The sequence below is a fragment of the Lacrimispora sp. genome (assembly GCF_031982545.1).
Taxonomy (GTDB): Bacteria; Bacillota; Clostridia; order Lachnospirales; family Lachnospiraceae; genus Lacrimispora.
The window spans coordinates 1-115,343 of sequence record NZ_DALYXB010000009.1 but is presented as its reverse complement, the minus strand read 5'-3'; the positions used below and the strand labels follow the sequence as shown (position 1 = coordinate 115,343).

Genomic DNA, 115,343 nt, shown 5'->3' with positions numbered 1-115,343 from the left:
TATAAAGACATGTTAAAAAAAACCAGGAGGAAACGGGTATGTTAAAAAAGAAGATTACTTTTACTGTCTTTCCGATAGCTGCATCTGCTGCGACTCAGGCAACCTATTATGTTTCGCCGACAGGAAGTGACAGCAACCCAGGAACGCTTGCAGCACCCTTCCAGACAATCGCAAAGGCGCGGGACGCTGTACGCATGATCAACAGCAATATGACCGGAGATATCTATATTTATTTGCGGGGCGGAAACTACAGCATCACCAGTACCGTTACTTTCGGACCACAGGATTCGGGAACAAACGGATACAGGATCTATTACCAGGCATACCCAGGTGAAACGCCTGTCTTGAACGGTGCAACAAAAGTTACAGGCTGGACTCAGCATAGCGGCAATATTTATAAGGCTGCGCTCAATCGTTCGACCAAATTGAGAAATCTTTATGTGAATGACCAGAGGGCTTCGATGACCAGCAAAACCTTAACAGCCCGCGGAGGGTACGGGACTTATTCCGTAACTGCAGGACAGGCCAGCTGGGCATGGACAAGCGGCAGTAAGAGTGACGGGGTTCAGTATAATACATCGGATGTACCGGCAATTGCCAGCAACAAAGATGACCTTGAGATCGTAAACGGTACTACCTGGAATGAGAATATAGTTTGTACCAGGGATGTCATTACATCCGGCAGTTACAGAGTGCTTCTTTTGCAGCAGCCTTATGGGGCGATAGCACAGACTCCGGGGTGGGGGGCAGCCTTTAGCGCTTCCGGTACCCATACGATTTATAATGCCTTCGAATTCTTAAATTCTCCTGGACAATTTTATTTTGACAAGACTGCCAAAACGCTTTATTACTATATCCGTCCTGGTGAAAATATGGCCACAGCCGATGTAGAGGCTCCTGTTGTAGAGAAGCTGATCGACATTGCAGGAACGTCAACGACTAACAGGGTCAGGAATATTACTTTCCAGGGCATTACTTTTGAAAATACGGATTACAGCCTTGTGAATGTTGCAGGCTCACACGGTAAATCCACCTGTCAGGCTGCACAGGCATTTATTGCTTTTTATAACGACAATTGGCACAACACCAAGTATGATCTTGTTGATACATTGCCGGGAATGATCAACGTAAGCAGCAGCGATTCCATCAACTTTATAAGAAATACAGTGAAGCACAGCGGCAATGATGGAATTACCATGGTAAACGATGTTATAAATTCCAGTCTTATCGGCAACTACATCACGGACATCACATCAAGCGGCATCACGGTAGGGCATCCGCAGCATGTTTATATCGGAGACGGTGGAAACCATGCAAAATATGCTCCCGGAGTAGAAGGGGTTTGTAAAAATAACACCATCAACAATAATTTATTGTACAACATAAGCACGTCTCACGGATTTGGGGGATGTGCCGCCATTACGGCTTACTTTGTGGATACCATCAAAATAACGAATAACCATGTTCAATCAACAGCATACAATGGGATCCATTTGGGATGGGGCTGGCGTAATTTTACTGACTCCACTACCTGTAAAAACAACACAGTAAGTAATAATCGGATTATTAATACCTTAACCAGGCTTCATGACAGCGGAGCCATCTATACCATCGGACAGATGCCGGGCACGAACATTAACCAGAACTATGTCAGGGGAATTCCTCCTGCAACCTCCGGTCCGACCTATGGTTTGCATAACGATGAAGGAACTGCCTATATCAATGAAAACGACAACGTACTGGATATTGATCCGGGGGTAAAGTATACCATCAACTGTGAGGATTTTGGAGAAAAACATGATTTAACCATACTTCGGACCTATGCTACCGTAAGTAAAATGGGCGTTAATCCTCCAAACAGTATAATTGATCCCCCGGTTGTCGTACCGGATAATGTATGGCCTTTGGCACAGTACACCACCTGTCTGAATTCGGGAATCCAGGAAGCCTATAGGGATATTATCCCGGCAAACCTGCTTCCAACACCGGATTATGTGTTCCCCGCAAGTTGTGCTGCTGCAGCCGGAACCGGCATGAGTATAAGGAGCAGCGGGAATTCTTCAAATACGGTATGGTTTGCCCCGGCCGGAAGAACCAGTTTTGCGGAGGGATCTACGATGACGAAAGCGGAAGGAACTGCCACATCGATCACTGCCCCAGCCGTCGCCGGTACGTACCGGTTGTGTGTAGTAAATTCACAAGGCATGAAGATGGGGGAATCGGCGGCACTGCTCCGGGTAAGCGGATCGCCTTCACAGATTGAAGCGGAGAGTTTCAGCAGCCAATCGGGTATACAAGCGGAAACCTGCAGCGAAGGAGGACAGAACATTGGGTATATTGAAAATGGGGATTATGCCGTGTACAACAATATCAATTTCGGTGCCGGAGCGGCAAGCTTCCAGGCCAGAGTAGCCAGCGGTGCCAGTGGAGGGAATATTGAGATCAGGCTGGACAGTCTTACTGGTCCTTTAGCAGGAACTTGTTCTATCACCGGGACTGGCGGTTGGCAGACGGCGGAAGCGCTCCCAACCATGCCGCCGACAGGATATGACCAAGCCAGGAACAACATTCCACACGGGCAGGTTAACAGTATTACTTATCAATCATCAGCAACAAACAGCCAGAGGAAGGCGAGAATTTACCTGCCACCAGGATATTCAAAAAGCAACAAATACAGCGTTCTGTATTTATTGCACGGTTACGGCGGGAGTGAAGGGGATTGGTTTACAGGCGGAGGCGCAGCCGATGTCATTCTGGACAACCTTATTGCCGATGGAAAAATTCAGCCATTTATCATTGTAACACCAAATGCTAATACATCGTCAATATCTGATGGTAAGCTTCCGGATGATATACTCAACAGCCTCATCCCATACATCGATTCACACTATTCCGTTTATACTGACCGCCTTCACAGAGCAATTGCCGGTCTCTCGTATGGCGGTCCGCAATCATTTAATATTGGGTGTACAAATATGAACAAATTCGCCTATGTCGGAGGTTTTTCAGGCGGCGGACCTGTTGCCTATCCGACCAGCAAGTTGTTCCCAGATCCTGCAGCTACCCGTCAGCAGATGAAGCTATTGTTTCTTTGCATTGGAACCAATGATAATTTATCTTACAGTGACGGCATAGCAAATTTTTGTAAGAGCAATAATATCCCATGCACCTATTATAAAATTCCAGGAAGAGGTCACGATTGGACTGTTTGGAAACCAAGTCTGTGGAATTTTGCACAAATGGCGAGTATGAAAGGATTTACGGATTATGGCACCAAAACCCCTACTGCAACGCCTGGCCCGAAATCGGTTTTCACACAGATCGAAGCAGAGAGTTACGATAACCAGTCTGGAAACCAAACCGAAACTTGTAACGAGGGCGGAAATTAACATTTGTTTTAAGGTAAATCTATGAAAAAAGTATGTAGAGTTGTAGTTACCCTGTTGGCTATTTCCCTATTTCATTCAACAGAGTGTTATGCAGACAATCCTATCGTACAAACGAATTATACTGCGGATCCTGCCCCGATGGTCTATAACGGGACTTGCTATTTGTATACCACTCATGACGAGGACACCATCGTCAATAATTTTTATACCATGAATGACTGGAGATGTTATTCATCCACCGAGATGCAAAACTGGACGGATCATGGATCACCGTTGTCTTACAACACATTCAGTTGGGCACAAGGCGATGCATGGGCTGGCCAGGTTATTAATAGGAACGGGAAGTTTTATTTCTACGGTCCGATGACCCGGAAAAACGCCGGGGGCGCAAGGGTAATCGGTGTAGCAGTATCAGACAGCCCAACCGGGCCGTTCACCGATCCTATCGGGAAACCTTAATCACCAATAACGGGGCGCAGGATATCGACCCTACCGTATTCATTGATGACAACGGACAGGCGTATCTCTACTGGGGGAACGGTAACCTCTATTATGTGAAGGGAAACTGCTGGGAACTTGTGCTGTTTCAAATACCGGAGGCTGGCAGAACTGGATAACGAAGTCCTGTAATGTAAGCGGTGCAACAGGAGTACATGATCCATATTTAAAATTTACCGGCGGAAGCGGTGCTCTATTCAACTTCAACTGGTGGAAGTTCACCGGCACAGGTGCAACTCCTGGTCAGACATCGGCTTTTTCACAGATAGAAGCGGAAAACTACAGCACCCAGTCTGGAATCCAAACCGAAAGCTGCAGCGAAGGAGGGGAGAATGTCGGGTATATTGAAAACGGTGATTATGCAGTTTACAACAATATCGATTTCGGCAATGGTGCAGTAAGCTTTCAGGCCAGAGTCTCCAGTTCCAACAGCGGAGGTAATATTGAGATCAGGCTTGATAGTCTTAACGGGACTTTAATAGGGACTTGTCCGGTTACCGGAACCGGGGGGTGGCAGACCTGGGCGGCTGCGACGTGCAATGTTAGTGGGGTGAGCGGAAAGCATGACTTATACCTGAAATTTACGGGAGGAAGCGGATATTTATTCAACCTGAACTGGTTCAGATTTGGTAAAGGAAGTAATTCAGGAAGCGTGGATGATTTAAATTCCGATGGGCAAATAGACTCCGTTGATTTAATGTCGATGAAAAAACACTTTTAGGATTGGGCTTTTAATAGAGGAAAAAACAAAGGTATCGGAATGCAAAATTTCGGTGCCTTTGTTTTTTTATGCAGAGCAGAGCTGAATGTTATCACTCAGCCGGAAGACCATAAATAGGGGTAACAGCCTGATTAAAAGCGGGTTGTGTGATTTCACAGAATACGGCAGGCCATTTTTAGCCGGCGAAGCCTTTTCTATCAATTCTCAGAGTAACGGCGACGGTAGCCCTTGTTATGGATGCAGAATCGGTCAATGGTTTACCGGCTGAACTCGTTCCAGTAATGACCACAATTGTTCAGCCATAACTGATGGCGGATATGGCATTGAGTGAGTAATCCACCATTCCAATAAACCTACAGCAGCGGAGGCTAAAAAATGTACTGTTATCTCCTTATTCAGATTTAAATCGAGAGGATTTGAGTCAAATTGTTTGCTTAGACTATGTTGTATTGTTTTCAGCAAACTATTCCTAAAAGAAGGAGTTCCTCTATTAATCAACATTGTAGAATAAAAAAAAGCGTTCTGCTCTAGATATTCAAATGTTCGTAGAATTGCCGCTTTGGAAGTAAAATTAGAAGCGTCTTCTTTTGAAGCGCATTCTGCTAACAACTGCGTGATATGTGCTTCCACACATTGATCAAGAAGATCATACTTATCTGCAAAATGTAAATAAACAGTTCCACGATTCACATTTGCCTTATCAGCAATCTTGTTAATCGTAATACTGTCAAAATTCATTTCAGACATAAGGGTTAAAAAAGCATTCATGATGGCTTGCCTAGATTTTTGAATACGTCTGTCCATTTGTTCTCCTTAACTTATTTAACAACCTTATTAATTTTGTTGGATAATCAACAAATGAGGCTGTTTTAACAATTGAATTCATAGTAAAAGTTTTTATAATATATATTATAACCAACATATGTTGGATTTTCAACAAATAATAAAAAATAGGAGGAATCACTATGAAAGCAATTGCTCTAACAGATTTCGGAATACCTGAATCATTTGAGGAACAGGAAATGACTATTCCTGAAATAAAAGAAACACAGGTAATTGTGGAGATGTATGCCTCATCCATAAATCCCGGAGACGTTCATTTACGCTCGGGAGCGATTCAGCAGGGGCCAATGGGGAAAATGTTTCAAGTACAGTTTCCTTATATTCTTGGTTTTGATGTAGCAGGTATTGTAAAAGATGTTGGAAATAAGGTGCATCATTTTAAACCAGGTGACCGTGTCATGGGAATGGTTCCCGCAGGTTCCTACATGGATTACGTTGTCGTGGAAGAAGACAGCCTTGCTGCCATTCCGGAAAGTCTTTCCTTCGAAGAGGCTGGTGCTATACCTACAGTTACATTAACGGCGTGGCAGGCTCTGTTTGAACATGGAAAACTTCAACAGGGTCAACGTATTTTAATTCATGGCGGATCAGGGGGTGTAGGCCATGCAGCAATTCAATTAGCAAAGCAGCATGGAGCGTATGTAATTACAACGGCGAGGGAATACAATCGTCAATTCGTCATGGAATTAGGTGCAGATGAGGTAATTGATTACACAAAAGATGATTTAGTAAATAAAATTACCGAACCTGTAGATATTGTTTTGGACACAATCGGGGAAAAATCCACATTTGAAACAGGACTGCCAGGAGAAGTGGGAAATAAAAGCTATGCTGTGCTGAAAAATGCTGGTAAATATGTTTCAATCGTTGCATTTGCTATTGGACAATGTCAAAAGGTTCGAGAGATAGATTCAATCTTTTTTCAAGGAAGGCCTAAGCGTGCTGATCTGGAATCTATTGTCCGTAAAATACAGGACAAAAAATTCAAAATTCATGTAGATGGAGTTTATCCATTTACTGCTCAAGGTCTATACCAGGCATACCGTAAAAGTGAACAGTCCCCAAAACGTGGGAAAATAGTAATTTCGAAGAAAATTTAATATGGTTATAGAACAAATAAATAATTGGAGTGAGGTTCCTTATGATAAATAAACAGGATACAGAAGTTGAAAAACATATTTGCCGTCCGATTGTGCAATATATACGATTGTTATAGAAATAGATATGATTTTGAAGGAAAATTAATTTATTATATACTATAATAAAATCATGACTATTAAAAGTAAGAAGACATTAATCTGATTAAAAAAATCGTTGAAATGACAGTTTATAGGCAGTAGAACAATACAAAAGAGTGGGGAGAGGGAGAGATCAATTATGACAATGAGAGAAAGAATTGTATCCGGAAAACTGTTTACGGATTATTGTGAAGGCTTACCAGAGGATCGACTGAATTGTAAAATGTATATGACCGCATTTAATGAAAGTAAACCCGATAATCTAAAGCTTCGTCAGGAGTTAATGAACAAGCTGTTTGGAAAAGAAATAAAAGTATGGATCGAGCCGCCATTTTATTGTTGCTATGGGACGAACATTACTATTGGAGACGGCTCATATATCAATTTTAATTGTAATTTTGTGGATGACGGAAAAATTATAATTGGGAAGAAGGTAATGTTTGGACCAACTGTAACCATCGCAACGGTGGGGCATCCGATTCGTCCTGATATGCGTGAATATATGTATGCCCAACCTGTTGTTATCGAAGATAATTGCTGGATTGGAGCGGGGACCATAATCTGCCCTGGTGTTACAATAGGTGAAAACAGTGTGATAGGTGCCGGTAGTGTTATTACAAAAGATGTTCCAAAGAGTTCCGTTGCAGTTGGTAATCCATGCAGGGTTATCCGGGAAATCGACGAGCATGACATGAAATATTATTATAAAGACAACGAAATAACAGATGAAGATTTATTGGAAGAAGCACGGCTTAGGGGGTGATGTATCTTATTGCATGTATTAGATATAATCGTCAGTAAGATTTAAAGTAATAGAAAGGGACGGAATTGATATAGCTGATTGATTCCATGGAAGAGTGATAGAAATGAGTATTAGAGTAATTGTTATGGATGTAGACGGCACAATGACCAATCACAAAAAGGAGATCACCCTCAAAACAAAGGCCGCATTAAAAAAAGCACAGGAAAAAGGCGTAAAGTTGATTTTGGCTTCAGGAAGACCTGACAGGGGGTTGATTGATTTTGCAAAGGAACTGGAGATGAGCAGGCATCACGGATTACTTGTTTCTTTTAACGGGTCCAGGGTGACAGATTGTCAGACAGGGAAAGTGCTGTTTAATGAAACAATGACTGTGGAGCAGGGAAAAGCCGTGTTAGAACATATGAAAGGTTTTAATGTCCGGCCGATGATAGACAAAGGAAACTATATGTATGTCAACGATGTTTATGACTGTATGATTAAAAATGGAGAGCAGGAGATTAACATCATTCAATATGAGTCGCGTGGTGGAAAGTATAAACTTTGCGAAATGGATGATCTGGCTTCGTTTGCGGATTATCCTCTCAACAAGATTCTGACAGCCGGAGATACCCTTTATCTGAAAGAGCATTATCTGGAGATGATGGAACCGTTTAAAGACACATTAAGTTGTATGTTTACGGCCCCCTTTTATTTTGAATTTACAGCCCGGGGAATTGATAAGGCAAAAGCACTGGAAGCAGTACTGAATCCTATGGGGTATCGGCAGGATGAGATAATTGCATTTGGTGACGGCCAGAACGATAGAACTATGATTCAATATGCGGGGATTGGTGTGGCTATGGATAATGCGGCAGAAGAACTGAAAGAGGCTGCGGATGAGATTACTTTGTCTAATGAAGAAGATGGGATCGCCGTTTCGCTTTATAAACACATACCGGGGTTAGTTTAAAGCGTAATTACCTTAAAAAAAGAAATTGCAGATCTCTTCAAGTATAGTCGAAGAGGATCTGCTTTTTTTATGGGCTAAAGCCAGTAAACAAATGCCATTTCACTCCCACAGAATCATAGTCAGTCTGTTGGTATGGTCTGCTTACGAAAATTTTGTGGCATTACGCATGTTTCTTTACGAAAAACATATGAAAAATAACTTGCAGTTTGAAAACCGCATGCAATTGCTATCTCACAGATAGGTATGTTGGTTTCCCGCAGCATCTCACAGCTTTTTGAGAGGCGATATTGGATCAGATAATTATTTGGTGTCTGACCAATATATTTCTTAAACAGTTCACAACATCTGCTTCTGCATACCGTACCTGCAGCCGCTATATCATCAATAGTTATCTTAAAATCATAATGCTGATGAATATATCCGGTCATCTCACTGAGCAACAGCCAGGATTGTTCATCGGCATTATGACTGGAATTTTGTTTTATATGATCTCCAATACAATCACAGAGTGAGACTGCCTGAGACAATAGATGAAGTAAATTTTCTTTTCCACTGTGCATTTCATCATATATTTGAGTGAGTAGAAGCAACGCATCCCTCTGCCACGGGCTTTGGGGTGTCAACGATAGATAATTGTCGGTATCCAAACCAAATATATCATCCAGATACGCTTTACCTGCAAGTGTACCTGCACCAAGCAGTACAGGATGGACAGTTACCACAATATAAGAGCAATCGGTTCTATCGGTTGAGAACCCATAATGCATACGTTTGCTGTTAATAAAAATGCCATTACCTGCACCAATGGTTACGATTTGTCCGTTTATAAAATAGTCCATTTCGCCATCCTGTATTAAAATAAACTCTAAATCGGGATGCCAATGACATGCGGCTGTATATCGATCAAATTGATGCAGCGTACCTTTACGCACATAAAGCGGAAAATTTGGTATATTATACCTTAATCGTTCTGATAAATCTGAAAATATCTCAAGCGCAGAAATCATAATAACACCTCATAATATATGATTTTGATATTAATATAAACGATTTTGTGGGCAAATGCAAGCCAAATAATGTATAATTTTGATAGTTAAAAAGGAGGTTTTATATCATATGTCTGTGATCGCTCAGGTAATTTTAGGACTGTTATTTTTGTTTGTTATTTATTTTGTTGTACGGAAAGTGGTTGATATGCCCCAAACTCACAGATATGCAAATCGGCAGTATGAAAGATTTATCCACAATTTATATCAGTATGAAAGTGAAGAAAATAAAAAATAATTTTAAGTGTTTATATTCCGGAGACCCCATAGTTCAATCGGTTTTCTTTTTATCATATTATCGGAGGTAAATTGATGAATATAGAGGTAAATATGAATGATTTCTATTTTGTAGACTTACATATTCATTCCTGTTACAGCGAAAACGGTGAATACACTCCTGCTGAGTTAATTCAAATGTGTAAGGATGCAGGTGTCCGCATGATGGCAATATCCGATCATAACTGTGTAAAAGGTTCTCAGGAAGCTATGGATAAAGCTAAGTGTGAACGCATAAGATGCTATTCAGCTATCGAAATAGACTGTACTTTTAAGAACATTAATTTTCAGGTCCTGGGCTATGATATTAAACTTGATAGTCCTGATTTCGAATGCATTGAACAGAACATGAGAAAACAATATGTTAATGTTTCAAAAAAAAGACTTCGATTGATAAATCAGATGGGCTTTGACCTAACAGAAACAGATCTCAGAGCAGTAACTGACGGACGCTATTGGAGTGAACAGTGGATGGGAGAGGATTTCGCTGAAGCCTTGCTGACAAATGAAAAATATCTTGAATGTGACCTTCTGCGGCCCTATAGAGAGAACGGTAACCGGAGTGATAATCCCTATGTTAATTTCCAGAGGGATTACTTTTTACCAGAAAAACCCTGTTATGTTGTAATGACATTTCCTGATATGAGGGATGTTATAGATATAATACATCGTAATGGTGGAAAATCTGTATTGGCTCATCCGGGAATTAATTTAAAAGGGAATTTTGAGATGATAGATCAATTGATTCCTCTGGGGCTTAATGGAATAGAAGCATACAGCAGTTATCATACGCCTGAGACTGCCAAATGGTTTTGTGATAAGGTAAAACAGTTTGATTTATTTTTTACGAGGGGTAGCAATTTCCACGGTAAAGCAAAACCAATGATTAAGTTAGGTTATTGTAGTGCGGTCGATCAGACATATAGCTTTGAGCAGAATTTCTGAAAGGATTATAATTCAGGGATCGTGTGGTTTTGTGAGAGGAAAAACCTCAGAAAATTGTTTCTGAGGTTTACCCACTCGATCCAGCTCCTTTGTTTAACTACCTATAATTGGCATTGAATATTCATAGCTTTTGTTGCTTAATTGTTCTACCATAAAAGCACCGATATCTTCTCTTGAAATATTAAAATTCATTTTTGTTTCACCGAATCCTACTTTAACGTTACCGGTAAATGATGTGTCTTTTGGAGCCATAAAGCGAACAATTGTCCAGTTCAGATTAGATGCGGTAATCATATCTGCGATAGATATTAGTTCTTTTTTAGCCGTTGGAAATAAGATACCGGCCAGGAATCCTGGAACGATGGTACTTAAGGACTTTTTATCTTTTTTAAAACGAACACTTGGAGTAGACCAATCAATGAGACGTCTAATACCATATTCATTCATAGCTTTAAGAAGGTTCTTATGACCTTCAAGAGAATCCATATGTTTATATCTTTTCATAGGGATACCAACGCACCAGATGACAGCACCACAATCGGATATAGCATCTTTTATATCGTTATAATTATTAATTTCACCTTGTATAGTGGTTAGATTTTCATGTTTGATTGTCAATTTCGATGGATTGCGAAGGAATGCTTTTACTTCATAACCTTTTTCAAGGGCATGTTGTGCGGCAAATTTGCCGATGCCACCTGATGCACCAAATATTATAACTTTCATATAATTGCCTCCTATTCAATTTGTCGCTATACCGATAATATTACTAGGTATAATAATTATTTACAAGTACAATAATATTTGATAGATACTATTAAAAATGATAGTAATAATGTGCAGTATGGAATGAAAGTAAGAAGATGATAAAGAAAGCAAGAGCTTAGAATGTCAGAAGAATACAGGCGTATTCCCTGATAAGCAAAAAGAAGTTCCCCAAAAAGGGGAATGTTCAATAATGAAGTTACATGTGAATTTTAGATTGGTAGTCGTCCCTATCTCGTAGAAAACAGGAATTACCTTCTGGTCTGTATTCGACTACTTTAACATTTTTTCGTATTCGGTTGCCCATTTTTCCAGGGATTTCAGCACTGGTAAAAACTTTACACCCAACTCTGTTAATGAATATTCTACTTTAGGAGGAACCTCTTTATAAATTTCTCTGTGAATAAGCTTGTATTCTTCCAGCATTCGAAGCTCTTTCGTTAGATTAGCCTGTGTCACCTGTGGCATTTTCCTGCTAAGTTCCCCAAATCTCAAAGTACCCTGGCTTAAAAAAAACACGATAACCATGGTCCACTTTCCACGGACTATCTTTTGCACACCAGATATTGGACAATTTTCTACATAATCATCTTCAGACATTTTTTCCATATGCCACCTCATTACTATCATATTTAATAGTACCAATCAAATAACATGGTACTTCTTAATAATTATTATACATTGTATGATTCAAAAGTAAAGATAGAAGAATACAAAATTATATACTATCATTTTCAATAGTATATATTAAAAATTATAGTACTTGATATAATTATTGTGCAAATATAGAATGTGTATATCGATAACATTTATATAGCGCCGCACCATCTGTGTTAGTGATCAGGCAATTATGTGGCAGGAAGGTGATAATCATGATTACATCAACAAATTTTTGTAAGGTAAAAAAACTGGACGATGATTTATATGTCATTACTCAAGCTGAACTTGTGCATTTTTATCTTGTTCTAGGGCAAAAAAAAGCGATCTTAATTGATGCTGGTTATGGATTTGAGGACATCAGGCCTATGATACGAAGTATAACGAGTCTGCCAGTAATGCTGGTATTGACTCATGGTGATCCTGACCACAGCTATGGAAGCGAATATTTTGGAGATATATGGCTGTACCAGCCTGATTATGGTCAGATTATAGGCTTTGACACAAAACAGGAAAGACAGTTCATTGCTGAGATGGGAGTGAATTTTCTGAAGGAAAACAAGCCTGAAGCCATTGAATATTTCGATAGCAAGGCATTCGCTGAAAGGAGTCTGCTTCGAATCCTGACTCCGCATTTTGTAAAGGATGGGGGATTGTTTGACTTAGGCGGAAAAACTTTGGAAGTGATAGTTACACCAGGGCATTCTTATGGGCATATCATGCTGCTGGATAGGGAAAAAAAGAGACTTTTTTCAGGAGATATGATTTGTGATTATGTGATCATTTACTTTTTTGAATCCGATAGAAACGCACCATTTTCCATGGCACTCGACAGCTGGAAAAAGATAAAACAATTAGAAAATGATATCAAAGATATTTATAGTGCCCATGGGACGTTCCCAATCACAATAGATTATGTCGACGCATACATTGAATGTTTTTCGGGAGAATTTCAGCAGAATTATTTAGCGGATAAACCGTTTAACCGAGGGCCTTTAGGCAGCGGATACCAGCATATCTATAAAACAGTTAATATCCAATACTCCGATAAGAGACTTGAGGAATTTTTAGGACACAAAGTGGTACGAATGGATTTATAATCAAACAATAAGTGAAGACTAGCTTTATTAATAAAATAAGCCGCAGGCATGATTGCTTGTGGCTTGAATTTTAATTTATAGGGTCAGTACACTTCATAAATCCAGGGCATAGCAACCATCTATTTGGACTCATATCCGTTAAAACACCTGAGCATGTAAACAAATGTTTCAAGGTCTGAATCTTCCCATTTTGAAATGCGTTTATAAAACTCTTCTTCTTTATCCTTAATAGCTTTCAGCGCTTTTCCACTACCCAGTTCCGTTAATGATAACAAAACTCCGCGGCGGTCTTCCGGGTGAGTCTCACTTTTTACATAACCTAAGTGTTTCAGCTGAACAACAAGCCGGCTTACGGAACTTCGGTCCATAGCGGTGGATTCGGCTAAAAGAGTAGCAGATGCCGGTCCGTTGGACAGAAGCCAGCGGACAATTAGGAAAGCAGCCGGTTGTAATGTCGGATCAAAAATGGCTGCCGTTCTTACATTTAACGCATGGGATGCACTAAGCAGTACATTGAGCTGATTGCCAAGGTTTAGTTCGAGTTGCATTCGTGACGAATTCGGTTGTGAAACAATGTTATTTTCATCCATAAATTTACCTCAATTAAATGTACTTGACATATATCAAGTAATATAATATAGTTAACATATATCAAGTATATTTGAAATTCTGGTTTCTGTCAAGTAACTGAACTGTACCATACACAGCAATAAAACTTTGTGTTTAGCGCTAGGAATAAGGAGGATTATATGTCGACATTCCCAATTGCAGTAATAACAGGTGCTACCAGCGGTCTTGGACAACTGGCAGCAATTGAGTTGGCCAGGCAAGGAAAACAACTGGTATTGACGGCCAGAAATGAAAAACGCGCGGAATCCGCCGGAGATACAATAAGGAATGCGGTACCTGACGCAAAAATAGATTTCTATTTCGGTGATCTGTCACTTATGGAGGACGTAAGAAGAATTGGGAATCAGATTAAAACTGCATATCCCCAAATTAATATTTTGGTGAATAATGCAGGACTGCACGGCTTTGAACAGCGAGTAACCAAAGAGGGATTTCCTGAAATGATTGCAGTAAACTATCTGGCGCCATGGTTGCTAACACATACGCTATTAGATTCATTGAAAGCTTCAAAAAACGCACGAATAGTGAATATCGCTTCCGAAGCATCACGCAATCATGGTGAACTTAGATTACCGGTGGATTTAACAGATACATCAGAATTTACCGCCAGAGGTTCATCTGTGCTTTATGGAAAGACCAAATTGCTTGATATCATGTTCACAGGGGAACTTGGCCGTCAGCTTGATGGAACGGGAGTTACCGCAAATGCTTTGAACCCCGGTTTTAACGTGACAGGTCTTGGTCGGGAATTAGGGTTTTCTTCGGTTCTTTCTAAAATACTGAAAACTATGCATATAGGAGACCCCAGAAAGGGTGCTGATATTATCGTCCGTTTGGCTTCGGACCCTCAGTATCAAGGTGTGACTGCCGGATATTTTAACGTCGGAACAGGAAAATCCATTGTACCTATATATCCTGGCGGTGACAACGCCATGCAGGATAAGCTATGGAAGGCTACGAAAAGCTTATTGGAACAAAGAGGATATCTTGAATCAGTTTCAGTCCGCTATCTCCACTTAAACAATAAGTCGCAGGCATGAAAGCTTGGACTATTATTGACAGATAACAATTTAAGATATATGATAATTTTAATATTACAACGGTAATCCCAAGGAGTATATTATGAAAAAGCTACCCAATATATCAGATGCTGAATGGCAAGTTATGAAAGTACTATGGGCTTATAGAAATATGATATAAAGTTATCATTATAGCAGCTAATGGAATCGAAAGTTGGATTGACTTTGGATAGAATGAAAGTACATATTTCATCGTTGCCTTGACAAAAAATTAAAAATGCATGATAATGAATATATTCATTCACTCGTAGAATGATTTTAATGGAGGCAAATTATGGCATTATCAAAAAATAAATTCACAGAGGATGAGAATGATCATTCCCGTAAAATACGAATCTCGAAAGAACCGGATCAACGCCGTCAGGAGATTGTTGAAACAGCATTAGAGATGTTTTCTGAAAAAGGTTATGAAAATACGACCATTCAAGATATTGCTGAAAAGATGAATGTATCACCTGGATTATGCTACCGCTATTTTAAATCTAAAACGGAAATCTTTGCGGCAACTTCAGAATATTATGCAATACAAGCGGTAGAACAAATGAAAATTCCAGTATCACAGGATATGCCGGCAATTGAAAAATTGAATCTTGTCATAAAGCGTATGTTTGATTTTTCTGTGAATCACTCAGAGTATGAATCGAGATATAATGAGGGGTCAGGTATTAGGGCAATTCTGTTGGATGATGTAGCCTATCAATGGATGACTGTGATGATACCGATTATAGAACAAGGAATGAAAGAAAAAACTTTTAGCTGCAGCAATGCTCCAAGAACTGCTCAATTTTTGATTTCGGGTTTGGTACACACGTTCCACGCAGAAATGCCAGAGGAAAAGACGAAGGAATATATGCAATCCTTTTTCGATTTTACACAAGATATGCTTGTTCGTGTTTTAGGAATCAAGGCAGATTAGAATATAAAATAGAATATAAGTGAAAAAAAGTACATAAAAAGTCTAATTGGCTATTATGTACTTTTTTATTGTCAATGCATTGAATAAATTCATTTATTGACTTTTTCGACAGAAAGGATTATTATATGAATGAATAAAATTATTCACTCAGAGGGAGGTGGATGTATTTTTTGAAATTACACCAGTCAGGAGAAGATTACATCAAAACAATTTTTCTGCTTCATAAGCAGTCTCATGAGGTTAGAAATGTAGACATAGCCAAAGCTATGGGATATGCAAAACCGAGTGTAAGCCATATGATAAAGAATTTAAAACGACTTCATTATGTAACGGCTATCGGAAATAATATATGCCTCACTGCAGACGGGCAAAAGTATGCAAATAAAATTTATGAACGGTACTGTACAATTAGGGATTCGTTAATCTATTTGGGTGTTTCATCGCAAACAGCAGAGAACGATGCCTGCTGTATAGAACATATTATAAGTGATGTATCGTTTAAAGCATTGAAAAATCAATTGGCAAAGAGAGGAGAGATGATAAATGGTGACTTTGCTGACTCGACTATTAATAAAAAATTATAAGAATATTACGTCACCATCAGTACAGAATTTATATGCGAAACTTTGCAGCGTTATTGGAATTTTACTAAATTTTCTTTTATTTACAGTTAAATTATTTTCCGGGCTTATAAGCGGATCAACGGCTATTTTAACGGATGGTTTTAACAATTTAGCGGATGCAGCTACTTCCGCAGCTTCATTTCTGGGCTTTTGCTTAGCAGGAATCGGATCTGGTGAAAATCATTTATTCGGGCATGGACGGTATGAGTGGTTGATGGGATTTCTATCTGCGCTTGCAGTACTTGTAATGGGCGGTACATTAGCGAAAAGTTCAGTTACAACAATACATACCCCTAAAAACATTGAATTCAACTTGGTCATACTATTAATACTCATCTGTTCCATTCTTGTTAAGCTTTATATGTTTTTTTACAACAAGAATATTGCATGCAAAATTAATTCTTCTGCCATGAAAGCAACCGCTTCTGACTGCATCAGTGATATGGCAGCAACGACAGCTATTTTGATTTCACTTATTGTGCAGTATTTTACCGGATGGAAGATTGATGGTTGGTGCGGATTGCTGGTTTCTGTTTTTATTATGTTTTCAGGCTTAAAATCTATGACAGAAATTATAGAGAGACTGCTGGGAAAATCACCGGCTGTAGACTTGGTTGATAGAATTACAAATCTAATTATGAAGTATCCCCAAGTAAAAGGTATCAATAGCTTGATCATTCATGATTATGGTCTTGGACATTATGTAGCTTCCATGCATATCGAGGGAGAGGAAGAAAACAGTGTTATTTTAAGCGACATCGCCAATGAAATTTCTTATAAACTTTATTTGCAAATAGACTGTGATACCACAATACAAATTGATTACTTAGATCCCGATCCCGTTCTGTATGACTTGATATATAAAAAAGCGGAACAGGAAATTCACGCAGTTATGTTCGGCGGTGGTGCAGCGGTGTATATATCCAGACTATTGGGGGAGAGAAAAAATGAAGAAGCCGGTCATGTGGCTTAAACTGCTCGATTATTTTCATCTTCGCCAAAACGGGGAATATTATCACCTTCCTGTAAGCTTTTATTATCGCTTAAACCGAATATGTAGAATTTGCCTTCTGTACGCCCAATATCACAAAAGCCTATAAATTCGGCTTATCCCAAAACTTATGCAGCAACAAAAAATATTCTTCTCGGCAGTTTATAATTGTAACGTGCCCACCTGTTTTAAAATGATACTCATTGGCGTTAGGGCAGAGCTCCAGCATCTCTTTGCGCTGCATTGGGTTGGCTAAATTATCAGTTTCGCTATCCACTATCAGAATATCCTTCGGTCTATTTATGTACGGTTCAGAAGTAAATAAGTGGTTAAATAGAAAATCTTCCATACAGTCTGCCATGGTATAAAAATCCTGTTTGGTTATTCTTTTAAAATCCTCTTTGCAAAGTTCAATTAATCTATTTGTATCTGTTTTTCCAGATTGAAGCCGCAGTTTTGGGCAAAACGTTCTGCCCAGCCCAAATGTCAATACGGAAACCGGCAGCACTTTAAGTATTTTACGCATTTTGCTGTAGATCTTAACTTCTGATGCATTCGTGGTGTTGACATCACTTGGATTCATGGATGTCAAGCTGTGGGAAAACACAATTTTATCAGCAATATCCGGGTACTGCTCTATAAGGTTCTGAAGGTATACGCCACCATTTGAATTGCCGATAACACTGCACTTTGTTACCTGTTCAGCATCCAAAACGGCTTTGAGGCCTTTAGCCGTGTCGGCAAACGTATGCATAGGCGGAACTGAAAGCGCTATTGTTATAAATTCTTCCCGAAACTCCTCAGCCAGCGGAAGGCCCAGCAAGTGCCCCGTAATATTTGAAAGTATGGCAAGCAAAAAGCGCTTTCCGTTCCCGCTAACCGTGTATCTCCAACGGTTTCCATCTAATGTCAGAACCTTTTCTACTGCCGTGAAATTTTCAAAATCGTGTTTTTTTACTATGGAAATGCTCATTGCCTTCCCTCACTTTCATGGTACAGTTGCCACATGAGTTTTTCCACTTCCGAAAACTCATTTTCGATTATTAATTCATCAATCTGTCCGGTGGTGGCAAGTATGTTTAACCCATGCAACATTATATAAATGCGGTGACTTAAAAACTTAACATGCATTTTATTTTTGTAAACCTTTTTAAGTATTGTGTTTATTGCATTTATTGTGTTCAAATAGGCTTCTTTCATTTTCTCTTTTCTTACATCAGGGGGAAAACTAAAAAAGTACGGGTAAAATATACAGTTTAGCGTGTTTTCAAAATTCATCATGTCGCCTTTTTCAAGCTTGTGATATAAGCGGAAAGCTTTTATCAAACTTTCAATGTCCTCTACTTCGGAAAATATCCCCCATACGTCACCGGTTTCGTTCTCAACAATGTCTAAAAAGATTTCTTCCACAGAATGATAGTGGTAATAAAGTCCCCCGACCGACAGTGAGAGCACTTCGCTTATGTCCGTCATTGTAACGGATGAGTAACCTTTTTCAATTATAAGTAACTTTGTTGCCCGTTGAATATCCAGTTTTCTTTTGCTTCCTTTTTTCATTGCTTGTTCTCCTGTATAAAACCGAGTATACCCTCTGTTTCTTACATTAGCACATGATTCTCAACTAGTCAATTAAAATTTACCTTTGAAAAAGTTATTGCTATAGTCTATTTCAATAGAAAGTGGTAAAATATTCTACGTAAATTACATACATAAGGAAGCGGAGAAAGATTCATTGAATTACGTAACTGATTGACAGAACAAGAGATAAGGAGTTGCTTATTTCTTTACAAAAAGGAAGATGGAGATAATGAGAAACGTTGAGTTATTTCATTCATTAAAAGCTGAAAAGATCTGTTTTAAGGCGTTAAGTATGAGTCATGATCAGGCTATACATAGCTATGCATTGGATAAGGAAGTATCACGATTTATTGGTTGGAATTTAAGGAGTTCAATAGATGAAACGAGACAGCATGTAAAAACAATGTTAGAACGTGAGTCTATTGGTTCTGCTCGGATATTAATTAAGAATGGATTTGAGCTGGAAGGCCGACTAAAAGATAACTATTATGTAGATGGTAAGTATTACGATGCCTTGCAGTTTTGTTATTTAATAATCTAAGGAGGGCCCCATGACTAAAATTAGATATGCTATAATAGGAAACGGATTCCGGGCAATGGCTTTTTTAAGAATAGGCCTTGTTCTATCTGCAAAATTTGAAGTAACTTCTGTTTTTTTTCGAAATAAAGAGAAAGCAGCTGAATTTTCCCAAACCCATTCCGTTCCAATAGCTTTGACCATAAAGGAATGCTTATCTACGAATCCTGATTTTGTGGTAATAGCCATTGGGAGGGATGGTAATCCTGAGATGATAAAACAGTTAATTCCTTATGGCATACCAATGTTAGTGGAGACACCGCCTGCCATGAACTTAAATGACCTTCATTCCCTGTGGGATATTTCTATCAAACAAGATGCCAGGATTCAGATCGCGGAACAGTATTTTTTACAGCCGCTTTATGAGGCGAAATTGATGGCTCTAAAAAAAGGAATATTAGGCGAGGTTCATAACTTATCCATATCCTGGGCTCATGACTATCACGGTGTCAGCTTAATTCGAAAGCTGTTAGGAGTTGGATTTGAAGGAGCTCAGATAACTGGTAAAAACTATCAATTTCCCGTGACAGTCACCGACTCCAGAGATGGAATTAAGACGGAAGGAGAGATGGTCTTTGCTGATCGGTCAAGATACACCATAGAATTTGAAAGTGGAAAAGTAGCTTTTTATGATTTCGCGTCAAATGTACAATACCGTTCCAAAATCAGAACCCGTCATCTAAATATACAAGGGGTTCGTGGTGAAATGGATGATGATATTGTACGCAGCTTGACCAAAGATAACCAGCCGTTAGTTCAAACCTTTCAGATTACCCAGGACATTAATACATTGTCTACGTATTCCATTAATCTTGGGGAGGAATGTCTCTATCATAATCCTTTTGCAAGGGAACGGCTTACGGATGATGAAGTTGCCATGTCAGGCTGTCTCCTTGGAATGGAAGAATATCTATTGACTGGTAACAGTTTCTATTCCTTTGCGGAGGGCTGCCAGGATAACTATTTTTTCTTATTGATGCAGGAAGCTCTAAAGCAGCCGCATGCAGCCATAAAAACAGAAGTTCAACCATGGAATTAAGTCCAGCCGGAAAGCGCAATCAATATGATTGGGTCCGTAATAAAAGTTATTACCGCTTTTCCGCCTTTGAAAATGAATAATACGCCGAGAACACAAACATCATTAGCTGCAGCGAGTAAATAACCGCTCTTTCTGTGAGTCCCATGATATTTAAATTATTTACCATACCAATGGGGTTGAGTACACCTGTTGCCGTAATAACCACAGACATAATTATAGTAAAGGTTCCCAGCCGTTTCATTTTCTCTTGCTTTAAGTAACCGACAGCCAGAACAAAACCTGCGGTAATCGTAGTAAACACTACAATTACCGTGACGATAATGTGCATGATGTTGCCGAATGTCATCTGAGTTTTATCACCAGTGAGTGGGAATAATGCATATCCGAATATGGAAACAAGGTTCATTGACAGAAAAATGCCCCATCCCGTGCGAACAGCAGAGTGGTATTTACGAAAGGATTTGACTAGCATTCCTATGACAAATAATATTGTAGCAACGCCATAGATGGTGGTAAAAATCAAAAGCAAGGTTCTGTTCGGTGCGCCCACGGCAGTCAGAGAACTAATATCGGTAGTGATAGGATTGTAATCCGGCCATAGGAGCTGCCCCAAAAGCGTATGGAATAAATAAAAGATTACGCCAATCATGCCCAACGGCATTGTTAAGGATTCGAATTTTTTCATTTTCATATTTTATCCTTTCTCTTTAAGATTATAATCCTATTCAAAAAAAATTCTTCAAATTTTTTACTAATTCAAGAATCCCCTTGCGTACAGCGACTGACAGTAGCGCAAATGCAATTAATGCTAAAACGGATCTCTCCCACAGTGCGGCGGTGACCAGTGCCGCTGGCGGATAAAAACGCCCGATTGCCTGCCCAAGTTGGGTACTTAAATCAGCCAGAAAATCCCCGTTTACTGACTGCATGCAGAAGGAAAGTGCCATCACACCGATGATCGCTCCAATAGTCATGGCTGCAATCATAGGAAGCAACGGAGCCAGAAGCCAAATGACCAATGCAGACAGCCAGAGTACGGCCGGGGAACCGCTTTCTCTCATAAAAACCACCATAGCTGGAAGAAAAAACAGACCGCCAAAGAGCAGGTTTTGCTTATTTAAATACTACTCCAATATGGTAAAAAATAGCAAAAAATACAATAATTTAAAGAGCCTCAGGGCAAATTGTACATAGAAAAATACAATCTAAATTGTTATAATTGTAAAAATGCACGATTCGAAGGGGGATTATTGAGTATGCTAAAACGTAAGAATGGATTAAAATGTTTAATTTTTTTAGTATTAACTACTCTTATAACTGGAAGTAATATTTCCAGTTTTGCAAGTACTGGAAGCAATAATACAGGTAATTTCAGTGTTCTATCCTATAATATCGGGGGGCTGCCAGAAATGTTTTCAAGTAGTGGAGATCCTAAGAAATATATTCCTCAAATTGGATCAAAGCTTTATGCCTACGATTTAATAAATGTACAGGAAGATTTCAATTATCACGCTTCGCTCTATGCAAATGATACTCATGCATATAGAACCCCTACTTCTGGAGGAGCAGGAATTGGTGATGGTATGAATTTCCTGTCAAATTATCCTTTTGGAGATACAGACCGGGAGACATGGACAGACCGTTATGGTAAGTTTGATAGCGGTAGTGATGAATTGACTCCAAAGGGATTCATGTACAATCAAGTTAAAATAGCAGATGGAGTTTATGTAGATGTTTATAATCTTCACGCAGATGCGGATACGGATGCGAAATCGGAGGCTGCAAGGCGTAGTAATTTAAATCAGCTTGCTGCATATATTGAGGAATATTCCCAGGGGCATGCAGTGATTGTGTTTGGAGATACCAATTGCAGATATACCCGAACTGATGACAATTTAAAATCTTTATTTGTCGACAGGCTGGATATGAGAGATGTCTGGATAGAAAAAATCAGAAATGGGATTTATCCGGAAAAGGGAGGAGAAGCATTGCTGGGGGTGTCTGGAGAGACGAGTGCCAACAATGAAGTTGTAGATAAAATCTTTTATCGAAGCGGTGCCGGTATTACGCTGAATCCTACTTCTTATAAGGTTGAAAATAGTTATTTCACTGATACGGAAGGAAATCAGCTCTCTGATCACTATGCCATAAGTGCAAACTTTAGCTATACCAGGGATAATAGTATTGTTTACAGTGAGTTATGGGGAGGATCTGGTGGCATAGCGTTCAATTTTTTGAGAAATTCATCACCAACGTTCAGCAGACCTGTGTCCGTTACTATAAGGGGAGAAAATCGCGTGGATGCCATATCTATGACCTATGCTGATGGTACAGTGCTTAGCAATGGTGGAGCTGGCGGAACTCAGAAGACCTTGGCGTTGGAAAAAGATGAATATATCATAAAGGCGGTTATTTATAAAAATACTTATAAGGGGTCAGACCGGATATTCTATTTGGAGTTGACAACAAACAAGAGCCGTGTTTTGGAAAGTGGAGTAAAAAGTGGAACTGCACTTACTTTAACTGCACCTGCAGGAACATATATTGCCGGATTTTTTGGACGAGCGGAAGCAAATATTGATAAGATTGGAGCTATCTACAAAACATTAGAATAACGATTATCCCGCGGAATAATCCGCGGGATTTTTTCTGACTGAGCCAATATAATGAAGACATGAATTTAACTCTCCTTATCCGTACCCGGATATTTACTCCTGTTTTCATGCTCTCTTGGTGAAATCCCCGTAACTTTCTTAAATACCTTGCTGAAATAATAAGGGTTATCAAAGCCCAGTTTATCAGAGATATCATACATCAGGTACTGGTGAGTGTCTATAAGCTCCATGGCATGCTGGATCTTTACCTGAGCAATATAATCAGAAAGAGTGGTACCGGTCAGTTTTTTAAAGGTATTGCTTAAATGGCCGGAACTAATATTTAAAGCTTCCGCAACATCCACCAGAGTCAGCTTTTCCATATAGTGTTCTTTGATGTAGCCTCTGGCCAGGTCTACCAGTTTATCAGAGCGGGTGGTCTTTCTGTCGTTTAAAAGCCTGCAAAGCTTTTGGCAAAAGCTTCTCAGCCATTCCAGTATGTCCTCCATGCTGTTAAATTGACTGAGCTGCTCCGCAATATTGATGGTATAAGGGAAAATATCCTGATAGCTGCCATTTCCTGTTTCAAAAAAGGAATATAAATAAGTATAGATATTGATGCAGGCACTGGTTGCCTGTTCTTTCCGGGGCTTATTTTCACGAAACAGTGTGATGATGTCTTCAAAGATTGAAGCAAGCTTTTCGCTGTCATTTTGACTGATATAAGCCGCCAGATCTTTTTTAAATACATTGATGTTGAAATTTTTCGCCTGGCTGAAATGGGAGGGCTGACCCTGGTATAGTACTACCTGGGAGGAAGAATCAAAGTAATAATAATCCAGTGCGGTCTGGGCCTCAGAGAACGCTTCCAGAAGATCTGACATCGTTTCCTTTAAACGGCTTACCCCAAAAACAGCAGATAACTCAAAATAGGTTTTTAAAGCCACACTGAATTTATGGCAGAACTCACTGATAGAGCTTTGGGAAAAAGTATCTCCTTTTAAAGAGGCAATAATGAGAAAGGTATCCTGCCGGTATTCCAAAATTGTATGATGAAAGAAAGATCTTGCCGCGATTCCGCCTAAGATATCAATCATCTGCCTGCTTACGGAATGCAAGTCGTAGCTTCCTCCCCCTGCTTCAAAATTTATGTGGATGGGTTTTAAGGTAAAAAGGATGACAAAAGGAGCCGGATACTGCTCCTTAAGTTCATCAGGGATATCAGGGACTTCCTCCGGGGAAAATAAAAGACGTCTAAACGTTATCTTATCTAAGTCTTCCTGACTGTTTTCCTGACGTCCTTCCATCAGACGGTATTTTTTATTAAGAAATAAGTCACAGGATTCCTTGGCACGTTCTAAAGCAGCGATCAGAGCCTCTTCATTTAAATCGATTTTTACCAGATAGTCAGAGGCACCCAGAGAAAGAGCTTTTTTAACCAGATGAAACTCTTCTAAGTTGGTTAATACAATAAAAGCAAAAGAACAGTTGTTTTCTTTGCATTTTTCCACCAGTTCCAAACCGTTTAATACGGGCATACGAATATCCGTTATAACAATATCCGGCTGAAGCTCCATAATCATGTCAAAGGCAGAAGGACCATTGGTGGCCTTTCCAATTATGCTGCACTCAAAGTTTTCCCATATGATCAGAGAGGCGATGCCGGCCAGGATAAGTGGTTCATCGTCTATAATAATAATTCGATACATAATGTTTCGCACCCCTTTGTCAGTTCATTCTAAAATTCCAGTGGTAGGGCAATGGTAATCAATGTATATTGGTCTAATTCGCTTTCCAGCTTTAAGCCGTAGTCTTCTCCGTAAACCAGCTTTAATCTTCGGTCCACGTTTGGAAGGCCGATTCCGCTCATATTGCTTCTTGTGATACGGGAGGTATCAGTCAGCAGTTTTTCTATATTTTCAGGTGATATGCCAATGCCATTGTCCTTTACTGAAATATAGAGTATCCCGTTTTTCGTATAAATGTGTATTTCTATAAGACCGTTTCTTCCGCTTGGTTCAATTCCGTTAAAGATAGCATTTTCCACAATGGGCTGAAGGGTGAGCTTCACGATTTTGGCATCGTAAAGAACCTCCTGGTCCACCTGGATTGAAACGTCAAAAAGTTCAATATACCGGATTTTTTCTATGATAACATAGTTTTGCAAAAAATCCAATTCCTGACGAAGCGTTACTTTTTCATTGAATCCCTTTGCCATGTTTTTAAGAAGAGAAGACAGAGCAGTGACTACCCGGACAATTCCGCTGTTTTTCTGCATGGTTGCGATCCATTTAATAGAATCCAGGGTATTATAAAGAAAATGAGGATTGATCTGTGCCTGAAGCATTTTAATTTCCAAATCCCTTTTTTCTTTCTCACTTTGAACTCTTGTTTCCAGAAGGTTGGAGATCCGGCTGGACATCTGATTAATCTGCTTTCCAATGCTTCCGATCTCATCAGCCGTTTCAATGGAACGGTCCGGATCAAAATTACCTCCGGCAATAAATTCCAGACGTTTTTTCAATCGGCTGATGGGAGCGCTTAACTGGCGGGATATGAACCAGGACAGGGTCAGGCCGATGGCAACACAGAAAAAGAATATAAGGCTGATGGTACCGCCGATCACTCCATGGTCCAGATTAAGAGAGGAAACCGGAAGAACCTGAAAGAAGATCAGTCCGCTGACTGCCTGTTTTTCATAGGCAATGATGCATTCCTCCCCAGCAAGCATGGTGCGAAAATTTCCCTGGGGTTCTTTCCGCTCTTTTAAGTTTGCCAGCAAAGGGTCTACATCAAAAGAATCTCCGTTCACAGAGGAGATAATACTTCCGTCTGAAGTGGCCGCATAAAGTATCTGACCGTCTCCCATGCTTTTCAGAGTATCAGAAAACAGCCTGGGGGAGACAGCAAGAAATATCCATGCGTCTTCCGGCTGCCCGCTGGAAGCATATTTTAATGGCCTTAAAAGTGGAAGAATCTTTGGGGTATAATTGGTAGGAGAAAAAGGGTTGTCCTCCAGAGAAAGAAGGTATTGTGTATTTTCTCTGTAAAGCAGATCATGAAACCAGGGGGCATTTTGAATGTCACCCACATCCCGGGTGGAACCGTAAGCGTTACCGGCTTGTAAAACTTCTCCATTATTATAAAGAGTGATTTTATAAATATATTTGCTGTATCCTGAGATGGCACAAAAATCTCTCAGCACATTGGAGGCGTAGAGCTTAATATAGGCAGATTCCCCGTGGTCTCCCATTTTAAAAGAAGGAGAGGAAAATAACGATTTTCGTTCGGAGCAGGTAACAACAATGTTGACCATTTCCTTATAAGCCACTTCCATCCGATCTGACAAAATCTGAACCCGGTTTACTGTATTTTTGGTTTCGTTTTCTAAAGCATCCTTATAATAAGAGTGATAGTTATAAAAACTCACGGCGCATGCAATGATGATAACCATCAGCAGATTGTATAAAAGAAATTTATACCGGAATGTTCGGGGCATGATATCATCCTTTCTCCCCTCCCCGTGAACAGCTGCTGAATGTCAGATTTTCCATCTCAGCCTGCACGAGAATAAATTTAGTAATATCATATCCTTTATTCCTGAGAAATTCAACGAAATCGATATGAATCTTAAAAAAATATAAAAATCTGCATAAATTATATGTTTTAATTTAGAAAGACACGAAAGACGTAAAAAAAATAATATAATTATGCAAATCGTTTATTCCGATATAGCCTCAGATCTGGTATCTTTATAGCATAAAGAACACGCGCGTAGTTCTAAAAAAAGGGAGGTTTCAAACCAATGAAATTAAAAAAGGTTTTAGCTATGGTATTAGCAGCCGGAATGGTGTGTGCATCTTTAACTGCATGTGGCAGCAAAACAGCTGAAAGCAGCGCTGCAGATACAACCGGAGCAACAACTGCTGCAGATTCTGCAAAGGCAGGCGATAAAACACAGAACTCTGGTGAAAAGAAAGTTCTTACCGTGACAACATGGGACTATGATTCATCTCCTCAGTTTCAGTCAGTGGTTGATGCCTATATGAAAGAAAATCCCAATGTGGAGATCAAAGTTATTGATACATCTGCTGATGAATACAACAATTCCTTAGGAATCAGTTTATCCGCAGCTCAGCCGGATCCGGATATTATCTGGGTAAAGGATATGGGTTCCATGCTTCAGATGGCTGATAAAAAACAGCTTCTTCCTCTTGATGATTTCATGAAAAAAGACAACTTTGATACATCCGTTTACAATGGTGCGGCAGAGCAGCTTCAGTACAACGGAGTGACTTACGGACTTCCGTACCGTTCCGACTGGTATGTCTTATACTACAATAAGGATCTTTTTGACGCGGCAGGTGTTGCATATCCTTCCAATGATATGACCTGGGATGAGTATAATGAACTGGCAGCAAAGATGACTTCCGGCGAAGGCAGCTCAAAGGTATACGGCGGACATAATCATACATGGCAGGCGCTTGTAACAAACTGGGCCGTTCAGGATGGCAAGCATACGGTTGTTGAAAAAGATTATTCCTTTTTAAAGCCATGGTATGAGTCAGCTCTTTCCTTACAGGATAAGGGATATATTCAGGATTACTCTACGTTAAAGACAGCAAATATTCATTATTCCTCTATATTTAAGAATCAGCAGTGCGCTATGATGCCAATGGGAACCTGGTTTATCGCCACCATGATCCAGTCCCGTGCAGCAGATGAGACTTCCTTTAACTGGGGTATTGCAAGACTTCCTCATCCTGCTGATACAGAATCCGGATATACGGTAGGAGCTCTCACTCCTGTGGGAATCAGCGCCTATACGGACGAACCTGACTTATCATGGGATTTTGTAAAATTTGCCACAAGCAAAGAAGCCGCAAATATTCTGGCTGAACAGGGTGTATTTACCGGTATCCAGACAGAGGAATCTTTAAAAACCATCGCTTCCGCACAGTTCTTCCCCGAGGGAGAATCTAATATTGAAGCATTGTCCTATACTCATTACACATTTGACCGTCCCTTAGACCCAAAGATCGAAGAAATTCGTAAGGCTCTTGATGAAGTTCATGAAATGATCATGATCAAGCAGTATACGGTTGATCAGGGAATCGAAGAACTGAACAAACGTGTTGCAGAGATCAAAGGCTGGTAAAATATAATTGATTGCCAAAGAGCGCCTTTTCTAAAATTTAAGCAAGGCGCTCTTTTTGTGGCAAAAAGCAGGTGAAAAGGAGGTTAACCCAGTATGAAAGAAGTAAAAACCACATTGTCGTCACATCAGAAGAAAGCAATCCGAAGTAACCTGGTCGGTTATTCCTTTATTTTGCCTAATTTAATCGGATATGCTATTTTCGTATTCATCCCTGTTATTTTTTCCTTTATTTTAAGTGTTATGAAATGGGATGGCTCCAAGGCTCCCATGGAGTTTGTTGGATTAAAAAATTTCGCTCAGATTTTTGGTGACAGGATATTTGTTCAATCCTTTCTTCACACCATTCAATATGCATTGCTTACGGTATTCCCAACTCTGGTGCTGTCACTTTTACTGGCAGTTTTACTGAATCATAAATTAAAAGGGATCGCGATCTTCCGTACAGCGCTGTATTTCCCTTACATTGCTTCCATCGTGGCGGTAGGCGCGGTTTGGAACATGTTATTTCAGCCAGATTTTGGACCCATCAATGAATTTTTAAAATTCATTGGCATTTCCAAGCCTCCCAGATGGGTTGTTGATGTGAAATGGGCCATGGTGGCCATTTCCGTGGTAAGTGTATGGAAGTATATGGGTTACTATATGATCGTGTATCTGGCAGCTCTCCAGGGAATTTCAGGTTCCCTTTATGAAGCGGCAGGGATTGACGGGGCCAATGGTTTTCAGAAGCTTCGGTATATTACGATTCCCATGCTGACTCCGACCACATTCTTCGTGCTGATTATGCTTACAATTCAGTGCTTTAAGGTATTTGATCTTGTATATGTAATGACAGGGGGAGGTCCCGGCAACGCCACCAAGACCCTGGTCAATTATATTTATGAAAAGGCATTTACCTCATGGGAGTTTGGACCGGCAAGTGCGGGAGCCATAGTTTTGTTCGCAGTCGTGCTTGTGATCACCCTGATTCAGTTTGCGGGTGAAAAGAAGTGGTCTAAGGATTTGATGTAAGGAGGGAAAGCGATGAATACAAAAACAAAGAATTTAAGGATACCTCTGTATCTGGGACTGATTGCTTTATCCCTTTTTATGCTGGTGCCTTTTTACTGGATGGTGATCTCTTCTTTAAAGCTTAATAAAGATGTATTTTCCGTACCAATGAAATGGTGGCCCGATGCGATGCATTGGGAGAACTACAAAATCATCTGGAAGAAGCTGCCCCTTGTGACCTTCTTTTTCAATACAGCCAAGCTGACGGTTATTACGACAATCATCCAGCTGTGTACCAGCTGTTTTGCTGCTTATGGTTTTACAAAGACGCGTTTTAAAGGCAGGGATCTGATCTTTCTCATGTATGTTACTACCATAGCTGTTCCATGGCAGGTCTACATGGTTCCACAGTTTATTCTGGTTTCCAGGCTGGGTCTTAACGACACTCATTTAGGATTGATCTTAATGCAGGCGTTCTCTGCGTTTGGTGTATTTTTAATCCGCCAGTTTTATATCAGCATTCCGGATGAATTATGCGAAGCTGCCAGGATCGACGGGTTAAATGAATATGGTATCTTTGGAAAAATCGTGTTTCCTCTTGGGAAACCTGCTATGGCAACCCTGACCATTTTTACATTTACCAATGTGTGGAATGATTTTATGGGACCCCTTATCTATTTAAAAACAAAGGAATTGAAAACCATCCAGCTGGGTATCCGGATGTTTATATCCCAGTTCGGAGCGGATTATGCATGGATCATGGCTGCTTCCGTTTGCTCATTGATCCCGGTTATCATTGTATTTTTGAGCTGTCAGAAGTTCTTTGTAGAGGGCGTTGCAGCCAGCGGAATCAAAGGATAGAAAGCGGAAATACCCTGTGGGTATCCCTTTATGTCCAAAAAGATGGACAGTGAATAGGAAAGGAGTGGCATATGGCACAGACATTGGAACAAATAAAAACCTATCCTGGAATGGAAGAGGGGATGGTTCAACAGGCTATGAATGATGCAGTAAAGATCGTGAGAGAGAACCTGACGGAATTTACGGATAAATTCCAGTCTTCCAACAGCTTCGACGGATTTTATGAGGCAACAGAAAACGTGGAATGGACAACCGGGTTCTGGACAGGCGTGATCTGGCTGGCTTACGAGCACACCGGTGATGAAGCTTTCCAAAAAGCCGCGCAAGTACAGGTTGAAAGCTTTTTGAGCAGAATTGAAAATAAAATTGATGTAAACCATCATGATATGGGATTTCTATATAGTCTATCCTGCGTCGCAGCCTATAAGCTGACCGGCAATGAACATGCAAAAAAGGCTGCTTTATTGGCAGCGGATCATTTGGCAGAACGATACAAGGAAAGAGGGAAGTTCCTTCAGGCCTGGGGAAATCCGGGTGAACCAAAGGAATACCGGCTGATTATTGACTGCCTGTTAAATCTCCCCTTACTTTACTGGGCAACGGAAGTTACGGGAGATCCTTCCTACGAAGATAAGGCGGAAAACCATATAAAGACTGCCATGAAATGCATTTTGCGTCCGGACCATTCTACCTACCATACCCATTTTTTTGATGTGGAAACAGGGGAACCCACGTATGGAGTAACCCATCAGGGGAATCGCGACGGTTCTGCATGGGCCAGAGGCCAGGCCTGGGGGATTTATGGGATTGCCTTAAGCTACCGGTATTTGAAGAATCCGGAGTACATGGACTTATTCTGCAGAGTGACGGATTATTTCATTGAACATCTGCCGGAAGATCTGGTACCTTACTGGGATTTTGACTTTGACACAGGCAGTGAGGAACCGAGAGATTCCTCTGCCTCTGCCATTGCTGTGTGCGGGATCCTGGAAATGGCGAAATACTTAGAAAAAGAGAAGGCACAGGTATATCTGACAGCAGCTGACCGGATGCTTAAGGCGCTGACAGACCTTTGTGCCAACAGGGATTACAAAAAATCCAATGGATTGTTGCTTCATGGCACCTATGCAAGGAATTCCAAAGAGAATACCTGTACAGACCGTGGTGTAGATGAATGCAATACATGGGGAGATTATTTTTATATGGAGGCGCTGACAAGGCTCTCCAGGGACTGGAAGCTGTACTGGTAAGTGCTGGAGGAGGAGGAGAATGAAGACAAATCTGCTGTATGTGTTTGCTGACCAGTGGCGGGCGCACGCAATGGGATTTATGAACATGGATCAGGTGATAACACCGAACATTGACTCTTTTGCCCGGGAGAGCATGAGGTTTACCAATGCTTACAGTACTTATCCCTTATGCTCTCCCCACAGAGCGTCTCTTATGACAGGAAAATACCCCTTCCGCCTGGGAATGTGGACCAATTGCAAGATTGGGCTGGAAGAAAAGGTCATGTTGAGACCCCAGGAGCGTTGCATTGGAGATGTGCTGAAGGATGAAGGTTACCGGACGGGCTACATTGGCAAATGGCATTTGGATGCATCGGAGCTTAACTTTGTTGCTAATCCAATATCAGGTGCAAGGGACTGGGATGCCTATACGCCGCCAGGAGAAAGAAGACATGGATTTGATTACTGGCTGTCTTACGGAGCCTGGGATGATCACATGAATCCCCATTATTGGCAAAACGGTGAAAGCCAGATAAAGCCAGGTAAATGGTCAGCAGAATTTGAAACAGACAAGGCTCTTGAATACATGGAAGCAAGGAAAGAAGGTGAACAGCCATTTGCGCTGTATCTATCCTACAATCCGCCTCATCTTCCCTATGAGCTGGTTCCGGATAAGTATTACGAACGGTTTCAGGATCTGGAGGTCTGCTATCGTGAAAATGTTCCGGAAGAGATGAGAGAAAAGGGAGGGCTCCTGGAGACTCAGACAAGGCAGTATTATGCTGCAATTTATGGAATTGATCAGCAGTTTGGAAGAATCCTTCAATATTTAAAAGATCATGGCATGGAGGAAAATACCCTTGTCATCTTGTCTTCGGATCATGGAGAGATGCTTGGTTCCCATGGATTGATGAGTAAAAACATCTGGTATGAGGAGTCCATTCATATACCGCTTATGATTCGTCAGAAAGGACGAATCCAGGCGGCTGACAACGATGGAATGTTTGCCAGCCCTGATCACATGCCCACGATTCTGGAACTTTTGGAAATTCCCGTTCCAGAGACATGCGAAGGATATAGTCATGTGAAAGGAATGTTTGGTACGGATGAGAATGAGCCTGAGGATATGTTGATATGCTCTTATCCGGGAGGAGAGGAGATGGTAAAGAATTTCTCCTCTAAAGGTCTTAGTCATAAATCCTATGGCTGGCGCGGTATAAAGGATAAGCGTTACACTTATGCCATATCTAACGGCTATGCGCCAGGCGAGGAACAGAAAGAATATCTTTATGATAATGAAACGGATCCTTATCAAATTAATCCTGAATTATTAAAGCCGGATTGTCAGAGAAGTGAAATTCTTAAATTCAGGGAAAGGCTTAGAGCTTATTTAAGCAGGACAGAAGATCCGTTTTTGTGGAATCGCTAGAAGAGAATCAGGAATAAGGGGTGTTGCAAAATTAACGTAAGTTAGTTTTATAGCACCCCGCTTTTTCCTTTGTCGCGCAATATGAATTTCCAGAAAGGAGAATTATTATGAGATATAAATGCAGGAAAATAAGCAATAAACTTATTATCAATGGTAATTTAAGAAAAGCCCAATGGGAGGCTGCAGAAGGTATTCGCCTAGTGGATACAGTAACAGGATTAGAAAGTAATAACCAGACAATAGCTAAGTTCTTGTGGAATGATACCTTTTTGTACGTTGGTTTTTATTGCAGGTATGAACAGATCAGTGCAACTATGAGTGGTTTCAATGAAAAACTGTATGAAGAGGATGTGGTAGAAGTATTTATTGATGATAATAGTGATCGAAGAACCTATATGGAAATTGAAGTAAATCCGTTAAATGCGGTACTTCATTATTATATACAGAATGATCTGGCTGGTACGATTTTACAATATGCCAGAGTCAATAATAATATTATATCAGCTGTTATTCAAGATCAGGAAGAAAAGGAATTTATGGTGGAGCTCGCGATCCCATTTACTGAATTTATTACAGCATCAAGCATTCCGCCTGAAACAGGAGATATCTGGCTGTTTAACGCATATAGGATCAATAACAGCTTCGGAGATGATGTTGAGTATCTGGCATGCTCACCCACTGGGATGATCAATTTTCACATACCAAATTGTTTTGGAGAATTAGAATATACAAATATACCAATCCTTTAATCTGCATGTTAAGAGACAGTTATGAAAAGAAAAAAACCAAAAATCAGATATTCTAAAGAAAAAATGAGAAAGGATCTGATTCAGCAGAAAAAAACTTTGAAGAATAATTTCCTTTTATATGTTATGAGAGGCGATGTAAAGGATTTAAAATATATAGAAGAAAATTTTGAACAGCTGGGTATCTTTATTAACCAGAACGGCTTCCAAATTATCACAATTGAGTTTGATGGGGCAGCAGAGGATCGTAATTCTGAGATAATTTCTTCTCAATTTATTATAAAAAACAGAGTGGAAGAAATATTATCCACTTATTATTCTTTGCAGAGTGCAGAATTGCAACATCGTATTTCCATTATTATTAATACTGATGAAAATAGTATTATAATTAAAGAATTACAAAGCCATCTGCAGGAAGCCATTGAGTTCATTTATCATGATCATGGAATAAGGTGTTTCATTGGCATTAGCCATATTCATAATAATATTGGGAAAATTCCAGATGCATATACAGAAAGCCTGGAAGCAGTTACAAATGCCACAATGCAAAAAGATAAAAATATATCTTATGTAGAAGATGTAGAAAAACTGAGCAATCAGTATGATTTCACCATAGAAAGTGAATCTCGTTTGATAAATTACATTAAGACAGGTAATAAGGAACAGGCATTCCATATAATAGAAGAAGTGGTTTGTGAAAACACAAAGAATCACAATCTGAGAATAGGATATGTTCAGTGCTTAATGTTTGATATAATGGGTGCAATTATAAGATCAGTAAAAGAGAAAGACTTTTCTTCTATGCCGGTTGAAAAAGACCCCATTCGTATTATGAAAGAATATACCAATATAGTAGAAATGAAACAGATACTTCTGAATTTTTGCTCTTATGCATGTGAATTGAATTTGTCACAAAAAGAAATGCAGAAATACAGTATAGAAGAGGATATCAATCAATATATCAAAGAAAATTATTTCAACCCGGATCTAAATGTTGCAATGCTTGGAGAAATCTTTCATCTGACTCCTGCATATTTATCAAAGATCTACAAAAGTGAAACAGGAAACTCTTTATTATATGCAATTAATAGTATTCGGATAGAAGCCTCTAAAAAACTGTTAGTTGAAACTGATTTAAGTGTTAATCAGATTTCTCTATTGGTGGGATCTCTCTATTGTAATGCCTTTATTCGCTTTTTTAAGAAGCAGACAGGATTGACTCCCGGACAATACAAGAATTTGAATAAAAAGCAGAAAAAAACCTTTGATGAGTGATTTTTCATGGTTGGACGCTCCTGGTCTTTTAAGATTGAGACCAGGGGCGTTTTCTAATTATTTATTTTCCAAAAGTGCCAGCAACATCTCTGTAGTCATTGGAATATGGGTAGGCAGCGCTTCTTTTGTTCCAGCATAAACAGCAGAAATAAGTCGGTGTTTACCAGGTTTCAGCTGTGACTGAATCATGGGTATGTAGGTTCTTGGATGGATCAGATTGCTGTTGCTATCTGCCAGGATAAAATGTGCTTTTCCTTCCCCATTTAAATCGTATATTCCACTGATATAATGGTAGCGGGTCTTTTCATTCTCGTCCTGATAAGGACACTCATAGATCAGGTAACCATTTTCAGTTTTTTGTGCTTCTGAAGGGATAAAATCTCCCTCCCTGTCAGCAGCTCGTGGAATGGAAAATCCACAATCTGCTGCAAATAGAGGGCGTTGGGTTTCAATATCATGAATACGATAATGCCAGGGTAATCCTGGGAAAACGGTAGTTGTAACCGTTACATCCGGCCATGGTTTCCAACGAGAGCGGATAAGTTCTTCATTTAGTTCCAATAATTCACAATTTCTCCTGACGCGGTAATAACTATCCTGTTCACTTAACGCTAACATGCTGTCAGGAGCATTTTGTGCAAGGTCATAATCGCCTCTTGGTACACTGAAACCAAACACATTGGAGTAGGCAAATTTTTCATATTTTGCTGCCATGTGAGCAGGCTCAAAGCCAGCATATTGCCCAGCGGTAAAGGCTGCTACATGATGTGGTTTTCTTACAAATACCATATGAGGATGAGGCATAACTCTTTTGTAGGATAAGGCAGGCAATGGTTCTTCTTTTGCCTGCCAGAAGGGATGGTCTTCTGGTAACGCAAGAGGAAGAAAGGCTTTTAGTGACCAGGCAGGTGACCCAGGAGCATTATAAGATTCAGACATAACCAGATTCTCATAGCAATACCCAATGCTAAGGATACCGTCACGACTAAATATAGGTTTTTGAAACCAGTTTCGAAGGTGCCTTAGAACAATTCCTTTCATAACCCCATAGGAAAAAACCTCCACATCATTAAGGGCCAGTGCACCCCAAAAAGCGCATTGTGCAAAGCGGTAAGTCAGACTTCTTCCGTAAGGGACGCAGTCACCATCTTCCGAAAACCAATAGATGTAATCCTGAGCAAATATCTTAGCGCGCTCTATGTAAAGCCTGCTTCGAACAGGATCTTCCTCTTTCATTAAATGTGCGTAAATTAAGGCGTAATAGTGCATAGCAAAAGCAATATAATAATCTCTTTGTTCGGTTGCACCATCAGAATACCAGCCTTCCCCCAGATAATAAGTATCCAGAGCCTCTAATTCCTGTTTTATGCGTTCACTGGAATAAGGCATTCCAACATTTTTCAAACCAAGATTAACAAGAACGATAAAAAATCTCCAGTTATTCTCCGGAACTTTATGATAGTTTACCTGATAGAGCCAGTCTGCGAATCGAGTCTGCTCTTCTTTGGAGAGCGGATAAAAAATTTGCTCAGGTGCCATACAAAGGGCAAGTCCTAATACAGCAGTTTCTACTGTTTTTTGATCATAATCCTCAATATTGCCCCAATATTCCGGGGAGGAAGGATTGGTGCCGTAGCGGATCGCGTCGTGGTAAATTAGCCAGATATCATCTGCAAAACCTCCTGCAGCTGCAGGAACCAGCCCCCAGAGAGGCCTGGCCAGTGCTTCCATATTAGCAGTACGACTTACGGTCCACGTACCAGTGTTACCTAAAATTAGCTGTGTGTTCCTGTCAGAATAATATGGGATAAGAGGATGAACAATTGTTTCTAAAGCTTTCACTAAATCCTGACGAGTCTGTAAAGGATTATCTTGAATCGGTAAATTTTGCATGGAGTGCCTCCGTTTAAATAAGCAGTTAAAGATTGCTGTAATTCATATTAATTATAATCTTTTTTACCCCAGCATGTATATGCACGATATAATGAATCAATGAACAAAAACAAGCCTCTATGCCTTTTCAGAGAGAGAGCGTATGGAGGACGCGTATTCAGTGGGAGTCATTCCGGTGATTTTTTTAAACTGCCTGGTAAAGTAGTGGATGGAGCTATAACCCAGGCAGTCTGAAATTTCCGTAAAGTTCATCTGGTTGTTGCGGATTAATTGTTTGGCCGCTTCCGTTTTCTTATTTATGAAAAAATCAATAACGCCACAGCCGTGGGCCTCCCGGAATAGTTTCTGGAGCTGGGACCGTCCGATCAAATTGTCGCGGCAGATGGATTCAATGGTGAGATGCTCTCTTAAGTGTTCTTCCATGTAGCGTACGATCCGGTTATGAATATCTCCATGGATTCGGCTCTCTGCCGGGCGATCCGTGAGAATCTGCTCCAAATTGGAATTGTACTTACGATAGAGGTGAATCATCAGCTCTTCCAAATAATTGCCGATGAGCTGTTCCGCGCCAAAGGAAGCGACGGGCTGCCGCCTGACCAGTTCTTCCTGATAGGGATCGTCAAGCCTTCCGGCAAATGCGTTCCGGGCTTCTATGATAATCTGGGCAAGCAGAGCTGCTTCCGTTTCCTGAACGGATAAAACTTTTCCTTTCAATGCTTTCATGCAGGGAGAATTGCATTCAAATCCAACCACCACCAGGTTTGGGGCAATCGTCCCATTGGTCAGTATGTTATGGAATTCCCCCGGACTGTGGAAGATGATGTTTCCCCTCTTTAAAGGGATCCGTTTCCCGTCTGCAACCACGTCAATGACTCCCTTGTCAACGCAGACAAATTCCCAGAAGTCATGGCGTTCACCGGGAAAAGTGAAATTGCTCATGTATTCGAAATAGTGAACAGTTATAATTTTCTTTATGACAGCTGAGGGACGGAGCGAAGTGCTTTTATAGGCCATGGGTTATCCTTTCTTGTGATGTTTGTTCCTATAATTAGTATACCACATTCTCCTGTAAAATTGAAAGAAGAGTACGATCGTACAAATAAAATAATAGATAGTGCAAATATTTTTTTGAGTATATTCATTATACTGAGCATAGTAAATTTCAGGAGGTAACAGCAATGAAGAGAAAACCGGTTCTGGTGATTATGGCTGCAGGCATGGGCAGTCGTTATGGTGGATTAAAACAGATAGATTCTATCGATACATATGGGAACAAGATTATTGATTATTCTATTTTTGACGCGGTTCAGGCTGGATTTGAAAAGGTTGTTTTTATTATTAAGAAGGCCATTGAGAAAGAATTCAGGGAGAACATTGGAGACCGCATAGCAGCCCACGTGAAAGTGGAATATGTATATCAGGAACTGGATCGGCTGCCGGCCGGATATCAGGTGCCGGAGGGACGGGTGAAGCCATGGGGAACCGGTCATGCCATTTTATGCTGCCAGGATGTGATCGACGGACCTTTTGCCGTGATTAATGCGGATGATTATTATGGAAAAAGCGCTTTTGTGTCTATATTCGATCAGCTGTCGGAGATCTCCGACGGTGAGAAGTATCAGTATACCATGGCAGGCTACCGCCTGTATAATACCCTGACGGAAAATGGTCATGTGGCAAGGGGCGTGTGCACCATCAGTAAAGATGAAAAGCTTGTAGATATCCATGAACGCACCAGAATTGAAAAGCAGGGAGATAAGGCGAAATTTACAGAGGATGACGGCAGAACCTGGACAGAGCTGGGCGAGGACACCGTTGTTTCCATGAACATGTGGGGTTTTACGAAAAGCATCATCAAAGAGCTTGATGAGAGGTTTGCCGTTTTTCTGGATCAGGAACTTCCGGGAAATCCGTTAAAATGTGAATATTTCCTTCCTTTTGTGGTGGATGAACTGTTAAAAGAATATAAGGCGGAGGTTACCGTTTTAAAGAGCGTGGACCGTTGGTACGGCGTCACTTACAAAGAGGATAAGGAAACAGTGGTGAATGCCATTAAGGAACTTAAAAAAACCGGTATTTATCCAGAAAGACTATGGGAGGAACAGTAATGGGAGACGCACAATGTAAAAAGATTGGAGAGGCCATCAGCTTGCTGGCCTTTCAGGGAGAAATGATTTCATGTGAGCGATATGGAAATGGCCATATTAATGATACATTTCGTCTGGTCTGCATGGACAGGGGAGCCATAAAACCTTACATCATCCAAAGAATCAATCATAAGGTATTTAAGGATCCTGTGTCTCTTATGAAAAACATCTCAGGTGTCACCTCATTTCTGCGTGAAACGATTATTGCCCAGGCTGGGGATCCGGACCGTGAGACGTTAAATATTGTAAAGGCGCTGGATGGAAAGGATTACTGTCAGGACAGCGATGGAAACTATTGGAGAGGGTACCTTTTTATCGAGGGGGCTACCACCTATGATAAGGTGAGAAATCCGGAAGACTTTTACCAGAGCGGCAGAGCCTTCGGTCGCTTCCTGTGCAGACTGGGGGAATACCCCGCCGGAGAGCTGAAGGAAACCATATTAAATTTCCACAATACGCCGGTTCGGCTGCAAGCTTTTAAAGAAGCGGTCAAATCGGATGTCTGTAACCGGGCACACTTAGTCATCAAGGAGATAAATTTTGTACTGGACAGGGAGAGCGAGGCAGATACTGCAATGAAACTGCTGCGAGAGGGCCGGCTGCCACTCCGTGTAACCCACAATGACACCAAACTCAACAATATCATGATTGATGACCAGACTGGAGAGGCTCTGTGTGTTATTGATTTAGACACCATTATGCCAGGGCTCTCTATCTTTGATTTCGGTGATGCAATTCGGTTCGGAGCCAATACAGCGGAAGAGGATGATCCAGATTCCAGCAAGGCATCCTTATCCCTGAAATTGTTTGAAATCTATACCAAAGGCTATATGGAGGGCTGCAAAGAGGTATTGACGGCAGAGGAAAAGACAATGCTGCCTATGGGTGCCAAATTGATGACTTATGAATGCGGTATGCGTTTTTTAACGGATTACCTTCAGGGAGATACCTATTTCCACACCAGCAGGGATAATCACAACTTAGACAGAGCCAGAACCCAGTTTGCGCTGGTAGCAGATATGGAGAAGAAGTGGATGGAGATAGAAGAAATTATAAATAAATATCAATAAGGAAAGAAAGGGGATAATGGATGAAAATACTGTTGACAGGGGGTGCCGGATATATCGGCAGCCATACCTGTGTGGAGCTTTTAGAGCGAGGATATGATGTGGTTGTGGTGGATAATCTATCGAACTCTTCAAACGTGTCATTGAAGAGAGTGGGAGCAATTACCGGCAGACAGGTAACTTTTTACAAGGCAGATCTACTGGACAAAGATGCGCTGGAAGAGATATTTAATAGGGAAGCAATTGAGGCAGTGATCCATTTTGCGGGTCTAAAGGCAGTGGGAGAATCGGTTTTAAAACCCCTGGAATATTACCATAACAACATTACCGGAACTCTTATTTTGTGTGAGATCATGAGAGACCATGGGATAAAAAAGATTATTTTTAGTTCTTCTGCTACTGTGTATGGAGATCCGGCCTTTGTTCCCATTACGGAGGAGTGTCCCAAAGGGAGCATCACCAACCCATACGGACAAACCAAAGGGATGCTGGAACAGATTCTTACAGATCTTCATACTGCGGATCCGGAGTGGAGCGTCATCATCCTTCGTTATTTTAACCCGGTGGGAGCTCACGAAAGCGGACTGATCGGTGAAGATCCCACGGGAATTCCTAATAACCTGGCTCCCTACATCACTCAGGCTGCAGTAGGGAAGCTTAGAGAAGTCAGCGTTTTCGGCGATGATTACAACACACCAGACGGCACGGGGGTCAGGGATTATATCCATGTGGTGGATCTGGCTCTGGGTCATGTTAAAGCTCTTGAGAAACTTTCTTCCAATGATTCCCGGGTCAGAATTTATAATCTGGGAACCGGACGTGGATTCAGCGTGCTTCAGATGATAGAAGCATTCTCAAAGGCATGGGGAAAACCCATCCCTTATTCCATCAGACCGCGCCGTTCTGGAGATATCGGAGAATGCTTCGCAGATGTTTCCCTTGCGAAAGAAGAACTTGGCTGGGAAGCGGAGAGGGGAATTGATGAAATGTGTAAGGATTCCCTGCGGTGGCAGATTGGTAATCCAGAGGGGTACCGGTGAAGGATAGAATAATAATATTTAGGCTTGCGTTGAATAATTAACTATTACATGGTAAAATAACATAATAGAGAACAGAGAGGATAGGAGTGAATAACTTGGATTATAAGACATTATTGCAAAAAAAAGAATACTATGAACAGATTAAGGATTCACTCCCGGAAATTACGGTAAAAAGCTACGCACAGGCGTTTGAGCTTGAATATACCCACCATTCTACAGCCATCGAAGGGAATACACTTACCCTGCTGGAAACCAAGGTGATACTGGAAGATGGTTTATCTGTCGGTGGCAAAATGCTCAGGGAAATCTATGAAGTTATTAATCACAACAAAGCCTATCAGTATGTAAAAGACTGTATCGGACAAAAAAAACCTTTAGATGAGCAGATTATCAAGGATTTACATGCTATTTTGATGGAAAATATCATGTTTGGAGGGATATACCGGAACGTTGATGTATATATTTCTGGTGCAGCGCATACTCCTCCAAGCCCCAACGAGATGTATCGTCAGGTGAAAGCGTTCTATCTGGATTTACAGGACAGAGCTAAAGATAATGTTGTAGAGCTTGCAGCATGGACACACGCTGAGTTTGTGAGAATTCACCCTTTTGCTGATGGAAATGGCAGAACTTCTCGATTGATTATGAACTACCAGCTGATGACCAATGGCTTTTTGCCGGTGTCCATTGCAAAGGAAAATCGATTGGAATATTTTAATGTTCTGGAAGCTTATGCAGTAGAAAAGGATATTAAGCCCTTTACAGATATGATAGCTACACTGGAGGAACAGCAGCTTGACCGCTATCTTGGAATGGCGATCAATCGGGAACAAACATAATGTGTATCTCATATAAAATGTAATAAGAGACCGTTTATTCTCAATATAAAAGAGAATGACCGGTCTTTTTCACGTAAACAATGAATTAAATGCTTTTGTCATAGCTAAACTAAGCAGATTGCATTGAAACATCAACTGATATATAATTGTTATGTTTACAAAAGATATAGATACAATGAATTTGAGCGGTATAAAAGTCGGATTTAACGGAGGTCTTAGAATGGATATCTGGACAATGTCATTAAACTATGAAATCAAATAAATTTCAGGAGGTTTAGATGACAAGAATATATTGGATAGGTGGTTCACCTTGTAGTGGTAAAAGCACAATAGCAGAGATATTATCGAAAAAATATGGTCTGTATTATTTTAAGGTTGATGATTATTTAGAGAAATATACAAATTACGGCGCTTTGTTGAACTTTGAAATATGCAGGAAGCAATATAAAATGAGTTCGGAAGAAATCTGGATGAGAGAAGCCACTTTACAGTGTAAAGAAGAGTTGCAGTTTTACGATGAGATATTTGATTTTATCCTACAAGATTTGGAGACAATGTGTGAAGGCAGGGATATTATTACAGAAGGGACTGCATATTTACCAAATCTCATGAATAAAAGAGATATCCCATGGAATCGGTATTTAGCGATAATCCCAACAAAAAACTTTCAGATTAATCACTATATACAGAGAGAATGGATCCATTCTGTGTTAGATGGATGTAGTGACTTCCAGAAGGCCTTTAATAATTGGATGGATAGAGATTGTTTGTTTGCAGAAGAAGTGATCAGGCAATGTGGGGAAAACAGATATCTATCAGTAGTTAACGATGGAAAAACAGGTATTAAAGATTTAGTAGAAATGGTTTCAGCTCATTTTAGCCTGGAGGTATAAAATGGGGAAGAAAAAAAGAGAACATATTGTCTTTGATCAAATGTTAAAGCAAAAGAAACAGATACCCATTTCAAAAATAAACAAAATCGTTAAAAAAGGTAAGGGTAGAAGTAAGTATGAATATATTTGAAAAAATTAAACAGGAAATCATGGCTGACCCAATGAATGAATCCTACACGAAAATGGGAATTCCCCCAATATTTAAAGCCTCAGCAGATGCACGAATTGCCATAGTGGGGCAGGCACCGGGACGTAAAGCAGAAGCAACTCAATTGTTTTGGAATGATTTAAGTGGAGACCGGTTAAGAGAGTGGCTGGGAGTATCCAGAGAGATATTCTATCATACGAACCGTATCGCTCAATTGCCTATGGATTTCTATTATCCGGGAAAAGCAAAAAATGGTGATGCACCTCCAAGAAAAGGTTTCGCAGAAAAGTGGCATCCACGTTTACTGGAGGAGATGCCAGATATTGAAATCATTATTCTAATCGGCAGCTATTCACAAAAGTATTATTTAAATGTAAGACGTGAGAAAAGTTTAACGGAGACAGTACGTAATTTTCAAAATTATTTACCTGAATATTTTCCATTGGTACACCCTTCTCCTTTAAACCTGGGGTGGCTCAAGCAAAATCCATGGTATGAAGAGGATGTTTTACCCGTTTTAAAAGAAATTGTTCATAAGAACTTATAAATCTTAACACCTCGAAAGAGCCAGCCTTTCCTTATCAATGGAAGGCTGGCTCTTTTTAAATACGCTTCTATTTAACAATGAATTTAGGCGGTACGATAGGAGAGGCATCTTTTTTTCTCCACTAGTTCGATTATGTTTTTTTTGTGTAGTCATTATTATGCTGCTTTTTTAAAACAGTCAGACTTAATAAGAGCAAAAATACCGGACCCTCCGCCTATAAAAAACACTTCAATTGCGCCCATCCAATGCAAAGTGATATTGCCGTTCGTTGTTGTAACTGCATAAATAAGGTGGTGTCCTCCCAATAAAATGCAAAGTACAACCGAGATAAGCGAGAGTATTTTTGCATATTCAATGTTACGCCTGATCAGCGTAATAACAATGCCCATATCAATCCCAACATTCCATAAAGCGATTTCGGCCTGCCATCCCCGACTCATCCTCCATACCGAAAAAGTTTCTGCGACATCGGGAAAAAACATTTGCCATACAAATGCACCAATTGTCATTAACAAGAATAAAAGCAAATAAAGATACAAATATTTTTCTTTCCTCACCTTTGTTACCTCCTCTGTGATATTTGATGAAAGGGAAGTTAATCACAATAAAATGCTTCGATTGCCTGTGCAAAAAATTCTGCAGCACCTTCCCCATATTCCTGATCGATTGCCTGCTGACATTGCCTGTTTCGGTAGGAGTGGGCAACTGCCAGCATCAAGCCCTCTTCCTCTTTCATCTGGCAAACCTGTTTCATGACGAAACCATATTCTCCGATAATCGATTTCACTTCAAAAGAATTGAGGTCAAAACCACGTCTTTCTATCAGCTTTTTACGGATTGTGTCCTCCCGTTTTTTATAGCTTTCGGCAACTTCTCTGCTAATTGGATTTTCAAGGGTGGACAAATAAGCATCTTTCCCGCCATACCACTCAACTACTTTGGCATAGCGCTTTTGCATATCTTCTGAAGATACGGCTTCAATATAATGCTTCTTCCAGTGCTCTAAGCTGCCAAATTCACGAATGGCTGTCTGACGCATTTCCTCCGGCATGCTGTCAAACATAAGCTGAAACATTTTTTCGATCTCTGTTTTGGTAAAAACTGAAAAATCCATTTTGCTATCTCCTTTCAGAACGTTATCTATGCTGGCAATCAGGCGTTCCATGCGTCCTTTTTTTTCAACCAGCATTTCTCTCTGCAATTGCAGAATTTTATTTCTATCAAGAGACGGGTTTTTCATGACAGTTTTGATATCTTTAAGAGGAATACCGAACTCACGGAAGAATAATATCTGTTGTAAAATTTCTAAGGCTTTATCGTCATAAAGCCGATATCCAGCTTCACTTTTTCCTGTGGGTGGAAACAAGCCAATTTCGTCATAATAGTGAAGCGTACGCGCGCTGATACCTGTAAGCTCTGATACTTCCTTTACGGTTCTCATACGATCTGCCCTCCTGCTCCTGATAGGATAACTATACTCTATGACGTTCCGTGAAGGTCAATAGATTTTTTTTGTGTTTTATCTAAAGCTAGAGTACCATATCTTTTTGTAAAGTACCATGTCTTTATGTAAGAGATTAACTTGCCAATAATTAGAAAACGCTTCCATATAATACAATAGCTTTTATTGCAGAAGAGCCGGATAGTGAAATGGTACATTGTTTTGCATGGAGAATATTGAGATTCTGCAGTATTTTTTATTTCAAGTAAATAGATGTAAGAATAAATAATCAACATATCAGAAGAGGAGTTGTTGCACTGGCCGGTCGGCTGATGCAGCAGCTCTTTTTGTATGGCATTTTGTATTATTACTGTATACGGCTGGAACTGATTTTTGAAATAGGTTCTTTCACTCTTATAACAATTTTAAATTATATGTATATAAGTAAGGATAAACAGGAAATCTATCCTTTGTATGACAGAGAACGTCTACATAAAGCCAAAAGGAGAGATCTGTTTATGGAAAGCAAATGCAATACCCAGGAGAAATTTAAGGACCTGCAGAAATTTATTGACAGCATGGAAGACCGGAGAGGAGCGTTAATTGCGGTACTGCATAAGGCTCAGCATCTCTATGGATATCTGTCCAATGATGTGATTTTTTTTATTGCTGAAAAGCTTGAAATCCCCAGTGCGAAGGTGTTTGGTGTCATTAGTTTTTACTCTTACTTTACCACAGAACCCAGAGGGAAGTATGTGATTAATGTATGCCTGGGAACCGCGTGCTTTGTAAGAGGTGCAGATGCTATTATGCGGGAATTTGAAAAGATCCTGAATATTAAGGCAGGTGAAACAACGGAAGATAAAAAATTCACGTTATCCGGATTACGATGCATTGGTGCCTGTGGACTTGCTCCGGTCGTAATGGTCAATGATAAGGTATATGGAAGGGTAGAACTGAATCAGGTTAAAGCAATCGTTGAAGAATATCGGGAGGAAGCGTGATGGCTAAGTTAAAAACAGTAGAAGAACTGAAAAAGATCAGACAGGCAGCTCTTAATCAATTAGACTTACGGTCCACTGCCGAATCCGAGGATAAGATTTTAGTCCGGGTGGGAATGGCGACCTGCGGGATTGCAAGCGGTGCAAGAACAACCATGAAAGCCATTCTGGATGAAATTTCAAAGCAGGGGCTTGCCAATGTTTCCGTGACACAGACTGGCTGTATCGGATATTGTGCCCAGGAACCGGTGGTCGAAGTTGTCTCCAAGGGAATGCCGTCTGTTCTATATGGAAAAGTGGACGAGAATAGAGGACGGGAAATTGTGATTGAGCATATAAAAAATGGCCGCCTCCTCCAAAATGCAATTATCAATAAATCATTTGAAAATATGGAATAAGGAGGAGGGCATATGAGTAACTTCAGAATGCATTTACTGGTCTGCGGAGGTACCGGCTGTACCGCATCCGATAGCTTGAAACTGGTGAAGATGCTAAAGGAATCAATAAAAAAACATGAAATAACCAATGAGGTGGAAGTGGTGGTTACCGGCTGCTTTGGCTTTTGTGAGAAGGGTCCCATCTTAAAAGTTTATCCGGATAATGTGTTTTATATCACCGTAAAGCCGGAGGATGCAGAGGAAATCATTACGGAGCATGTAATAAAAGGCCGTAAGGTGGAACGTCTTCTGTATGTGGAGCCAAATACAAAAAAACGATTAGAAGGACAAAAATCCATTCCCTTCTATAAAAAGCAAATCCGGATCGCACTTAGGAATTGTGGTTTTATCAATCCGGAAGATATTAATGAATTCATTGCAGCAGATGGATATCAGGCATTGGCAAAATGCTTAACGGAAATGAGTCCGGATGAAGTAATTGATACAGTCGTACAGTCAGGTCTCAGAGGAAGAGGCGGCGGGGGTTACCCAACCGGCCTCAAGTGGAAATATACAAGGCGGAATCAGTCGGATGAAAAATATATTATATGCAATGCAGATGAGGGAGATCCAGGTGCATTTATGGACCGGTCCATACTAGAAGGAGATCCCCACTCCGTTCTTGAAGCAATGGCAATTGCAGGCTATGCCATTGGAGCCCAGTATGGGTATATTTATATCAGAGCGGAATATCCCCTTGCCATTAACCGTCTTGAAATAGCCATAAAGCAGGCAAGGAAACTGGGACTTTTGGGAGAAGATATTTTTTCCACAGGATTTAATTTTGATATCGGATTACGGTATGGCGCTGGTGCATTTGTCTGCGGAGAAGAAACTGCTCTCATCCATTCTGTAGAAGGAAAACGAGGGGAGCCCAGTTCAAAACCCCCGTTTCCGGCTCAAAGAGGTGTTTGGGATAAACCCTCCTGTGTGAATAATGTTGAGACATTTGCCAATATTCCCCCCATTTTTTTAAAAGGACCTGCCTGGTTTAAAAGTATCGGTACGGAGAAATCACCAGGTACAAAAGTTTTTGCTCTGGCTGGTAAAGTAAATAATGTAGGGCTGGTGGAAGTGCCAATGGGCATTACCTTACGTGAGGTGATCTATGATATCGGAGGAGGAATAAAAAACAACAAGAAGTTTAAGGCAGTGCAGACCGGCGGTCCATCTGGTGGCTGTATCACCAAAGAAAATTTAGATATTCCCATTGACTATGAGTCGCTGAACAGTATCGGTTCCATGATGGGATCTGGCGGAATGATCGTCATGGATGAGGATAACTGCATGGTGGACATTGCAAAGTTCTACCTTGAGTTTACCAAGGATGAGTCTTGTGGAAAATGTACGCCCTGCCGGATTGGAAATACAAGAATGCTGGAGATACTTGAAAAGATAACAAAGGGAAATGGGACGGAACAGGATTTAAAAGATCTGGTTGAGTTAGGAGATGTGATTAAAGATACATCCCTTTGCGGACTTGGACAAACTTCCCCCAATCCTGTTCTCAGTACCCTGCATTATTTTCAGGATGAGTATCTGGCTCATGTAAAGGATAAACACTGTCCTGCCGGAGTTTGTCAGGCACTTTTTTCCTTTCACATTTTACCGGAAAAGTGCGTGGGCTGTACTGCGTGTGCAAGAATCTGTCCGGCTCATTGCATCGAAGGAGAACGTAAGATCGTTCATGTGATTGATCAGTCAAGATGTATCAAATGCAGTGCATGTTATAATACATGTAAATTTAATGCCATAGAAAAAGGGTAAGGGAGGAGGAACTTATGGGTCTGGTTCATGTTACGATTAATAATCAAACGATTGCAGTGGAGGAAGGCACAACGATTCTGGAGGCTGCAAAAAAACTGGATATTCGGATACCCACACTCTGTTACCTTAATCTGGAACATGTGAAAACGGTAAATGGCTCTGCTTCCTGCCGGGTCTGTGTGGTGGAAATCGAGGGAAGGAGAAATCTCGCCCCCTCCTGTGCTACTCCCGTATCAGAGGACATGGTGGTAAGAACAAACACCTTAAGATGTATTAAAGCCAGAAGACTGGTAGTGGAACTATTATTGTCCAATCATCCCACAGACTGTCTGATTTGTGAAAAGAATCTAAACTGTGAATTACAGTCACTGGCAGCAGAACTGGATATACGCCGGATTAAGTTTCATGGAGCGAGGGCAACTCATGAAAAGGATATCTCAAGTAAGGCAATGATCCGAAATATGGATAAATGCATTTTATGCAGAAGATGTGAGACCATGTGCAATGAGGTACAGACGGTTCATGTGTATTCTGCCGTTAACCGGGGATTTGATACGTTTATCGCACCAGCGCTTAATTTACCTATGGATAAATCCATCTGTACCTTTTGTGGTCAGTGCGTTTCCGTATGTCCCACAGCCGCATTAACGGTTGTGAATGACATCCCTAATGTCTGGGAAGCATTGAATGCGAAAGATAAATTCGTCATAGTTCAGACAGCACCTGCGGTGCGGGTGGCTCTTGGGGAAAAATTCGGTGCAGAGCCAGGGACGGTGGTTACGGGAAAAATGGTAGCTGCTCTCAGGATGATAGGCTTTGATAAAGTTTTCGACACAGACTTTGCAGCAGATCTTACGATTATGGAAGAAGCGGCGGAATTCATTCACAGGCTGCAGCATGGGGGCAGGCTTCCCATATTAACAAGCTGCTGTCCAGGCTGGGTTAAGTTTTTTGAGCATCAGTTCAATGATCTGCTTGATATTCCGTCAACCTGCAAATCCCCCCATGAGATGTTTGGGGTGATCGCGAAAACATACTATGCAGAAAAGATTGGAATTGATCCCAAAAATATCTTTGTGGTTTCCATAATGCCCTGCCTGGCAAAAAAGTATGAAGCTGCCAGACCGGAGCTTATGCATGATGATATGCAGGATGTGGATGCAGTATTAACTACAAGAGAATTGGGGGATATGTTAAAAGAGGCTAATATTGATCTGATGAATTTAAAGGATGAAGAATTTGATGAACCATTGGGAGAATCTACTGGTGCATCAGTTATATTTGGAACAACCGGCGGCGTCATCGAGGCAGCCTTGCGGACCACATACGAATGGCTTACCAATGAAACTCTTGAAGAGGTAGAGTTCCATGAGCTAAGGGGCTTCGAGGGAATCAGGGAAGCTGTGGTAAAAATCAATGACCAGGATATCAATATTGCCGTTGCCCATGGTCTTGGAAATGCAAGAAAGCTTCTGGAAGATATAAGAGCCGGTAAATCCCATTACCATGCGATTGAGATTATGGCTTGTCCTGGAGGCTGTATCGGAGGGGGCGGTCAGCCATATCATTTTGGAAACTTCGACGTTCTGAAAAAACGAATGGAAGGAATATATAAAGAAGATAAAAGCAAAAAATATAGAAAATCACATGAAAATCCAGCAATTAAAAAGCTCTATGAGGAATATCTGGGTGAGCCCAATGGAGAAAAGGCACATGAACTTCTCCATACCTATTATGTGAAACGAGAGAATATGTAAATCAGTGAATCAGTGAATCAGTGAGCCACAAACGTAAATGTTTGTGGCTTATGTACATGAATCAGATGTTAATTTGAACCATAACATTCGCAATTTACATTAATTGTCCAATGATTTTGCCGATACTATATAGTAGATGAATTATTTTCTATTTCTAGAAAAAAGAGGAAAGGAAGTGATGGGTCATGACTAATTTTAATGTTAGCAGAAGATCTGGAGTTCAGTACAAATCATTTTCCCTGACATCAAAAGCCAGTGCTCCGGATTGGGAAAGAATACCCCATAAAGGGATGGAACGTCCATCAGAAGCTGAGTTTAATGTAAAGATCGATGAATTGGCAAAAGGTCTGGCAGAAGCACGTCTGCAAAATGACAGCATTCAATACGAGAATCTGAGCCTGGAAGGAGATAAGTTGAGGGCGCAATATATATCAGCTGTGTCACCAGACAGAAAGAGCATGGTGAAAGATGCTACAGAAATGATGAAACAGGCAAAGGCTGGAAGAACAGACCCGGACGCGTCCATGAATCTAATTGATTACTTAAATAAAAAGGAAGGTATAGAAGTGGTTCATTCTGGTTCAGATTTACAACCAGATACATTTGAGTTAAAGGAAAGTAAGATGGGCCAGGTAGTGATGGGGTATACCTCCGGGAACTGGTATCATGTGAATACACCCCAGGAGCAAGCCATGCAGCAAACGTTTCTCTCTCGTCTTAATAAGACGGAGGATCAATATTACAGACAATATGTGAATGGAGATATACAGGAAGTATCAGGTCATAAAAACATAGATTATACCGTATAGTATCAGACTAAGAAACAGGGACTTGCTCATGAGCAAATCCCGTTTTTCAATATTATATCTTTTTTGTTAATAGAATTACCTTGCCAGTGTCGCCGTAAACGAAAACCTCATCCCCATCCTCCAGCAGATCAGTGGCATTCCCAATTCCAAGCACTGCAGGAATGTTATATTCTCTGGCAACAATTGCGCTATGGGACAGAGGACCACCTGTATCCGAGATAACCGCCGAAGCAAGAACAAACAGGGGAGTCCAGGAGGGATCCGTATAGCGGCAGAGCAGTATGTCACCGGACTGCATTTTATCAAACTCCTGCTGAGTCAGTATTTTCCGTACCCGGCCCCGGCATCGTCCGCCATTCCCGGAAACACCGGACAGAGTATTCTGGTGATTTGCTTTCGTGCCAATTGAAACGCCAGACCAAAGTACTTCGTTTTTCTGACGGTTGTTTTTTCTCACAGAAATCAATTCTTTAAGATCTGCTATGTTACCCGGTAATTCATAAACCTCATCTAAGGTGAGATATCGAATATCTTCCGCCTGTTCAAACAACTGAGGGAAACGGTTCGCCAGTTCAAATGCAGCCCTGCGGGCAAGACCATAGCACATTTCTATCAGATAAAGGCTTTCTTCCCGATTCATGTGATAGGCTCTTATTTCTTCAATTTTGGTTTTTAACCGGTCTGCTTTCTTTTTACCAAACGTCGTTGTGATTTTTGTCATTATGTTCTGGAATTTAACAGGTGAGTCATCGTTTCTGCCGGAACTTTGCAGCACCTTCAGCATGGAAAACAGGGAATCCAAATTTTCAAACCAGGATACGGAGCCAAATGCGCAGTAGCTGCTGCTTGATTTCCAGCCAAATTCATTTAAGAAATCTTGTAGCTTTGATTTAAAATCAGGCTGATTCTCCAGAAAATCCTGAATTGCCTGGGGATTGGTTCTGTCCAGTTCCATAAATAACTGTTCCAGTCCTGGGGTGCTTTGAATGTAAGCGGATAGTCTTTTTAGTTTCAGGTTTAGATCCCACGTTTTATAAGAAAGATTACTCAGCAAATCATATTCGCTCATATTTTTGTCAATTTTTTTCAGGTCATGGTGAATTAATTTTGATACCGCCACAGACGGAAAGATGTTGTAACGGAAACGGGTATAAGCAAGTTCCTCAGACAGTTCCATCAGTTCCATGATCTGCCGGATTAATGCATTGGCTGGTAATGCAGAAAGATCCGTTCTCTGTTTCGTGAACAAATCCTTCCTTATATTATGGAAAGATTCGTTTGTCCTGGCTGAGTTAATGGAATAGTCGTTAAAACTGCTCAGGAGGAACGGAATTTTTAACACCTTAGGTGAGATATGTATTTTTCCGGCAGACAGGGAAAGCAATCCATTATCAGCCATGGTCAGCTCACTTTCCACGGAAATCCCCAGCTCATGAAATACTTTATTTTTGGCTTCGTCCACGATCAGGCATGGTTTCACATCAAGGGGGTAGAGTGGGTTGGGGCAGTGTTCGATCCAGTTGTTTAATACGGCTCGCTGAGTTTTTGTAAGATGGATATCGGTGCTGTTTTTTACGTTCAACGTAGTGATTGGCCGTGCCTGCAGTAAATATAACCTGTTCTGGGAGATGGCCCATTCCATATCCTGTGGGCACTGAAAGTGCTGCTCTGTTTTTCTTCCCAGTTCAAATATTTCAATTGCCTGTTTATCCGTTAAACTAAATTCCCTCCGCTGCTGTGAGGATGTTTCTCTTTCTTCGGTTCCTTCCTCACTGTAGCAGACCAAAATCTTTTTATCACCTAATCGTTTCTCAGCTATCTGCCTGTGGTTTCTGTCGTACACATAGATGTCAGGAGTCACTTTCCCGGATACAATGGATTCGCCCAGTCCCCATGAGGCATTGAGCATCATCCTGCTTTTATTTTTACTAATAGGGTCAATTGTAAAAAGGACACCGGATATCTCACTGTTCACCATGCGCTGAACCACTACCGATAACGAAATCTTTCCTGTATCGAAGTTCGTCTGCTTCCGGTAGGCTGTTGCCCGTGATGAGAAGAGTGATGCGAAACATTTTCTGACGGAAAGATAAAGCTGATCAAGTCCCTCTATGTTAAGATAAGTTTCCTGCTGTCCGGCAAAGCTTGCTTCCGGCAGGTCCTCGGCTGTTGCAGAGGAACGTACGGCAACTTTTGAATTGGGCCCCAAAGCATGATAGTAGTCTGCAATTTCATCCTCCAGTTCCTTCCACAGCTGGCCTTTTGCAACTTCCTCACTGGTAAGAGTGTTACCTGATGGGGAAGAATCAAATCCATTGCGTTTCATATACTCATCAAAAGCATGGCTGGTAATGCTGAACCCCTCGGGAACTGGAAAACCGGCATTAAACAGCTCACCCAGATTCGCACCTTTACCGCCAGCAGCTAAGATGTCTTCCTTTCTTATTTCACTGAATTTCATAACATATTTCATAGATAAGGCCTCCTCTTTTTTTAACGTCTTGCCGGGGGTATATTTAAATGCCAGAAGAATGGATGCAGTACCTGACAGGGCAATTATGGTGATTCCTGTGATAAAATAATTTTCAGGAAAATGAAGTGTAAATTGAAATAGTATGGCTCCCAGGCTGCCGCCTAAATTGCGTATGAGATGAGCCATGCTGTTAACTCCTGCAGCATGGTGAACCGTCCTGGTTGCGGCATATCCTAAAAGTGCAGACATCAGGATACCGGAACCAAGTCCAAGTGCTGTAAGGGCAATTACAATAAATGATTTCATCAAAAGACTTCCTGCAAGGCAGGTGATCCAGCCAGCAGCAATCATTTCCCGCTCTTTATGCTTTGCCGCTCCGCCAGCAACGCTGCCAATTCCCATAGCCAAAACGAATACAGTTAAAAGAGTACCGGACCGGTCAGGATTCATATGAAGGGTAAACTGCATAATGCCAGGGAGATAAGCCAGACAGATGTTATAGAATGCTCCCAGAAGAAATATCTGCAGGCAGAGATTGCGGAGCAGGGAATCACTTAAAAATTCCTTTGGAAGTATGGCGTTATCCTTTTGTGTGTCTTTTATTACTACAAGAAATAACAGCGCCATGCCTGCAAGAAGCAGAAAATACTGGCTGCGGTAAGCAAACTCAATACCTAAGGTCAGAAGCAGAATTGCTGCAATCATTAAAATGTGTCGCTGCAGCTTTAAGGGGGATTTAGTAAGCGGATCTGCTTTGGCAGAAATGTTTCGAAACACAAGTAAAAAGCTTATAATTTCAATGGGAAGCAAAATAACAAAAATAGTCTGCCAGGATGCCAGTTCCGGAAGATATCCGCCTGCAAGACTGCCAAGACCATTGGTGATAATCTGCACAACTGCAAATGCAGCAAATACGGAAGCATAGCTGCTTTTTTCAAATTGGTCTCCGATTATGCCATAAGTAGCCGGAACCACAATTCCCGCACCGATTCCCATAATGATTCTTGCAGCGATGAGCTGCAGCATGGAACTGCTGAAGGGGGCGGTGAGAGTGCCAATTCCGAAAAGCAGGGATCCGGCAATGAAATTATTCTTATTCCCAAATCGTTCACATAGACTGCTGGATAACAGGATTACTGCGGAAGATGCCAGAATATAGCTGACATGCACCCATGAATAAAAGGCAGTGGATTGAAATTGTCTGCTGATTGCAGGCAGTGCACTGCTGAAGTATGTCTGCATGACAGTTGACGCACCCATACAGAGAAGTAACCCTGTAAGTATGGTAATCTTTTTTGATTGCTTCATAATCACACCCACCCCCTTTTTCTGGATTATAGCACTGTTCTATGAAAATATCAAATAATATTCATAGCTTTAATAAAAATTATCAAATAAGCTCCAGTATTAATTTTTGTATTTTTTCGTACCAGAATGAAAAACCGTTGCCAATCATTTTTTTCTGCATGCATAATACAGCCAGTGTGGCAACTGCGGAAGCAATCTCTTCCTCGGAAGCTTTCAGGAAATACCCTTTACCAGCCCAGATATGTTTCAGTTTTTTGATAAAGTCCAGATTATCCTGTGATGCGTACGTATCATTGTTCCAGACCATTGATTCTAAAAGGCCGCTGTATTCACTGGTGTAAAATTTGTTTGTAGAGGTTTTTTCCAGAAACACATTTGCCAGATCCGAGAAGAACCCCTGGGGTGTCTGATTTTCCTCATCAATGATTGTCAGAATTTTCTGTCGTATTCTGTTGGTCTCATCCCGCAGGATTTCTTCGTAAAGAGCTTCTTTGTCTTTGTAAAAAGTGTAAAATCCTCCCATGGAAATCCCGGCCTTTTTGGTAAGCTCCTGTATTTTGCAATTTTTAAACCCTTCTTCCATAAACATGAGAGAAGCGATGTTCTTTATTTTTCTCTTTAATTCTTCCCGTTCTTCCTCCGTGTAAGGTCGTCCCATGATGATTACCTCCTTTTCCAGCATGTAATTCTATATTAACTTGCTGCCTTAAATTCGTCAATATCAGATTTACTCTGATTATTTACCCAATAAATCGAAAACATTTTACTGGTTTGTCGAATAGAATGAAGGAGAATAACCAAGAAAAAAACTGAAAAAAGAAAAAACAAGTCGAAATAAAAGTAAACAGGTCGAACAATGCAGGAGTTTTGCGCTTAAAAGACCAAATAATCAGGAAAAGTAGATTGACAAATTAAAAACTATAGGTTAATACATGTAGTATAAATAATCTCAGATCTGTATATTTATGAAAATTCTTAGATAAATCCAATATTTAGTCAGTTAAAACTTGTAGTATTTCAATATTCACTCAAAATACTACAGGGCGGTTTGTTTAGACTAACTAAAAAATGGATAGAGAAAGGGGCGGGAATATGAATGAGATTTACTATTGGTCTCCTGGAGTACAGTTTTATGTAAAGGAAGAAGAACTTTATGTGGAACGGTTTCGATACGGCAGGCAGGCGGCTCAGTTTTTTCCAGAGTTTTATTATATGACTCAGAATGGAGCCGTAACCGATGATCTGGAAAAGCGGTTTGAGACAGAAAACAAGAGTCTGCTTAAAAATTTAATACTGGATTTTATTAAAAAGAAAATTCTGGTGTGTTCTGTAATCACACCAAAGGAACTGTTTCATAGTCAGACAAAGCTGTTTGAGAATGATTATCCGGAAACCATACGATTTGTAAAGGAGGAATTGGAAGAGTTTAAAAAGGAGCAGTCCGGACGGGAGCTTGTAAAAGAAGGGCTGACCTATATTTTAAAGGATTCCAATTATTGCAATAACATAATTTACCGTGAAACAGTTCGGGAATTTTCAAAAAAAATCATTACATATCATTCTCTTTCAAGAATATTGGGGGCTTTGCAAAACAGGGAGGACAGAAAGGGAACCAGATATTATCCCAGTGCAGGCGGATTGTACCCGGTTGATGTCTATGTGTTTGTAAAACCCGGCAGAGTGGAAGGTGTGGAACAGGGATTATATTATTATAACCCCGTAATAAATGGAATTACCTTTGTTGATAAGGGAGAAAATATCACGGATAAGTCCCAGTTTATCACCAATCAGGAGATTTTTGCAGGCTCAGCGTTTACCATATATTTTCTGTACAACGCCAGATGCAGTATGCCAAAATACAGTGGTATGGGATACTATTACGGGATTTTGGATTGTGGTATTATGGCAGGCCTTATTACCCGGATAAGCGAAGAGGAGGGAATTGGGACCTGTTCCATTGGAGATATGTTATATGGGAAAATGGAATCCTGCTTCCATTTAAACAAGAGCCAGTTATTTCTGCATTCCATGGAGTGCGGTTACAAGGATGAAGCTGAGAGTGTGCAGCCAAAGGAGAAATAATATGAGCTTTAAGCCCTTGCATGATATGCCGTCTCCGGAACAGTTAAGAGAGGAAAGTCCGGTTTCTTGTAAGCTTGCTTCCATTAAGCTGGAAAGAGACAGGGAATTAGCTGCAGTGATCCAGAATCAGACCAATAAATTCCTGGTTATTGTTGGCCCATGTTCCGCAAGTAACGAGGATGCCGTCTGTGATTACGCAAGCCGCCTGTCAAAAGTCAATCAGAAACTAAATCAAAAGCTATTTATCATTCCGCGGATCTATACAGCTAAACCAAGAACCAATGGATACGGTTATAAAGGAATTCTTCATTATCCGGAGGGCAGTACCCATTCCGATCTTGTTAAAGGTTTGAGAGCGGCAAGAAATCTTCATTTAAAGGTTGCCAGGGAATCAGGTCTGACAACGGCTGATGAGCTACTCTATCCGGAAGCTTTTGCTTATTTTCAGGATATTGTAAGCTATCTGGCCATAGGAGCCCGGTCCGTGGAAGATCAGCAGCACCGCTTTGTATCCAGCGGAGTGGATTGTCCCGTTGGTATGAAGAATCCCACAAACGGGAATCCGGATACTTTATTCTATTCCATTTTTGCTGCTCAGCATGGACATAAATTCATATACAGAGACAGAGAGGTAAAGAGTTCTGGAAATCCTCTGGCTCATGCCATTATCAGAGGGTACGAAAATTTTATGGGAGAATATGTACCCAACTACCAATATGACCAGCTGCTGAAAATAGGAGAGAGATATAGGAAACAAAAGCTTAAAAATCCCTTTATCATCTGTGATGTGAACCATGCGAATTCAGGAAAGGATTACTCCAGGGAGCCAATGATTATTTATGATGTACTGGAAAGCCGGAGAAGATCAGAAGAGATTCGGATGATGGTAAGGGGGGTAATGATAGAAAGTTTTATTGAAGCAGGAAGACAGGAGATTTCCGGAAATGTGTATGGAAAGTCGGTTACCGATGGATGCCTTGGATGGAATGAGACAGAGGAGCTGCTGCATTACATAGCTGAACACGTATGAGAATTTGAAATAAAGGGGGAAGCATCTATGAAATCACATTTACGGGGAAAGAGTATTACGATAAAAGCACCGTATCACACATTGCCTGATTACATGGAAAGAGCCAGGGATGACGGTTTTATTGTTTTTGCTGACAGAAAGGGAGAAGAATCCAGACTGAGATTTAAAGAAATCAGAAAGAAAGCAAAACAGCTGGGGTGTGTTATGTTAGAAATGGGAATGAAAAAAGGGGATAAGCTGGTTTTTCAGATCAGCAATCCCCAGTCCTTTATCATTTCTTTCTGGGCATGTCTTTATACCGGTATTATTGCAGTACCTGTAACAACTGCAGCGGAAATAAAAACAGCAAATATTAATAAAAAACTGGAAGCTGTTCTGGAAAAGCTTGAATGGCCCCGGCTGATTCTGGAAGAAGAACTGCTGTGTACTCTTGGGGAAGATGTGAAAGCACGGGGAAATATCCTGATTTATGAGGATATGAAAAAGCAGGCAGAAAGCAGCATTCTTTTATTTTGTCCGGAACAGATTACGGGAGAAGATACGGCATATATCCAGTTTTCATCAGGAAGCACCAATTCGCCAAAAGGTGTGGTATTAAAGCACAGCAATATTATTTACAATGTGGAACAGATTGGCAGACGGCTGAATCTGACGGAAAAAGATGTTTCCGAAAGCTGGATGCCTCTGACCCACGATATGGGGCTTGTAGGATTTCATATAACGACTTTTTGCAGAGGCATGAATCAGATTATTCTTTCACCTATGAATTTTATAAAAAATCCAACCTATTTTTATCAAAAAGTAAAGGAATATAAGACTACAATTATGGGTATGCCCAATTTTGCCTTTGACTGGTCTGTAAAAATGGTAAAAGAAAAGCATATGAGGACCCTGGATCTTTCCAGCATCCGTGCAGTATTAAATGGAGCAGAGCCCATTAATATTCACTCCATACAGAGGTTTAACGAGAGGTTTGCCGCCTGTGGGCTTGATCCCAATGCAATGCTTCCGGTATATGGGATGGCAGAGGCGTGCATCGGTGTGACCATCCCCCACTGCGGCGACCGGCTGGTTGAGGTGAAAAAAAGTCCGGCAGAAAAGAAAGGTTATGTTGCTGTGGGAGAACCTTTGGATGGAATCGATGTGAAAATAACAGATGAAAATGAAGAGATACTGGAAGATGGTCAGATCGGAGATATTTTAATTCATGGTCCCAACTTAACCTGTGGTTATTACGACAGTGCCCTTATCAATGAGGAAAGTTTTTCAAACGGCTATTTAAAAACCGGAGATATGGGCTTTATCAAGAATGGAAGGCTCTTTATTACCGGCAGAAAAAAAGATATGTTTTTTATTAACGGCCAAAACTGTTATCTCAGTGACCTGGATATCGTTCTCTCAGAGAGTGGAATCAAAGACTGTGCTGCCGTTTATGACGAAGAGGAAAATGAGTTAATTGTTTTTGTCAAGCATCTGGGAGTAGGGGAAAAGGCTCTGGAGACAGAAAGAAAGATAAAAGAGGTGGTTCAGAGAACGTTCCAGATATCTGTCCGGTATGTATTAACTGTTAACAATATTCCGAAGACGACAAGTGGTAAGGTGCAGCGCTATCATTTGCTGAATGATTACCGAAAAACATTTAAAAACAACGATATGATCTGGGGGAAGGGAGAGGAAGGTTTCCCTATCAGTGAGCCTCTCGCCCAGATGTGGAGGCAGATCCTTGATGCGGAACCAGCAGATACCAACAGTTTTTTTGATCTGGGGGGAGATTCCATTAAACTGATTGCTTTGTTAAGTGAGATAGAAGAGACCTTTGGAGTAGAAATTGAAGTAGAAGATTTCTTAAAGCAACCTTATTTTACCTATTTGAACACCTGTGTTTCAGAGAAAAAGGAGACGGTAAGAAATGATGCAGCAGCAGATAAAAAAATCAGGGAGCTGCCAGATACCATACCGGCAACAGAACTTCAGAAAGCTTATCTGATTGGGCGTGAAGAGGGAATCGCTACAAAGGTATTGTATGAATTATCAACTTCATGGGAGATTGACCGGCTGGAAAAGGCGGTAAACTGCATGATAAGGAGTCAGCCTGCGCTTTGTCTGCGAATCTCCAGAGAGGGGGTTATGCACGCGGATAAAACCGGGAACTGGTACTACATAAAAACAATGGATCTCTCCCATATGACAGAAGAACAAAAAGCAAATACACTGGATCAGGAGTTTGAACTTCAGAAAAGTAAGGTATTTGATACCGAAAAAGAACCGCTTTTTACCATTCAGGCCATAAAGATGGGAGAAGGTGACACACGGCTGCTGATTCAGATGGATATGCTGATTGCGGATGGAATGAGTCTGAAGCTTTTCGTAGATGGCATTGCAGACTATTACCAACATGAGCATCAGAGCGATCAGGAAGATCCGCGTTTTTTCGTTTACTGTCTGGAGAAGCAGGAGGAAAAACATTCCAGGCAATACAACAAAGACAGGATGTACTGGTTGAACAGACTGAACCAATTTCCATCAGCACCTCCTTTAACCGTAAATCGTATTCCCCAGGAGAATACTCAGGGATTTGGGCGAAAGACTGTCACAATTGACAAACCCAGCTGGGACAGGATAAAAGAGGAATTGAAGAAATATTCTGTTACGCCTTCTGTTCTTATTATGAGTCTGTATGCAAAGATATTGGGTTTATACAGCGGTTCCAGCCGGTTTACATTGAATGTTCCTGTATTTAACAGAAAGAGCACCCGCGGAATAATAGATGCAATCGGAGATTTCACGTCTGTTTTACTGCTTGACATAGATTTGTCCAGGGAGAACCTGTTGGGTCTTTGCTCCAGCGTACAAAAAAACATGCTGGAAGCATTGATGCATAAGTCCTTTGACGGAATCGAATTTATGCGGGAGATTGCAAAGGTGAGGGGAACGAAAGAAGCCAACTTTCCTGTCGTGTTTACATCGTTGCTTTCTGATGCTTTTGAATTGAATCTGGATAAAATCGGACGTATGGTCAGAGGTTACAGCCAGACTTCCCAGGTGGATCTGGATTGTCAGGCTTATGAGGAAAAAGGTTCTCTTGTAATAAACTGGGACTACAAAAAAGGGGTATTTGAGGGTAACATTCTGGAACGTATGTTTACTTTGTTTCATTATGACCTGGCAGGACTTTGTACAGACACCGGATTCTCCTCTGAAATCTCAGACAGAGGCTTTCTAAAGAGGCTGCTGCACCAGGATATTGAAATTCTCCATGCATACAATGCCACAAAAGAAGATATTCCTTATGTCAGTTTAAATGAACTTCTGATCCAGGCATATGGGAAATACAAAGAAAAGGCTATTTTATCCTGTGGAGAAAAAACCATGAGCTATGAACGTTTGTGGGAGAAATCAGGCAGGGTGAAAAATTATTTGAAAATGAAAGGTATAAAGGCAGGAAGTAACGTAGCAGTAATCGGAACACGGGATTTTGATACTGTGATCAACATTCTGGGAGTAATCCGCAGTGGAGCTGCCTATATTCCAATTGATGAAATACAGCCTGAGGAAAGACGAAAGCTGATTCTGGAAAAAAGCAGCTGCTCTGTGATTCTTGAACGTAATATGGATTATACCCAAATTGAAGATGATGGGGAACAGGAAGAACCAGTCAGTTCTCCAGACGATATTGCATATATTATATTTACTTCAGGCAGTACAGGACAGCCCAAGGGAGTTTACGTAAAACACGGAGCCGTCGTAAACACAATACTGGATATTAACAGAAATTTTCAAGTGTCAGATCAGGATGTGATTGCCTGTGTCTCTTCTATTGGCTTTGATTTGTCGGTATATGATATTTTTGGTGCCCTGATTTCAGGAGCTGAGCTGGCCCTGATACCGGATGTCCATGATACGGAGCAGATGATGACCATTCTTTCTGAAAGAGGAGTCACTGTATGGAATTCCGTACCGGCACTTTTTCAGATGCTGACAGATTGTCTGAAGAATGACAGATCAGAAAGTGAAGAGTATTTTGACGATTATCTGGAAAGCGGTGATACCATTCGCCGTCTGTTTTCTCTTAAGCTGGTTATGTTAAGCGGCGACTGGATACCCAAGAATCTGATACAGGAGGCGTACGGGTATTTTGAAAATTGCCGTATGGTAAGCCTGGGTGGAGCCACAGAAGCGTCAGTCTGGTCTATTTATTATGACATTAAGGAGGTAAAGAATCAGTGGGCGTCCATTCCTTACGGCTATCCTCTGGCCAATCAGAACGTATATTTACTGGACGAAGCCGATGATTTTGTACCTGTCGGTGTAAAGGGGCAGATATGCATTGGCGGAACCGGCGTGGCAGAAGGCTATTATCAGGATCCGGAAAAAACAGATGCAGCATTTTATAAAAAAGAGGGGCTGGGAATAATATACCATACCGGTGATTATGGAGTGTTTTCAGAAGAGGGCTACATAATCTTTTTGGGGAGAAAGGACGGGCAGATAAAAATCAATGGGTTCCGAATCGAACTGGGAGAGATTGAAAATGCCATCAAAGGGTTGTCCTACGTCAGCAACGCAGCAGCCCTTGTTCATGAATATAAAAGCGGAGTTAAATCCGTCTGTGCTTATGTGTGTACCAATGAAACGGTTAGTGAACGCAAAGTAAGAGATGATTTAAACAGCATTCTCCCATATTATATGATTCCTTCCACCGTTGTTTTTCTGGAGAGGATACCGCTGACCGGAAACGGAAAGCTGGATAGAAAAAATCTGCCTGTCATTAAGGAGTCCGGAGAGCTTATGGACCGGGAACCACAAACTCAGACGCAAAAGGATCTTTATGAGATCTGGAAGAAGTATTTAAAAACAGATAATTTATCCGTCAGCAGGCCGTTTATGGAATTGGGAGGAGATTCTCTGACCATGATCTCAGTGGTTCATGAGATTAAATCGAAATTTGGTCTTGAGGTTCCATTTCGGGAATTTATGATGCGTGGGTCCATGGAAAGTATTGCAGAATTTATTGAAAACGGCAGGAAGAAGGGTGCGGCAGGTCTAAAGGAATACACGGCTGTTACAGGAAAAACAGAGGAAAGGTATGAATGCTTTCCGTTAACAGATATCCAGAGGTCGTATTTGGTAGGAAGAAGCAGCGGGTTAAAAATGGGGGGCGTTTCCACTCATGCTTATTATGAGGTTGAAAATGATTTTGATATTCCCCGCCTGACCAGAAGTTTAAATAAAGTAATCCGTGCAAATCCCATGTTAAGAGCAGTGGTCAATTCAGATGGAACACAACAAATTTTAGAAAATCCGGGCTGGTTTGAGATAAGAGAACTGGATTTAACCGGGGTGACGTCAGAAGAAAAAGAAGAGATCCTGGGAAAGGCGAGGGAAGAATATTCCCATAAAGTCTTTGAGCAGAATAAGTTTCCATTGTTTGATTTTTTTGCGTATCGCCTGGCTGAAGACCGGGTAAGGTTGCTGGCTGGCTTTGATTTGCTGATTGCCGATGGAATCAGTATGAGAATCCTGATCAGAGAAGTTATGAGACTGTATGAGGACGAACAGATCGTCCTGAGTGAGAATACCTTTACATTCCGTGACTACATACTTTCCGTAGAGGAAATGAAAAAAAGTCCCTTTTATAAAACAGCAGAGGACTATTGGAAAAAACAGGCGGAATGCTTTGCAGGAGCGCCGGATCTTCCAATGATTCAGACTCCGGACGAAATTGAAAAACCGGTATTTCGCAGACTGATTCATAAAATGTCCACTGAAAAATGGCAGGCTCTGAAAGAAAAAATAAATGCACATTCTTTCACTGCATCCACATTTCTCATGACACTATATGGCAGAATCCTTGCCGCTTACAGCAATCGAAATACTGTTACCTTAAACGTCACGGTATTTACAAGGTTCCCATTTGAACAGGCAGTAAAAAACATGATTGGAGATTTTACATCTGTCATGCTTTTGGATATCAACGGCGAGTCGGTAGAACTGTGGGAAGAGTGTTTAAACGTTCAGAGGAAGATTACCGAGAACTTAGAGTACATGGAATACGACGGAGTAAGTGTAATCAGAGAGGTTTCCAAAAGGCAGAATCGGGTGGGTGAACTTTTATTTCCTTTCGTTTTTACAGGCATGATCTTTGAGAATGAGGACGGAATCAGTCTGGAAAATATGGGAAAACTGGTGTACAGCGTCAGCCAGACATCTCAGGTTTATCTGGATTGCCAGGTAATGACAGGCAATGACGGGCTCAGTATTACCTGGGATTATGCACAGCAGTTGTTTAACCCGGTTATGATGGAGCGCATGTTTGAACGTTTTACCGCTGTCATTGAAGCGGCTGGAGAGGGCAGCATGCTTTCAGAGAGTGAGTCTGCATTTGTAAATCAATATAATCAGACGGATTGTGATATAGAATCCATAACGCTGACAGAAGCATTTGAAAAACAGGTCCTTTTAGGGGGAGACCATATCGCACTGGTCACCGGGGAAGGCACCTATACGTATCAGATGATCAACGACATGGCTGAAAAAATGGCTGCAGGATTAAAGAAGAGAGGACTGAAAAATGGGGATAAGGCTGCAGTATACGAATACAGGAATGCGCAGACAATAGCCGCAATTCTTGCCGTTTTAAAATGCGGGGGTGTCTACGTTCCCATCAGCCCGGGTATTCCGGAGAACCGGAAAGAATATATTCTGGAGAACAGTGGAAGTAAGCTGGCAATAACGGCTGATCTGGCTGAAGAACTTAAGCAGGAATCAGGCTGCTTACATAAGGAAATCAAGACAGAAGCAGATGACACTGCTTATATCATCTATACGTCAGGCAGCACTGGTGTTCCAAAGGGGGTCGTGATCACACACCGAGAGGCTATGAATACCATTCTGGATGTAAACAGAAGGTTTGAAATTACGGATAATGATAGAATACTTGGAGTATCATCTTTCACTTTTGATTTATCCGTATATGATATTTTCGGAACCTTCGCAGCAGGTGCGGCTTTGATTCTTGCCGGAGACAATAAAAATGCGGAAGAACTAAACCGGCTTGTCAGTGAGGAGGAAGTCACTGTATGGAATTCCGTACCTGCACTTTTCCAGCTCCTTTTATCCGTCAGAGAAACGGAAGAAGAAAACTACTTCGATGAGATTAATCAGGAACTGGAGGTAAAGTTTGAACAGACACAATCCTTAAGGATTGTCATGCTCAGCGGTGATTATATACCAGTGGATTTACCGGACCGGATCAGAAACAGGTATGAAAACGCCAGAGTGATCAGTCTTGGCGGCGCAACAGAAGGGTCCATCTGGTCCATTTACTATCCGGTTAATAAAGTGGAACCCACATGGACGACCATACCATATGGATATCCCCTGGGGAACCAGAAGCTTTATATCCTCAATGACAACCAGAAAATCTGTCCCATTGGTGTTCCTGGAGAGATTGTCATTGGCGGAACAGGCGTAGCACAGGGATACTGCAATGACCCGGAAAAAACCTCCCGTTTATTTCTTGAGACTGCGTCTCTTGGAAGAATATACAGGACCGGAGATATGGGAGTAATGACTGAAAAAGGGTACATTGATTTCCTGGGAAGAAGAGACAATCAGGTAAAAATAAATGGCTACCGGGTGGAATTAGGCGAAATTGAATCAGCCATGCTTCGCTTTGAGGGTGTAAAACGTGCAGTGGGCACAGTCAGCGCAGACAATAGAAACAGGCTGATTGCATGCTTTACTTCAGATGAAAAAATACCTGTTGAACGGATTCGTGAATTTCTTACTGATAAGCTGCCTTATTATATGTTACCTGCTCTGATCAGACAGATTGAAACCATTCCTCTTACTGCTAACGGGAAAATAGACAGAAAACAGCTGAGCTATATGGACAAGCTGCCTGATGAACGAATCGTTCTGGCTCCGGAAACTGAAAATCAAAAAATTCTGTATCAATACTTTAAAGAGGTTCTGGGTGTGGATCAGTTCAGTATAAAAGATAATTTTTTTGAACTGGGCGGCGACTCCATGAAAGGCATATCTCTTTATAATAAAATCAATGAAGTATTTGAGGCGGATATGAACCTGATCTTCCGGTATCAGACAGTGGAAGCCCTTGCAGCCAGACTTATAAAGAGAAAATCTGACTATAAGGAGGAGCGGTTAAAGCAGTTTAAGCAGCAATATATCGCCGCAGTAGATACGTCAGATGCACAGAAAAAACTGTCTGAAGATTATAATACCTATCTTGACAATGCCGAAAAAAAATTAAAAACCTTTAAGGCCAGGGGCAGCAAAGATTATAAAGCCGTATTACTGACAGGGGGAACCGGATATTTAGGAGCCAATTTAATGGAAACCCTGCTGACCACCACAGATATGATAATATTTGCACTGGTCAGAGGTGATGACTACATAAACCGCCTGAAGGAGAATCTGATCTTTTACTTTGGTGAAGAGTTCTACTCCAGGTTCAGGAATCGGATCGTGGCGTTTCAGGGAGATTTGTCCCAGGAAATGCTGGGACAGAAAAAGGATGGATACGAAAGTCTGTGCCATACGGTAGATGCAGTATTTCATTGCGCTGGCAAAGTGGAACATTTTGGAAAGTATGAGGATTTTTACAGAAGCAATGTTAAAAGTGTGGAAAATCTTCTGAAATTCAGCATGGAAGGAAAACAAAAAGAATTGTGTCATATGTCCACAACCAGAGTGATGGAATCCATAGACAGCAATGATATAGAAGTTTTGTTCCATGAGGATTACGAGGAAATTAACGGGAATGCAGAAGAATTATACGTAAGGTCGAAAAAAGAGGCTGAAGACTTAATTGAAGTATACCGGAAAAAGGGAGCTATGGTCAAAATCTTTAGAATCGGTACCATTGTATTTGACTCCAGAAACGGGAAATTCCAGAGAAATATAGATTTTAATTCATTTTATCTGATCATGCAGGCGTTTTTTGAACTGGGAGCCATGCCAAATGTAGATGCTACACTTTTGGATTTTACATTTGTGGATGAGTGCAGCAAAGCGATTGTGAAACTGGCAATGGAAAAAGAAGTGAAGGATGGAATCTATCATATCTATAACGAGAATAAGCTTGGTATGTATGAATTCTATGATAAGTTAAAGCATGCAGGAATGAAGGAAAATCTGGAAATTATGGAATTCAGCCAATTTTTCGATTTTGTATACGACAGTTATAAAAAAGAGTCCCTGGAAGACTGCATTAATACGCTTCTGCTTCATTCCAGCGCATATATGTCTCTGGAAGGAGCAATGCGTGTCATTGTTAATGACTACACCAGAGGCGTTTTGGAGTCTATGGGATTTAATTGGTCAAGAGTAAGTAAAGAACATATCAGAGGCATGTTGGAATATGGCAAAAAAATCGGGTTTTTTAAGAAGGAGGTGATCGTATGAGGCTGAAAAATTTTATAGACCACATGAATGCGGTTCATAGCAGCGCTAAGGAATATTACCAGGATATGAATTACGATATTGTGCCGGGACTCAATGGAACCAATCATGCACGTTGGATGAATGTAGGCTATTGGAAACATGCAGCCTATTATAATCAGGCGTGTGAGAAACTGGCCATGCTGTTAAGCAGAGCGGGAAAATTTAATGAGTCGGATTCCGTATTGGATGTGGGATGCGGAAGCGGAGAACAGGATTTTTTCTGGAGCAGAAAATATCCGGGAATATCCATCACAGCCATGGATTTATTGGAAAAGCACATTGAAGAGGCCATTGTACGGCAAAAAAATGAGGAAGGCACATCCATCCGGTTCATGGCTGGAACAGCCAGCAAGCTTCCCTTTGACAACGAGTCATTTCATAAAGTTTCTGCACTGGACTGCGCCTACCATTTTGACACCAGGGAAGATTTCTTTCGGGAGGCCCATCGTGTGCTGAAAAGAGGCGGATTATTAACCGCTACGGACATGCTTCCTGAAAAGCAGACGAAAAAAAAGTTCTTTTGGCAGAAAAAATGGCGGGAAGGGCTGTTTATACCGGAAAAAAACATGTATGACATTGACTGCTATGTAAAGAAACTAAAGGCGGCTGGTTTTTCCCAGATTAAAGTAAAGCACATTGGGCATGAGGTTTTTACAGGACTTGCGTGGTATTTTCTTTCCCGTTTCTTAATGCCCCATAAACCCATTGAACAAATAAAGATACGTGTTGGAAGAGTTAGCTTTTTTAGCAGTTTTTATCCTAAAATATGGGGAATTCTGTTTGGAACCCCGGATTATGTTCTGGTTACTGCTGTTAAAAATGGGAAAGAGGAGGGGACGGTTTGATTTATTCGGTAGGTACAAATTTTGATCTGGAGCTTTTGGATGTCATTAAAAAATATGACATCAAAAATGAAATTAAATCTGTATTTGGAAAATTGAAAATTGATGATTTTGGGGGAGGACGATGTTCCATGGTGCTTCCTGATGTGAGCTGGAAGGACTTAGAGCAGTATATTGCCCAGTGTCATAAGCAGGACATTCGGTTTAATTATCTGATAAATCCAATGTGCTATGGAAGTCATGAAATGGAACGGGATTATAATAAGAAACTGGATAAATATTTAGACAGACTTTCTAAGATTGGTGTGGACATTATTACTACGAATTCGCCTTACATGCTGGAAAGCATCAGGAAACGGTTTCCTCATTTAAAAGTAACCATAGGTCTTTATGCACTGGTGGACACACTTCAGAAAGTGAAATACTGGCAGGATCTGGGGGCAGATGAAATCACACTGAATGACAATTTTATGAGAAATTTTAATAAGCTGGAAAATCTTTTACTGGTCACAAAAGGAACAGGATTAAAGCTTCGGCTTATAGCCAATAACATATGCCTCCATGACTGCCCTTACAGTGTCAGCCATGGAAACTCTCAGTCACATGCCAGTGAGAAAGGCAGTTCCTCTGCGGGTTTTAGTGTAGACTACTGCATGCTCAAATGCACAATGACCCGTTTGGGAGACCCCTCACAGTTCATCAAATCCGCCTGGATCAGACCGGAGGATATTGTTCATTACGAGGCTCTGATGGAAAAAACGGGAAATTATGATTTTTCTATCAAATTACTTGACAGAACAAGAACTACAGAGTTTCTGGAACAGGTAATTAAGGCTTATACGCAGCGAAGTTATGACGGCAATTTCCTTGATATCGTCAATCTTCCATCAACCAAAGCAATTAAAAATATTGATATGAAAGGGGTAATACCAAAAGCACCCCAGTTCAACATTCAGGGCCTTATGCAGTATAAGGATATTTTCAATATCCCTGATGTATATATGGACAATAAAGCGTTAGATGGATTTTTGATGAAATTTGTAAATGGTGAATTTACCTGTGGAGATCACGTATGCAGGGAAGTTGTGGCTGACAGCAGAGTAGAGTGTAATTACTGCTTTCAGTGGGCGAAAAAGGCCATCCGCAGTTCTGACGAGGATATCAAAGCATGGAAAGGAAAAGCAGATTCCATTCTTGGGCAATTAAATTCAGGAGATTTTTACAAATTATTTTAGAAGGGGGAGGAAAAACATGGAAAGAGCGTATCATTTATGGAATCCGTTTACGGATCTGGAGGAATTTTTGCCTTATAAGGATGTGGGTCCTATGACTATTGTCAGAGGAGAAGGCCCTTTTGTTTATAACGAAGCCGGAAAAAAGTTTATCAATGCCAGCGGTTCTTTATGGAATGTGGCAGTTGGACATGGGAGAGAGGAGCTTGCAGATATAGCATTTGAACAGATGAAAAAACTCTGCTATTCATCCTGCTTCCGCCAGACTCATCCAAAGGCTTGCGAGCTTGCAGATTGTTTGTGCGCCCTGACGGGGAATTACTATGATAAAGCATATCTGGGAAGCAATGGTTCGGAAGCAGTTGAAACGGCTCTTAAGATGACGAGGCAGTTTTTTCGCCAGAGTGAGGCAGAAGAGAAACGGGGAAAATATAAAATCCTGTCCTTTAAAGGCTGTTATCACGGAGTAAGCTATGGAGCCATAGGTCTGTCTGGCGATGAAATCAATGAAAAGCTGTATGCGCCGCTGCCGGGAGGACTTTTGCAGGTAGAACCTCCTTATTCCTATCACGGGGCATATGAGACCAAAGATCAGGCGGAATGTGAATTGAAATGTCTGGAAGAAATCCAAAGAGTGATCGAGAGAGAGGGGCCTGATACAATGGCGGCCTTTATTGCCGAGCCTCTTATGGGAGAAAGAGGAATTATAGCAATCAGTGACAGCTTTTTCGATACTCTGATGGAACTGTTAGACCGGTATGACATGCTAATGATTGCGGATGAAGTGACCACAGGATTTGGCAGAACAGGAGAACTTTTCGCCACAGACAGGTGGAGAAAACGGCCGGATATCCTCTGCCTCGGCAAGGGGATCAGCAGCGGTTATCTTCCAGTCTCCGCCGTATTGGCAACTCAAAAAGTTTATGAAAATTTTAAAGGTGAGGATCACTATTTTCAGCACGGAAGTACTTCCAGCGGAAATCCCGTATGCAGTGCAGTGGCTCTTGGCAATATCGATATTATTCTTCGTGAGAATCTGGTAGAGAACTCCAGGAAAACAGGAGAATATTTAATGGAAAAAATAAAGAGTCTGATGGAAGAAAGACCTGTGTTAGGTGAGATCCGGGGACGTGGTCTTATGATTGGTATGGAGCTTGTTAAGGACCGGGTTTCCAGAAAACCTTTAAGCGAGTCTGAGATGTTTGAAATAGTTGCTGACTGTGCTTCTTTGGGAGTGATTGTTTATTACAACAGAAATGTGATTGCGCTGTTTCCACCTCTTATTATCACAAAAGATATTGCGGATCATATTTATTCAGCATTAAAGACAGCATTGGATACCGGCAAGAAAGAAGAGATTCTGAAAAAGAAGAGGTTATTAAAAGAGTTAGTTACTTCTAAACTGAGAACAGCCAATTCATAAATGAAAGGGGAAGAGGCAGTTGAATTTATTTTGTATCCCCTGTGCTGGCGGAAGTGCGGCCATGTTTAAAAAAATACAGGATCTGATGCTTCAGAATGTAAAGGTAAGACCGATGGAACTGGCTGGCAGAGGCAGCCGTTTTGCGGAAAAACCTTATGCAGATGTGAGCAGTGCTGTGGATGATTTATATCAGAAAATCAGTGGCTGGATTGACCAGGAGGAATACTGTATCATGGGCTTTAGTATGGGCGGGATTCTTACCTTTGAATTGTGCAGAAAGATTGTGCAAAAGGGAAGAAGACTTCCTTCCGGAGTTTTTTTTCTGGGCGTAGAGCCACCCCACATTAAATCCGGGACAGAATATCACAAGCTTGATGATAGGGAATTCAGACAGGCAATGATTTCCATAGGCGGAATACCAGAGGAAGTATCAAAATGTGAGGAACTGTTTGACCTGTACTTACCTGCCCTAAGAGCGGATTTTCAGCTTTGTGAGACATATTGTTTCACAGGGCAGATCATTAAATTTGATTTTAAGTTTTATTTGATTAATGGCTTAAATGATTCAATCAGCCGCTGCTTTTTGGATCAGTGGGCATGGTATTGCAAAAAGTGTCAATTGGATTTTGTACCGGGTGTTCATTTCTTTATAAATACCAATACATCAGAAACCTGTCGTTGCATTAACAAAGGCTTAAAGGAAATATTAGATTGTTGATTATATAAAATAAATGTTACCCAAAGAAATCACAGCAGGGGATAGGTATGGTATTTGTCAATTGTATGGATATAACAGAGTGCAAAAATGAACTTTACGAAAAGGCCAGCCATATAGTTTCGGAAGAAAGGAGGAGAAAGTCAGAATGTTATCGTTATGCAGATGATTCCAAAAGGTGTATTTGTGCTGGCTTATTACTTCAATATGGACTTTATCACAAAGTTGGCCAATTAAGTGAAATTGAAATCACGTACAATGAATTTGGAAAGCCATTTATAAAAAACAGGAAAAAATTTAAATATAACATAACGCATTCTGGAAAGTGGGTGGCAATTGTATATGGTGCCACTGAGGTCGGAATAGATGTTGAGAAAATTCAGGAAGGCAGAGAAGAGTTAATGGATTTTTGTTTCTCTGAAGAAGAAAGATTTACAATTTATAATTACATAGAAAAAGAAGAACAGCTAAAACAGTTTACAAAATTATGGACTATGAAAGAAAGCTATATAAAATTTCTTGGAACAGGACTTTCAACAAGTTTGAAATCATTCTCTGTAGATGCTACGAAAGGATTGATAACCTGTAACGATGGTGAGTTAAAAAAGGATTTAAGAATAAGAAGTTACCAATTTGCTACAGATTATTATTTATCTGTATGCAGTGGGGAGGATGAGATTTGCATCCATAACGTTTCGTTGAAAGAGGTAGTAAACTTATTAGAGTGCATGCATGGACGCAGGAGCTGTTTATAGTAGCGGTCAGGGCTGCTTATTAGTGGGTAAGCCAACGCTTTACCCACTCTTTTCAAATTCATATATTGATTAATTAAAAATCGTTACATAAGGCTTTTAACAAATTCTACAGGATACATGGTTCTTTCTGCAGTTTCCTCAACGCTAAGCCCCTGTGTTAAAAAACGTTTTGCCACACTTGCCATGCTTTCAGCCACTTCAACTATAAATTTATCATAGTCATAAAATCTAATAACCCGCTGTCCCCACGGATATTCTTTCGCCTTGTGAATAAATTCAATTCCTTGTGTACCGCTGATTTTATCCTGCCAATAATCCAAATCCTCCACTTCAAAGTAAAGCTGAAAGTTATTCGGCTGTGTCTTGCCGGGCAAATCTGCACCAACAAGTTCCGCGTAATTGGATTGCAGGGAAAATCCGCCAAAAGCCACATGCACTCCCAAATCCATTATAACCTTTTGCTCCATCACAGTTTCATAAAATTGCTTTGCCTTCTCCATATCAGATACGGCAATCAAAGTACCTTGATATTGCATATGATCACTCCTTTTTCGTTTTACTAAATTATATATCAGAATTTAGCAATTTCGCTGTAAAAATCGGACATATTATCCCGGTACTCCTGAGGAGTAATACCACAAATGGCCTTAAAATCATGGATGAAGTGAGGCATATCATAAAAACCTGTTTCCATAAAAACCTGCGTTAAGCCATAGTCGTGTCGCTGTAAAAGGCGGATAGACCTGTTTACACGTACAAGGCGGGAGAATGATTTTATCCCTACCCCCATATATTCGTCGAAAAGCCGTCCTAAATGGCGTTCGCTATAAAAAACATTCTGCGAGAGCTCTTTTACTGAATAAGTCCCGCCACTATTTATAATTAAATTACTTGCCTGGGAAAACTCCTGGCGATAAAAGGCACCTTTTAAATGAGCAAGAAACAGCCTGTCCATTTTGGAAATCAGATCCTCTACACTTAACGACGTTTCCAGTTCATTTGCCATCAGGCGATTCATAGAGGGGTTAACGTTTGCAAAATCAAAGACACAATCTGTTATTTCTTTTTGCGGCATTCCGCTAAAGGCATAATATCCAGCCGGCTGAAACTCTACAATAAACAAAAGGCTGAAGTTATTGGCTGACTTGCCAACAAAGGAAGGTTTCGTAATAGGACCAAACAAGTTGCCATGGATATGGCTGTCAGTACATGATTGCACAAGTGTAGCGCTCCCGTGTGGCATAACGGCGTAATTATCTGACATCATACCGATGCCTGGAAAAGTAATTGTGTAATTAGAAATGAAATTTCTAAGCCCTGAATGTGGTTGAATATAAATGAAATCAACGCCTCGTATTAGTACACGGCTATTATTCATATAGTTTTGAATGGAATCCTTCTTAAGCATGACATCACCACCTCCCTGTTTTCATTTTACTAAATAAAATTCTATTAAACAAGGAGAAATCAGGTAATAATAACGTTGTTGAAATTTAATTTAAGGAGTCAGCAAATATGGATAAAACACCTAAAATAGAAGTTTGCTCATACTGTTCTGGATTTGATGTCAATGAGTTAAAGAATAAAGTGAAGATAAAGATCGGCTGCATTGGAAAATGTTCCAAACATAACCCGGATTTAAATGGAAAAGTATATGGATTTCTTAATGGTGTATTTACGGTTTGTGATACCAAGGAGGAATTTTTTGAAAAGATTGACAAACTGGAACCCTTTCAATTAAATAGTAATGAGAATCCTTTGGTTGACGCATTTTTGGAGCACCTTGAAAAATGGCGGGCTGAGCATGAAAAACTACGGGAGCTCTGTCTTGCCTGTCAGCTGACCGAAGAATTAAAGTGGGGACAGCCTTGTTACACGTTAAATAATAAAAATGTAGTTATAATTGGAGGCTTTAAAAATTATATTGCGCTAACCTTTTTTAAGGGAGCATTGCTAAAGGATAAGGACAGAGAACTTGTTCAGCAGACGGAGAGTGTTCAGGCTGGCCGGCAGCTGCGATTTACCTCAGTGGAGGAGATTACTGAAAGAGAGACGATGATCAAAGCATATATCGAAGAGTCCATGGAAATTGAAACGGCTGGTTTAAAAGTACCTGTCGAAAAGAAAGCGGAGATCCCGATTCCCGATGAACTGCAAATAAAGTTTCATGATGATGCCGCGTTTAAAAATGCATTTTACGCATTGACACCGGGGCGTCAAAGGGGCTATATTTTTTATTTTAATGGAGCCAAGAAGTCTGAAACCCGAATATCACGGATTGAAAAGTGTATGGATAAAATCTTTCATGGGTTGGGGATTGATGATTAACTGTCTCATTGAGAAAAGCGGAGTCGGGCGCTGCAATCTGACTCTGCTTTTCTCTAGTCGTATTATTCAATTTGATGATTTTTAAATATATGATAGGCCAAAAATGTCAGTATTACACTGAGAGTAAGCGCAAACAGAGGCAGAAATACATAAGGGTGAATCACAAAGCCCCCGAATTCATATTGAATTATAGTTGCTACAGATGAGAGAGAAGTCATTTGTGTCGGGAAAAGCTGATACAGGTTATGGAAAAGTATATTCTGTTCCGAAACACTGCCCAGCATGGGTGCTATCAGTAATACGCTCACCAAAATAATAACTCCAAATGGTGTCTTAAGATTTGCGGAAAGCAGCATAGTAATTGCACCTGTCATCAGGAACGCAAACAAGCTGACAACCATTAGCAGCAATGAGGTCTGAGCCATGGAAAGTGGATATGGGGAAAGCATATTAAATAATTGCAGGGGTGAACTACCGCCTTCCGCTCCATAGATAGCCAATGACAGGCAAAAGGCCAGTGTAAGCTGAAGCAAACCAAAGATTACAGTCAATGAAAAGCCGGTAAATATTTTTGCAGCAATCAACTTGTTTTTTCCATACCTGGAGGATAGAATAAGCTGATCCGTACCATAGGTGTATTCTCTCGAAAACAGTGGGGCCAAACAGACGGCTATCACAAATTCGCAGAATAATCCCAGCGTATTGATCAATATAAAATAACGGGTATAGCCGTCTGTATAAGAAAACGTAAATGGTATTTTTATCTGCGCATCCATCGCCATTACCTGTTTCTTAACTTTATCGCTCATGTGTGTTTGCAGAATATGCTGCGCAAGTTTGTCATGTCGGATGTTATAGAAACCATCCGCCTCCGCTTTGGTCAGAATTTGAAAATCCTCCATATTAAAGCGTTTGGAGGCTGTATTGAAAACGCTGCGGATGACCCCGTAGATCTCACTGTAAGGTCTTGCGATGGTTTGGTATTCCTGCGTGGCCTGATAAACATCTGAGGGTGGAATCTGTGCATAGGCACGAACTGTTTCCATAATCAATCCGGAATCTAGCGGACGCCCCGAAAGTGACCGGGCATAGGCTCTATCCTTAACCATCGCAGCATAATTAGATTCGTAGGGCGTGCCATCCACATAATAATCTCCGTAGAGCGTGACAGATACGTTGAATACAGTCAGAATAACAGATAGAATCATAGTGAATTGTATGCTTTTCTTGCATAATATCTTTTTATATTCAAAGCCAACTAAATTCCAAAATCCCTTCATTGTTCATTCACCTCGCTGAAATAATATAAATATAAATCCTCTAACGTGGCCTGTGTGATGAACGCTTCTGCACATGGCTTTTCCTCTGAAATCAAACGTAAAAGCATTATCCCGTCGCTTTCCTGACGTAAATTAATCACTGGATATTTTTTGCAGATGGCAACAGCATCGGATTGGGGTAACGTACATTCCCAAACCTTACCATCAATGGAACTTATTATTTCATCCCGCGTCCCCTGATGAATAAGCGAACCGTCTTTCATAACAAGAATGGTACCTGCAATGTGCTCAATATCTGAAACAATGTGGGTGGAAAGCAGAACAATGCGGTCTGCTCCGAGACGGGAAATCATATTGCGAAAGTGTATCCGCTCTTTGGGATCGAGACCCGCAGTGGGCTCATCTAAAATTAATATTTGAGGATTGTTCAACATGGATTGAGCAATACCTAATCTCTGTTTCATACCACCGGAAAAAGTTTTGATCCGTTTCCTGGCATCTTTTTCAAGGGATACCTGTTCCAAAAGCTCCCATGCTTTTTCTTTTGCCTGTGGTTTTGGCAGGCCCTTTAAGGCTGCAATGTACAACAAAAAATCCAGCGCTGAGAATTCCGGATAGTATCCAAATTCCTGTGGTAAGTATCCCAGCGCATCGCGATAATCCTCATGGCCGACATCAATTTTATTAAAACTAATTGTACCGGAAGTCGGGGCCAATACGCCGCATATCATACGTATCAAAGTCGTTTTTCCTGCTCCGTTTGCGCCAAGAAGACCGTATACTCCTTTTTGAAAAGTTATGGAAATACGGTCACAGGCTGTTTTGTTCCCATATTGTTTTGTTACTCGGTCAAGTTCCAGTTCCATTGTTTTTCCTCCAGTTTTTTGACGAATTTATGCATTTGAAATCCAATCGCAACCAGGCAGATAGCGAAAAGTGTCAGCCAGCTGTTTAGATACACATCAGTATAAAGTACAGTTACTAAGCCTTCACAAAGAATACTGGATACGCTGACAAAACCTGCTGCAGCCGCGCAAGCATAAATACCATCTGAACCATGAAACCGATTCAATAGCCATAGGCAAGCTGTACACACAAAAAGATATGGCATTATAGTATACAGAATGGTTTGCAGCAGACTGTATGCTGATATCTGGTTGATAAATATCAGCAGTAGGATTAAAACAATAAAGTTGGCTGCTCCAAAAATACTGATTCGTGCCATAACAATCTGAAGCAGGCTGAACCGGCAGCTTGCCTCCAGTTCTGCCATTATGTAAGCGGAAGAGCGGTAGATTTCTGTAATTGTCATCATCGCCAGAAACGGAAGAATCGCGGAAATACTCCATATTCTTAATCCATCTCCACTCCAATATTGAAAAGAAGATAAACGGAAAGCAATAACCCAGCCAAGAAAGACAATCAAAGCAAATGCAATCCAAATGCACTTGCGGATATATGCAAGCTGCGCCAACAGGAATTCCCAATAAGTGATTTTAGGATAGCGCAGCTGTTTTAAAAAGCGCTCCCGATCGGTTGGAGGCGGTGCTTGAAAAGATGACATGAGTCCTTTTTTCAGATTTCGGTTCATTGAAAATCCTCCTTTTCTAATAGCTTTTTTAAGGCGTCTATTGCAGAACCTGTTTTCCGGTAAATAGCAAAGCGTGAAATACCCATAATAGAAGATATCTCTCCCACAGAAAGCTCATTGACATATCGCAGTAGCAGTAACTCCCGTTCCTGTTCTGGCAAGGTTTTAATTGCATGGCAGAGTGTATAATTAAGTTCTATCTGCTCATAGCAATCTGCGTGGGGGATATCTTCCGTCAGTAGTTCAGGCTGAATTTTCCGAAACGAATCGACGCAGAGGTTTCGTGCTATAACATAAAGATAGGCAAGTCTTTTTCCACGGTCGATGTATGCCTTTTGTGCAAAGTATTTGAGGAAGGTTTCTTGAGTAAGATCTTCTGCCAATACAGAATTTCTTACTTTATAATAGCAATAGCGATAGATTTTATCATATTGCTCCTGCATATCAACTGACATTTAACCCCTCCTCTCAAATTGATTAACGGTTTAATTCCCTTAAATGTGCGGGTAAAATTTACTATTAAGTAAATATTTTTAATTTTATTATAAGTTAAAAGTCTTTCTGAACTGGCTGGGTGTTATTCCGTGAACTTCCTGAAATGCTGCGGTGAATTTTGACGGATTTTTATAACCACACAGCTCAGCAATATGATGGATACTTAAATGATCAGAGGAGAGAAGCTGCATTGCCCGCTTCATTTTTTCCCTTCTGATATAATCGTAAAGAGGAATATGATAAGTATTTTTAAAGCTGAGGCGAAGTTTGCTTTCACTCATATCTGCAATTTTTGTCAGTTCGCTCATAGAGGGAACATCCAGAATGTTTTCATCCAGTTTTTGCTTCACAGCATACATTTTCTTCTCATTTTCCCATGTAACATAATTCCGTCTGTTACTTCTCCGATCGGAAATAACAGGATAATTGCGTGCAATGGAACCAAGAAGGTGAATCACCATGCCCTCAAATGCAAAGGGCGGCATATCCCCATTTCTGATTGCCCAGCGGATCTGCTCAAAGATGAGCATGGTACCTGGGGAATTCAAATGCTCTGTTTCCCATAATTTTCCATCCTCAATGCTGATTTTAGGCGCATGAGCTCTTGCCTGCAGGAAGGGTTCTAAAAAGTCCTGGAAAATTAAAATGCTGGTAAAACAGGTATGGACATTCTTTGGAAAGGTAAACTGGAACGCTTTTTGAGGATTTACTAATTTATGGCATAGGGGGGAAAATGTGGTTGCAGCTTTTCCCTGCTGAGAGTAGATAATATCACCGCAATCGATGCATAAAAGCCAGAGACATGGTTCTTTGATATCAATTTTATGAACAATCGTCTGGTTGGGCGTAAACCACGCACTGGAGACATAAAGCCCCTGGGCAGGTGAGACTTCCACAATCCAGCCGTTTGACCAATGGGGAGGAAAATAATGCCCTTTACCCGGTCCATAAGGGGTTTGATGGAGGTTGTATTTTTTTGCCATGGAACCCCAGGATGCATCATCATATTTATTCATTAAAAGCCTCCTTTTTTCGTGAGATATTGAAAGTATACTGGAAACAAGAGTTTAATGCAATTGAAAGTACTCCATTTTGTTTTAATTATGATCCAATCATAAAACAGAAAGAAATGAAATTCAGTCGAAAATACATATAAACACAGAGTTTCTTGAGTTTAAGGAAGAATGGAACTTCCTTATCCTGGAGAACAGCTATATTGACGATTATTTTTTATTATGCTAGTATTTATTAGGTTAGTCTAAACTAACAAAAACTCGGATTTGTCATGATGCAGATATAAAAAGTATAAGGAGAATGAATATGAAAAAAAGAGGGCTGTTACTTTGCTCCATGATGTTATTATTCGTTTTAACAGGATGTGGAAACGCAGACATTTCAAATAATAAAGGGACAGATATCAATAAAATTGATACGGTTATGGGAGAGATTGAAGTGCCCCAAAATCCTGAACGTGTGGTAGTGAACTGGTATATCGGCGATGCCTTTTCTCTGGATTTAAATGTGGTGGGTTATTTAGCCTGGGAACAGGAGACCATGCCATTTTATGATAAGTTTTCACCATCTGCAAAATTGGAAAATTGGGCGGCAGAGGATATTATGGCGGTAGAGCCAGATTTGATTATTACATATGACACAGCTGATTTTGAGAATTTTAATAAAATTGCACCTGTTTTAGTAATTCCCGAAGGAGAGGTAACTTCGGCAGAACGGCTGAGAATGATTGGCAGAGCCACAGGAAAGGAAAAGGAAGCGGAGGCACTGGTCACAACATTTGATGAAAAGCTTGCGGCGGCAAAGGCAGAGCTTCAAAGTGAAGCATATGAGGGAAAGACCTTTAGTATCATGGAAGACTGGGGATCTACCGGCGAGTGGAGTGGTGTAGCATATGAAACCGGCTCCAGAGGTGGCACCCTGGTTTATGACTATCTTGGGTTGAAAATGCCAGAAAAACTGGAACAGCTGATTGTCAAAACAGGAGAAAACAGAGGAACGCTCAGTTATGAAGTCGCCCATGAATATTTCGGTGATTATATCTTGTGGTTCCAGCAGGAGGGCAAGGAATCTGAATATGCAAAGTCTGATATCTGGAAGAGCATACCTGCTGTTTTAGAAGGCAGAGTGGCGGAGATTCCGGGAGAGAACCTTGGATTGTTCTACTATGATGATATGGCCAGTTTAACTGCACAGCTGGACTATGCCATTGATGCCATCAAAAAAATATCGAAGTAATCATAGAAGGAGAAATCTGCATGTTAAAGTTCAAAAACAAAGGTGTATTATTACTGGCCTTCGCCATTGGCATTTCTGTCTCAGGCTGTAGTTTAAAGCCAGCAAAAACAGCAGTGGAAGGATCTGCAGAAATCAGAGTGATCAATACGGAGCAGGGGGAGATAGAAATACCTGCTGATCCCAAAAGAGTCATAGTGACATATTGTGTGGGGGATGCCCTGGCTCTTGGAGTTAAGCCTGTAGCAGTTTATGATGCAGCTGGCACAGCTTATGAAAAAGAATTGGAAGGCGTGCCTGTCTGGGGAGAATTTGAAGCAGAACAGTTAATCTCTTACGAACCTGATTTGATAATTGTTGCTAATCAGGAACAATATGATATTGCTTCCAAAATAGCTCCCACAATTCTGCTGCCTTTTACGGCGCAGTCCATGGATGAGCGCGTACGCTTTATGGGTGATGTATTAAACAAACAGGAAAAGGCAAATGCAGTTCTGAACGCGTTTCACGAAAAACTGGAGGTGGCAAAGGCTTCTCTTAGGGAAAAGGATGTTATGGATAAAACCTTCAGCGTGATTGAAAGTGACGGAAGCGGAGGTATTTGGGTTTACGGTGATAAATGGGGTCGCGGGGGAGATTTATTATACAGCCAGCTGGAACTTCAGGCGCCTGAAATCGTTGAGAAGGAAATTATCGCAGCGGAACAATACAGGGATGTTTCCATGGAGGTCATCAGTAATTATATCGGTGATTATATCATAATTGCCAGAGGTCTTGAGGAATTGAAGGGAAACACAATCTGGGAATCTCTGCCTGCGGTTAAGGCAGGAAATGTGATTCCTATCGATTTTACCTTGTTTTACGATATTGATATTTACTCCTCAAACGTACAACTGGATTATCTGTTAAATGCTCTGCTGAAAACACAAGAGTAATGTTATTATCACCACGGAAAGGAACGACACCATGAAAAATACGACAACAAAGGGATGGAAGGGTTCCATCAACTTTGCCTTTTACATGGCTCTTGGATTTGGACTTTTATTGATTGTTTCGGCAGCTTCCATTACATTTGGTGCTGCCGACATGAGAATTGCAACTGCATGGGAGGCGGTTTTTCAGTTTAACCCTGAATTAACAGAGCATCAGATTATCCAGACACTACGCCTTCCAAGAACTGTGGCGGATTTAATGGTAGGCTGCAGTTTAGCCATTTGCGGTGCAATCATGCAGGGGACAACCAGAAATCCACTGGCTGACTCCGGACTGATGGGTATTAGTTCGGGGTCAACGTTTGCTATGGCACTTTGTATGGCATTTTTACCGATGAGGACTTACGGACAGACCATGCTGTTTGCATGTATGGGTGCCGCTGTCACAACGGCAATGACTTATTTTATTGCATCCATGGGAAAGGGAGGAATGACGCCCCAGCGCCTTGTTTTAGCTGGGATTTCAATCTCCATGCTGTTTGGAGCATTCAGCCAGTATATTTCCATCAAATATCATTTGGGACATGCCCTTGCTTATTGGACAGCAGGAGGTACGGCGGGGGCAAAATGGAGTGAGCTGCTGACCGTTTTTCCAGCTTTTGCTCTTGGTGTGGTTGGAGCCGTTGCACTTTCACCTTCCGTCACAGTGCTCAGCTTAGGAGAAGATGTTGCCACGGGTCTGGGATTAAAAACAAAATTTGTGAAGGCACTTTCTACGATTATTGTGCTCCTGCTTACAGGACTTTCCGTTATTATTGTTGGTCCGGTAGGTTTTGTGGGTTTAATTACTCCTCATATTGTCCGGTATTTTGTGGGGGTGGATTACCGCTATATTATTCCGGCATCAGGAATGTACGGTGCGTTGCTTACGGTTTTTGCGGATCTGGCAGGAAGATTAATCAATAAACCTTACGAAACACCCATAGGCATTATCTTTGCCGTTATTGGCGTTCCTTATTTCCTCTATCTGGCAAGAAAGCAAAGGAGGGAATTTGAATGAAAAAGAAAGGTTATATTCTGTTAATTATGACGGTACTGCTGGTGATTGTAGGAATTATCAGTATTAATTCAGGCAAAATGAACCTTACTCCTGCAGAGGTAATCAGTGTGATTTTAGGAAAAGGTACATCGAAGCAGAACCTGATTATTATGGAATTTCGTCTGCCCCGCATAATACTGGCGGTTTTCGTTGGAATCGGCATGGGAATTTCAGGCTGTATTATGCAAAGTCTGTTAAGAAATGATATGGCAAGCCCGGGTACCTTGGGCATCAGCTCCGGTTCAGGACTCTTTGTATTAATTTATGTGGTAATTTTTTCTGCAAAGTCCAATTCTTCGGCAATTTTAATGCCTTTATTATCTTTTGCAGGAGGGCTGACTGCCGCAGCGTTAATTTTTCTTCTTTCCTACCGGAAGAATAGAGATATTTCCCCCACAGGATTGATTTTAACGGGCGTGGCACTGGGAAGCGGTTACGGTGCGCTAACCACACTGCTTACTCTGAAACTGGACCAAAATCAAATGGAATTTATACAGCGTTGGAGTGCAGGCAGTTTGTGGGGAGATGACTGGCGTTATCTGGCGATATTGGTACCATGGACAGCTATTTTGTGCGCATATGCATTATATAAATCCCATGTGCTGAATATTTTAAACCTTGGAAATGAAACGGCTACAGGTCTGGGCACTGCGGTAAAGCCGGAATTTATCGGGCTGACAGTGGCGGCTGTGGCGCTTTCCTCCGGAAGTGTATCTTTGGGAGGCAATTTCTTTTTTGTTGGAATGATTGCACCTCATATGGCAAGAAAAATCGTTGGTTCTAACCATAAACTGCTTCTTACAGCGGCTGGGCTGTGCGGAGCGATAATCGTTCTGCTGGCAGATACGATAACAAGAACTATCAGCCTGGGTACGGATGTACCAACGGGCATTGTAATTACAGTGCTCAGCACACCATACTTTTTGTATCTATTGGCAAAAGCAAATAATTAAGGAGTACAGTATGAATAGTATTGCAACAGAAAACTTAGACATTGCCTATGACAATGCACTGATTGTCGAGAATCTGGAGATGGCAATCCCTCGTAATAAAATCACGTCAATTATCGGCCCCAACGGATGCGGAAAATCAACGGTGTTAAAGGCGGTAGGGCGCATTTTGAAGCCGAAGAAAGGCATGGTTTATTTAAATGGCGGGGACATTTCCACGTTACCCACAAAAGAGATTGCAAAAAAAATGTCTATTTTACCCCAGACCCCTTCGGCACCTGGTGGATTGACGGTAAGTGAACTGGTTGCCTACGGAAGATTTCCTCACCAAAATGGCTTTGGAAAGTTAACAAAGGAAGATAAAAAAATAGTCGAGTGGGCAATTTCCGCAACAAAGCTTTCTGACCTGGAGCATCGGGAGGTAAACACCTTGTCAGGCGGTCAGCGGCAAAGAGTCTGGATTGCCATGGCACTTGCCCAGCAGACAGATTTGATTTTACTGGATGAACCTACTACATATCTGGATATGGCTCATCAGCTGGAGGTGCTGGAGCTTTTATACAGTTTAAACCGCAATCAGGGGTGTACCATTGCTATGGTACTTCATGATTTAAACTTAGCAGCCCGTTTTTCTGATTATATGATTGCCATTCGCAGTGGAAAAATCATACAGCACGGGTCACCCAAGGAGGTAATGATTCCTGAGGTTTTAAAGGAGACCTTTTCGATTGATGCAGAGGTTGTGCATGAATCCAGAACGGGAAGGCCAGTTTGCCTGACCTACTCGCTGCTGCATCAGGAGGACTTACCAAAGAGGGAGGCGATTTCTCTATGAAAATTTCACTGCGGATATTTTGCGAGGCAAAAAAATATCGTATCTATCTGGTGTTTGCATTTTTTGCCCTGGTCGTATCTACAGTGGCCGGATTTTATACCCCGTGGGCATTAAGAGAGTTAACCTCTCTTGCCACAGAGGGTAGGGGAGATTTTGGCACAGAAGCTTTACGCATCGGCCTGTTTTTGCTGGGGGCGGCAACGCTGCAGGCGGCTGGTGCATCAGCGGCCGGATATATGAACCACTATGCGGCACTGCATTATGTAGCAGATTTACGCAAACTGCTTTATGGAAAGCTGCAGAATATGAGCCTGAGTTATTTTCACAAAAGCAGAACTGGCGACCTTACCAGCCGGGTGGTAAATGATACATTAGATGCAGAGGTGCTTCTGGCTCATGTGATTCCTGATTTCATTGTGAATATCCTTACTTTTATCGGAGTGGGCATCCTGCTGTTTACAATCAATGTAAAACTGGCTTTTATAAGCCTGGTTACCATTCCGTTTCTATTAGGCATTACTTTATGGCAGGGACATCACGTTTCACCCATATGGAAGGAAAACTCCCGTGTGAGAGGAGCGCTTGCCGGCAAGGTTCAGGACAACCTTTCAGGAATGAAAGAAATACAGATTTTCAATCAGCAGGGTCATGAAGAAAACAGTATTGCCCACCTTGCTATGCTCCACAGCCGGGCCTATCTTCGTGCCAGTTTCTTTTTTGAAACATCATATCCTTTGCTGGCATTTGTGACTGCACTGGGTACAGTTATTGTGGTGATTTACGGCGGATATTTAATAGGAACCGGAGAGGTAAACATTGGCGACATTGTTGGCTTTGCCATGTATTTATCTATGTTTTATGGACCAGTGAAAAATTTTTCCGCTCTTGTTGAACGCGCCGGAGAGGCAGGGGCGGGGTGTAAGCGTGTTTTTGATGTGTTTGATGAAATTTCAGAGGTAAAAGAAAAAGAAAATGCCATTGTCATGAAGCGGGTTAAGGGTGAAATCGAGCTAAGAGATCTAACCTTTTCCTATCATCAAGATATTCCTGTGATGGAAAATATTAATTTAAAAATTCAAACAGGACAGACGGTGGCACTGGTCGGAACCACGGGGGTGGGAAAGAGTACCATTGCAAATCTGATTAACCGATTTTATGATCCTCAAAACGGTGCGGTTTATATTGATGGAATTGATATTCGGGATGTTACCCTTTCCAGTCTGCGCAATAATATTTCTATGGTATTACAGGATACCTTCTTATTTAACGGCACAGTGTATGAGAATATAGCCTATGGCTGGAAAGGTGCCACGAAAGAAGATGTGCTTGCTGCGGCAAAAGCTGCCAATGCCCATGATTTTATTCAAAAAATGGAACATGGTTACGATACAACCATTGGTGAAAGAGGTGTCTTGCTCTCTGGGGGGCAAAGACAGAGAATTGCGATTGCCAGGGCTATTTTAAGAGATTCCCCCATCCTGATTTTAGATGAGGCGACCTCTGCCTTAGACACCAAAACAGAAATGGAAATTCAGGCGGCATTAAACGAAATATCCAAGACCCGTACCACCATTATGATCGCACACAGGCTTTCTACAACCCGGGATGCAGATTTGATTGTAGTGCTGGATGGAACGGGGATTGCGGAAATAGGCAGCCACGAAGAATTAATGGAACGGGGAGGGATATTTGCAGGCCTGCATGGTGCCCATGCATAATGAATGGATAGATGAAATGAGGGAGGAACGTACATAATGTTAAAAAAACAGATAAGCAGGAAGATTGTTGCAGTATCTTTTACGATACTGCTTCTGCTTTCGGGCTGTGGCGCTGACAGGAAAGGCGGTACACAGGCAGATAAAAGTGACGCGGAATCAGCAGATACAAGGGTGTTCACCACAGACAAAGGAGAGATTGAAATTCCTGTGCATCCGCAACGGGTGATTACGGATTGTGGATTGCTGGGTGATGTCTTAGCCCTTGGTGTAACTCCTGTTGCAATTGAAGATTATACCGCTACAGATGTGGCATACAAAGAGTTGATCAAAGAGGTAAAGGTTTTGGAAAAATGGGAGCCAGAGTACCTTATGGCGGAAAAACCCGATATGATTGTCACTCTGAATGAAGAAAATTATGAGCAGTTTTCAAAAATAGCACCAACCATTTATGTGCCGGTCTATGAGCTTGAAACGGGAGAAATGCTTTCTTTTCTATCGGATGCCCTGGGTTTGGGGAGGGAAAAAGGAAAAGAAGTGATGGATAACTATAAAGAAAAGGTGAAGGACGCAAAGACCAGATTAAAGGACACCGGCTTATACAATAAAACCTTCAGTGTTATCCGGGTGCAGGGCGAAAATGAAATCGGTGTGCGTTGGAGTAATAATCTGGGAGGACAGATTTTATTTGGCGCTTTGGAACTGCCCCAGACAGAAGCTGCGTTAAGAGAGGTGAAAGCAGGAGTTGACTGGGGTGCCACACTTTCCTTTGAGGCAGTGCCTGAATATATGGGAGATTACATACTGGTAACAGAATATGGCAATTATCAGTTAATTGAAAATAATCCTGTGTGGAAGTCTCTTCCTGCGGTGCAGAAGGGAAATATTATTGTGCTTTCAGAACCGTATATGTATTTAAATGATATTTATTCCTGGTCAGCCCAATTGGATCTGGTTACCGAGGAACTTCTCAATCTGGCTGAAAAAAATGGTGTACCAGAGCAGTAAGCTTTGCTATACTTAAGATTAGTTAAAGATATATATAGGAGGAATTTTATGGAGTTATTTGCAAAACCAGGGGTAGGTGGGATAATAGAGAAGAATATTGATGGAGTCGATTACATACTAGTGCAGGACAGGTGCAAGGATGACGCTAAATCAGAGTATGGACTATTAGAAATTCCTGCGGGTAAAATCAGAGAGTTTGAGAATATATTTGATTGTTTAAGAAGAGAAATTTGGGAGGAAACAGGACTTAGAGTAACTGAAATTAAAGGAGAGTCTGAAGCAATAGTTATAGAATCAAATGGATATAAAGTATTAAACTATACCCCGTTTTCCAGCAGTCAGAATATTCAGGGAACATATCCGATTCTGGTACAAACGTTTATATGTAATGCGGATGGAGAGTTATTAGATAAAAGTAATGAAACGAAAAATATAAGATGGATACCGTTAATGGAATTAAATAAATTATTAGAGCATAATAAAAATATGTTTTATCCAATGCACGTCACTACTTTAGAAAAATACTGTAAGTTGAAATTAAGACATCTATAATTTTCAACCACCAGAACTAATTCCAGTGATGGTAATGATTTCTCCATATTCAGCGAGAAGTTCTTTGTGGTTGGCGATTTGTGGATCGCTATAATGGAAAGTGAGAAAGAGGTTTTGACTAGAACTTATAATCATTTTGCTCTTAAAATTAATGAATATGATTACGATAATCATTTATTTGAATTACATTCAGGAACCTTAAAAGAAAGGTTAAATAGATATTGTTCTACTTAAAAAGCATTTAGTTTATAATGTAAAGCAGCGTGACTTGGTGATTTATCACATAAAATCACCCCCAAGTAAATCTTTATATTTCAATATCCTACTTGGGGGTATCATATCATAGAAAAGGACTGCGTTTTTTTCTATTTTTTTTGTTTATTGGCAATTCGAAAGCCAGGTTTTGTCATTTGCAACAGCGGTAACGACTTCTTCGCCGGATTTAAAATTATCAAAAGTTCCTTTGTCAATTTCATTAATAACTTTACTTAACAGATTTTCATAATACGCTTCTGGTGTAACCTCGGTTGTTGTCTGATGAAAATGCTGCTGGGATTCCGATGAAGCTATTCTTGCATATTCATCTTTTACCTGGGCTATAAGTTTATCGTGATTCATTTTATTTGCTCCTCTGTTTAAAATTGATTTTTATTACTTGCCATTAATAAAAATTATTATTTGCAGGTAATGGGAAATTATTCAACCTGTTAATCATTACTGAAAACCATATTAAATTTTCATTTCAGATCCTCTGTTTTTAAATGGTAAAAAGTTAAAATAAACTCAGCAGCAGACAGCAAAAAGATAATTAATATAGATAGAGCAGTGGAATAACCGCTGTTAGAAGTCACATTTCCGTGTTTAGACCAGGCATTTTTAAATATTAGGATTGAAATACTGTCCTCTCTTTTCTGTTCTATCTCCATATTGAATGGCCTGGACAGGACATCGATGTATACACGCCATGCATTTCGTGCAATCTTTTCCCCATGTTGGGAAATTATTTTTTAGTTGAATGTTTTTAGTCGGACATACCCGTTCACACAAGCCACAGGAAATGCATTTATCTTTAACATGAAATTTCTTTGTTCCTAAGCAGAACCTATTAAAAAATGGGTTGAAAATCTGTGTTCTGAACCAGGGAAAGCTTCCGCTATAGCAGTCAAATATGTCCTCTGTTTTTTTCGATAACAGAATGCTTATATCGTCGACCCTTTGTTTAGCTTGTTCCAGCTTTTTATTTTCCAACTCTTTCGAATCTAAATCATAATCAATAATATAATTATTGGGCATGAAAACAGAAAATCCACTGTTCAATTGGATTTTTCGTTTTTGCAGCTCTGCTGACAGAACGTCCATGGTCTGCCCTGTATGGTCACCGCAAGTACAGACTGCAAAAGTGTAGTGCTCATTAGTATTAGTAATTACAAGTTTATTTACAAACTCGGAAACTATTTTAGGAGGTGCCCAGGCATAGACTGGAAATACAAATCCAAGCATCTCATTCTGCTTTAAAGTGAATGAGAAGGATCCACTTTTTTCTTTCATAAGCTCTGCAATGGATAATATTCGTTCATCTTGAAGTTCGGCCAGCTTTTTCGCCACCCATAAGCTGTTCCCTGTACCTGAAAAATAAAATATCATACTTCACTCTCCTTTTGATTTTCATGATTTAGTGTTACTATATTTTAAAGGCTCCTTAATATTATTATATTTTTAAGATACATTTTTGCAAGTACGCACATTTTTGTGCCTTGGAAATATTATTTTGAAGTGCCTTTTCAAAATAGATCAGAGATGGATAGAAATACCCAGCAATTTTTGGGAGAAAGGAAATAATCCAATTATCATCTAATTGGATTATACGTGGTTATAATGGATATAAGTGATTGGTACGATGGCTCATGTGATCTGGTCAATGCTTTTAATTTTATTTGTGGGAAATGGAGGCTCCCCATCTTGTGGTATTTATCTCAAGGGAACTATCGATATAACGAGTTAAAGAGACTGCTTTGTGGTATTACAAATATTATGCTCACCCGTTCTTTGCAGGATTTAGAAAGCCATGGAATGATTTGGAGAAAACAACACTCCGAAATCCCTCCACACGTAGAATACGGATTAACTGATCAAGGAGAAAAAATTATTCCTGTTTTAGAAGCCTTAGAAGCTTGGGGAGAAATACAAGTAAAATTTGAGAAAAGAATTGACTTTACTTAATATGGGAAAATGATTGTACCCATTGCATGGCTTGTCTTCATAGATGCCCCGCAGAAGCCATTGAATACAAAAAGCACATCATCCCACTATGGGAGGGTGTGCTTTTTGTAATGGGCTGTGCCGGGTATTATGCACCGCGGATGAAAATAGGATCAGGATTCAAGTTGCGACGTCATTTGTTCTCAAGAGAAGGTGGGCTTGACATTCTGTAAAAAATGTATTACATTGTAGACAGACAGTCGGTCTATGGTGAAAGGTGATTATATGAGAATTATAAAAGATGCGGTTGAACGAAAAAACGAAATACTGGATATAGCTGAGATATTGTTTACACAGAAAGGCTTTGACGGCACAAGCACAAATGAAATTCTGGAGGCTGCCAAAATTGCAAGAGGAACGCTGTATTACCATTTCAAATCAAAAGAGGACATTATGGATGCTCTGATTGAGCGCCATAGCAGCCAGCTTTTAAAGGCCTCAAAGGAAATTTCCGAAGACACAGGTAAAACGGTATATGAGCGTATTGTAGACTCAGTTGTGGCTCTAAAAATGGACCGAAATGGTAAAGAAATTATTGAACATATACACAGGCCTCAGAATGCGCTGATGCACCAAAAAGTACAAAGAACAATCTTAAATGGACTAACACCAATTCTTGCAGGTATAATCCATGAAGGAATTGAGCAGGGGTTATTTCACACACCCTACCCCTATGAATGTGTGGAGATGCTGGTGGTTTATGCCAGTACGGTGTTTGATGGAGACATGTTAGACATCAATCAGCAGGAATATGCTTCCCGTGCGCAGGCTCTTATTTTCAATGTGGAACGTCTGCTGGGTGTTGAAAGCGGTACCTTATCATTTGCTTCACAAATTTTTAAAAAAGAAACGGAGGGATAAGATGAATCATACATCAAACCCCTTTGGAAAGTTCCTGCTTCTTTGGTCTGGAGAACTTATTTCAGCAATAGGCGGAGGACTTACCTCTTTTGGTTTAGGCGTTTATGTTTATCAGCAGTCAGGAATGGCATCACAAGTTTCTTTCGTCATGTTGCTTGCTTTTCTGCCTTCCTTGCTGCTTAGTGCACCTGCAGGGGTACTGGCAGACCATTATGACCGAAGGATTCTGATGATACTTGGAGACAGTCTTTCCGCAATCGGGCCTTTATTTATTCTCTTTGTCCTTTGGGATGGTCAGGTGGCATTTTGGCAGATCTGCGTAGGAGTGACCATTAGTTCTGTATTCTCATCCTTGTTAGAACCAGCCTACCGGGCTACTGTAACTGATTTACTAACGGAGGAACAGTACACAAAAGCCAGCGGTTTCGTTCAGCTTGCCGGTTCTGCAAAATACCTGATTTCTCCTGTATTAGCTGGGCTTTTGCTGAAAGTATGGGATATCAGGCTTCTGCTGATTCTTGATATCTGCACCTTTTTTGTAACGGTTACGGCAACACTAGCCGTGCGAAAGGGGCTGACAGCAAAGCCTCAGGCGGAGAATGCTTCTTTTGCAGCCAGCTTTAGAGATGGCTGGAGAGCTATTGCGATAAACAAAGGTGTACTGACTCTGGTTTTGGTAGGAGCTGTCATAACCTTATGCCTTGGCTTTATCCAGACACTTGCTTCCCCTATGATTTTAAGTTTTTCAGACAGTGGAGCTTTGGGTTCCGTTCAGTCTTTGGCAGCAATTGGACTTTTGGTAACAAGTCTTTTGCTGGGTGTTTTTTCAATAAAAAAGGATTACGTGAAAATTTTATGCGGTTCGCTGTTTTGTTCAGGTTTATTTATGGGGCTGTTTGGATTCCGTGAGAATCTCATCATGATAACTGTGGCAGGATTTTTATTTTTTTCAATGCTGCCTTTTGCAAACATGAGTATTGATTATTTGCTTCGAACCAACATTAATAACGAATTCCAGGGTCGTGCCTGGGGGCTTGTGGGACTTATCTCCCAATTAGGTTATGTGTTTGCTTACGGATTATCGGGGCTTCTTGCAGACCATCTCTTTACTCCGCTGCTGCTGGTGAATGGAAAACTATCCAAAAGCGTCGGCAGTGTTCTTGGTACTGGAAAAGGAAGAGGATCCGGATTTCTTATCATAATAGCGGGTATTATATTATGTATTGCATCCGTTTTGTTATATCAGTTTCAATCAATTCAAAGACTTGAAAAAGGAGATGGCGATGTTCAGACGAATCATCTGGAATGATTTGAGAAAAAGCCCCACAATTTCAGCCATTATGCTGCTTTTTATCACTGCAGCAGCTATGCTGATTTCTTTATCGGTAACTTTGGGGTTGCAGCTTGCTGGATCGATTGATTCGCTTATGGTACAGGCAAAAACTCCCCATTTCTTACAGATGCATACAGGGGAGATTAATATCCAGCGGCTGGAGCATTTCGCACAGGAAAACGGGGCTGTCAGAGAATTTCAGGTAATGGAGTTCCTAAATATAGATGGGACAGAAATTAAAATAGGAGACAGTACCCTTTCGGACAGTGTTCAGGATAACGGTCTTACCACCCAAAGCAAGTCTTTTGATTACCTACTTGATCTGGATGGACAAATTATTCGGCCGGCAGACGGAGAGATTTACGTTCCTCTGGCTTATGCAAAGAAAGGTAATGAGCTATTAGGAAAGAATGTCATCGTTGCAGGTAAAACTTTTACAGTTGCAGGTTTTCTTCGTGATTCTCAGATGAATTCTTCGCTGGCATCTTCCAAGCGGTTTTTAGTAAGCGATCACGATTATGGAGCTATGAAAAGCAAGGGAACTGTTGAATATATGATTGAGTTCCGGATTAAGAGCCTGTCCGAACTTAACGCATTTGAAGCGGAATATATTGGTGCAGGGCTGGAATCCAATGGACCAACAGTAACCTATCCCCTTTTTCGAATGATAAATGCCGTTTCCGATGGCTTGATGATTGCTGTGCTTTTGTTGATTAGCATATTAGCGGTACTGATTGCCTTTTTATGTATCCGTTTTACACTGATCGCAAGAATCGAAGAGGATACCCGTGAAATCGGCATTATGAAGGCCATTGGACTGCGCATTTACGATATGAAAAAGATTTATCTGGGGAAATATGCTGTAATCGCTGGGGCAGGCAGTGGGATCGGCTGGGGACTGTCCGCTGCACTGGAGGAACGTGTTATGAGGAATATCCGCCTCACCATGGGAGAGAGCGCAACTGCAGCATCTGCCAGAATGTGGGGAACAGCTGCAGTTTTTTTCGTGTTTGTTGCTGTGATCGCCTATGTAAACCATGTACTCAACCGTTTTCAAAAGATACCGGCAGCACAGGCAATCCGGTTTGGCACTGTTGTGGAAAAAGACGCAGGTGTAAAACGAATGCAGCTGAGGAAAAACAGGCTGGTAAATACCAATGTATTTCTGGGAATTAAGGACGTCTTATCAAGAAAAAAACTTTATATGACCATGTTATCTGTAGTAATAGTTTCAACTTTTATCATGCTGATTCCTCAGAATCTATACAGTACAATATCATCACCGGGCTTTACCAGCTATATGGGTATCGGCAGATCTGATATTCTGTTCCGTGTTCAGCAGACCGATCAGATGAGTGAAAAGATAACGGCAATAAAGAAAATCCTTGAAACGGATGAAGCTGTTACAAAATATGTGGTACACACCACAAAACGTTTTGCCGTACAGGCGAAAAACGGCAAAAGCGAAACAATTAAAGTTGATTTAGGTAACCACACAGAGTTTCCTGTTTACTATGTCAAAGGCGAGACACCACAGACAGAGGATGAAATCGCCCTTTCTGTAATGAATGCCAGGGAATTGAATAAGAAGATTGGAGATACCCTTGTTCTGACAAATGATGGCAGGGAGAGAATTTTGAAAGTTTGCGGAATCTATTCCGACATTACCAATGGAGGAAAAACGGCAAAAGCAGCATTTAGCGAAAAAAGCGGCGATGTGATGTGGTATACGGTTTATGTTAAGTTAAAAGATAATAGCTTAAGTACGGCAAAAGCAGCTGAGTACACAAAGCAGTTTTCCTTTGCAAAAGTCGCGGATATTGATGGTTATATAGCCCAAACTTTTGGTCCGACAATTGATTCGATTAAAAAAATCTCTGTAGCAGCCATGATTGCCGCACTGCTCATAACAATATTAGTGACGCTGCTTATGATGAAAATGCTGATTGTAAAAGAACGTCATACCATTGCTGTCATGAAATCTCTTGGTTTTACAAACAGGGACATTACGATGCAGTTTATTTCCCGCTTTGCATTGGTGCTGTCTATGGGAACTCTGGCGGGTACAATACTTGCCAATACACTTGGAGAGGTGCTTGCTGGTGCAGTTATTGCATCGTTTGGAGCGGCCACATTTAAATTTGTTGTGAATCCTGTTTCTGCTTACCTGATTTCCCCGCTGGCAATGGGCTGCGCGGTTGTGCTTGCGGTTGCACTTGGGACGACCGGGATAGAAAATATTCAGGTTTCAGCACACATAAAGGAGTAGACAATGAAAACATTGGTGATGGGGAATGAGATTGTCAAAATGTTTGGTCATGGAGATGAGAGACAAACGGTTTTGAAAAACGTATCTGTCCAGATCGAAAAGGGAGAATTTGTCGCAGTAATGGGCCCTTCCGGATCAGGAAAATCCACCCTGCTTTTTGTTCTCAGCGGAATGGAATCCATTGACGGAGGGACCGTCACTTTTAACGGGCAAAACCTGTCCCAGCTTTCAGAAGACCAGCTTTCCAAGCTGAGGCAGACTGGCATGGGATTTGTTTTTCAGCAGCCTACCCTGCTTAAAAATTTAGATATTCTTGATAATATTTTACTTCCTGCGTTGCGGGGCAGTCACAAAAATGTTGCAGAACTTACTAAAAAAGCAGAGATGCTGATGCAGAAAATGGGAATTGAGGAACTGAAAGGGCGCAACATCACGGAAGTATCAGGCGGGCAGTTACAGCGGGCAGGCATCTGCCGAGCACTTTTAATGACACCCGAGATTATATTTTGTGATGAACCTACCGGTGCGCTTAACAGCAAGTCTGCAAATGAAACGATGAAGCTTTTTTCTCAGATTAATGAAGAGGGAGTAGCGATTTTGATTGTTACCCATGATGCCAAGGTGGCGGCAAATGCTGAGCGTGTATTATTTATGCGGGATGGCAGCATTGTTGATGAAATGCGTATTTCAAAAACGGGTAACAGTATAGAGGAAAATATAAAAAGAGTTGTACAACGTCTGGAATACCTGGAAATATAGGTATTATAGCAAATTCATGAAGTTGACCTTTGATTCAGGCCTGGATATAATAGGATTGGAAATTAGAATACAGTTCGGTTTAATAGAAAAAAGGAGGTTTCTCCCTGTGATTGATGATATATCATGTGAAGCAGAAATAAAGAACAATCTACATTTCGTTTCTATAGAAGGAAACTGGGATAAAGACATACATGATAAAAGAATTGCTCATGCAGCAATGATTTTGATGGAGGATGAGTTTTCTCTTGCTATTGCATCTGCTACCTGTGCTCCGCCATCCTACTTCTCTTTTTTTCAAGGGCGGCTGGGGGAATATACGAAAGAAATACTAATAAATAAGTACGGTATTCCAGCAATGAGAATCATTCCTGCATATCGATTTCCTTATGGTTCGACCTATACAATAATTGACGCTTTCACAAATGCTGCAGTAATAGGCTGGGTGAGCTGCGGTCTGAAGAGAAGAAATAGGGAGATTAATGTTTTATTTGAACCAAGTACTTCGGATTTTCATGGCTTAAGAGTTGAAGCCCTAAATAATCGTGCCTGTCAATATCTTGGCAATCTTAATGTTAATATGGAGCTATCATGTAGAAATAAACTTCCGTTGTCAATCCTTAAAAAGGATTATCCGGAAGAAGAAGCAAGATTATCTGAAATGCAATCAACAAAAGGCTTAATAGCTACAGGAGAATGGGTGGATAATGGAAAAATGAAAAGCTTTGATGACTTAAATAACATGAAACATGATTTATTTGAGGCATTTAGATCTGTGTTTCAAATTTCGTTATCTGATATGGATAATTATATGCTGTCTGATTTTGGAAGGGTAATTTTCACTTTACTATGGAATCAAATGGCAAATAATCAAAAGTTATCAGAGAAAGATTTTAAGAACGTTTGCGCATATGTCAGGTCCTGGTTTGACGTTGATATTTCAGAAACTGAAATGCTGATGATCAAAAAAATTATTAAATATTAAGTGCAGAATGGAAGGTGCCGCTCAATAACTATTATTCAGTTATTTTACGGCACCCCGGTGTCTGGAGATTAATTTCCTCCAACTGATATTAGATTTGTCGTATAGCTTCTGATTTTGGACATTAATGCTGTATTTAAGTCAGAAGAAGTATCATCAGCTGCATTATTAAATTTCCAGGTAAAGTCACCCTGATTTAACCGCCCCGCACTTGTTGTAACAATTCCTTCAACATTATTTACAGGATCAATATCAGAGAGGCTGACGCCAATGTTTTTGCCGGTATCAAAATTATTGTAAACAGTACTGCCTGCAATGGTTTTGTAAAGGCTGGGAACGGTTTCATTTCTTGCAGATGCTGAATATGCATCAAAGGAGACCGTATTTTTACCTGTGGTTCCTTCATTGGAGTTTGCATAGATCAGGCTGGAGGCATTTTCTATTCGATTGTTAAAGGCCTTGATCATACCGCCGTTTTCTCCGGAAAACGTACCCTGCCCCAAAGTATCCGTGCCTTGCAAAGAACTCATCATAGGATATTTACAATGTCTGAAATAGTTTGATTCTACAAATGCAGAACTTCCATTTGTTACCCCTACGCCGTATTTTGCATTACCGTCAAAATAATTGTTGTAAATATGTACGGAAGCTGCCCGGATTCTTGGATGGCGGGAATCGGAATGGTCATACCAGTTATGATGGTAAGTTACAAAAAATTCTGCCGTATCTTTCATTCCGCAAAGAGAACATTTCCCAGAATCCCAGAAATGATTGTAGGAGAGGGTTACATATGTGGATCCGCTCTTCACATCAGCAGAACCGTCTCCTTTTGCCTGATCTGCATCGGATCCTGCTTTTCCGTAAAAGATATCATTATTATGAACCCAGACATTACAGTTAGCCGTATCAAGTGAAATCCCATCGTCAGGGAACAGCATAATTCCCAAGTTTCTGATTTCCAGGTTTCCGCAATTTCTGATTAATAAACCCCAACCATATGCGGTTGCATCATCGCCAATACCTTCTAACGTCAAATTCATTTCTTTGTAGGATGTTTTTCCTTTTACCTCAAGGTATCCATTGCTGTTAAGCTCTCCAGCCATATTGCTGTCTGTAACCTGTCCGATGAAGCGGATAGCAAGAGGGGTTGTGTCGTATCCTTTCTGACGCAAAGTTAAGATCTCACCAATACCGGTACCTGTTTGCTTTTTGCCGGAACTGTTTACCTTAACATCAAGGGATACGGTTTTTGCTGTTTCAGAAGTCACATAAATTACCTGGGCATTTTCTTTTAAGACTCCGTTTTCCTTATACGCGCCAGATCCGGATTTATACTGGGAGTCGCCGGAAAAAGCAAATCCGGTTCTGTCGTTTGCCCTTACGGTGATAACGCCGGAAATAATGCTTTCATTCGTGCTATTGGAGAGAATTGCTTCCGCTTTCATAATGTATTGGCCGGCTGCAAGACCTACTGCATCGGCTCTCCAATAGGTGGGATACTTTCTTATTAATTCAGGATCAAGTTGTACATAAGCAGAATCACCAGCAGCCGAAGGTTTAATATAGACCTTGTAGGAGATTGCATTGCTGAGAGGGTTCCATTTAATATAAGCACTTTCAAACCAGCCCCCGCTTTCTGTCAGGGTAATACCAGCACCAGAAGCTGGATTTAAATAATTTTCTAAAATCATAGTTTAAAACCTCCTGTTATTCTAATTACAGAAAATCGGATCCACGTTTTCTATGACTGAATATTATAATGACTGGTACGTGCAATACAATGTAATCCATTACAATAAATAATCACTATTTATGATTTGATTTCATAAGTTAACAGCCCTCCGTTTTTTACAACACTTCTTCTAAAGTCATAATCATCAGGCTTTCCTTTAAAATAGTAGTTTATAATCCGAGCGTTAGCACTATGGGTAACAATTAAAACATTATTTTCTATGTGATCATTCATAATCATATCACAAAAATCCAAAGTTCGATTTACAAATACCTGAAATTTCTCTGTGCCTTTATCGCCGTTTTTAATTGCCTGCCAAAATAATTGGAGGGAATCAGCAGTTTCGTCTGTACCTTCAAACTCACCACAGTTAATTTCTGAAAGTCTGTCATCTAATATAATGGGTTCTCCACAAATAATTTCGCAGGTTTGGCGTGCCCGCGTCTGAGGGCTGCTAAAGCATGCTTTAAAATCAATATTTCTAAGGTTTTCTGCCAGTTGTTTTGCCTGTGTAATTCCAGTCTGATTCAATTTTATATCGGTACAGCCGTTGAATTTCTTATTGAGATTCCAGTCGGTTTCTCCCTGACGTACAAGGTATATCATGTCATTTCCCCCTTATTTAATATTTTTTCCAGACCCTAAACAATAAACTAAGACCATATTACCATGTATCACAATGGTTTTCCACTGTACCTGGTATTAAATATCAGTCAAAAATAAAAATCAGGTTTACAATTCGCTGTAATTCCTCTTTTTACTTAGTAAATACCGTCAAGGAGGATTTTCTGATGAATGGAAATACAGAGAAAAAAGAGCTGAAAAAAACTTACTTACAATCGTATCAGGCTCTCGGTTTTTCGATTAAAACGCTGGAAGTCTTAATAAATCGTATGAAAGAGGAACAAAGACAAACCATGTCTGTCTTAGCGGCGCAGTCTGGTACAAACCAGCCTGATGCAGAGATGACGGATGTATTTACCCGCCTCAGAAAGCAGCTGGTAGAGAAAAATCTAATTTGCAGTGCAATTGTAAAGAAAGTGGAGTGTATGGACTGTGAAATAGAAAAAAACATACTTTTATTAAAATATATATCCGGATATACGTGGGAAGAGATCAGTGAGATAACCAATTACAGCTTAAGACAGGTATATAACATCCATAATCTTGCGCTGAAACATTTTCCCATGTGATAGAAAGCGGTATTAATAAAAATAAGAAAGGGGTAACGAAATGAAGAATTACGGACTATCAGTCATGTATACGTGGTCTGTTGTAACGCCTTAAATATATAGGAAGAACTTTGCAGCTTATTTATTTCTATGTTTACATTACAGTTTTAATATTCTTTATAAAAATTAGAAGTCAATTGGTAATCAACCTGCAATAATCAGGAAAGGAGAGGTGAGAGGTAAGAGTTATTTTACAGGCAAGGAACCAGCTGATGAATAAAATGTTAAATAAAAAAGGAGGTTATTGTAAGATGAGTAAAAAAGTGATTAGCAAAAGCACAGACAAATATCAAAACAGATTTATGGAACTTTGGGGAGACATTAAGGATCCGAAAAATGGGTATTTCAGTAACAAGGGTATTCCATATCATTCGATTGAGACTTTGATTGTAGAAGCTCCGGACTATGGACATGTAACGACAAGTGAAACTCTCAGCTATTATATGTGGCTGGAGGCAATGTATGGAAAATTTACTGGAGATTTCAGCGGATTTAAAACAGCCTGGGATACAGCAGAAGCCTATATGATACCAACGGAAAAAGATCAGCCGGAATCCAGCATGAGTAAATATTCAGCCAGCAAGCCTGCTACTTATGCCCCGGAATGGGAATTGCCAGACTTATATCCTGCCCAGCTGAATTTTGGTGCAGCTGTTGGAACTGACCCGATCAACAGTGAACTGGCCGCTACATACGGCAGCAATACCATGTATGGAATGCATTGGTTATTAGATGCAGATAACTGGTACGGCTTTGGAAGCAGAGGCGACGGTGTGTCAACACCATCTTATATCAATACGTTCCAGAGAGGGGAACAGGAGTCTACCTGGGAGACCATACCTCAGCCATGCTGGGAAACAATGAAATACGGCGGCAAGAATGGATATCTTGATCTGTTCACCGGAGACAGCAGCTATTCAAGGCAGTTTAAATACACCGATGCACCCGATGCAGATGCCCGTGCAATCCAGGCTACTTACTGGGCGAATAAATGGGCGGATGAATATGGTGTTGACCTTGGAACCTATAATTCCAAAGCCAGCAAAATGGGTGATTATTTAAGATATGCCATGTTTGATAAATACTTCCGTAAAATCGGTACCCCGTCAGCCTCTGGTACCGGATATGATGCAGCTCATTATCTCATGTCCTGGTATTATGCATGGGGCGGCGGAGTAGGTTCCGACTGGGCATGGAAGATTGGAGACAGCCATAACCACTTTGGATATCAGAATCCCATGACAGCCTGGATATTATCGGAAGATGAAGATTTAAAACCTCTGTCCAAGAAGGGAGCAAGCGACTGGAAGTTAAGTCTTAGCAGACAGCTGGAATTTTATCAGTGGCTGCAGACTTCTGAGGGTGCGATTGCAGGCGGAGCCAGTAACTCTCATAAAGGCCGTTATGAAGAATGGCCAGCAGGTACTTCAACCTTTTATGGAATGGGATATGTAGAAAATCCCGTCTATGCAGATCCTGGAAGTAATACCTGGTTTGGTTTCCAGGCATGGTCCATGCAGCGTGTAGCTGAATATTATTATAAAACCAAGGATGACAGAGCGAAAGCTATTCTGGATAAATGGGCAGGCTGGATTAAATCAGTGGTACAGCTGAATGAAGATGGAACCTTCGCGATTCCAAACGGTCTTGACTGGTCCGGACAGCCCGATACCTGGACAGGTACTTATACAGGTAATAAGAACCTGCATGTAATTGTTACCAGCTACACCACAGACCTTGGCGTTACAGGTTCCCTTGCAAATACCTTATTGTATTACAGCAAGGCATCTGGTGATGATGAATCAAGAGTACTGGCAAAGGAATTATTAGATCGTATGTGGAATCTGTACAGAGATGATAAGGGGCTTTCAACACCAGAATCAAGAGCAGATTACAAACGGTTCTTTGACCAGGAAATCTATGTTCCAGCGGGCTGGACCGGAAAAATGCCAAATGGGGATGTGATTAAATCCGGTGTTAAATTTTTAGACATTCGTTCTAAATATAAAGATGATCCGGATTATGAGAAAGTTCTTACTGCTTATAACAATGATACCGATCCTGTATTTCATTACCACCGTTTCTGGGCCCAGTGTGATATTGCCATTGCAAATGGTGTATATTCCCTGCTGTTTGGAGAAGGCGGTGAACCAGTAACCAACTCTGCAATCAACCCAGTAACTGCAGCATTTGATAAAAATATAGCTGAACAAACAGATATAACAGTAGAGCTTACCTTAAATGGTAATACGTTTACCGGTATTAAGGACGGAAGTACTTATTTAACGGAAGGTACAGACTATACTTTATCCGACAGTACGGTCATTTTGTTTAAAAAGTATTTAGCAAGTCAGGATGCTGGTAAGTTAAAGCTTGTTTTTGATTTCAATAAGGGAATTGACCCGGTACTGACAGTAACGATTACCGATTCCACACCAAGCGGTTCTGTGAAACCTGCCGCAGCCACATTTGATAAGAACCCTGCAAAGCAGGCAGATGTTACAGCTGTCTTAACAATGGCAGGACATACACTGAAAGGTATCAGGCTGGATAGCAGAGTGTTGACGGAAGGCGTGGATTACACCATATCCGTAAGTTCCATTACTTTCTTAAAAACGAAACTGGCTGGTCTTGCTACAGGAACCTACAATATAGTGTTTGATTTAAGTGCAGGAACAGACCCTGTAATGGTTCTGACTGTAGTAGATACTTCCGTTGCAAAAGGCAGCATTAAGATACAGATGTATAATGCAGCCACATTAGCCCAGAGCGTATCTCTCAGTCCGAAATTCAAGATTTACAATAACGGCACTACCAGTGTAAAACTTTCTGATGTTAAAATCAGATATTATTACACGATTAATGGAGAGATGGATCAAAACTTCTGGTGTGACTGGTCATCAGTTGGCAGCAGCAATATTACCGGAACCTTTGTTAAATTGTCTGCTCCAAAGACAGATGCCGACTACTGTCTGGAAATTGGATTTACATCTGGAGCGGGAAGTCTGGCAGCAGGAGAGTATGCTGAGATACAGATAAGAGTGACTAAAATTAACTGGACAAATTATACTCAGACAGATGACTATTCCTTTGATGGCTCAGCAATGAGCTACGTGGATTCGCCAAAAGTTACAGGATATATATCTAACAGCCTGAAATGGGGAATAGAACCTTAAGTGATATAAAACAAAGTCCCATAATTATAAAAAGCATGTTCCGGATACTTATAATAAGAATCCGGAACATGCTTCATTACAATACACCCGCCGGAGGAACCGACTTTTCATAGATTGCTTTGGCTGTTTTCAAGAATGACCTGATTTCTGACTTGGAATTACTGGCATTCCAGGCAATTCCATAGGAAATACGATAAGGTATGTCCAGGGGGATTACTTTGACTTTAGAATCATTTGGGCATACAAAGTCAGGCATAACTGCAATTCCCATATTACCTTTAATCATTGTATAGCAGATTACAGAGGAATCACAATAATAGGTCGTTGCATTTGGACAAAACAGCTGTATTTCATTTTGAAATCGTGACATTTCAGGAGGAGATTTTATTGGATCAAGTAAAATTAAGGATTCTTCCTGTAAATGTTTTAGGGATATGGTGGAATTCAGCGACAATGGATTACTGGAAGAGAGTACACACACAAATCTTCCCCATATGAGTTGTTCATAATGGATTTCCGGGTAATCCATGATATTTTCCTCGACTGTAAAAATGATATCATGTTTTTGTGACAATAACGCATTTCTGCTTTCCTTGTAGTCACCATGCTTTATATACAACTGAGAATAGGCATTTTCTGCAGTAAATTCATTTAAAATACATGGCAGAAGTTCAAGTTCAAGAAGATTTCCTTCGCAGCAGATAGAAAAATTGGATTTGAAATCCTTTGAATAGTTTCTTGCCTTTGCTATGGCAAGATTAGTTTTGGTCAGAATATCTTTTATATCGTTATAAAAGGACAGTCCCGCCGGAGTCAGAGAAACATCTCTTTTGCTTCTGATAAATAATTTTAATCCCAGCTCTTCTTCCAGAGTTTTAATCTGATGGGACACTGCTGGCTGGCTAATGTATAATAATTCAGCAGTTGTATTAAAGTTAAGGGTTTCACATAATTGAACGAAACATTCTAATTGCCTGATATACATTACGAACTCCAATTTCTATCATATTTCTATTCACATTTAGAGTATCCACAGCTTTTGCAGGTATTACAACCGCCTTCAAATGAAAGTTCTAAACCACATATGGGACAGGGATTGACTACGTTTGCGCCATCCGCTTTATCATAGGTTTTACTCTTCTTTTTCAACTGTGCAGTTTCTGTGTCAGATTCCTTTTTATTATCACCATGGTATTTTAAATTCAATTCTGATTGCATTTCTTCATACATCTGAGTCAGTGCTTTTCCGATTGACATTGGGCAGCTGGATCCAGGCGAGGTATCCCGAATTGTCGCTGTCCGCACTGCATAGGAGGAGCAGACCAGTGTACTTTCCAGTTGATCAACAATATCTTCCAGTTCAATTCCACCTCTTGCAGCCAGTGAAATCATACGGCTTAATCCAACCATAAAACTATTGCATCCGCCTTTGGAACCTTTTGAAAGGAATATTTCCATAAATTTCCCGGTGAGAGGATCAAAGAATGCTTCACAATGAAGGGTTCCACAACCAGTCCGAAGGGTTCTTCTTTTTCCGATACAGGCATCTGAAACCTTTACGATTTGACCGCGTTCCAGGTTCCCGGAAGCCTTTTCATCCCTGGTTGTTAATATTCCCAGACGCTTACAGCCATCTCTGAATATTGTAATTCCTTTCAGACCATATTCCCATGCCATAAAATACAAAGCCTGTACCTCTTCTTTTGTAAATTCTTTCGGAACATTTACAGTGGAACTGATGGATGCATCAATATGATTTTGCCACACTGCCTGCATTTTAATTCGTTCCGTGTAGGGAAGGGACTGGGCAGTTACAAAAAAATCTGGCAGATCATTTTCATCTGTAATGCCATGTTCGCTCATATATTCCTGAACAATGGGGGTGTATATTTTATAATATACATCTTCACCATGAAGACTTTCCGTTTTTCTTGTATATGAATTAGAATAGACTGGCTCTATCCCGCCGGATATGCCAAGCATGGTTGACAGTGTTCCTGTTGGTGCAATTGTCAGAAGCTGAGAATTGGACAGACCGCCTGCTTCTTTCACAAATGCAGCCACATCATCCTCTATATTTGCTTTGAAAAATGCAGTTTCCATAATTTCTTCTATTTTGCACTTTGGAAATGGTTCGTTTTCCTTTGCAAGTTTTGCAGATTGATAAACTGCATTATTAATCATTTCTCCTGCAATTCTATTGCATAGCTCAATACTTTCATCACTTCCATATCGAATTCCTAATTTAATGAGTAAGTCTGCAATACCCAATACACCAAGACCAATCTGCCGCCAGTCCCGCACAGAATCCCTCTGTTCTTTCAGTGGGTGTAAAGGAAGACCTTCATCCAGTACTTCATTGAGAGCAATTACACAGGTACGTACATCCTTTGTGAAGTTTTCATAATCAAAGACTTTCTTATTCTCTTTTATCGCAACGTAAGCGGAAAGATTAATTGCTCCAAGCAGGCAGGAGCCTCCAGCCGGTAATGGCTCTTCCGCACATGGATTTGTTCCGGCATATTGGAATCCCCTGGTATTGGACAGCAGATTCCAACTTTCAATACGATCCCAAAACAGCATTCCGGGTTCTGCATAATCCCAGTTCATCTCACTGATTCGGCAAAAAATCTCATATGCATTTACTTCTTTTTCAATTACTTCACCGGTGTCTTCTACCTGAAAGGTCAGCATAAAAGGCGCATGTTCCTTCACTGCTTCCATAAATGCATTCGTTATACGGATAGAAATATTTGCTTTTGTAACCTTCGTTAAATCGGATTTTATTTCAATAAATGATTCTAAATCCGGATGGGTACAGGGGATACTGATCATTAACGCTCCGCGCCTTCCGTTTTGCCCAATTAATTCTGTTACTGCAGAGTATAAATCCATGAATGAAACGGAACCGCTTGTATTCTCAGCAGCATTGTGAACCAGGGCTCCTTTTGGCCTGAGCTTGCCAATATCTACTCCGCAGCCGCCTCCGTAGCTGTATGTTCTTGCCAGTGATTTGGCCGTATCAAAGATACTTTCAATATTATCTTCGGGAGGAGTTACTACATAACAATTGGAGTAGGTAATTTTCTTGCCAAATTTAGTTAATCCTCGATTGGTTAAAATTCTTCCGGCAAACAAAAATTTCTTATTGATAATAAGCTCTGCTACCTGCCTGTTTCCACCTGAGACACGTTCCACCCATTGGTCAAACTCTTCCTCATTATACCGGTATTTATTGTTCCAGATATCCTGCCCTAAAATATTGCCGCACCCCAAGTATTCCGTAATATCCATGTTGAATTTTTCCTCTCTTTCCAAATCAGTTTATATCTGTATTATGACCATATATATAATGGGACAAAACACCATATATTGAGAAACGCTATATATTATATACCATATATAGAATGAGATCAATGGCTTTGTAATAAATAATATTTATTAAAGATAATATAGTTCTATTTCATTTCTCAGCGGATAATTGATATAATTCCATTACCAGTTTCTAAGCGGACAGAAACAGATTCAAGAATAACTGATAATAAAAAGGAGGTATTTATGCGCTATATTGTAACAGGGTGCGATGGTAAATTGGGTGGAAGGGTTGCTGAAATTATGCTCAGCAAGGTTAATCCTACAGAGCTGACTTTTACCTGCCCATACATAGAAAGACTGGAGCCGGAAAAAAAGAGAAAATGGGAATTATCAGGGGTAAAAGTGGAACAGGCAAATTATGATTCCATTGAAGAAATGACAAAAGCATTTGAGGGTGGAGACAGAATCTTTATTGTATCAGGATTGACAATTGGGGAGACCAGAGTCCGTCAGCACAGCAATGTTGTGGAGGCTGCCATTCAGGCGGGGGTAAACCATATTACGTATACCTCATTTTTGGGCGCCAGTGATCCCGCTTATGAGCATGTATATGTCACACCTGACCATACAGCTACGGAAGCATATATTCAGAAAAGACACGAAGAGACCGGTGTGGATTATAGCTTCATGCAGGATAATCTGTATTTGGAAAACTATCTTACAACTTCGGTTATGCTGGCCCTTATGTCAGGAAATAAGTGGTATACAACTGCAGGAGAAGGTAAGGCAACTTATATCCCTAAGGATGACGTGGCAAGAGTAGCTGCAGCTTTACTTTTAGGAAAGGGAGAAAACGGTAAAACCTATAAAATTTGCGGCAGTGAATCCATCAGTCAACGAGATATTGTAGACATAATCAATGAACTTTCTGGAAAAAATATAGAGTACTGTCCTGTCAGCCACCAGGAGTTTTTTGAGTATCTTGATTCCATGCACATTCCGAGAGAAGCAACAGGAGACTACTCCAGGTCGCCGGTTCCGTGGTGTGGAAATGATATGGTTACCAATGAAGGCAGCATTGCAGAAGGGCTAATGAATGTTTCGTCCAATGACGTAGAATTAGTAACGGGAAAGAAACCATTAACAGCAAAAGAGCTTGCTAAAAACTACAGCTATATCTGGGAAAAGAATATAACCAATTGGAAAGATGTTCAGTAGAACAGACTCTTAACCGGAAAAATATGTATATCAGTCAGGGCTGTGCACAAAAAAACAGCGGCACAGCCCTAAAAGAATAAGGTTATTCAGTTAAGCGGTTCAACATTTTATCAGGACTGCTTCTTCACCGGTCTTATATATTTCCAGAATCGTTCCGGATTATGATAAAAATAAAGAACTCTGCCGGGAGTTGGATCAAAGCAGTAGCCGGTATCTGTAAAATCAAAGTCTGCCATAGCCTTTTCAATCTTTTCTTCCACACTCCTGTTTTCCTGTTCATAATCAAAGGGTCCGTGTTCAAACGCAAGATACTCCGCTTCCGGAATATCAATCAGAAGCATTTGCGGCGGTACTTCCCCTTTGTAATCAGCAGGAAGACGTACACCATAACACTCGGTGCGGGGAATGCCCCAATCGCAGAGCCGTCCGTCTGGGTCATTCATATAAGCCATAATCTGACCGCTGCCGCTGTTTGATTCAGTTCCGCCTTCGTCATCCAGTTTGCCCTTAATACTATCCAGTAAGCCGCAGATGGTATCGCAGTCCTGTCCTGGAATCAGACTTTGTTTCTGCCAGAAATCCCAATATCCATTGCTTTCGTAGTTTTTAATGTGCAGAAATTTGTGTGCTGGAATGGTAACAAAATAAATCTTTACATCATTTTCTGTTTTCATCATGCCAATCTCTCCAAATCCTAAAAAGTAGCGGTCGAAAGGGGTTATTTTAGTACGAAGAACTACAGGTTTGGGCTTTTTCCGGTATTCACTTGGAGTAATACCATAGGAATTTTTAAACGCTCTGGTAAAGGCTTCATGTGATGAAAAACCATAATCAAAAGCAATATCCAAAAAACTTTTCTCACTGTCACGAACCTCTTTTAACGCAAAGGCTAACCTTCTGAGCCGTAAATATTCTCTGAACTGCATACCTGATATTTCTCTGAATTTCCTGGTCGTATGAAATTCAGAATAGCCAAGTTTGCGGGAAAGAAATTTAAGAGTCAGCGATTCATCATGATGTTGTCTGATTGATTTATCGATTTCATCAACAATTAGCTGAATTTGCTTGTGCCATTCGTACATTTACCTGTTCACCTCGTTTCAATCGCTCTAAAAGAATTATAACGGATAAGAAATCAGAATTCTTGATTTTACTTGCTGAAAAGCTTCTAAGTGTCCCCTAAAAATTGAATACTTCTTCCCAGGCAAAACAGGCAGATTCTTCTGTGCTATTTGGCCAATGGCTGCACCATGCAGGTACACCAGGAGTTTCTACTCTGTCAAGGCTTGGTGTATAGGGTTTAATATCAATCACTGGGGTATTATGGTTTGCGTCGATAAATGCAATTTGAATGATCCCTTTTTCATAATCAATGTGGATCACATCGACCGTGGTTAAAGCAATGGGATTGGGACGCAACGGTGATCTTGTGGCAAAAACGCCTATTACTTCGGGTCCACCTTTATAGGGCTGCTCTGTCTGCAGCGTTGAGCGGGATTGATCATCATCAAAATCGCTGAACCACCAGAAGATATTGATGTTGCTGAATCCTTCCAATGCTTGCAGAGCTGGAAGATATTGTTCATTTACCTCAATAAACGTACCGTCTTCGTTGTTATGAACCGTTCCAATTGGTTTCACTGTAAAATTATTCATGTGTTTTTCCTCCATTTTCTTGATTTCAAGCAGAGCATAACCCCTCACACCATGTGAGAGTCAAGTGGATAAAAAGAGGAATGGGGCTATTTCATTTCTAGTGGTATCTGAATCTCAATCAGATATTTTTCGGGACTGCTTTCATTCCAGGGACCACGGTGTACGATTTGTCTGGTTGGGGAGGACATTTCATATTGACTGTTTTCTTGCAGCCATTGTGCAAATGCCAGGTAGGCGTCTGCGATATTTGAAAATGCTCCGTATACCATTGTGCAAGCCATTATTGGTACTGGATCAACGTTTCTAAATGTAAAACCATTTATATTTTTCCCCTGTTTCTTTACAGGTGCGCATAACTCAATATCTACATTTTTATCTATGTATTCGGTATCATAATAGATGGAAAAAGTATTTTTTGATATTGGTATCTGATGATCAGCTGCAAAGGCGGATAACTCCTGCCATAAATCACCCTCTGCGTAATAATCGGGTATTGTGCGGCGTAAGGAAAGAACCGGATAAGCTGGTATGGATTTAATTAAAATGTTATAATGCATTTCACTTTTTTTATTTAGAAGTTCGCTTTTTGCAAACTCTATTTTATTTATTTTTTCCTGTTCAGCCTTAATTGCCTGTTCCACCTCCAGCTGCTTCCTGTCAAGCTGCGATACAAGAGAATCGTCATCCTTCATACTTAGAGCTGCTGCAATTTCTGAAACAGTAAAACCGCTGTCACGAAGATAGATGATTTTATTCAGAATCGGTATTTGGTCCACAGAATACATGCGATATCCCGTCCAAGGGTCGACTTCAGCGGGTTTTAAGAGCCCTGCCTCATCATAATATCGGAGCATACGAATTGTTATTTGCGTCAGCTTTGAAAATTCACCTATCTGGAACATCAATTTATCCCCCTTTTCTATTTCCACCTTTATTATAAACATGATTGAATGATACTTCAATTTTTTTGTGAGTTGTTTATTTCGTAAAAATCTGCTATTATAGTCGACATCTTGTAAAAGAAAAGGAGGACTAACTGCTATATGAAATTTCCAGATGGATTCCTATGGGGAGGAGCAGTGGCTGCAAACCAGTGTGAAGGAGCATATAACGAAGACGGAAAGGGGTTAAGTACCCAGGATGTGACGCCCCATGGTATTAAAGGACCGGTAACAAAAGAACCAACTCCAGATAATATGAAGCTGGTAGGAATTGACTTCTACCATCGATATAAGGACGATATTAAGCTTTTTGCGGAAATGGGTTTTAAAGTGTTCCGTACCTCAATTGCCTGGAGCCGGATATTCCCAAATGGGGATGAGAAAGAGCCCAATGAAAAGGGACTTCAGTTTTACGATGATTTATTTGATGAGTTACTAAAACAAGGAATTGAACCTCTGGTAACGATTTCTCATTATGAGACACCTTTAAACCTGTCGGTTAAGTACGATGGCTGGATAAACCGGGATATGATCCGCTTTTATGAGCGTTATGTCAGAACTATTTTTAACCGCTACGGTGGAAAGGTGAAATACTGGCTGACATTTAACGAGATAAATTCCGTGCTTCATGAACCGTTTTTAAGCGGGGGAATCTATACGGATAAGAGCAGATTGAACAAACAGGATCTTTATCAGGCAATTCACCATGAACTGGTTGCCAGCGCACTGGCTACGAAAATCGGCCATGAGATGATGCCCGGCTGCAAAATCGGCTGTATGATCTTAAGCATGCCTATGTATGCCCTGACTTCTAATCCGGATGATGTAATTGCAGCCATGAAATCAGATCATATGAATACATTTTTTGGCGATATGCATGTCAGAGGCCAGTATCCTGGTTATATGAAACGGTATTTCAGGGAAAATAATATTCAGATTCAGATGGCAGATGGGGATGAAGAGCTGTTAAGGAATCATACTGTGGATTTCGTATCATTCAGCTACTACATGAGTACCTGCGAAGCCGCCGACCATTCCGTGGCACAGGCAGGAGAAGGAAATCTTATGGGCGGTGTAACAAATCCCTATTTAAAACAAAGTGAATGGGGCTGGGCCATCGATCCCCAGGGACTTCGCTATGTGCTCAATCAGTTTTATGACCGGTGGCAGAAACCTCTGTTTATTGTGGAGAACGGATTGGGTGCAGTTGATGAGCTGGTAACACAGCCAGATGGAACAAAGACAGTCCTTGATGATTATCGGATTAATTATTTAAGAGATCATTTGATTCAGGTAGGGGAAGCCATAGAAGATGGGGTCCCGGTTATGGGATATACCAGCTGGGGCTGCATTGATTTAGTCAGTGCTTCTACTGCGGAATTAAAAAAACGGTATGGTTTTATCTATGTGGATCGAAATGATGACGGAACTGGTACATTAAACAGATATAAGAAAAAATCCTTTGACTGGTACAAAAATGTGATCGCATCCAATGGGGAAGAGTTGTAAAAGTGTACAAATTGTAATGAGTAATATTGGTTAAAATAACGATTGTTTTAATAACACTCCTGTGATAGGATCTATGTAGTTTACAGGAGTGTTACTATTAAATTAGGCAAGTCTGCATCTGTTTTATTTGGTGCATGCTTGTTTTTTTGTTTTTAATTCATATGTAGCATTATGTTTTTTACACATTGAGATCGAGGAAACTTTTATGAAAATGGTTATTAAGCAGATATTAAATACAAATGCTGTGATATCAAACGATGAAAATGGACAGGATGTCCTGCTGCTTGGAAGCGGACTTGGATTTAAAAGCCGTATCGGCGATGCCATCGATCAGGAGCGGGTTGAAAAACAATTTATTCTGAAAGATAAAAACCATAAAAGTCAGTTCCGGGAAATACTTGATACGGTGCCCCAGGAGTACATCATGGTTGCAGAGGATGTCATTGATTTTGCAGTTCAGGTCTTTGATATGACTCTCAATGAAACCATTCATATTTCCCTGGTCGATCATATTTATCATGCAGTAGAAAATTTTCAGCAGGGGCTTGTAGTACCCAATTCCATTTTACATGATATCATACGGTTTTATCCGGACGAATATAAGGTAGGGCAAAAGATGCTGGATTTGATTGAATCCAAATTCGGTTACCGGTTATCCAATGATGAGGCGGGATTTGTGGCTATGCATTTTGTAACAGCCCGGCATAATCAGATCAGCGGAAATGCCAAAAAGATGATTGTCATGGTGAGCGAACTCAATGATCTGATTATGTCAGAACTGAATTTTCAGGTGAAGGAAGATTCCCTTCCCTATTACCGATATATGACCCATTTGAAATTCTTTGCCCAGCGTGTCATGAAAAAGTATTATTATAAAGAGCATGGCGGGGCGCGTATGCTAGAAGAGCTGCTTAGGAACTACCCCGATGAATATCGTTGCAGCCAGAAAGTATGTCAATACATTGAAGATAAATATCATTACAAAGCGGGGCACGATGAATTAGTCTATCTGGCAGTTCATCTGTCACAATTAAAAAACAGTTAGATTTTGGCAGTGTTATGATTCAGTTCAGCAAAGCCTGGTAATTCTCTTAAATAATAGGGGATAACCAGGCTTTTTTGATAAAAAAATTTAGGGAGGTATCACAATGGCAGATTATGCAAAATTAGCCAAAGATATTGTAGAACATGTTGGTGGGGAAGAAAATATTAATTCCCTGACCCATTGTATCACACGGCTTCGTTTTAAGTTAAAAGACGAAAGCAGGGCGGATACGGAAATACTGAAAAATATGCAGGGTGTTATTAAGGTAATGCAGGCAGGCGGTCAATATCAGGTTGTAATTGGAAGTGATGTAGAAGATGTATATGACCAGATTTTACTGAATACTTCCATCGGGGAGAAAAATGAGAGTGAATCAGCAGAAGCAGATCATTCGGCATCAGGAAACAAAAAGAGCAGTTTTATGGATAAAATGACAGATCTTATTTCCGGTATCTTTATGCCCTTTATGGGAGCATTTGCCGGAGCAGGACTTTTAAAGGGTTTTCTGGTATTATTCACAACTCTGTCCCTGCTTGATAAAACGTCTACCACTTATACCATACTTTATGCTGCTTCAGACGGTATTTTCTATTTCCTGCCTATTTTCCTGGCATATTGTGCAGCACAGAAATTTGGCGCAAAGCCGTTTATTTCAATGGCAATCGCCTGTGCGATGTGTTATCCATCTATGACGGCTCTGTTTGCCGATAAGGAAGTTGCTGTTACATTTTTCTCGATTCCGGTAAAGCTGATCAGCTATCCAAGCTCTGTACTGCCCATTCTTTTAACCGTTTATGCGCAGTCTAAACTGGAAAAAGGGTTGATGAAAGTAATTCCAAAGATTATTCAAAGTATCGTTATTCCAGTAGTTGATTTCGCTATTGTTTTCCCTGTGGCTTTGATTGTGATCGGACCGGTTACAGATATTGTGAGCAGAGGAATAGCAGGAGGAATTCAGGCAATATTTGCTTTCTCTCCAGCAATTGCAGGATTTGCAATGGGTGCTTTATGGCCGGTGTTTATTGTGTTTGGTTTACACTGGGGATTTTTACCTATTATTATGAACAACTATTCCGTATTAGGATATGATTATATCTCACCAGCTACATTTGGCGCTAACTTTGGTATTGCAGCAGCATGTCTGGCAGTATTCTTAAAGACAAGAAATAAAGATATGAAATTAGTATCCGGTTCTGCTTCCGTCTCAGCTTTGATTGGTGGCGTAACAGAGCCAGGTATCTACGGTGTTTTAATGAAAAACCGTAAAATATTTATCGGAATGTGTATTGTTAACGGAATCAGTGGTATTATTGCAGCGGTTACAGGATGTATCCGTACCGCCCAGGTTCCAGTCAACCTTTTAACGATCCCAGCCCTTTTTGCCATGGCGGGTCCGGCTATCGTTGTATCAATCACATTTTCTTTTGTAATAGTATTTTTATTAACTTATTTCTTTATTTATAAAGATGAAGTATAATAAAAAATGGTGAATAATGGCAGCATAAAAAGATAACAGGAGAGTGAAAGATGCTGAATTTTTCAGAATTATACCCATGCAGCAATCAGGCAAGAATGTCCCAGCCGTTAGATGGTATGTGGAAATTCCGGTTTGATCCGGAGGAAAAAGGACTGCAGGAGGGCTGGCAGCATAAGTTGCCAGATCCCATCTCCATGCCGGTTCCCGCAAGTTTTTCCGACTTTTTCACCACAAAGGAAGAACGGGATTTTTGCGGAGATTTCTGGTATGAGACAGAAGTATTTGTACCTCGGGAATGGGAGAAACAGGAGTTGGAAATCCGTTTCGGAAGCATTACCCACCGCGCAAATGTTTATTGCAATGGCAGTCTGACAGCAACCCATGAAGGTGGATTTTTGCCGGTGGTTGCCAGAGTGACGGATCATGTGAAATTTGGTGAGGTAAATACATTTATCGTAAAAGCCAATAACGAATTAAATGAAGAGAGTCTTCCCTGTGGAGCCACCATGGTTCTTCGTGACGGAAGAAAACTGGCCAAGCCTTATTTCGACTTTTTTAATTATTCCGGAATCCAGAGAAGCGTATGGCTTGTTTCAAAGCCCGTGGAATCCATCGAAGATTTCAGTGTGGATTATGAGTTAAATGGAGAAGATGCCGTTGTTCATTATCAGATTATGACAAATGGTGATCATGTGGTTTCCTTTGAATTATTTGATGAGAATAAACAGCAGGTGGCGAAAAGCACAGGTGCGAAAGGAAGTGTGACTGTTTCCAAAGCCCATTTGTGGAATGTAGGAAAAGCCTATCTTTATCAGGCAGTCATGCGTATCTGGGATGGAGAAACACTGATTGATGAGTATTCCTCTAAAATCGGGATCAGAACAGTAAAAATAGCAGGAAAAGAAATTCAGATGAATGGCAAGGCTGTTTATCTGAAAGGATTTGGAAAACACGAAGATTTTGAAGTGATTGGCCGTGGCTTCAACTGGGGTGTTTTAAAGCGAGATTTTGAATGCATGAAATGGATTGGTGCCAACTGCTTTCGAACCAGTCATTATCCTTATGCAGAAGAGTGGTATCAGTTCGCAGATAAAGAAGGCTTTCTGATTATTGATGAGGTTCCGGCAGTGGGGATGATGAGATCCACCAGAAACTTTGCAGATGCAGGAACCGGTAAATTCACCAGATTTTTTGAAACACCTACCGTACCAAATCTGTTAAAGAACCATCTTCAGGCAGTGGAGGAGATGATTGTAAGGGATAAAAACCATCCCAGTGTAATTGCATGGAGTCTGTTTAATGAACCGGAAACCACCAGCGAAGAGTCGAAAGATTATTTCACTGCGGTGTTTGATGCCGCAAGAGCCTTGGATCCACAGAACCGTCCGATGACAGGGGCATTTGAAAAGAACAGTCAGCCGGAACTGTGTAAGTGCTACCAGCTTTGTGATTTTATCTGTTTGAACCGTTATTACGGGTGGTATATCAAAGGAGGCCCGGAGCTTGTTGATGCAAGGGAAGCCTTCTTAATTGAAATGAATAAGTGGAAAGATAAAAATTTGAATATACCGTTTGTATTTACTGAATTTGGCACTGATACCATGGCAACAGAACATAAACTTCCCAGTATTATGTGGAGCCAGGAATACCAGAACGAATATCTGGATATGAATTTTGAAATATTTGACCAGTTTGAGTTTGTGCAGGGAGAATTGGTTTGGAACTTTGCTGATTTCCAGACAACAGAGGGAATCATGCGTGTAAATGGGAACAAAAAGGGGATTTTCAATCGGGTAAGACAGCCGAAAAGCGCTGCTTTCGTATTAAAAAAACGTTGGGAATCATTGGACTAATTATATAGAGGACTGAGCGAATGGGATTTTTAGATAATTTATTTGGTAATAAAGAGAAAACAGAATCAAATACTACTGCTCTAAATAGTATAACCTGTGAACCAAAAACAATTTACAGCCCTTTAAAGGGAACTGTAATACCCCTTTCTAACGTAAGCGATCCGGTATTTGCAGAAGAAGTTATGGGACCAGGTGTTGGCATCCAACCAGAAGAAGGAAAGTTATATGCTCCGGTTGATGGTGAGATTGTATCCGTATTTCCAACCGGACATGCAATTGGTATGACAACCGGGGATGGAATGGAAGTATTGCTTCATATTGGCATTGATACAGTGCAGCTGGAAGGTGATGGTTTTCATGCTTTGGTAAAACAGGGAGATCATGTGAAAGCTGGGGAGCTGCTGGTAGAATTCGATTGTGCTAAGATTAAAGAGAAAGGTTATCAGACAACCACTATGGTTCTGGTGCCCAATGCCGCTTTGATGGGGACTATGAGCCAGCCAAAGTTAGGCTCGGTTGAACCTCTGGAACAAATCTTTAATTTTCTGTAATAACTTTCAGGGGAGTATTAACAGAGATAGATAACACATTATAAACATAAAAACGCGGGCAGCTTTAAAATGTGAACCGACCCCCAAATGTTAGACCTGAAATCTAACATTTGGGAGGTCGGTTTTT

General features: G+C 40.7%; 99 protein-coding genes. 66 read left to right on the top strand and 33 right to left on the bottom strand.

Annotation, left to right across the window (positions count from 1 at the left end; all coding sequences use genetic code 11):
* Positions 1-38: 38 nt before the first annotated feature.
* The 3 genes from ABS301_RS16090 to ABS301_RS25805 all read left to right on the top strand — a co-directional run bounded on the left by ABS301_RS16090 (position 39) and on the right by ABS301_RS25805 (position 4,608).
* Positions 39-3,389 carry a carbohydrate-binding protein gene (locus tag ABS301_RS16090; protein WP_349673197.1) on the top strand — a complete coding sequence of 1,117 codons (3,351 nt, stop codon included), beginning with the start codon at positions 39-41 and terminating at the stop codon, positions 3,387-3,389.
* Positions 3,390-3,410: 21 nt separating this feature from the next.
* Positions 3,411-3,848 carry a family 43 glycosylhydrolase gene (locus ABS301_RS16085; protein WP_502877971.1) on the top strand — a complete coding sequence of 146 codons (438 nt, stop codon included), beginning with the start codon at positions 3,411-3,413 and terminating at the stop codon, positions 3,846-3,848.
* Positions 3,849-3,954: 106 nt separating this feature from the next.
* Positions 3,955-4,608: a carbohydrate-binding protein gene (locus ABS301_RS25805; RefSeq protein WP_502877976.1), complete on the top strand. Its 654-nt coding sequence runs from the start codon at positions 3,955-3,957 to the stop codon at positions 4,606-4,608.
* A gap of 249 nt (positions 4,609-4,857) precedes the next feature.
* Here ABS301_RS25805 and ABS301_RS16080 read toward each other — a convergent pair whose 3' ends face one another.
* Positions 4,858-5,412: a TetR/AcrR family transcriptional regulator gene (locus ABS301_RS16080; RefSeq protein ID WP_349673195.1), complete on the bottom strand. Its 555-nt coding sequence runs from the start codon at positions 5,410-5,412 to the stop codon at positions 4,858-4,860.
* Positions 5,413-5,573: 161 nt separating this feature from the next.
* On the opposite strand from ABS301_RS16080, the gene ABS301_RS16075 reads away from it, so the two are divergent.
* The 3 genes from ABS301_RS16075 to ABS301_RS16065 all read left to right on the top strand — a co-directional run bounded on the left by ABS301_RS16075 (position 5,574) and on the right by ABS301_RS16065 (position 8,401).
* A complete protein-coding gene (locus ABS301_RS16075; protein WP_349673194.1) occupies positions 5,574-6,551 on the top strand; it encodes an NADP-dependent oxidoreductase in 978 nt (325 codons plus the stop codon).
* A 277-nt stretch (positions 6,552-6,828) separates the two neighbouring features.
* Entirely contained in the window at positions 6,829-7,452 is a 624-nt protein-coding gene (locus tag ABS301_RS16070) for a sugar O-acetyltransferase (RefSeq protein WP_349673193.1), read from the top strand.
* Between the two features lie 103 nt (positions 7,453-7,555).
* The gene (locus tag ABS301_RS16065) at positions 7,556-8,401 is read left to right on the top strand and encodes a Cof-type HAD-IIB family hydrolase (protein ID WP_349673192.1); all 846 of its coding nucleotides are present in this window, start codon (positions 7,556-7,558) and stop codon (positions 8,399-8,401) included.
* A 119-nt stretch (positions 8,402-8,520) separates the two neighbouring features.
* Here ABS301_RS16065 and ABS301_RS16060 read toward each other — a convergent pair whose 3' ends face one another.
* Positions 8,521-9,408: a helix-turn-helix domain-containing protein gene (locus ABS301_RS16060; protein ID WP_349673191.1), complete on the bottom strand. Its 888-nt coding sequence runs from the start codon at positions 9,406-9,408 to the stop codon at positions 8,521-8,523.
* A 351-nt stretch (positions 9,409-9,759) separates the two neighbouring features.
* Between ABS301_RS16060 and ABS301_RS16055 the strand changes: the two genes are divergently transcribed.
* Entirely contained in the window at positions 9,760-10,668 is a 909-nt protein-coding gene (locus tag ABS301_RS16055) for a PHP domain-containing protein (RefSeq protein WP_349673190.1), read from the top strand.
* A 93-nt stretch (positions 10,669-10,761) separates the two neighbouring features.
* On the opposite strand, the gene ABS301_RS16050 is transcribed toward ABS301_RS16055, so the two are convergent.
* Both ABS301_RS16050 and ABS301_RS16045 read right to left on the bottom strand, forming a co-directional pair.
* A complete protein-coding gene (locus ABS301_RS16050) occupies positions 10,762-11,394 on the bottom strand; it encodes an NAD(P)-dependent oxidoreductase (protein ID WP_349673189.1) in 633 nt (210 codons plus the stop codon).
* Between the two features lie 312 nt (positions 11,395-11,706).
* Positions 11,707-12,042: a winged helix-turn-helix transcriptional regulator gene (locus ABS301_RS16045; RefSeq protein ID WP_349673188.1), complete on the bottom strand. Its 336-nt coding sequence runs from the start codon at positions 12,040-12,042 to the stop codon at positions 11,707-11,709.
* Positions 12,043-12,305: 263 nt separating this feature from the next.
* On the opposite strand from ABS301_RS16045, the gene ABS301_RS16040 reads away from it, so the two are divergent.
* Positions 12,306-13,190, top strand: coding sequence for an MBL fold metallo-hydrolase (locus tag ABS301_RS16040; RefSeq protein WP_349673187.1), 885 nt, complete (start codon positions 12,306-12,308; stop codon positions 13,188-13,190).
* A gap of 119 nt (positions 13,191-13,309) precedes the next feature.
* Here ABS301_RS16040 and ABS301_RS16035 read toward each other — a convergent pair whose 3' ends face one another.
* Positions 13,310-13,738, bottom strand: a complete 429-nt coding sequence (locus tag ABS301_RS16035; RefSeq protein ID WP_349673186.1) for a MarR family winged helix-turn-helix transcriptional regulator — start codon at positions 13,736-13,738, stop codon at positions 13,310-13,312.
* 201 nt (positions 13,739-13,939) lie between these two features.
* Here ABS301_RS16035 and ABS301_RS16030 point away from each other — a divergent pair, with 201 nt between their 5' ends.
* The 4 genes from ABS301_RS16030 to ABS301_RS16015 all read left to right on the top strand — a co-directional run bounded on the left by ABS301_RS16030 (position 13,940) and on the right by ABS301_RS16015 (position 17,411).
* On the top strand, positions 13,940-14,860 hold the full coding sequence (locus ABS301_RS16030) for an SDR family NAD(P)-dependent oxidoreductase (protein WP_349673185.1): 921 nt from the start codon (positions 13,940-13,942) through the stop codon (positions 14,858-14,860).
* A 313-nt stretch (positions 14,861-15,173) separates the two neighbouring features.
* Positions 15,174-15,815, top strand: a complete 642-nt coding sequence (locus ABS301_RS16025; protein WP_349673184.1) for a TetR/AcrR family transcriptional regulator — start codon at positions 15,174-15,176, stop codon at positions 15,813-15,815.
* A 170-nt stretch (positions 15,816-15,985) separates the two neighbouring features.
* On the top strand, positions 15,986-16,399 hold the full coding sequence (locus tag ABS301_RS16020) for a metal-dependent transcriptional regulator (RefSeq protein WP_349673183.1): 414 nt from the start codon (positions 15,986-15,988) through the stop codon (positions 16,397-16,399).
* A complete protein-coding gene (locus tag ABS301_RS16015; protein WP_349673182.1) occupies positions 16,359-17,411 on the top strand; it encodes a cation diffusion facilitator family transporter in 1,053 nt (350 codons plus the stop codon). The genes ABS301_RS16020 and ABS301_RS16015 overlap by 41 nt, the downstream gene beginning before the upstream one ends.
* Positions 17,412-17,532: 121 nt before the next feature.
* Here the strand turns inward: ABS301_RS16015 and ABS301_RS16010 are convergent, their stop codons facing one another.
* Positions 17,533-18,402 carry an alpha/beta hydrolase gene (locus tag ABS301_RS16010; protein ID WP_349673181.1) on the bottom strand — a complete coding sequence of 290 codons (870 nt, stop codon included), beginning with the start codon at positions 18,400-18,402 and terminating at the stop codon, positions 17,533-17,535.
* Positions 18,399-18,986: a TetR/AcrR family transcriptional regulator gene (locus tag ABS301_RS16005; protein ID WP_349673180.1), complete on the bottom strand. Its 588-nt coding sequence runs from the start codon at positions 18,984-18,986 to the stop codon at positions 18,399-18,401. The genes ABS301_RS16010 and ABS301_RS16005 overlap by 4 nt, the downstream gene beginning before the upstream one ends.
* Before the next feature lie 250 nt (positions 18,987-19,236).
* On the opposite strand from ABS301_RS16005, the gene ABS301_RS16000 reads away from it, so the two are divergent.
* Both ABS301_RS16000 and ABS301_RS15995 read left to right on the top strand, forming a co-directional pair.
* Positions 19,237-19,548 carry a GNAT family N-acetyltransferase gene (locus ABS301_RS16000; RefSeq protein WP_349673179.1) on the top strand — a complete coding sequence of 104 codons (312 nt, stop codon included), beginning with the start codon at positions 19,237-19,239 and terminating at the stop codon, positions 19,546-19,548.
* A gap of 10 nt (positions 19,549-19,558) precedes the next feature.
* Positions 19,559-20,623, top strand: a complete 1,065-nt coding sequence (locus tag ABS301_RS15995; RefSeq protein ID WP_349673178.1) for a Gfo/Idh/MocA family protein — start codon at positions 19,559-19,561, stop codon at positions 20,621-20,623.
* A 49-nt stretch (positions 20,624-20,672) separates the two neighbouring features.
* Here ABS301_RS15995 and ABS301_RS15990 read toward each other — a convergent pair whose 3' ends face one another.
* Together ABS301_RS15990 and ABS301_RS15985 are read right to left on the bottom strand one after the other, a co-directional pair.
* Positions 20,673-21,308 carry a DUF998 domain-containing protein gene (locus tag ABS301_RS15990; RefSeq protein ID WP_349673177.1) on the bottom strand — a complete coding sequence of 212 codons (636 nt, stop codon included), beginning with the start codon at positions 21,306-21,308 and terminating at the stop codon, positions 20,673-20,675.
* 40 nt (positions 21,309-21,348) lie between these two features.
* On the bottom strand, positions 21,349-21,684 hold the full coding sequence (locus tag ABS301_RS15985) for a hypothetical protein (protein WP_349673176.1): 336 nt from the start codon (positions 21,682-21,684) through the stop codon (positions 21,349-21,351).
* A 123-nt stretch (positions 21,685-21,807) separates the two neighbouring features.
* On the opposite strand from ABS301_RS15985, the gene ABS301_RS15980 reads away from it, so the two are divergent.
* The gene (locus ABS301_RS15980) at positions 21,808-23,238 is read left to right on the top strand and encodes a jacalin-like lectin (RefSeq protein ID WP_349673175.1); all 1,431 of its coding nucleotides are present in this window, start codon (positions 21,808-21,810) and stop codon (positions 23,236-23,238) included.
* A 65-nt stretch (positions 23,239-23,303) separates the two neighbouring features.
* Here ABS301_RS15980 and ABS301_RS15975 read toward each other — a convergent pair whose 3' ends face one another.
* Entirely contained in the window at positions 23,304-24,926 is a 1,623-nt protein-coding gene (locus ABS301_RS15975) for a response regulator transcription factor (protein WP_349673174.1), read from the bottom strand.
* Positions 24,927-24,955: 29 nt separating this feature from the next.
* A complete protein-coding gene (locus ABS301_RS15970) occupies positions 24,956-26,716 on the bottom strand; it encodes a sensor histidine kinase (protein ID WP_349673173.1) in 1,761 nt (586 codons plus the stop codon).
* A 306-nt stretch (positions 26,717-27,022) separates the two neighbouring features.
* Here ABS301_RS15970 and ABS301_RS15965 point away from each other — a divergent pair, with 306 nt between their 5' ends.
* The 7 genes from ABS301_RS15965 (at position 27,023) to ABS301_RS15935 (ending at position 34,905) form a co-directional block, all read left to right on the top strand.
* Positions 27,023-28,375 carry an ABC transporter substrate-binding protein gene (locus ABS301_RS15965; RefSeq protein ID WP_349673172.1) on the top strand — a complete coding sequence of 451 codons (1,353 nt, stop codon included), beginning with the start codon at positions 27,023-27,025 and terminating at the stop codon, positions 28,373-28,375.
* A gap of 93 nt (positions 28,376-28,468) precedes the next feature.
* Positions 28,469-29,386 carry a carbohydrate ABC transporter permease gene (locus ABS301_RS15960; protein WP_349673171.1) on the top strand — a complete coding sequence of 306 codons (918 nt, stop codon included), beginning with the start codon at positions 28,469-28,471 and terminating at the stop codon, positions 29,384-29,386.
* A gap of 12 nt (positions 29,387-29,398) precedes the next feature.
* Complete coding sequence (locus ABS301_RS15955) at positions 29,399-30,226, top strand: carbohydrate ABC transporter permease (RefSeq protein WP_349673170.1); 828 nt, start codon at positions 29,399-29,401, stop codon at positions 30,224-30,226.
* Between the two features lie 71 nt (positions 30,227-30,297).
* Positions 30,298-31,476: a glycoside hydrolase family 88 protein gene (locus ABS301_RS15950; protein ID WP_349673169.1), complete on the top strand. Its 1,179-nt coding sequence runs from the start codon at positions 30,298-30,300 to the stop codon at positions 31,474-31,476.
* 19 nt (positions 31,477-31,495) lie between these two features.
* A complete protein-coding gene (locus tag ABS301_RS15945) occupies positions 31,496-32,884 on the top strand; it encodes a sulfatase family protein (RefSeq protein WP_349673168.1) in 1,389 nt (462 codons plus the stop codon).
* A gap of 107 nt (positions 32,885-32,991) precedes the next feature.
* The gene (locus tag ABS301_RS15940; RefSeq protein ID WP_349673167.1) at positions 32,992-33,633 is read left to right on the top strand and encodes a carbohydrate-binding family 9-like protein; all 642 of its coding nucleotides are present in this window, start codon (positions 32,992-32,994) and stop codon (positions 33,631-33,633) included.
* Positions 33,634-33,654: 21 nt separating this feature from the next.
* The gene (locus ABS301_RS15935; RefSeq protein ID WP_349673166.1) at positions 33,655-34,905 is read left to right on the top strand and encodes a helix-turn-helix domain-containing protein; all 1,251 of its coding nucleotides are present in this window, start codon (positions 33,655-33,657) and stop codon (positions 34,903-34,905) included.
* Between the two features lie 57 nt (positions 34,906-34,962).
* On the opposite strand, the gene ABS301_RS15930 is transcribed toward ABS301_RS15935, so the two are convergent.
* Together ABS301_RS15930 and ABS301_RS15925 are read right to left on the bottom strand one after the other, a co-directional pair.
* Positions 34,963-36,798: a DUF2264 domain-containing protein gene (locus ABS301_RS15930; protein ID WP_349673165.1), complete on the bottom strand. Its 1,836-nt coding sequence runs from the start codon at positions 36,796-36,798 to the stop codon at positions 34,963-34,965.
* A gap of 117 nt (positions 36,799-36,915) precedes the next feature.
* Positions 36,916-37,812, bottom strand: a complete 897-nt coding sequence (locus tag ABS301_RS15925) for a helix-turn-helix domain-containing protein (RefSeq protein WP_349673164.1) — start codon at positions 37,810-37,812, stop codon at positions 36,916-36,918.
* A gap of 164 nt (positions 37,813-37,976) precedes the next feature.
* Between ABS301_RS15925 and ABS301_RS15920 the strand changes: the two genes are divergently transcribed.
* From ABS301_RS15920 to ABS301_RS15890, 7 genes are all read left to right on the top strand, one after another.
* Positions 37,977-38,906, top strand: coding sequence for a sugar phosphate nucleotidyltransferase (locus ABS301_RS15920; RefSeq protein ID WP_349673163.1), 930 nt, complete (start codon positions 37,977-37,979; stop codon positions 38,904-38,906).
* On the top strand, positions 38,906-40,015 hold the full coding sequence (locus ABS301_RS15915; RefSeq protein WP_349673162.1) for a phosphotransferase enzyme family protein: 1,110 nt from the start codon (positions 38,906-38,908) through the stop codon (positions 40,013-40,015). The genes ABS301_RS15920 and ABS301_RS15915 overlap by 1 nt, the downstream gene beginning before the upstream one ends.
* A gap of 20 nt (positions 40,016-40,035) precedes the next feature.
* Entirely contained in the window at positions 40,036-41,052 is a 1,017-nt protein-coding gene (gene galE / locus ABS301_RS15910; protein WP_349673161.1) for a UDP-glucose 4-epimerase GalE, read from the top strand.
* Positions 41,053-41,147: 95 nt separating this feature from the next.
* Positions 41,148-41,891, top strand: a complete 744-nt coding sequence (locus ABS301_RS15905; RefSeq protein WP_349673160.1) for a Fic family protein — start codon at positions 41,148-41,150, stop codon at positions 41,889-41,891.
* 278 nt (positions 41,892-42,169) lie between these two features.
* Positions 42,170-42,784 carry a hypothetical protein gene (locus ABS301_RS15900; protein WP_349673159.1) on the top strand — a complete coding sequence of 205 codons (615 nt, stop codon included), beginning with the start codon at positions 42,170-42,172 and terminating at the stop codon, positions 42,782-42,784.
* 1 nt (position 42,785) lies between these two features.
* A complete protein-coding gene (locus ABS301_RS15895) occupies positions 42,786-42,914 on the top strand; it encodes a hypothetical protein (RefSeq protein WP_349673158.1) in 129 nt (42 codons plus the stop codon).
* Positions 42,901-43,479 carry a uracil-DNA glycosylase family protein gene (locus ABS301_RS15890; protein ID WP_349673157.1) on the top strand — a complete coding sequence of 193 codons (579 nt, stop codon included), beginning with the start codon at positions 42,901-42,903 and terminating at the stop codon, positions 43,477-43,479. The genes ABS301_RS15895 and ABS301_RS15890 overlap by 14 nt, the downstream gene beginning before the upstream one ends.
* Before the next feature lie 155 nt (positions 43,480-43,634).
* Here the strand turns inward: ABS301_RS15890 and ABS301_RS15885 are convergent, their stop codons facing one another.
* Positions 43,635-44,036: a hypothetical protein gene (locus ABS301_RS15885; RefSeq protein WP_349673156.1), complete on the bottom strand. Its 402-nt coding sequence runs from the start codon at positions 44,034-44,036 to the stop codon at positions 43,635-43,637.
* A 38-nt stretch (positions 44,037-44,074) separates the two neighbouring features.
* On the bottom strand, positions 44,075-44,920 hold the full coding sequence (locus ABS301_RS15880) for a MerR family transcriptional regulator (protein WP_349673155.1): 846 nt from the start codon (positions 44,918-44,920) through the stop codon (positions 44,075-44,077).
* 518 nt (positions 44,921-45,438) lie between these two features.
* Here ABS301_RS15880 and nuoE point away from each other — a divergent pair.
* From nuoE to ABS301_RS15855, 5 genes are all read left to right on the top strand, one after another.
* Complete coding sequence (nuoE, locus tag ABS301_RS15875) at positions 45,439-45,924, top strand: NADH-quinone oxidoreductase subunit NuoE (RefSeq protein WP_349673154.1); 486 nt, start codon at positions 45,439-45,441, stop codon at positions 45,922-45,924.
* Complete coding sequence (locus tag ABS301_RS15870) at positions 45,924-46,319, top strand: (2Fe-2S) ferredoxin domain-containing protein (protein WP_349673153.1); 396 nt, start codon at positions 45,924-45,926, stop codon at positions 46,317-46,319. Before nuoE ends, ABS301_RS15870 begins: the two co-directional genes overlap by 1 nt.
* 12 nt (positions 46,320-46,331) lie before the next feature.
* Positions 46,332-48,125, top strand: a complete 1,794-nt coding sequence (locus ABS301_RS15865) for an NADH-ubiquinone oxidoreductase-F iron-sulfur binding region domain-containing protein (protein ID WP_349673152.1) — start codon at positions 46,332-46,334, stop codon at positions 48,123-48,125.
* A 14-nt stretch (positions 48,126-48,139) separates the two neighbouring features.
* Positions 48,140-49,882: an NADH-dependent [FeFe] hydrogenase, group A6 gene (locus ABS301_RS15860; protein ID WP_349673151.1), complete on the top strand. Its 1,743-nt coding sequence runs from the start codon at positions 48,140-48,142 to the stop codon at positions 49,880-49,882.
* 185 nt (positions 49,883-50,067) lie between these two features.
* Positions 50,068-50,691, top strand: coding sequence for a hypothetical protein (locus ABS301_RS15855; protein ID WP_349673150.1), 624 nt, complete (start codon positions 50,068-50,070; stop codon positions 50,689-50,691).
* Positions 50,692-50,743: 52 nt separating this feature from the next.
* Here the strand turns inward: ABS301_RS15855 and ABS301_RS15850 are convergent, their stop codons facing one another.
* Entirely contained in the window at positions 50,744-54,472 is a 3,729-nt protein-coding gene (locus tag ABS301_RS15850; protein ID WP_349673149.1) for an MFS transporter, read from the bottom strand.
* 82 nt (positions 54,473-54,554) lie between these two features.
* Complete coding sequence (locus ABS301_RS15845; RefSeq protein ID WP_349673148.1) at positions 54,555-55,130, bottom strand: TetR/AcrR family transcriptional regulator; 576 nt, start codon at positions 55,128-55,130, stop codon at positions 54,555-54,557.
* 434 nt (positions 55,131-55,564) lie between these two features.
* Between ABS301_RS15845 and ABS301_RS15840 the strand changes: the two genes are divergently transcribed.
* From ABS301_RS15840 to ABS301_RS15805, 8 genes are read left to right on the top strand one after another with little or no spacing between them, the layout of a single operon-like run.
* Positions 55,565-56,554, top strand: coding sequence for a SagB/ThcOx family dehydrogenase (locus tag ABS301_RS15840; RefSeq protein ID WP_349673147.1), 990 nt, complete (start codon positions 55,565-55,567; stop codon positions 56,552-56,554).
* Between the two features lies 1 nt (position 56,555).
* Positions 56,556-57,584, top strand: coding sequence for a 3-deoxy-7-phosphoheptulonate synthase (locus ABS301_RS15835; protein WP_349673146.1), 1,029 nt, complete (start codon positions 56,556-56,558; stop codon positions 57,582-57,584).
* Positions 57,585-57,611: 27 nt separating this feature from the next.
* Positions 57,612-67,013, top strand: coding sequence for a non-ribosomal peptide synthetase (locus ABS301_RS15830; protein ID WP_349673145.1), 9,402 nt, complete (start codon positions 57,612-57,614; stop codon positions 67,011-67,013).
* Positions 67,010-67,897, top strand: coding sequence for a class I SAM-dependent methyltransferase (locus tag ABS301_RS15825; protein ID WP_349673144.1), 888 nt, complete (start codon positions 67,010-67,012; stop codon positions 67,895-67,897). Before ABS301_RS15830 ends, ABS301_RS15825 begins: the two co-directional genes overlap by 4 nt.
* The gene (locus ABS301_RS15820; protein ID WP_349673143.1) at positions 67,894-69,129 is read left to right on the top strand and encodes a U32 family peptidase; all 1,236 of its coding nucleotides are present in this window, start codon (positions 67,894-67,896) and stop codon (positions 69,127-69,129) included. The genes ABS301_RS15825 and ABS301_RS15820 overlap by 4 nt, the downstream gene beginning before the upstream one ends.
* A gap of 16 nt (positions 69,130-69,145) precedes the next feature.
* On the top strand, positions 69,146-70,549 hold the full coding sequence (locus ABS301_RS15815; protein WP_349673142.1) for an aminotransferase family protein: 1,404 nt from the start codon (positions 69,146-69,148) through the stop codon (positions 70,547-70,549).
* A 19-nt stretch (positions 70,550-70,568) separates the two neighbouring features.
* Complete coding sequence (locus tag ABS301_RS15810) at positions 70,569-71,267, top strand: thioesterase II family protein (protein ID WP_349673141.1); 699 nt, start codon at positions 70,569-70,571, stop codon at positions 71,265-71,267.
* A 47-nt stretch (positions 71,268-71,314) separates the two neighbouring features.
* Complete coding sequence (locus ABS301_RS15805) at positions 71,315-72,019, top strand: 4'-phosphopantetheinyl transferase family protein (RefSeq protein ID WP_349673140.1); 705 nt, start codon at positions 71,315-71,317, stop codon at positions 72,017-72,019.
* Positions 72,020-72,102: 83 nt separating this feature from the next.
* Here the strand turns inward: ABS301_RS15805 and ABS301_RS15800 are convergent, their stop codons facing one another.
* Positions 72,103-72,555: a VOC family protein gene (locus ABS301_RS15800; protein WP_349673139.1), complete on the bottom strand. Its 453-nt coding sequence runs from the start codon at positions 72,553-72,555 to the stop codon at positions 72,103-72,105.
* Positions 72,556-72,590: 35 nt separating this feature from the next.
* Complete coding sequence (locus ABS301_RS15795) at positions 72,591-73,427, bottom strand: helix-turn-helix transcriptional regulator (protein ID WP_349673138.1); 837 nt, start codon at positions 73,425-73,427, stop codon at positions 72,591-72,593.
* A 107-nt stretch (positions 73,428-73,534) separates the two neighbouring features.
* Between ABS301_RS15795 and ABS301_RS15790 the strand changes: the two genes are divergently transcribed.
* Positions 73,535-74,347 (top strand): YdeI/OmpD-associated family protein, encoded by an 813-nt coding sequence (locus ABS301_RS15790; RefSeq protein WP_349673137.1) that lies wholly within the window; start codon positions 73,535-73,537, stop codon positions 74,345-74,347.
* Between the two features lie 62 nt (positions 74,348-74,409).
* Here ABS301_RS15790 and ABS301_RS15785 read toward each other — a convergent pair whose 3' ends face one another.
* From ABS301_RS15785 to ABS301_RS15765, 5 genes are all read right to left on the bottom strand, one after another.
* Entirely contained in the window at positions 74,410-75,627 is a 1,218-nt protein-coding gene (locus tag ABS301_RS15785) for an ABC transporter permease (RefSeq protein ID WP_349673136.1), read from the bottom strand.
* On the bottom strand, positions 75,624-76,493 hold the full coding sequence (locus ABS301_RS15780; RefSeq protein WP_349673135.1) for an ABC transporter ATP-binding protein: 870 nt from the start codon (positions 76,491-76,493) through the stop codon (positions 75,624-75,626). Before ABS301_RS15780 ends, ABS301_RS15785 begins: the two co-directional genes overlap by 4 nt.
* Positions 76,469-77,218: a hypothetical protein gene (locus tag ABS301_RS15775; protein WP_349673134.1), complete on the bottom strand. Its 750-nt coding sequence runs from the start codon at positions 77,216-77,218 to the stop codon at positions 76,469-76,471. Before ABS301_RS15775 ends, ABS301_RS15780 begins: the two co-directional genes overlap by 25 nt.
* On the bottom strand, positions 77,215-77,673 hold the full coding sequence (locus ABS301_RS15770; protein ID WP_349673133.1) for an RNA polymerase sigma factor: 459 nt from the start codon (positions 77,671-77,673) through the stop codon (positions 77,215-77,217). Before ABS301_RS15770 ends, ABS301_RS15775 begins: the two co-directional genes overlap by 4 nt.
* An 87-nt stretch (positions 77,674-77,760) precedes the next feature.
* Positions 77,761-78,729: a helix-turn-helix transcriptional regulator gene (locus ABS301_RS15765; RefSeq protein WP_349673132.1), complete on the bottom strand. Its 969-nt coding sequence runs from the start codon at positions 78,727-78,729 to the stop codon at positions 77,761-77,763.
* A 304-nt stretch (positions 78,730-79,033) separates the two neighbouring features.
* Here ABS301_RS15765 and ABS301_RS15760 point away from each other — a divergent pair, with 304 nt between their 5' ends.
* From ABS301_RS15760 to ABS301_RS15725, 8 genes are read left to right on the top strand one after another with little or no spacing between them, the layout of a single operon-like run.
* Positions 79,034-79,963, top strand: a complete 930-nt coding sequence (locus tag ABS301_RS15760) for an ABC transporter substrate-binding protein (protein WP_349673131.1) — start codon at positions 79,034-79,036, stop codon at positions 79,961-79,963.
* A gap of 20 nt (positions 79,964-79,983) precedes the next feature.
* Complete coding sequence (locus ABS301_RS15755; protein ID WP_349673130.1) at positions 79,984-80,895, top strand: ABC transporter substrate-binding protein; 912 nt, start codon at positions 79,984-79,986, stop codon at positions 80,893-80,895.
* A gap of 31 nt (positions 80,896-80,926) precedes the next feature.
* Positions 80,927-81,952: a FecCD family ABC transporter permease gene (locus ABS301_RS15750; RefSeq protein WP_349673129.1), complete on the top strand. Its 1,026-nt coding sequence runs from the start codon at positions 80,927-80,929 to the stop codon at positions 81,950-81,952.
* Complete coding sequence (locus tag ABS301_RS15745) at positions 81,949-82,944, top strand: FecCD family ABC transporter permease (protein WP_349673128.1); 996 nt, start codon at positions 81,949-81,951, stop codon at positions 82,942-82,944. The genes ABS301_RS15750 and ABS301_RS15745 overlap by 4 nt, the downstream gene beginning before the upstream one ends.
* A 10-nt stretch (positions 82,945-82,954) precedes the next feature.
* Complete coding sequence (locus tag ABS301_RS15740; protein WP_349673127.1) at positions 82,955-83,776, top strand: ABC transporter ATP-binding protein; 822 nt, start codon at positions 82,955-82,957, stop codon at positions 83,774-83,776.
* Positions 83,773-85,494: an ABC transporter ATP-binding protein gene (locus ABS301_RS15735; RefSeq protein WP_349673126.1), complete on the top strand. Its 1,722-nt coding sequence runs from the start codon at positions 83,773-83,775 to the stop codon at positions 85,492-85,494. The genes ABS301_RS15740 and ABS301_RS15735 overlap by 4 nt, the downstream gene beginning before the upstream one ends.
* Before the next feature lie 36 nt (positions 85,495-85,530).
* Positions 85,531-86,499: an ABC transporter substrate-binding protein gene (locus ABS301_RS15730; RefSeq protein WP_349673125.1), complete on the top strand. Its 969-nt coding sequence runs from the start codon at positions 85,531-85,533 to the stop codon at positions 86,497-86,499.
* A 48-nt stretch (positions 86,500-86,547) separates the two neighbouring features.
* Positions 86,548-87,051 carry an NUDIX hydrolase gene (locus tag ABS301_RS15725; protein WP_349673124.1) on the top strand — a complete coding sequence of 168 codons (504 nt, stop codon included), beginning with the start codon at positions 86,548-86,550 and terminating at the stop codon, positions 87,049-87,051.
* Positions 87,052-87,429: 378 nt separating this feature from the next.
* On the opposite strand, the gene ABS301_RS15720 is transcribed toward ABS301_RS15725, so the two are convergent.
* A complete protein-coding gene (locus tag ABS301_RS15720; RefSeq protein WP_349673123.1) occupies positions 87,430-87,669 on the bottom strand; it encodes a hypothetical protein in 240 nt (79 codons plus the stop codon).
* Between the two features lie 258 nt (positions 87,670-87,927).
* Positions 87,928-88,695, bottom strand: coding sequence for an EFR1 family ferrodoxin (locus tag ABS301_RS15715; RefSeq protein WP_349673122.1), 768 nt, complete (start codon positions 88,693-88,695; stop codon positions 87,928-87,930).
* A gap of 231 nt (positions 88,696-88,926) precedes the next feature.
* Between ABS301_RS15715 and ABS301_RS15710 the strand changes: the two genes are divergently transcribed.
* The 7 genes from ABS301_RS15710 (at position 88,927) to ABS301_RS15680 (ending at position 95,514) form a co-directional block, all read left to right on the top strand.
* Complete coding sequence (locus ABS301_RS15710) at positions 88,927-89,271, top strand: winged helix-turn-helix transcriptional regulator (RefSeq protein ID WP_349673121.1); 345 nt, start codon at positions 88,927-88,929, stop codon at positions 89,269-89,271.
* A complete protein-coding gene (locus ABS301_RS15705; RefSeq protein WP_349673333.1) occupies positions 89,271-89,483 on the top strand; it encodes a 4Fe-4S binding protein in 213 nt (70 codons plus the stop codon). The genes ABS301_RS15710 and ABS301_RS15705 overlap by 1 nt, the downstream gene beginning before the upstream one ends.
* A 52-nt stretch (positions 89,484-89,535) precedes the next feature.
* A complete protein-coding gene (locus tag ABS301_RS15700; protein ID WP_349673120.1) occupies positions 89,536-90,171 on the top strand; it encodes a TetR/AcrR family transcriptional regulator in 636 nt (211 codons plus the stop codon).
* A gap of 1 nt (position 90,172) precedes the next feature.
* On the top strand, positions 90,173-91,480 hold the full coding sequence (locus tag ABS301_RS15695; RefSeq protein WP_349673119.1) for an MFS transporter: 1,308 nt from the start codon (positions 90,173-90,175) through the stop codon (positions 91,478-91,480).
* The gene (locus tag ABS301_RS15690) at positions 91,455-93,773 is read left to right on the top strand and encodes an ABC transporter permease (protein WP_349673118.1); all 2,319 of its coding nucleotides are present in this window, start codon (positions 91,455-91,457) and stop codon (positions 93,771-93,773) included. The genes ABS301_RS15695 and ABS301_RS15690 overlap by 26 nt, the downstream gene beginning before the upstream one ends.
* Positions 93,774-93,776: 3 nt before the next feature.
* A complete protein-coding gene (locus ABS301_RS15685) occupies positions 93,777-94,532 on the top strand; it encodes an ABC transporter ATP-binding protein (RefSeq protein WP_349673117.1) in 756 nt (251 codons plus the stop codon).
* Between the two features lie 106 nt (positions 94,533-94,638).
* Positions 94,639-95,514, top strand: coding sequence for a hypothetical protein (locus ABS301_RS15680; RefSeq protein WP_349673116.1), 876 nt, complete (start codon positions 94,639-94,641; stop codon positions 95,512-95,514).
* Between the two features lie 68 nt (positions 95,515-95,582).
* Here the strand turns inward: ABS301_RS15680 and ABS301_RS15675 are convergent, their stop codons facing one another.
* Positions 95,583-97,202, bottom strand: coding sequence for a pectate lyase family protein (locus ABS301_RS15675; RefSeq protein ID WP_349673115.1), 1,620 nt, complete (start codon positions 97,200-97,202; stop codon positions 95,583-95,585).
* A 119-nt stretch (positions 97,203-97,321) separates the two neighbouring features.
* Positions 97,322-97,849, bottom strand: coding sequence for a histidine phosphatase family protein (locus ABS301_RS15670; protein ID WP_349673114.1), 528 nt, complete (start codon positions 97,847-97,849; stop codon positions 97,322-97,324).
* A gap of 185 nt (positions 97,850-98,034) precedes the next feature.
* Between ABS301_RS15670 and ABS301_RS15665 the strand changes: the two genes are divergently transcribed.
* Complete coding sequence (locus ABS301_RS15665) at positions 98,035-98,436, top strand: hypothetical protein (protein WP_349673113.1); 402 nt, start codon at positions 98,035-98,037, stop codon at positions 98,434-98,436.
* A 290-nt stretch (positions 98,437-98,726) separates the two neighbouring features.
* Positions 98,727-101,651 (top strand): glycoside hydrolase family 48 protein, encoded by a 2,925-nt coding sequence (locus ABS301_RS15660; protein ID WP_349673112.1) that lies wholly within the window; start codon positions 98,727-98,729, stop codon positions 101,649-101,651.
* Between the two features lie 76 nt (positions 101,652-101,727).
* Here the strand turns inward: ABS301_RS15660 and ABS301_RS15655 are convergent, their stop codons facing one another.
* Both ABS301_RS15655 and ABS301_RS15650 read right to left on the bottom strand, forming a co-directional pair.
* Entirely contained in the window at positions 101,728-102,636 is a 909-nt protein-coding gene (locus ABS301_RS15655) for a LysR family transcriptional regulator (protein ID WP_349673111.1), read from the bottom strand.
* Positions 102,637-102,662: 26 nt separating this feature from the next.
* Positions 102,663-104,945 (bottom strand): adenosylcobalamin-dependent ribonucleoside-diphosphate reductase, encoded by a 2,283-nt coding sequence (locus tag ABS301_RS15650; RefSeq protein WP_349673110.1) that lies wholly within the window; start codon positions 104,943-104,945, stop codon positions 102,663-102,665.
* Positions 104,946-105,209: 264 nt separating this feature from the next.
* Here ABS301_RS15650 and ABS301_RS15645 point away from each other — a divergent pair, with 264 nt between their 5' ends.
* On the top strand, positions 105,210-106,184 hold the full coding sequence (locus ABS301_RS15645; protein ID WP_349673109.1) for an NmrA family NAD(P)-binding protein: 975 nt from the start codon (positions 105,210-105,212) through the stop codon (positions 106,182-106,184).
* A gap of 110 nt (positions 106,185-106,294) precedes the next feature.
* Here the strand turns inward: ABS301_RS15645 and ABS301_RS15640 are convergent, their stop codons facing one another.
* From ABS301_RS15640 to ABS301_RS15630, 3 genes are all read right to left on the bottom strand, one after another.
* Positions 106,295-107,266, bottom strand: coding sequence for a helix-turn-helix transcriptional regulator (locus ABS301_RS15640; protein ID WP_349673108.1), 972 nt, complete (start codon positions 107,264-107,266; stop codon positions 106,295-106,297).
* A gap of 97 nt (positions 107,267-107,363) precedes the next feature.
* The gene (locus ABS301_RS15635) at positions 107,364-107,840 is read right to left on the bottom strand and encodes an SAM-dependent methyltransferase (RefSeq protein ID WP_349673107.1); all 477 of its coding nucleotides are present in this window, start codon (positions 107,838-107,840) and stop codon (positions 107,364-107,366) included.
* A gap of 86 nt (positions 107,841-107,926) precedes the next feature.
* Positions 107,927-108,742, bottom strand: a complete 816-nt coding sequence (locus ABS301_RS15630; RefSeq protein WP_349673106.1) for a MerR family transcriptional regulator — start codon at positions 108,740-108,742, stop codon at positions 107,927-107,929.
* A gap of 141 nt (positions 108,743-108,883) precedes the next feature.
* On the opposite strand from ABS301_RS15630, the gene ABS301_RS15625 reads away from it, so the two are divergent.
* From ABS301_RS15625 to ABS301_RS15605, 5 genes are all read left to right on the top strand, one after another.
* Positions 108,884-110,290 carry a glycoside hydrolase family 1 protein gene (locus tag ABS301_RS15625; protein ID WP_349673105.1) on the top strand — a complete coding sequence of 469 codons (1,407 nt, stop codon included), beginning with the start codon at positions 108,884-108,886 and terminating at the stop codon, positions 110,288-110,290.
* 205 nt (positions 110,291-110,495) lie between these two features.
* Positions 110,496-111,335 carry a PRD domain-containing protein gene (locus ABS301_RS15620; protein WP_277407030.1) on the top strand — a complete coding sequence of 280 codons (840 nt, stop codon included), beginning with the start codon at positions 110,496-110,498 and terminating at the stop codon, positions 111,333-111,335.
* 103 nt (positions 111,336-111,438) lie between these two features.
* Positions 111,439-112,812 carry a PTS transporter subunit EIIC gene (locus tag ABS301_RS15615; RefSeq protein WP_349673104.1) on the top strand — a complete coding sequence of 458 codons (1,374 nt, stop codon included), beginning with the start codon at positions 111,439-111,441 and terminating at the stop codon, positions 112,810-112,812.
* 50 nt (positions 112,813-112,862) lie between these two features.
* A complete protein-coding gene (uidA, locus tag ABS301_RS15610; protein ID WP_349673103.1) occupies positions 112,863-114,665 on the top strand; it encodes a beta-glucuronidase in 1,803 nt (600 codons plus the stop codon).
* Between the two features lie 20 nt (positions 114,666-114,685).
* A complete protein-coding gene (locus ABS301_RS15605; protein WP_349673102.1) occupies positions 114,686-115,216 on the top strand; it encodes a PTS sugar transporter subunit IIA in 531 nt (176 codons plus the stop codon).
* The last annotated feature ends 127 nt before the right edge of the window (positions 115,217-115,343 follow it).

Coding starts and splice junctions, on each gene's coding strand:
- ABS301_RS16090 (WP_349673197.1), top strand. CDS start 39: ATGTTAAAAAAGAAGATTACTTTTACTGTCTTTCCGATAGCTGCATCT.
- ABS301_RS16085 (WP_502877971.1), top strand. CDS start 3,411: ATGAAAAAAGTATGTAGAGTTGTAGTTACCCTGTTGGCTATTTCCCTA.
- ABS301_RS16080 (WP_349673195.1), bottom strand. CDS start 5,412: ATGGACAGACGTATTCAAAAATCTAGGCAAGCCATCATGAATGCTTTT.
- ABS301_RS16075 (WP_349673194.1), top strand. CDS start 5,574: ATGAAAGCAATTGCTCTAACAGATTTCGGAATACCTGAATCATTTGAG.
- ABS301_RS16070 (WP_349673193.1), top strand. CDS start 6,829: ATGACAATGAGAGAAAGAATTGTATCCGGAAAACTGTTTACGGATTAT.
- ABS301_RS16065 (WP_349673192.1), top strand. CDS start 7,556: ATGAGTATTAGAGTAATTGTTATGGATGTAGACGGCACAATGACCAAT.
- ABS301_RS16060 (WP_349673191.1), bottom strand. CDS start 9,408: ATGATTTCTGCGCTTGAGATATTTTCAGATTTATCAGAACGATTAAGG.
- ABS301_RS16055 (WP_349673190.1), top strand. CDS start 9,760: ATGAATATAGAGGTAAATATGAATGATTTCTATTTTGTAGACTTACAT.
- ABS301_RS16050 (WP_349673189.1), bottom strand. CDS start 11,394: ATGAAAGTTATAATATTTGGTGCATCAGGTGGCATCGGCAAATTTGCC.
- ABS301_RS16045 (WP_349673188.1), bottom strand. CDS start 12,042: ATGGAAAAAATGTCTGAAGATGATTATGTAGAAAATTGTCCAATATCT.
- ABS301_RS16040 (WP_349673187.1), top strand. CDS start 12,306: ATGATTACATCAACAAATTTTTGTAAGGTAAAAAAACTGGACGATGAT.
- ABS301_RS16035 (WP_349673186.1), bottom strand. CDS start 13,738: ATGCAACTCGAACTAAACCTTGGCAATCAGCTCAATGTACTGCTTAGT.
- ABS301_RS16030 (WP_349673185.1), top strand. CDS start 13,940: ATGTCGACATTCCCAATTGCAGTAATAACAGGTGCTACCAGCGGTCTT.
- ABS301_RS16025 (WP_349673184.1), top strand. CDS start 15,174: ATGGCATTATCAAAAAATAAATTCACAGAGGATGAGAATGATCATTCC.
- ABS301_RS16015 (WP_349673182.1), top strand. CDS start 16,359: ATGGTGACTTTGCTGACTCGACTATTAATAAAAAATTATAAGAATATT.
- ABS301_RS16010 (WP_349673181.1), bottom strand. CDS start 18,402: ATGAGCATTTCCATAGTAAAAAAACACGATTTTGAAAATTTCACGGCA.
- ABS301_RS16005 (WP_349673180.1), bottom strand. CDS start 18,986: ATGAAAAAAGGAAGCAAAAGAAAACTGGATATTCAACGGGCAACAAAG.
- ABS301_RS16000 (WP_349673179.1), top strand. CDS start 19,237: ATGAGAAACGTTGAGTTATTTCATTCATTAAAAGCTGAAAAGATCTGT.
- ABS301_RS15995 (WP_349673178.1), top strand. CDS start 19,559: ATGACTAAAATTAGATATGCTATAATAGGAAACGGATTCCGGGCAATG.
- ABS301_RS15990 (WP_349673177.1), bottom strand. CDS start 21,308: ATGAAAAAATTCGAATCCTTAACAATGCCGTTGGGCATGATTGGCGTA.
- ABS301_RS15985 (WP_349673176.1), bottom strand. CDS start 21,684: ATGAGAGAAAGCGGTTCCCCGGCCGTACTCTGGCTGTCTGCATTGGTC.
- ABS301_RS15975 (WP_349673174.1), bottom strand. CDS start 24,926: ATGTATCGAATTATTATTATAGACGATGAACCACTTATCCTGGCCGGC.
- ABS301_RS15970 (WP_349673173.1), bottom strand. CDS start 26,716: ATGCCCCGAACATTCCGGTATAAATTTCTTTTATACAATCTGCTGATG.
- ABS301_RS15965 (WP_349673172.1), top strand. CDS start 27,023: ATGAAATTAAAAAAGGTTTTAGCTATGGTATTAGCAGCCGGAATGGTG.
- ABS301_RS15960 (WP_349673171.1), top strand. CDS start 28,469: ATGAAAGAAGTAAAAACCACATTGTCGTCACATCAGAAGAAAGCAATC.
- ABS301_RS15955 (WP_349673170.1), top strand. CDS start 29,399: ATGAATACAAAAACAAAGAATTTAAGGATACCTCTGTATCTGGGACTG.
- ABS301_RS15950 (WP_349673169.1), top strand. CDS start 30,298: ATGGCACAGACATTGGAACAAATAAAAACCTATCCTGGAATGGAAGAG.
- ABS301_RS15945 (WP_349673168.1), top strand. CDS start 31,496: ATGAAGACAAATCTGCTGTATGTGTTTGCTGACCAGTGGCGGGCGCAC.
- ABS301_RS15940 (WP_349673167.1), top strand. CDS start 32,992: ATGAGATATAAATGCAGGAAAATAAGCAATAAACTTATTATCAATGGT.
- ABS301_RS15935 (WP_349673166.1), top strand. CDS start 33,655: ATGAAAAGAAAAAAACCAAAAATCAGATATTCTAAAGAAAAAATGAGA.
- ABS301_RS15930 (WP_349673165.1), bottom strand. CDS start 36,798: ATGCAAAATTTACCGATTCAAGATAATCCTTTACAGACTCGTCAGGAT.
- ABS301_RS15925 (WP_349673164.1), bottom strand. CDS start 37,812: ATGGCCTATAAAAGCACTTCGCTCCGTCCCTCAGCTGTCATAAAGAAA.
- ABS301_RS15920 (WP_349673163.1), top strand. CDS start 37,977: ATGAAGAGAAAACCGGTTCTGGTGATTATGGCTGCAGGCATGGGCAGT.
- ABS301_RS15915 (WP_349673162.1), top strand. CDS start 38,906: ATGGGAGACGCACAATGTAAAAAGATTGGAGAGGCCATCAGCTTGCTG.
- galE (WP_349673161.1), top strand. CDS start 40,036: ATGAAAATACTGTTGACAGGGGGTGCCGGATATATCGGCAGCCATACC.
- ABS301_RS15900 (WP_349673159.1), top strand. CDS start 42,170: ATGACAAGAATATATTGGATAGGTGGTTCACCTTGTAGTGGTAAAAGC.
- ABS301_RS15895 (WP_349673158.1), top strand. CDS start 42,786: ATGGGGAAGAAAAAAAGAGAACATATTGTCTTTGATCAAATGTTAAAG.
- ABS301_RS15890 (WP_349673157.1), top strand. CDS start 42,901: ATGAATATATTTGAAAAAATTAAACAGGAAATCATGGCTGACCCAATG.
- ABS301_RS15880 (WP_349673155.1), bottom strand. CDS start 44,920: ATGAGAACCGTAAAGGAAGTATCAGAGCTTACAGGTATCAGCGCGCGT.
- nuoE (WP_349673154.1), top strand. CDS start 45,439: ATGGAAAGCAAATGCAATACCCAGGAGAAATTTAAGGACCTGCAGAAA.
- ABS301_RS15870 (WP_349673153.1), top strand. CDS start 45,924: ATGGCTAAGTTAAAAACAGTAGAAGAACTGAAAAAGATCAGACAGGCA.
- ABS301_RS15865 (WP_349673152.1), top strand. CDS start 46,332: ATGAGTAACTTCAGAATGCATTTACTGGTCTGCGGAGGTACCGGCTGT.
- ABS301_RS15860 (WP_349673151.1), top strand. CDS start 48,140: ATGGGTCTGGTTCATGTTACGATTAATAATCAAACGATTGCAGTGGAG.
- ABS301_RS15855 (WP_349673150.1), top strand. CDS start 50,068: ATGACTAATTTTAATGTTAGCAGAAGATCTGGAGTTCAGTACAAATCA.
- ABS301_RS15850 (WP_349673149.1), bottom strand. CDS start 54,472: ATGAAGCAATCAAAAAAGATTACCATACTTACAGGGTTACTTCTCTGT.
- ABS301_RS15845 (WP_349673148.1), bottom strand. CDS start 55,130: ATGGGACGACCTTACACGGAGGAAGAACGGGAAGAATTAAAGAGAAAA.
- ABS301_RS15840 (WP_349673147.1), top strand. CDS start 55,565: ATGAATGAGATTTACTATTGGTCTCCTGGAGTACAGTTTTATGTAAAG.
- ABS301_RS15835 (WP_349673146.1), top strand. CDS start 56,556: ATGAGCTTTAAGCCCTTGCATGATATGCCGTCTCCGGAACAGTTAAGA.
- ABS301_RS15830 (WP_349673145.1), top strand. CDS start 57,612: ATGAAATCACATTTACGGGGAAAGAGTATTACGATAAAAGCACCGTAT.
- ABS301_RS15825 (WP_349673144.1), top strand. CDS start 67,010: ATGAGGCTGAAAAATTTTATAGACCACATGAATGCGGTTCATAGCAGC.
- ABS301_RS15815 (WP_349673142.1), top strand. CDS start 69,146: ATGGAAAGAGCGTATCATTTATGGAATCCGTTTACGGATCTGGAGGAA.
- ABS301_RS15805 (WP_349673140.1), top strand. CDS start 71,315: ATGGTATTTGTCAATTGTATGGATATAACAGAGTGCAAAAATGAACTT.
- ABS301_RS15800 (WP_349673139.1), bottom strand. CDS start 72,555: ATGCAATATCAAGGTACTTTGATTGCCGTATCTGATATGGAGAAGGCA.
- ABS301_RS15795 (WP_349673138.1), bottom strand. CDS start 73,427: ATGCTTAAGAAGGATTCCATTCAAAACTATATGAATAATAGCCGTGTA.
- ABS301_RS15790 (WP_349673137.1), top strand. CDS start 73,535: ATGGATAAAACACCTAAAATAGAAGTTTGCTCATACTGTTCTGGATTT.
- ABS301_RS15785 (WP_349673136.1), bottom strand. CDS start 75,627: ATGAAGGGATTTTGGAATTTAGTTGGCTTTGAATATAAAAAGATATTA.
- ABS301_RS15780 (WP_349673135.1), bottom strand. CDS start 76,493: ATGGAACTGGAACTTGACCGAGTAACAAAACAATATGGGAACAAAACA.
- ABS301_RS15775 (WP_349673134.1), bottom strand. CDS start 77,218: ATGAACCGAAATCTGAAAAAAGGACTCATGTCATCTTTTCAAGCACCG.
- ABS301_RS15770 (WP_349673133.1), bottom strand. CDS start 77,673: ATGTCAGTTGATATGCAGGAGCAATATGATAAAATCTATCGCTATTGC.
- ABS301_RS15765 (WP_349673132.1), bottom strand. CDS start 78,729: ATGAATAAATATGATGATGCATCCTGGGGTTCCATGGCAAAAAAATAC.
- ABS301_RS15760 (WP_349673131.1), top strand. CDS start 79,034: ATGAAAAAAAGAGGGCTGTTACTTTGCTCCATGATGTTATTATTCGTT.
- ABS301_RS15755 (WP_349673130.1), top strand. CDS start 79,984: ATGTTAAAGTTCAAAAACAAAGGTGTATTATTACTGGCCTTCGCCATT.
- ABS301_RS15750 (WP_349673129.1), top strand. CDS start 80,927: ATGAAAAATACGACAACAAAGGGATGGAAGGGTTCCATCAACTTTGCC.
- ABS301_RS15745 (WP_349673128.1), top strand. CDS start 81,949: ATGAAAAAGAAAGGTTATATTCTGTTAATTATGACGGTACTGCTGGTG.
- ABS301_RS15740 (WP_349673127.1), top strand. CDS start 82,955: ATGAATAGTATTGCAACAGAAAACTTAGACATTGCCTATGACAATGCA.
- ABS301_RS15735 (WP_349673126.1), top strand. CDS start 83,773: ATGAAAATTTCACTGCGGATATTTTGCGAGGCAAAAAAATATCGTATC.
- ABS301_RS15730 (WP_349673125.1), top strand. CDS start 85,531: ATGTTAAAAAAACAGATAAGCAGGAAGATTGTTGCAGTATCTTTTACG.
- ABS301_RS15725 (WP_349673124.1), top strand. CDS start 86,548: ATGGAGTTATTTGCAAAACCAGGGGTAGGTGGGATAATAGAGAAGAAT.
- ABS301_RS15720 (WP_349673123.1), bottom strand. CDS start 87,669: ATGAATCACGATAAACTTATAGCCCAGGTAAAAGATGAATATGCAAGA.
- ABS301_RS15715 (WP_349673122.1), bottom strand. CDS start 88,695: ATGATATTTTATTTTTCAGGTACAGGGAACAGCTTATGGGTGGCGAAA.
- ABS301_RS15710 (WP_349673121.1), top strand. CDS start 88,927: ATGGATATAAGTGATTGGTACGATGGCTCATGTGATCTGGTCAATGCT.
- ABS301_RS15700 (WP_349673120.1), top strand. CDS start 89,536: ATGAGAATTATAAAAGATGCGGTTGAACGAAAAAACGAAATACTGGAT.
- ABS301_RS15695 (WP_349673119.1), top strand. CDS start 90,173: ATGAATCATACATCAAACCCCTTTGGAAAGTTCCTGCTTCTTTGGTCT.
- ABS301_RS15690 (WP_349673118.1), top strand. CDS start 91,455: ATGTTCAGACGAATCATCTGGAATGATTTGAGAAAAAGCCCCACAATT.
- ABS301_RS15685 (WP_349673117.1), top strand. CDS start 93,777: ATGAAAACATTGGTGATGGGGAATGAGATTGTCAAAATGTTTGGTCAT.
- ABS301_RS15675 (WP_349673115.1), bottom strand. CDS start 97,202: ATGATTTTAGAAAATTATTTAAATCCAGCTTCTGGTGCTGGTATTACC.
- ABS301_RS15670 (WP_349673114.1), bottom strand. CDS start 97,849: ATGATATACCTTGTACGTCAGGGAGAAACCGACTGGAATCTCAATAAG.
- ABS301_RS15665 (WP_349673113.1), top strand. CDS start 98,035: ATGAATGGAAATACAGAGAAAAAAGAGCTGAAAAAAACTTACTTACAA.
- ABS301_RS15660 (WP_349673112.1), top strand. CDS start 98,727: ATGAGTAAAAAAGTGATTAGCAAAAGCACAGACAAATATCAAAACAGA.
- ABS301_RS15655 (WP_349673111.1), bottom strand. CDS start 102,636: ATGTATATCAGGCAATTAGAATGTTTCGTTCAATTATGTGAAACCCTT.
- ABS301_RS15650 (WP_349673110.1), bottom strand. CDS start 104,945: ATGGATATTACGGAATACTTGGGGTGCGGCAATATTTTAGGGCAGGAT.
- ABS301_RS15645 (WP_349673109.1), top strand. CDS start 105,210: ATGCGCTATATTGTAACAGGGTGCGATGGTAAATTGGGTGGAAGGGTT.
- ABS301_RS15640 (WP_349673108.1), bottom strand. CDS start 107,266: ATGTACGAATGGCACAAGCAAATTCAGCTAATTGTTGATGAAATCGAT.
- ABS301_RS15635 (WP_349673107.1), bottom strand. CDS start 107,840: ATGAATAATTTTACAGTGAAACCAATTGGAACGGTTCATAACAACGAA.
- ABS301_RS15630 (WP_349673106.1), bottom strand. CDS start 108,742: ATGTTCCAGATAGGTGAATTTTCAAAGCTGACGCAAATAACAATTCGT.
- ABS301_RS15625 (WP_349673105.1), top strand. CDS start 108,884: ATGAAATTTCCAGATGGATTCCTATGGGGAGGAGCAGTGGCTGCAAAC.
- ABS301_RS15620 (WP_277407030.1), top strand. CDS start 110,496: ATGAAAATGGTTATTAAGCAGATATTAAATACAAATGCTGTGATATCA.
- ABS301_RS15615 (WP_349673104.1), top strand. CDS start 111,439: ATGGCAGATTATGCAAAATTAGCCAAAGATATTGTAGAACATGTTGGT.
- uidA (WP_349673103.1), top strand. CDS start 112,863: ATGCTGAATTTTTCAGAATTATACCCATGCAGCAATCAGGCAAGAATG.
- ABS301_RS15605 (WP_349673102.1), top strand. CDS start 114,686: ATGGGATTTTTAGATAATTTATTTGGTAATAAAGAGAAAACAGAATCA.